The sequence below is a fragment of the Paenibacillus sp. J53TS2 genome, assembly GCF_018403305.1.
GTDB lineage: Bacteria > Bacillota > Bacilli > Paenibacillales > Paenibacillaceae > Fontibacillus > Fontibacillus rhizolycopersici.
Window position 1 is genome coordinate 115,343 of the sequence record NZ_BOSK01000005.1, and the last position, 115,343, is coordinate 230,685.

General features: G+C 52.4%; 95 protein-coding genes (2 of these 95 running past the window's edge). 71 read left to right on the forward strand and 24 right to left on the reverse strand.

Annotation, left to right across the window (positions count from 1 at the left end; translation table 11 throughout):
- The 16 genes from KJS42_RS12960 to KJS42_RS13035 all read left to right on the forward strand — a co-directional run.
- Nucleotides 1-19: the 3' end of a TetR/AcrR family transcriptional regulator gene (locus tag KJS42_RS12960; RefSeq protein ID WP_213623079.1), read on the forward strand. Its footprint begins 563 nt before the window's first position; only the last 19 of its 582 coding nucleotides appear in the window; its start codon lies off the left edge, out of view; it ends in the stop codon at nt 17-19.
- Between the two features lie 91 nt (nt 20-110).
- Nucleotides 111-1,352 (forward strand): sensor histidine kinase, encoded by a 1,242-nt coding sequence (locus KJS42_RS12965; protein WP_213623080.1) that lies wholly within the window; start codon nt 111-113, stop codon nt 1,350-1,352.
- Nucleotides 1,324-1,914 (forward strand): response regulator transcription factor, encoded by a 591-nt coding sequence (locus tag KJS42_RS12970; RefSeq protein ID WP_193417237.1) that lies wholly within the window; start codon nt 1,324-1,326, stop codon nt 1,912-1,914. Before KJS42_RS12965 ends, KJS42_RS12970 begins: the two co-directional genes overlap by 29 nt.
- Before the next feature lie 103 nt (nt 1,915-2,017).
- Entirely contained in the window at nt 2,018-6,763 is a 4,746-nt protein-coding gene (locus KJS42_RS12975) for a leucine-rich repeat protein (RefSeq protein ID WP_213623081.1), read from the forward strand.
- Between the two features lie 3 nt (nt 6,764-6,766).
- Nucleotides 6,767-7,240 (forward strand): SRPBCC family protein, encoded by a 474-nt coding sequence (locus KJS42_RS12980; protein WP_155606987.1) that lies wholly within the window; start codon nt 6,767-6,769, stop codon nt 7,238-7,240.
- A gap of 226 nt (nt 7,241-7,466) precedes the next feature.
- Nucleotides 7,467-8,120 carry a phosphatase PAP2 family protein gene (locus tag KJS42_RS12985; RefSeq protein ID WP_213623082.1) on the forward strand — a complete coding sequence of 218 codons (654 nt, stop codon included), beginning with the start codon at nt 7,467-7,469 and terminating at the stop codon, nt 8,118-8,120.
- Nucleotides 8,121-8,259: 139 nt separating this feature from the next.
- Nucleotides 8,260-8,841, forward strand: coding sequence for a TetR/AcrR family transcriptional regulator (locus KJS42_RS12990; RefSeq protein ID WP_213623083.1), 582 nt, complete (start codon nt 8,260-8,262; stop codon nt 8,839-8,841).
- A gap of 2 nt (nt 8,842-8,843) precedes the next feature.
- On the forward strand, nt 8,844-9,587 hold the full coding sequence (locus KJS42_RS12995; RefSeq protein ID WP_213623084.1) for a CPBP family intramembrane glutamic endopeptidase: 744 nt from the start codon (nt 8,844-8,846) through the stop codon (nt 9,585-9,587).
- 141 nt (nt 9,588-9,728) lie between these two features.
- The gene (locus KJS42_RS13000; protein ID WP_155606990.1) at nt 9,729-10,148 is read left to right on the forward strand and encodes a DUF1259 domain-containing protein; all 420 of its coding nucleotides are present in this window, start codon (nt 9,729-9,731) and stop codon (nt 10,146-10,148) included.
- A 52-nt stretch (nt 10,149-10,200) separates the two neighbouring features.
- Nucleotides 10,201-10,623, forward strand: coding sequence for a DUF1259 domain-containing protein (locus tag KJS42_RS13005; RefSeq protein ID WP_418888770.1), 423 nt, complete (start codon nt 10,201-10,203; stop codon nt 10,621-10,623).
- Between the two features lie 180 nt (nt 10,624-10,803).
- Nucleotides 10,804-11,586, forward strand: a complete 783-nt coding sequence (locus KJS42_RS13010; protein ID WP_213623086.1) for a sensor domain-containing protein — start codon at nt 10,804-10,806, stop codon at nt 11,584-11,586.
- A 172-nt stretch (nt 11,587-11,758) separates the two neighbouring features.
- On the forward strand, nt 11,759-12,955 hold the full coding sequence (locus KJS42_RS13015; protein ID WP_213623087.1) for a hypothetical protein: 1,197 nt from the start codon (nt 11,759-11,761) through the stop codon (nt 12,953-12,955).
- A gap of 194 nt (nt 12,956-13,149) precedes the next feature.
- Complete coding sequence (locus tag KJS42_RS13020; RefSeq protein ID WP_213623088.1) at nt 13,150-17,337, forward strand: S-layer homology domain-containing protein; 4,188 nt, start codon at nt 13,150-13,152, stop codon at nt 17,335-17,337.
- Nucleotides 17,338-17,540: 203 nt separating this feature from the next.
- Nucleotides 17,541-19,808: a GH92 family glycosyl hydrolase gene (locus KJS42_RS13025; protein ID WP_213623089.1), complete on the forward strand. Its 2,268-nt coding sequence runs from the start codon at nt 17,541-17,543 to the stop codon at nt 19,806-19,808.
- Between the two features lie 27 nt (nt 19,809-19,835).
- Nucleotides 19,836-21,227 (forward strand): glycoside hydrolase family 32 protein, encoded by a 1,392-nt coding sequence (locus tag KJS42_RS13030; protein ID WP_213623090.1) that lies wholly within the window; start codon nt 19,836-19,838, stop codon nt 21,225-21,227.
- A gap of 129 nt (nt 21,228-21,356) precedes the next feature.
- Nucleotides 21,357-21,836, forward strand: a complete 480-nt coding sequence (locus tag KJS42_RS13035; RefSeq protein WP_155606997.1) for a carboxymuconolactone decarboxylase family protein — start codon at nt 21,357-21,359, stop codon at nt 21,834-21,836.
- Nucleotides 21,837-21,901: 65 nt separating this feature from the next.
- Here the strand turns inward: KJS42_RS13035 and KJS42_RS13040 are convergent, their stop codons facing one another.
- Nucleotides 21,902-22,762 (reverse strand): RNA polymerase sigma-70 factor, encoded by an 861-nt coding sequence (locus KJS42_RS13040; protein ID WP_213623091.1) that lies wholly within the window; start codon nt 22,760-22,762, stop codon nt 21,902-21,904.
- 364 nt (nt 22,763-23,126) lie between these two features.
- Between KJS42_RS13040 and KJS42_RS13045 the strand changes: the two genes are divergently transcribed.
- From KJS42_RS13045 to KJS42_RS13130, 18 genes are all read left to right on the forward strand, one after another.
- On the forward strand, nt 23,127-24,935 hold the full coding sequence (locus KJS42_RS13045) for a sugar-binding protein (RefSeq protein ID WP_244868470.1): 1,809 nt from the start codon (nt 23,127-23,129) through the stop codon (nt 24,933-24,935).
- 187 nt (nt 24,936-25,122) lie between these two features.
- Nucleotides 25,123-26,949, forward strand: coding sequence for a sensor histidine kinase (locus KJS42_RS13050; protein ID WP_213623092.1), 1,827 nt, complete (start codon nt 25,123-25,125; stop codon nt 26,947-26,949).
- A complete protein-coding gene (locus KJS42_RS13055; RefSeq protein ID WP_213623093.1) occupies nt 26,937-28,514 on the forward strand; it encodes a response regulator in 1,578 nt (525 codons plus the stop codon). The genes KJS42_RS13050 and KJS42_RS13055 overlap by 13 nt, the downstream gene beginning before the upstream one ends.
- A gap of 118 nt (nt 28,515-28,632) precedes the next feature.
- Nucleotides 28,633-29,952, forward strand: a complete 1,320-nt coding sequence (locus tag KJS42_RS13060; RefSeq protein WP_155607001.1) for an extracellular solute-binding protein — start codon at nt 28,633-28,635, stop codon at nt 29,950-29,952.
- A 71-nt stretch (nt 29,953-30,023) separates the two neighbouring features.
- The gene (locus KJS42_RS13065; protein ID WP_213623094.1) at nt 30,024-30,893 is read left to right on the forward strand and encodes a carbohydrate ABC transporter permease; all 870 of its coding nucleotides are present in this window, start codon (nt 30,024-30,026) and stop codon (nt 30,891-30,893) included.
- Between the two features lie 68 nt (nt 30,894-30,961).
- A complete protein-coding gene (locus KJS42_RS13070) occupies nt 30,962-31,762 on the forward strand; it encodes a carbohydrate ABC transporter permease (protein WP_244868471.1) in 801 nt (266 codons plus the stop codon).
- Between the two features lie 20 nt (nt 31,763-31,782).
- Nucleotides 31,783-33,267 (forward strand): alpha-N-arabinofuranosidase, encoded by a 1,485-nt coding sequence (locus KJS42_RS13075; RefSeq protein WP_155607004.1) that lies wholly within the window; start codon nt 31,783-31,785, stop codon nt 33,265-33,267.
- 41 nt (nt 33,268-33,308) lie between these two features.
- A complete protein-coding gene (locus KJS42_RS13080) occupies nt 33,309-33,956 on the forward strand; it encodes a polysaccharide deacetylase family protein (RefSeq protein ID WP_213623224.1) in 648 nt (215 codons plus the stop codon).
- A gap of 94 nt (nt 33,957-34,050) precedes the next feature.
- Nucleotides 34,051-35,154 carry an NAD(P)-binding protein gene (locus tag KJS42_RS13085; protein ID WP_213623096.1) on the forward strand — a complete coding sequence of 368 codons (1,104 nt, stop codon included), beginning with the start codon at nt 34,051-34,053 and terminating at the stop codon, nt 35,152-35,154.
- A gap of 23 nt (nt 35,155-35,177) precedes the next feature.
- Nucleotides 35,178-35,612, forward strand: a complete 435-nt coding sequence (locus KJS42_RS13090) for an HNH endonuclease (RefSeq protein ID WP_244868472.1) — start codon at nt 35,178-35,180, stop codon at nt 35,610-35,612.
- A gap of 272 nt (nt 35,613-35,884) precedes the next feature.
- Nucleotides 35,885-36,448 carry an alkyl hydroperoxide reductase subunit C gene (gene ahpC / locus KJS42_RS13095; protein ID WP_155607006.1) on the forward strand — a complete coding sequence of 188 codons (564 nt, stop codon included), beginning with the start codon at nt 35,885-35,887 and terminating at the stop codon, nt 36,446-36,448.
- Nucleotides 36,449-36,460: 12 nt separating this feature from the next.
- A complete protein-coding gene (gene ahpF, locus KJS42_RS13100) occupies nt 36,461-37,990 on the forward strand; it encodes an alkyl hydroperoxide reductase subunit F (protein ID WP_213623097.1) in 1,530 nt (509 codons plus the stop codon).
- 165 nt (nt 37,991-38,155) lie between these two features.
- A complete protein-coding gene (locus KJS42_RS13105; RefSeq protein ID WP_193417213.1) occupies nt 38,156-39,100 on the forward strand; it encodes an ABC transporter permease in 945 nt (314 codons plus the stop codon).
- Between the two features lie 12 nt (nt 39,101-39,112).
- The gene (locus tag KJS42_RS13110; protein ID WP_213623098.1) at nt 39,113-40,042 is read left to right on the forward strand and encodes a carbohydrate ABC transporter permease; all 930 of its coding nucleotides are present in this window, start codon (nt 39,113-39,115) and stop codon (nt 40,040-40,042) included.
- Nucleotides 40,043-40,106: 64 nt separating this feature from the next.
- Nucleotides 40,107-41,606, forward strand: a complete 1,500-nt coding sequence (locus KJS42_RS13115) for an ABC transporter substrate-binding protein (RefSeq protein WP_193417212.1) — start codon at nt 40,107-40,109, stop codon at nt 41,604-41,606.
- 134 nt (nt 41,607-41,740) lie between these two features.
- Nucleotides 41,741-43,468 carry a sensor histidine kinase gene (locus KJS42_RS13120; protein ID WP_193417211.1) on the forward strand — a complete coding sequence of 576 codons (1,728 nt, stop codon included), beginning with the start codon at nt 41,741-41,743 and terminating at the stop codon, nt 43,466-43,468.
- Between the two features lie 7 nt (nt 43,469-43,475).
- Complete coding sequence (locus KJS42_RS13125) at nt 43,476-44,237, forward strand: response regulator transcription factor (RefSeq protein ID WP_155607012.1); 762 nt, start codon at nt 43,476-43,478, stop codon at nt 44,235-44,237.
- 27 nt (nt 44,238-44,264) lie between these two features.
- The gene (locus KJS42_RS13130) at nt 44,265-45,785 is read left to right on the forward strand and encodes an ABC transporter substrate-binding protein (RefSeq protein ID WP_213623099.1); all 1,521 of its coding nucleotides are present in this window, start codon (nt 44,265-44,267) and stop codon (nt 45,783-45,785) included.
- 56 nt (nt 45,786-45,841) lie between these two features.
- On the opposite strand, the gene KJS42_RS13135 is transcribed toward KJS42_RS13130, so the two are convergent.
- On the reverse strand, nt 45,842-48,907 hold the full coding sequence (locus KJS42_RS13135; protein WP_213623100.1) for an endo-1,4-beta-xylanase: 3,066 nt from the start codon (nt 48,905-48,907) through the stop codon (nt 45,842-45,844).
- Nucleotides 48,908-49,126: 219 nt separating this feature from the next.
- Between KJS42_RS13135 and KJS42_RS13140 the strand changes: the two genes are divergently transcribed.
- A complete protein-coding gene (locus KJS42_RS13140; protein ID WP_213623101.1) occupies nt 49,127-51,424 on the forward strand; it encodes a nitric-oxide reductase large subunit in 2,298 nt (765 codons plus the stop codon).
- A 51-nt stretch (nt 51,425-51,475) separates the two neighbouring features.
- Here KJS42_RS13140 and KJS42_RS13145 read toward each other — a convergent pair whose 3' ends face one another.
- From KJS42_RS13145 to KJS42_RS13170, 6 genes are all read right to left on the reverse strand, one after another.
- Complete coding sequence (locus tag KJS42_RS13145; protein ID WP_213623102.1) at nt 51,476-53,734, reverse strand: FAD-dependent oxidoreductase; 2,259 nt, start codon at nt 53,732-53,734, stop codon at nt 51,476-51,478.
- Between the two features lie 414 nt (nt 53,735-54,148).
- Nucleotides 54,149-54,976 (reverse strand): carbohydrate ABC transporter permease, encoded by an 828-nt coding sequence (locus KJS42_RS13150; RefSeq protein WP_155607017.1) that lies wholly within the window; start codon nt 54,974-54,976, stop codon nt 54,149-54,151.
- A 203-nt stretch (nt 54,977-55,179) separates the two neighbouring features.
- Nucleotides 55,180-56,061, reverse strand: coding sequence for a carbohydrate ABC transporter permease (locus tag KJS42_RS13155; protein ID WP_193417206.1), 882 nt, complete (start codon nt 56,059-56,061; stop codon nt 55,180-55,182).
- 215 nt (nt 56,062-56,276) lie between these two features.
- A complete protein-coding gene (locus KJS42_RS13160) occupies nt 56,277-57,617 on the reverse strand; it encodes an ABC transporter substrate-binding protein (RefSeq protein ID WP_213623103.1) in 1,341 nt (446 codons plus the stop codon).
- 152 nt (nt 57,618-57,769) lie between these two features.
- Nucleotides 57,770-58,615: a response regulator gene (locus KJS42_RS13165; protein WP_213623104.1), complete on the reverse strand. Its 846-nt coding sequence runs from the start codon at nt 58,613-58,615 to the stop codon at nt 57,770-57,772.
- 1 nt (nt 58,616) lies between these two features.
- Nucleotides 58,617-60,470, reverse strand: coding sequence for a cache domain-containing sensor histidine kinase (locus KJS42_RS13170; protein WP_213623105.1), 1,854 nt, complete (start codon nt 60,468-60,470; stop codon nt 58,617-58,619).
- Nucleotides 60,471-60,760: 290 nt separating this feature from the next.
- Between KJS42_RS13170 and KJS42_RS13175 the strand changes: the two genes are divergently transcribed.
- Complete coding sequence (locus tag KJS42_RS13175; RefSeq protein ID WP_155607020.1) at nt 60,761-61,597, forward strand: YitT family protein; 837 nt, start codon at nt 60,761-60,763, stop codon at nt 61,595-61,597.
- A gap of 225 nt (nt 61,598-61,822) precedes the next feature.
- Complete coding sequence (locus KJS42_RS13180) at nt 61,823-65,251, forward strand: AAA domain-containing protein (RefSeq protein WP_213623106.1); 3,429 nt, start codon at nt 61,823-61,825, stop codon at nt 65,249-65,251.
- A 158-nt stretch (nt 65,252-65,409) separates the two neighbouring features.
- Here KJS42_RS13180 and KJS42_RS13185 read toward each other — a convergent pair whose 3' ends face one another.
- Nucleotides 65,410-65,628: a helix-turn-helix domain-containing protein gene (locus KJS42_RS13185; protein WP_213623107.1), complete on the reverse strand. Its 219-nt coding sequence runs from the start codon at nt 65,626-65,628 to the stop codon at nt 65,410-65,412.
- 162 nt (nt 65,629-65,790) lie between these two features.
- Here KJS42_RS13185 and KJS42_RS13190 point away from each other — a divergent pair, with 162 nt between their 5' ends.
- Nucleotides 65,791-66,075, forward strand: coding sequence for a DUF6809 family protein (locus tag KJS42_RS13190; protein WP_213623108.1), 285 nt, complete (start codon nt 65,791-65,793; stop codon nt 66,073-66,075).
- A gap of 173 nt (nt 66,076-66,248) precedes the next feature.
- Here the strand turns inward: KJS42_RS13190 and KJS42_RS13195 are convergent, their stop codons facing one another.
- On the reverse strand, nt 66,249-67,547 hold the full coding sequence (locus KJS42_RS13195) for an arsenic transporter (protein ID WP_280516407.1): 1,299 nt from the start codon (nt 67,545-67,547) through the stop codon (nt 66,249-66,251).
- Nucleotides 67,548-67,738: 191 nt separating this feature from the next.
- On the opposite strand from KJS42_RS13195, the gene KJS42_RS13200 reads away from it, so the two are divergent.
- Complete coding sequence (locus tag KJS42_RS13200; RefSeq protein ID WP_193417184.1) at nt 67,739-68,257, forward strand: SRPBCC domain-containing protein; 519 nt, start codon at nt 67,739-67,741, stop codon at nt 68,255-68,257.
- A gap of 165 nt (nt 68,258-68,422) precedes the next feature.
- Nucleotides 68,423-69,406: a VanZ family protein gene (locus KJS42_RS13205; protein WP_213623109.1), complete on the forward strand. Its 984-nt coding sequence runs from the start codon at nt 68,423-68,425 to the stop codon at nt 69,404-69,406.
- A 172-nt stretch (nt 69,407-69,578) separates the two neighbouring features.
- Here KJS42_RS13205 and KJS42_RS13210 read toward each other — a convergent pair whose 3' ends face one another.
- The 6 genes from KJS42_RS13210 to KJS42_RS13235 form a co-directional block, all read right to left on the reverse strand.
- Entirely contained in the window at nt 69,579-70,259 is a 681-nt protein-coding gene (locus KJS42_RS13210) for an ABC transporter ATP-binding protein (protein ID WP_213623110.1), read from the reverse strand.
- Nucleotides 70,252-71,430, reverse strand: a complete 1,179-nt coding sequence (locus KJS42_RS13215; protein WP_213623111.1) for a hypothetical protein — start codon at nt 71,428-71,430, stop codon at nt 70,252-70,254. Before KJS42_RS13215 ends, KJS42_RS13210 begins: the two co-directional genes overlap by 8 nt.
- A 10-nt stretch (nt 71,431-71,440) precedes the next feature.
- Nucleotides 71,441-72,289, reverse strand: coding sequence for an FtsX-like permease family protein (locus tag KJS42_RS13220; protein ID WP_213623112.1), 849 nt, complete (start codon nt 72,287-72,289; stop codon nt 71,441-71,443).
- 142 nt (nt 72,290-72,431) lie between these two features.
- Complete coding sequence (locus KJS42_RS23360) at nt 72,432-72,977, reverse strand: VanZ family protein (protein WP_368858223.1); 546 nt, start codon at nt 72,975-72,977, stop codon at nt 72,432-72,434.
- Nucleotides 72,978-73,923: 946 nt separating this feature from the next.
- Nucleotides 73,924-74,613 carry an LrgB family protein gene (locus KJS42_RS13230; protein WP_193417182.1) on the reverse strand — a complete coding sequence of 230 codons (690 nt, stop codon included), beginning with the start codon at nt 74,611-74,613 and terminating at the stop codon, nt 73,924-73,926.
- The gene (locus KJS42_RS13235) at nt 74,583-74,990 is read right to left on the reverse strand and encodes a CidA/LrgA family protein (protein ID WP_155606878.1); all 408 of its coding nucleotides are present in this window, start codon (nt 74,988-74,990) and stop codon (nt 74,583-74,585) included. Before KJS42_RS13235 ends, KJS42_RS13230 begins: the two co-directional genes overlap by 31 nt.
- Nucleotides 74,991-75,235: 245 nt before the next feature.
- On the opposite strand from KJS42_RS13235, the gene KJS42_RS13240 reads away from it, so the two are divergent.
- The 22 genes from KJS42_RS13240 to KJS42_RS13345 all read left to right on the forward strand — a co-directional run bounded on the left by KJS42_RS13240 (nt 75,236) and on the right by KJS42_RS13345 (nt 96,034).
- Entirely contained in the window at nt 75,236-76,363 is a 1,128-nt protein-coding gene (locus KJS42_RS13240) for an ABC transporter substrate-binding protein (protein ID WP_213623114.1), read from the forward strand.
- 96 nt (nt 76,364-76,459) lie between these two features.
- Nucleotides 76,460-77,380, forward strand: coding sequence for an ABC transporter permease (locus KJS42_RS13245; RefSeq protein ID WP_213623115.1), 921 nt, complete (start codon nt 76,460-76,462; stop codon nt 77,378-77,380).
- Nucleotides 77,380-78,189 carry an ABC transporter permease gene (locus KJS42_RS13250; RefSeq protein ID WP_155606876.1) on the forward strand — a complete coding sequence of 270 codons (810 nt, stop codon included), beginning with the start codon at nt 77,380-77,382 and terminating at the stop codon, nt 78,187-78,189. The genes KJS42_RS13245 and KJS42_RS13250 overlap by 1 nt, the downstream gene beginning before the upstream one ends.
- Nucleotides 78,186-79,232 (forward strand): ABC transporter ATP-binding protein, encoded by a 1,047-nt coding sequence (locus tag KJS42_RS13255; protein WP_213623116.1) that lies wholly within the window; start codon nt 78,186-78,188, stop codon nt 79,230-79,232. The genes KJS42_RS13250 and KJS42_RS13255 overlap by 4 nt, the downstream gene beginning before the upstream one ends.
- 5 nt (nt 79,233-79,237) lie before the next feature.
- Nucleotides 79,238-80,026, forward strand: coding sequence for a DeoR/GlpR family DNA-binding transcription regulator (locus KJS42_RS13260; RefSeq protein ID WP_155606874.1), 789 nt, complete (start codon nt 79,238-79,240; stop codon nt 80,024-80,026).
- 14 nt (nt 80,027-80,040) lie between these two features.
- On the forward strand, nt 80,041-80,865 hold the full coding sequence (locus KJS42_RS13265; RefSeq protein ID WP_213623117.1) for an alkaline phosphatase family protein: 825 nt from the start codon (nt 80,041-80,043) through the stop codon (nt 80,863-80,865).
- 19 nt (nt 80,866-80,884) lie between these two features.
- The gene (locus KJS42_RS13270) at nt 80,885-81,907 is read left to right on the forward strand and encodes a PHP domain-containing protein (RefSeq protein ID WP_213623118.1); all 1,023 of its coding nucleotides are present in this window, start codon (nt 80,885-80,887) and stop codon (nt 81,905-81,907) included.
- Nucleotides 81,908-81,984: 77 nt separating this feature from the next.
- Nucleotides 81,985-82,134, forward strand: a complete 150-nt coding sequence (locus KJS42_RS13275; RefSeq protein ID WP_167521234.1) for a hypothetical protein — start codon at nt 81,985-81,987, stop codon at nt 82,132-82,134.
- A 125-nt stretch (nt 82,135-82,259) separates the two neighbouring features.
- Nucleotides 82,260-82,958, forward strand: coding sequence for a PspA/IM30 family protein (locus KJS42_RS13280; protein WP_213623119.1), 699 nt, complete (start codon nt 82,260-82,262; stop codon nt 82,956-82,958).
- A 31-nt stretch (nt 82,959-82,989) separates the two neighbouring features.
- On the forward strand, nt 82,990-84,021 hold the full coding sequence (locus tag KJS42_RS13285; protein WP_213623227.1) for a TFIIB-type zinc ribbon-containing protein: 1,032 nt from the start codon (nt 82,990-82,992) through the stop codon (nt 84,019-84,021).
- Entirely contained in the window at nt 84,018-84,824 is an 807-nt protein-coding gene (locus KJS42_RS13290) for a TPM domain-containing protein (RefSeq protein ID WP_213623120.1), read from the forward strand. The genes KJS42_RS13285 and KJS42_RS13290 overlap by 4 nt, the downstream gene beginning before the upstream one ends.
- Before the next feature lie 20 nt (nt 84,825-84,844).
- A complete protein-coding gene (locus KJS42_RS13295; protein ID WP_213623121.1) occupies nt 84,845-85,873 on the forward strand; it encodes an SPFH domain-containing protein in 1,029 nt (342 codons plus the stop codon).
- A gap of 378 nt (nt 85,874-86,251) precedes the next feature.
- A complete protein-coding gene (locus KJS42_RS13300; protein ID WP_213623122.1) occupies nt 86,252-87,037 on the forward strand; it encodes an ABC transporter ATP-binding protein in 786 nt (261 codons plus the stop codon).
- A gap of 27 nt (nt 87,038-87,064) precedes the next feature.
- A complete protein-coding gene (locus KJS42_RS13305) occupies nt 87,065-87,919 on the forward strand; it encodes an ABC transporter permease (RefSeq protein WP_213623123.1) in 855 nt (284 codons plus the stop codon).
- Nucleotides 87,920-87,995: 76 nt separating this feature from the next.
- On the forward strand, nt 87,996-89,150 hold the full coding sequence (locus tag KJS42_RS13310) for an ABC transporter substrate-binding protein (RefSeq protein ID WP_213623124.1): 1,155 nt from the start codon (nt 87,996-87,998) through the stop codon (nt 89,148-89,150).
- Between the two features lie 38 nt (nt 89,151-89,188).
- Nucleotides 89,189-90,265, forward strand: coding sequence for an LLM class flavin-dependent oxidoreductase (locus KJS42_RS13315; protein ID WP_213623125.1), 1,077 nt, complete (start codon nt 89,189-89,191; stop codon nt 90,263-90,265).
- A gap of 28 nt (nt 90,266-90,293) precedes the next feature.
- Entirely contained in the window at nt 90,294-90,911 is a 618-nt protein-coding gene (locus KJS42_RS13320) for a cysteine hydrolase family protein (protein WP_213623126.1), read from the forward strand.
- Between the two features lie 5 nt (nt 90,912-90,916).
- Nucleotides 90,917-92,227, forward strand: coding sequence for a zinc-binding metallopeptidase family protein (locus KJS42_RS13325; protein ID WP_213623127.1), 1,311 nt, complete (start codon nt 90,917-90,919; stop codon nt 92,225-92,227).
- A gap of 28 nt (nt 92,228-92,255) precedes the next feature.
- Nucleotides 92,256-92,744, forward strand: coding sequence for a flavin reductase family protein (locus KJS42_RS13330; protein ID WP_213623128.1), 489 nt, complete (start codon nt 92,256-92,258; stop codon nt 92,742-92,744).
- Between the two features lie 2 nt (nt 92,745-92,746).
- Nucleotides 92,747-93,259: an NAD(P)H-dependent oxidoreductase gene (locus KJS42_RS13335; protein ID WP_193417164.1), complete on the forward strand. Its 513-nt coding sequence runs from the start codon at nt 92,747-92,749 to the stop codon at nt 93,257-93,259.
- A gap of 84 nt (nt 93,260-93,343) precedes the next feature.
- Nucleotides 93,344-94,435, forward strand: a complete 1,092-nt coding sequence (locus tag KJS42_RS13340) for a TetR/AcrR family transcriptional regulator (protein WP_213623129.1) — start codon at nt 93,344-93,346, stop codon at nt 94,433-94,435.
- A 33-nt stretch (nt 94,436-94,468) separates the two neighbouring features.
- Nucleotides 94,469-96,034, forward strand: a complete 1,566-nt coding sequence (locus KJS42_RS13345; protein ID WP_213623130.1) for an MFS transporter — start codon at nt 94,469-94,471, stop codon at nt 96,032-96,034.
- A gap of 84 nt (nt 96,035-96,118) precedes the next feature.
- On the opposite strand, the gene mscL is transcribed toward KJS42_RS13345, so the two are convergent.
- From mscL to KJS42_RS13360, 3 genes are all read right to left on the reverse strand, one after another.
- Complete coding sequence (mscL, locus tag KJS42_RS13350; RefSeq protein WP_213623131.1) at nt 96,119-96,514, reverse strand: large conductance mechanosensitive channel protein MscL; 396 nt, start codon at nt 96,512-96,514, stop codon at nt 96,119-96,121.
- A gap of 274 nt (nt 96,515-96,788) precedes the next feature.
- Nucleotides 96,789-97,697, reverse strand: coding sequence for an EamA family transporter (locus KJS42_RS13355; protein WP_213623132.1), 909 nt, complete (start codon nt 97,695-97,697; stop codon nt 96,789-96,791).
- Between the two features lie 162 nt (nt 97,698-97,859).
- The gene (locus KJS42_RS13360; RefSeq protein ID WP_213623133.1) at nt 97,860-98,771 is read right to left on the reverse strand and encodes an AraC family transcriptional regulator; all 912 of its coding nucleotides are present in this window, start codon (nt 98,769-98,771) and stop codon (nt 97,860-97,862) included.
- Nucleotides 98,772-98,976: 205 nt separating this feature from the next.
- Here KJS42_RS13360 and KJS42_RS13365 point away from each other — a divergent pair, with 205 nt between their 5' ends.
- Nucleotides 98,977-99,165, forward strand: coding sequence for a hypothetical protein (locus KJS42_RS13365; protein WP_155606867.1), 189 nt, complete (start codon nt 98,977-98,979; stop codon nt 99,163-99,165).
- A 52-nt stretch (nt 99,166-99,217) separates the two neighbouring features.
- Here KJS42_RS13365 and KJS42_RS13370 read toward each other — a convergent pair whose 3' ends face one another.
- Together KJS42_RS13370 and KJS42_RS13375 are read right to left on the reverse strand one after the other, a co-directional pair.
- The gene (locus KJS42_RS13370; RefSeq protein WP_213623134.1) at nt 99,218-100,207 is read right to left on the reverse strand and encodes a dimethylarginine dimethylaminohydrolase family protein; all 990 of its coding nucleotides are present in this window, start codon (nt 100,205-100,207) and stop codon (nt 99,218-99,220) included.
- 120 nt (nt 100,208-100,327) lie between these two features.
- The gene (locus KJS42_RS13375; RefSeq protein WP_213623135.1) at nt 100,328-100,921 is read right to left on the reverse strand and encodes a hypothetical protein; all 594 of its coding nucleotides are present in this window, start codon (nt 100,919-100,921) and stop codon (nt 100,328-100,330) included.
- 201 nt (nt 100,922-101,122) lie between these two features.
- Between KJS42_RS13375 and KJS42_RS13380 the strand changes: the two genes are divergently transcribed.
- Nucleotides 101,123-101,335 (forward strand): DUF378 domain-containing protein, encoded by a 213-nt coding sequence (locus KJS42_RS13380; protein ID WP_155606864.1) that lies wholly within the window; start codon nt 101,123-101,125, stop codon nt 101,333-101,335.
- Nucleotides 101,336-101,392: 57 nt separating this feature from the next.
- Here KJS42_RS13380 and KJS42_RS13385 read toward each other — a convergent pair whose 3' ends face one another.
- The 3 genes from KJS42_RS13385 to KJS42_RS13395 all read right to left on the reverse strand — a co-directional run bounded on the left by KJS42_RS13385 (nt 101,393) and on the right by KJS42_RS13395 (nt 105,759).
- Nucleotides 101,393-102,061: an SGNH/GDSL hydrolase family protein gene (locus KJS42_RS13385; RefSeq protein ID WP_155606863.1), complete on the reverse strand. Its 669-nt coding sequence runs from the start codon at nt 102,059-102,061 to the stop codon at nt 101,393-101,395.
- Between the two features lie 118 nt (nt 102,062-102,179).
- The gene (locus tag KJS42_RS13390; RefSeq protein ID WP_213623136.1) at nt 102,180-104,015 is read right to left on the reverse strand and encodes an ABC transporter ATP-binding protein; all 1,836 of its coding nucleotides are present in this window, start codon (nt 104,013-104,015) and stop codon (nt 102,180-102,182) included.
- Nucleotides 104,005-105,759 carry an ABC transporter ATP-binding protein gene (locus tag KJS42_RS13395; protein WP_213623137.1) on the reverse strand — a complete coding sequence of 585 codons (1,755 nt, stop codon included), beginning with the start codon at nt 105,757-105,759 and terminating at the stop codon, nt 104,005-104,007. The genes KJS42_RS13390 and KJS42_RS13395 overlap by 11 nt, the downstream gene beginning before the upstream one ends.
- 308 nt (nt 105,760-106,067) lie before the next feature.
- On the opposite strand from KJS42_RS13395, the gene KJS42_RS13400 reads away from it, so the two are divergent.
- From KJS42_RS13400 to pgmB, 7 genes are all read left to right on the forward strand, one after another.
- Nucleotides 106,068-107,900 carry a cache domain-containing sensor histidine kinase gene (locus tag KJS42_RS13400; protein ID WP_213623138.1) on the forward strand — a complete coding sequence of 611 codons (1,833 nt, stop codon included), beginning with the start codon at nt 106,068-106,070 and terminating at the stop codon, nt 107,898-107,900.
- Nucleotides 107,897-109,495, forward strand: a complete 1,599-nt coding sequence (locus KJS42_RS13405) for a response regulator (RefSeq protein ID WP_213623139.1) — start codon at nt 107,897-107,899, stop codon at nt 109,493-109,495. The genes KJS42_RS13400 and KJS42_RS13405 overlap by 4 nt, the downstream gene beginning before the upstream one ends.
- Before the next feature lie 113 nt (nt 109,496-109,608).
- Nucleotides 109,609-110,949, forward strand: a complete 1,341-nt coding sequence (locus KJS42_RS13410) for an ABC transporter substrate-binding protein (protein WP_213623140.1) — start codon at nt 109,609-109,611, stop codon at nt 110,947-110,949.
- Nucleotides 110,950-111,162: 213 nt separating this feature from the next.
- Complete coding sequence (locus KJS42_RS13415; RefSeq protein ID WP_213623141.1) at nt 111,163-112,065, forward strand: carbohydrate ABC transporter permease; 903 nt, start codon at nt 111,163-111,165, stop codon at nt 112,063-112,065.
- Nucleotides 112,066-112,084: 19 nt separating this feature from the next.
- Entirely contained in the window at nt 112,085-112,915 is an 831-nt protein-coding gene (locus KJS42_RS13420) for a carbohydrate ABC transporter permease (protein WP_213623142.1), read from the forward strand.
- A gap of 6 nt (nt 112,916-112,921) precedes the next feature.
- A complete protein-coding gene (locus tag KJS42_RS13425; RefSeq protein ID WP_368858224.1) occupies nt 112,922-114,301 on the forward strand; it encodes an FAD-dependent oxidoreductase in 1,380 nt (459 codons plus the stop codon).
- A gap of 52 nt (nt 114,302-114,353) precedes the next feature.
- A protein-coding gene (gene pgmB, locus KJS42_RS13430; protein ID WP_213623144.1) for a beta-phosphoglucomutase crosses the window boundary here: on the forward strand, nt 114,354-115,343 show its start. It continues 1,983 nt past the right edge of the window; the window shows 990 of its 2,973 coding nt (coding positions 1-990); its start codon is at nt 114,354-114,356; the stop codon falls past the right edge of the window.

Below are 115,343 nucleotides of genomic sequence, written 5' to 3' on the forward strand. Positions count from 1 at the left end.
AGCCCCCGTCACCGGATAATTGAAGAGCAGCATCCCTGTTAGACAAAACAGCCAGAGATTATTTACAATAGGCATAATAGAATGGGTGGGGAGGATACAGGGCGGTTGTGATGAATATCCTCGAAGACTTATTGCTGCAGGTGGCGTTCGTCGTTACGTTGATTTTCGCTTTCCAATTATTTTATTCGATTGGCTTCGGAAGATTTAAGTATTTCAGGCTGACGCAGGCGCTTCTATTCGGAGTCGCGCTTGTGTTGTGCATGACCTTTCCCGTCCACGTTACTGATCAATTATCCATCGACATCCGTATCGTTCCGCTGCTTCTGGGGGCCTTCTACGGCGGGGTCGAGACGACGCTGTTTCTATCCTTGCTTATTCTGCTCTACCGCGCCTACCTTGGGATGGATGGCGGATTCTACGCGACGACGTTGGCCGTATTTATGTGCATCCCGATCTTCATGTATTTCCAATCCCGATTCCTGCAAGCGAATAAGAACCAAAAGCTGCGGATCGCGACAGGCCTAACGGTTAGCTATTGCATTTGCAGTTTTCTTTCAATGGCCCTCTTTATTGGCTTATTCGATACGTTCTTGAGCTCTATTCTCCTGTACACCCTGGTTATGGTGGCCGTCGTTCTGGTCTTTGTTGCGTTGAATGAGAAGGTGAAGGAGACGATCGTGAAAAATCAACAGCGGCTGGCGGAAGCCAAAGATGCGGAGATCGCTTTTTTACGTTCGCAGATTCAGCCGCATTTTCTAAACAACGCCCTCAATTCGATAGCCGTTCTCTGCGTAGAAGACCCCCCACAGGCGAAACAGCTTACGCTGGACCTCTCTCAATATCTCAGATCCGGGCTTAACTTCAAGCAAATGGACACGTTCACGACATTGGAGAACGAGTTGGAATTGACCCAGGCTTACGTCAACATTGAAAAAGCACGATTCGGCGACCGGTTGGCCATCGAGTACGAAATCGAGGCCGATTCGAATCGCCTCATTCCTCCGCTCATCTTGCAGCCCTTGGTCGAGAATGCGATCAAGCACGGTTTGATGTCTAGCGTAAGAGGCGGCATGGTCAAAATCTCGGTTCGGGAAGTGGACGGGAAGCTTCGGTTCAGCGTCGAAGATAACGGATGCGGAATGAGCGAGGCGAAACGGCAAGAAGTGCTTGGTTCGGATTCGGGGCGCAGAGGAATCGGGCTGAGAAACATAGCACGACGAATCAAGCTGCTATACGACGCAAGCTTGCAAGTCAAAAGTGCGGTCGGAGTCGGAACGAAGGTGTTCTTCGAGCTCCCCTATCCGTCAGACAGGAGGAAGTTGGATGATAAGAGCGATGATTGTAGACGATGAAGCTTTGTCGGTGCGAGGGCTACAGCATCTGCTTGCCGAATATGAGGACCTCGAAGTATGCGGCACGTTTCTGACTCCGCGCGAAGCTTATGAGTATGTGCGAGCCAACCCCATTCAAGTGGCTTTCCTCGATATCTCCATGCCGGAAGTGGACGGGATGTCGTTGTCCCGATTATTGCTGGAGCAGGATCCTTCCCTATCCGTCATCTTCGTCACGGGCTTTGACGATTATGCGGTACAAGCGTTCGAAGTGAACGCTTTAGACTACTTAATGAAGCCGGTGACGAAACAACGATTTGCCCGAACGTGGGAGAAGATCAGGGAGAAATATCGAGAGGAGGCTTCCGAGGAGGAGCCGGCCTCAACCGGCTTGCTGACCGGACAGGAGACGCGAATCGTCCAATATATGGCGGAAGGGTTATCCAACCGACAAATTGCGGAGTCGCTGCACATCACTTCGGAAACGGTGAAGTCTCACTTGAAGAACGTCTTTCGGAAGCTGGACGTCAATAACCGCGTGAAGGCGCTGCAGCGCGCCAAGGAATTGAAGATTATATCATAGCCGACAGGCGCTCCATCCAATCCCCCCCATTCGGGGGATTTTTTAATAGGATTGATTATTCTACATTAATAGACAATGGATCAATCTTAATTGGAGGAGAATTATGCGCCGAATTTTTACCTTGTTCATGTTGTGCGTGATGCTTGGAGGTAACTTGTCCCTGCCGACGGCTCACGCAGAGGAAATTCAGGATAACGATTTTACTTATGTGGTGCAATCGGACGACACGGTCACGATTACGGGTTACACAGGAACAAGCACAGAGGTCGTCATTCCGAGCGAGATCGAAGGCAAGGCGGTCACCGTCATCGGAAGTAGCGCATTGTCCAACGCTGGACTTGCCAGCGTTACGATCCCGAACGGCATTACAAGAATCGAGAGCTTCGCCTTTTACCGCAATCAGCTTACAGACCTCACGATTCCGGATGGCGTTACGTACATTGGCAACAATGCCTTCGGGTCCAACCAATTATCCCACGCCGCGATCCCGCCGAGCGTTGCGGAGATTTATGATTATGCCTTCGCCGACAATCGATTAGGCGTGATCGAGCTTCCCGGCGTAACGTACCTCGGTAAAGGGGCTTTTCAAAAAAACCTTCTACAAAGCGTTACGCTTGGAAACTTAACCTTCCTGGGTGCGTATGCCTTCGAGAACAATCAGTTGGAAAGCTTAACGCTTCCCGGCAGCCTGAATTCCATCGGAATGGGTGCGTTCCAGCATAATCGTCTGGCCAGCGTTGCCCTTCCGGAAGGACTGACTCGAATTGAGGATTATGCCTTCGCCAACAATCAATTAACGACGCTTCAAATCCCCAAATCGGTAATCGCCATCCACGTCAATGCCTTCGAGAGCAATCAATTGGGCTATGTTGCGATCCCACCGACAGTCGATTTGGGCAGCGGCGATATGTATCCCGTATTCGGTCTGAATCCGAATGTTGCGATCTATGTTCCGCTCGCCGGCGGCGTATCGGTTCAAAACCATGCCAGCAAATACGGTCTCCAGATCATCCCTTGCAAATATGAGATTACCTATGACGGGAACGGCAGCACAGGGGGCACGCCTCCCTCATCGACGCCTTATGTGTGCTATAAACAGTTTGCGGTTCCGGATCAAGGCTCGTTAACGAAGGACGGTTATACCTTCAAAGGATGGAATACGATGCCGGATGGTAGCGGGACGAATTACGACGGAGGCAACTATCCGATCATTTACGGCATTCCGTATGGGAACTTGACGTTGTATGCCCAGTGGGAGGCGAGTTCTTATCAAGTAACGTTCGATACGAGAGGGGGGACGCCCATCGCGTCCCAAACGGTTGCCTACGGAGAACAAGCAACCGAGCCACCGGTGCCGAAGAGGACGGAGTATGCCTTTGACGGATGGTATCAGGACAGCGTTTACTCGCAGCCTTGGGATTTCGCCCAGGATACCGTCTTCGGAGATATAACGTTGTATGCGAAATGGAAGTGGAACGGTTCGGCAGCTATCGCTTCACTAGAGCTGGCGGCAGATAACGTGAATGTGACGGGCGGCGATACCCTGACGGTAACCGGCGTGGTGAGAGACGAGAACAACTCGCCTGTTGCGCATGCCGTCGTGAATCTGAATAGCACGAGGGGCAAATGGAAGCTTACGGAGGGCAGTGACGTGTCCGTGACAACGGATGCGAGCGGCAGTTTAACCGCGGAATGGACGGCTCCTTGGGTCACGGATCCTGAATCCGTGACCCTCACGGCAAGCGTAGACGGTACGATCGACGTGATGGACAGTCGGACGATTCAGGTCGTCCCGTCGGAGAAGTCCAATGCCCGGTTAAGCGGATTGTCGCTAGACTCCATGACGCTCAGTCCGGAATTCTCGGGCGACACATACAATTACACCGTTGCGGACGTCAGCCATGTCGTCACGAGTATCGACGTGACGGCAAGCACAGCCAGCGATCTTTCCACGCTGAACATTAATAATGTGCCTGCCGACAGCGGTTCAGCCATCCGTGTACCGTTGCAAACCGGGTTGAACTTAATCCCGATCGTCGTAACCGCGGGGGACGGACTCCACACGCAGACGTATACACTGCAAGTACGCAGAGCCAGTACGACGACCAGCGGAGATTATGCCTACCGTCTGAAAGACGACGGCAGCGGGATTGTGATTACGAGATACGAAGGAACCGATTCGAATGGGGTCATTCCCGAGACGATCGACGGCTATGTCGTGAAAGAGATTGGAGAGGGGGCTTTTGCGAACGAGGAGCTGACTGCGGTGACGCTGCCGGACGGCTTAACTTCCGTAAACAGCCGTGCTTTCGAGAATAATCGGTTAACTTCGATTACGATCCCAAGCGGCGTTACCCAGGTGGATGATTATGCGTTCTATAACAATCTACTGGAGAATGTAATGTTCGCCGAAGACGGTCTGCAAGAGATTGGGTTCGGCGCGTTCTCCGAGAATCGGTTGTCCTCCATCATTCTGCCGGGGACGACCACTTACTTGGATTCCAATGCCTTTAAAAACAACAGGCTCACTCAAGTGATCCTGCCTGCGACCTTAGGGCTTGGGGACGAAGTATTTGGAGGGACGCAGGATGGTGTCAAGCTTATCTTTCCGGCCGTTGGCGACCGAGACATGGTCAATTATGCGACTTCAAACGGGTTCCCTTATGAAACGAGCGATGTCCGCGTAGAATATGACGGCAACGGACAAACCGAAGGGGAAGCACCGGCCGACAATACGCATTACAGTTATTATTCATCGATGGTCATTCAGCCGGGCGGGAGCTTGAAGAGAACGGGATATACTTTTCAAGGATGGAATACGGGGGAAGATGGAAACGGAAATTTTTATGAGGCGGGTAAAAGCTATAAATTCAAGCTCATAAAGGGAATTGTGAAGCTTTATGCCGTATGGCAACCTGCGCCCGCGCAATATTCCGTTTCGTATGAGACGAACGGGGGAACGGCCATCCCTGCGACGACCGCCAGCAAGGGGGCTAATCTTACTGAGCCGCCGACGCCGGGCAAGGATGGGTATCGATTTGCCGGTTGGTACAAGGACCCGAGCTATGCGACACCATGGAACTTCGAACAGGATACGGTTGCCGGGGACATGACCTTATACGCCAAGTGGGAGAACAAGCAGCTCGCGATCCAGCTGTTCGCGTTCAGCAATGTGGTGTCAGGCGGCGAGGAAATTCGGGTTACCGGTACGGTTGTGGATGAAGACGATACGCCTCAAGCGAACCTCTCCGTTCACTTGAGCAGCCCGGACGGAGGCAAGTGGATCCTGACGGAGACCGACATGGCAACGGTGAAAACCGATGAAAACGGAACTTTCGAAACCATTTGGAAAGCTCCGCATGTAACCGAGACAACCATAGTCGAGCTATCGGCGAGCCTTGATGGGTCGAGTGCGGAGCCGGCAACGGTATCGATTCGGGTTAAGCCGATGTCTGGCTCAAATCCAAGCTCGGATGCCAACTTAGCGGGCTTGACGCTGAGCGTCGGTGATTTAACGCCTCAGTTCCAAGCGGAGGTTACCAGCTATACTGCTGACGTCGGACATGCGACGAGCAGCGTCACGATCGTGCCTGAAGTATCTGATCTGGCGGCGACCATAACCGTCAACGGGAATATAGTTGAGTCCGGTCATCCTATAGAGGTCCACCTGAATGTGGGCTCCAACCCCGTAACGCTATTCGTAATAGCGGATAATGGAACGACCAAAGCTTATCGGGTTACGATCACGAGGGCTTCGGCACCGGTGGTCACGATCCCGGTTGCCAGCATTACGGTGACAAGCGTCACCTCCTCCGTTTATGAAGGGGGCACGCTGCAAATGACCGCCCGCGTGAATCCGGACGATGCCACGAACAAGCAGGTCTCGTGGTCAATCCAAGGCGGTACCGGTAAGGCGGTCATTGATGAGAATGGATTGCTGAAGGCGGAACATACCGGCACGGTGACGGTTCAGGCGGCGGCTCAGGATGGTTCCGGGGTCGTCGGAAGCCAAGAAGTCACGATCTACAAGCGTCAATCTGGCGGCGGGGATACCCCGACAACGCCAACGGGTCCGTCAACGCCGACGGGCCCGACAACGCCAACAGCCCCGGCAACACCGACGAGACCAACGACGCCGACGGACCCGACAACGCAGCCGCCAGAGAAGCCTGCGGTACTCCATGTCGTTCCCGGCCGACCTCCGATCGACGTGAATGACGCGGTAGCGATCCATACGATGCTGGAGGCTCTGACCGCCAAATTCAACGATCCTCGCCATGCGAATGTTCCCGTCTTTCCGGATACGGAAGACCACTGGGCAGCGGATAGCATCCGCTTGTTCGCAAGACTCGGGATTGTTCAAGGATACGGCGACGGGGCTTTCAAGCCGGATGCCATCATCACGCGAGGAGAATTCGCTTCGATGCTCGTAAGGCTGTTCCCGCTTGCCCAAGGCACCGCAGCAACGCCTGGCTTTACCGATCTTGAGAACAGCTGGGCGAGGGATGCCGTTCTTATGCTGGCCAGTAATGGCATCATCAAGGGCTACGAGGACGGCATGTTCCATGCCGATCGGAACATCACGCGCGCCGAGATGATTGCGATCCTCGCCAGGATTGTCAATTTGGCGGAGGTGAAGCAGGAGAAGACGGTGAAACTGCAGGATCTCGAACCTACGTGGGCCAAGGATCAGATACAGCTAGCCGCGAATGCCGGCATTATCAATGGCCGGAGCGAGAATGTGTTTGACCCGAATAACAGCGCTACTCGAGCCGAAGTGTTGACCGTCCTCTTGCGAGCGATCTCGTTAAGTCCTGAAATCGAACAACTGTTGGAGGGGATGAACTAAGCCATGGCAGCGAACGAATATTACATGCCGACCCATTGGCGGGTGAAGGGGAACATCTGGGAAATCTATGAGATTTGCTCCGACTTCTTGGACTATCAACGCTGGTGGCCCGAAGTGTACTTGAAGATTCAAACGGGAGGTACCGACAAGGAGACGGGCAACGAGGTCTATGAAATTCTCTCAAGAGGCAAGTTGCCCTACAAGCTTCGCTGGAGGTCATGCAAGACGGCGGAACAAGCGCCGCATTCTATCGCCTTAAAGTCTTCGGGCGACTTGGTCGGTCACGGGACATGGCGGTTCGAGCAGGATGGGGAATACGTGAACGTACAGTTTGATTGGTACGTGAACGCCGAGAAGCCTTTACTCAAACTATTCTCGCCAATCCTGAAACCGCTCTTCACCTCGAATCATTTTTGGGCGATGAACCGAGGAAGAGAGAGTCTGGAGAAGGAGCTGATTCGGAGGCGCGAAGCTTGATCTGCCAGATTGCAAAATAGAAAGCAGAACTTTCTCTACTTTCCAAGGTGACTATTGGCTAAGATCAGGAATACGATTCCGAAATACCCTTGAACGCATATCGTTCAAGGGTATTTTTCCTAAAAATGCACAGATTAAGGTGGTTGGGGGGGCGACCATCTCAGGAACGGTCAACAATTCAAAGGGCAGAATAAAGGAGCCCAGTAAAAGAGGAGTCTGTTTAAAAGTGAATTTAAAGGTACAGCTAACCCGCGCTTTTTTTATAAGCCTTCTGAGCGCTATAGGATTTGGAATCGTAGCCCTGCTGGTATCCGATCAAAAGATAAACCAATTTGACAGCGTGATTACTTCTTTGGTTCAAGGACGAGAAGCACCTGCACTTACGAATATCATGAGATTCTTTACCTTTATCGGCGGAGGAATTCCCGTCGTCGTTCTTACAATAATTGTTCTGTTTTTTCTATATCAAGTTCTACATCACCGTAGAGAGTTGATTTTATTTGCATCTGTGGTCGTCGGTTCAGCTCTTTTAAACGAAACATTAAAGGTTATCTTTCATCGTGCCCGTCCCACATTACATCGAATTGTAAATGCAAACGGGTTTAGTTTTCCCAGCGGACACTCTATGGCTGCTTTTAGTTTGTATGGAATTCTCGCCTATTTACTCTGGCGCCATATATCAACACCCGTTGGCCGTGGATTGTTAATCATAATTAGCATCACGATGATCACCGCAATTGGAGTCAGCCGTATCTATTTAGGCGTACATTATCCAAGTGATGTTCTTGGTGGATTCTTAGCAAGCGGCAGCTGGTTAACGGTTTCCATTTGGTTTTATCAGAGGTATCTGGAAAAAAGGAAAACCGAAGGTTTCAGCTGAAAAAACGAGGGAGATAAGGAAATGAGGGTGTTGACGGGAGGGCCCGCGAACCGAAAAAATATCATTGACATAGGGCTGAATATAAAATAACATACGTAATATAACAAGTGTTATTAAACGTAAGCGAGGAGGAAACCATATGCCCCCGAAACCGAAGGTGACGCGGGAGATCGTATTGGATGCGGCGCTGGAGCTGCTGCGTGAAGAGGGAATGGATGCCGTCAATGCGCGAAACGTCGCGAAGAAGCTGGGCACCTCTACGCAGCCGATTTTTAGCCACTTTACTTCGATGGAGGAATTAAGAGAAGCGATATCCGCCTATGCGGAGCATCTCTACAATACGGCGATGCTGGCAGCGATGCAGGGCGGCGGGAACGGCTTTCTGGAGATGGGTCTCGCGTATATCCGGTTTGCACGGACGGAGAAGAAGCTATTCCAGCTTCTGTTTATGTCGAACCGGCTGCAGCAGGAGAAGGTGACCGAGATTGCCGGCTCCACCGAAGGCGACGAACAGGTGATTGCGATGATCGGGAGCATGACCGGACTTTCGCCCGATTTAGCGCGGAGGTTATATGCCGGGATCTGGTATACGACCCACGGGATCGCCTCATTGGTCGCAACGAATAGCAGCACGATGGACGACGCGGAGGCACGAGACGTGTTAGGCAGCATATTTAAAGGCTTGCTGGTTGTACTCAAAAAAGAAGGCGAGGAGCTTTAACCATGTCCGAGAAATTCATCACCAAACATCCCTATCTTGCAGCCGTCATCGCGGCACTGATCTGCACTTTTCTGACCGCTGTCGGCTCTGCGGCAGCCCAAGTCGCCGAATTGGCGGAAGTCCCGTCTTACCTTGTCATGACAGCGTCCGTGGTTTTATCCATCTTGGTGGGCCTGTGGTTGTTGCGCCGTTCCCGGCTTTCGGCTGAAGAGATCGGCTTTCGCCGCCCTGCCTCGGGTAGCGTACGCTCCATTTGGTTAGGCGTGCCGTTGTTGCTGTTGGAGGTCATTCCGCTCGTCGCCTACGGTCCCGACGCGTATACCCGTCCGGGGGGCGAATACGCCGTGCTTGCTCTGTTCACCATTATGGTAGGCTTTAACGAGGAGCTTTATTTTCGAGGATTGGCTTTTTCCTTCCTATCCCGATTAACCCGTAAACAAGCCGTGATCGGCTCGTCCATCGTCTTCGGCGTGCTGCATGCCGCCAACGCCCTGAGCGGAACGAATCCGGTCGAGGTGTTGCTGCAGATCGTCTTCGCTTTTCTCGTTGGCCTTGTATTGGCACTCATCATCAGTATTACCCGCAGTCTTTGGATCGGCATTGTATGGCATGTAGTACATAACTTCCTTTCCTTCAGCACGGAGATGGTCTTCGACCAAACGGCTTTGGTGGTAGTTTCGGCCCAGGTACTGATTTTGTTGATCTTCACGGTTGGGTTATGGGAACGCGGAACGGCAGCAGCCTGACGCGAACTAAGGCGATGCTAATTACGGTTTATCAAGCACCTTTTTGGGTGCTTTTTTTATTTGTTCAGCAAGAGTAACTGTCTATGCATATGATTTCTTTCTGACATAGGATGTCTTGATATTGATATAAGGAGGATGTCTATGGCGGCACATGGGAAGGTAAGTCCTCAATTCAGAAGACTGTGTAACCAATTCGGCAAAATCTTGGGCGGCGAATCCGAGATCGAAGAAGGTCCGGTCTGTTTTGTTACGCGGATGACGAATCTGCGCGAGTCGATCTTGAGAAGAAGAACGCGGTCTCCTTTGGTTCAGATGCAGATGTTTTCGTTTGAATCGCTGGATAAGTCGGGGCGTGCGCTTTGTCTGGGGGAGACGGCCTTGCATCAGAATCAGGTCAACCGTTTGATCACGAACCTCCGGAAGCGGGGGATCAAAGTGACAGCCGTTCATAACCACTGGCTAAAGGAAAATCCACGGTTGATGTATATCCACTGGGAGGCTGTCTCGGATCCTATTGAGTTTGCTAGAAAAACCAAAGCTTCAATTGCCTTTTTAGGTTAGTCCGGCTTTGTTTCGTGATTTGATTATCGGATGAATGGAAAGGATGTATGCAATGGCGGCACAAGTGAAGGCTAGTCCTCGTTTTCGAAGATTGTGTAACGAGTTTTCTAGCATTTTAGGCGGAACGGAACATGAAATCACCAAAGGCCCCGTTTGTTTTGTCAGCCGAAATCGAAGAATTAATGCTGCAATATTGGGGAGAAAAACGACTTCCCCGTTGATCCGTTATCAACTGTTCTCGTTTGAGTCATTGGATCGCTCAGGTCGTGCCCTTTGTTTGGGGGAAACGGCTCTCTTCCAAAGCCAGGTTAATCGGTTGTTAACCAACTTGCGCAAAAACGGGATTAAAGTAACGGCGGTTCACAATCACTGGCTCTTTGATAGTCCGCGGCTGATGTATGTTCACTGGGAATCCATTGATGATCCGATTGATTTTGCTAAAAAAGTAAAGCGCTCTATCGCATTCTTGGGCTGATTGCGCGGCGGCGGATGGTGGATTTCAGTTCCACGGTTCGCCTCTTTTATTTTCGAATCGCCCTAGCCTAAAGTCTAGCTTCCAAACACCACCTAAGACGGTTATATCGCGCCAATACGGTAGTTATAATGGGTTTATAAACTTTGCGCGTGACTGATGAAGGTAAAGGAGTGTTTGAAAGTGAAAGCAGTAGAAGCGACGAATGTGGCGAAGGTGGGGAAGGTGAATTGGGCGCTGTTTAATCCCAAGACCTATGCAACGATGCTCTATCTCTTGCTCTCTCTCCCGTTGGGGATCATCTATTTGACGTTAGCGATTACGGGGCTTGCCCTTTCCATTGCGTTGACTCCGGTGTTTATCGGGATCCCGATGTTTTTTGGAATGGCCAAGCTGTTGAATGGGATTGTGAGCTTTGAGCAAAGTCTGATTCGGCATATTTTAAGGTTGCCGGTTCCGCCCGCGGCGGTTCCAAACTACGCACAAGCAGAGGCTGGACAAAATTGGTTTATGCGTATGGTGAAGGGGTTTGACGGGGAGTTGTTCTTCCGAAATCTGATGCTCGTGATCCTTCGTTTCATCACCGGCATCGTCTTCTTTGCGGTGATGGTTACGGCCCTTGCCCTAGGGATCGGCTTTATTGCCCTTCCCGTCGTGCATATCATTCTGATGAATGAAATGAAGCTGGATATTTTGGAAAACACCCTATTCACGTATTTCCATATCGATTGGACCTATAATCAGCAGTATCTGCTCTCCGAAGGCATTGGCCTGGTGTTGTTCTGGGTCGCTCTTCGCGTCGTGAATGGATTGATGCAGGTTCAACGCAGAATCATGTATGTGGACGAGGCTTATCTGCAGCCGACGCCAGAGCCGGCTCCAACTCAATTCCATGCGCCTGTTCAGCCGCAATATGAGGAGTTCCTGGACGAGCAACCTGGGCAAGAGAAGTTGTGGTTGGCTTAGATATGGTTTGGATATCCCCTTGATACACAAGAAGAGTTATCGGATCACTTCCGATAACTCTTCTTTGTTTATTGATCATCGGCCATTCCCAGACCGTCGTTATCATATAAGGAATACGGATAATGTGGTAGAAGAAGGGGGAAAATATTCAAAGAAAATGGGGGGCTAAATAATGACGAGAGAAAACTATCAAAACAATTTTATTGAAGAAACATTTGTTGTCGATTGGATGGCTGTTGCAGGATGGATTGCAGCAGGAATTGTTAGCAAATTGGCCGGAGATACGATTGGAGTAGAATTAGAAAAACTACTTGGCATTGAATCATCTACTGATCAATTAATACGAAGTTCAGTTGATGAAATCTGCCAACGGATTGATCAAATCGTAAATCAACAATTTATTGAGGAATGGTCTGCCGATCTTGAAGCCGTAAGAAAAGACATTCTAATGTATTTACCCAAGCAAGATACGGATATGATCAAACAACTTGAAGGAAAGGTTCATATTTTGGCGGAGCGTTTTATCATGGAGGGCACTAAAACTTTAGGACCTTTCATGATCTCTGCAAGTATGGATTTAGTATGTCTAAGATATCTATCGAGCACCAATGGAGCTTTTGTTCAAGACTTGACGAGTCGTGCAAAGGAATACGCAGACTGGGCGGAGGCAAAATCAACGGAAATTATAGAATTGGCAAAAACCTTTGTCTCTTCATCCTGTAGCAGCGGTAGAGGCTTGCCCGTAGGAGATATGGACCCTCAAAATTATGCCTATTACACTTCACAGTGGGGCAAAAAAAAACATAGATGGAGTGGATCTGAGAATTTATCTGTCTATAAGGGAAGATGTGAAGAGAATCGACTGAATCATTACAATAATACTGTGGTTCCGGCCCTGGAAAGACATAACCAGATCATCGATTGTGTTAAATTGTGGAGAAGTATACCCGCAAATACATCGATTGTATTTAGAGATGTGGAAAATTTACTTCAATATAGATGCAAAAACCATTCTTTGGAAAGGGGTGTAATTGTCCAAGGGAATGATCGAGACGGACAGTACAGCAATCCGAGTATCCACTATGATTTAATGAATTTACCAGAAAATACAACGATCCATTTTTATTCAAAAACTCGGGCGGATAAAGAGATAAATAGAATTGGTGAAATTGTGATATGGGAACTTGGTTCTGAAAATGTTCCTGTTAGTTCAGGTCAATTTAAGGTGTCGATCGATTGGAACGTAAATAAAGTTGTCGCCATAAAGAAAGAATCAAACTCGAACATTAGATGCGAGATCTATTGGCATGATAATGAGGAAGTAAACACAATTGTAGATGTCCAGGAAACAAGAATTGAAATTACTTAGACCCTGGATTTTTCGACAGGGTTCTGTCATTCATGAATGATGCATGCAGAGCCCTTTTTTTGCTATATAGGAGCGTTCATCCCCCTTTCTATAACCGAATCTATAACCGCAGTTAGATTCGATAGCCGATGAGATCTTTTATAATTTTAGAATGATTATCATTCGGTGAAAGAGAGAAGGAAGGGTTGAACGGAATGAAGCGTTTTTTCATAGGGTTGATGGTACTGTCGTTGGTGTTGGGTGTCCCGCCAATGGCCGTTTTTGCGGATTCGGAAGGATTGGCGATGGCGGGAAACGGGACGGCGGGGGATCCGTTTATCGTCACGACGCTGGATCAGCTTGATGAAGTACGGGGCAACTTGACGGCCCACTATCGGCTTGGCGCGGATATCGATGCGTCGGCGACGGCGGGTTGGGACGGCGGAGCGGGCTGGATGCCGATTGGGGAAAGAGGCAGCGGGGACAGCTCCACGCAGTTCACGGGGGTGTTAGACGGGGCAGGTCATGTCATCCGTAACCTGACGATCAATCGGCCGTCTCAGGATGGGGTGGGGCTGTTTGGAATGATTGGCACGGGAGGCATGGTTCGAGATCTAGGGATGGAGGGCGGTACCATCACGGGCGGCACCTCTACCGGCGCACTGGCAGGGAACAATAACGGGACGATCGAGCAGTCCCATGCCGGGGTCGATGTATGGGGATCTGGAGTGGTTGGGGGGCTGGTTGGTTACGAATACGGCCAGATTCTCGCCTCGTACGCTACGGGGAATGTCAGCGGAACGAATAATGTCGGAGGATTGGTAGGACGCAGCGATGGAACGGTAACGAAATCGTATGCGACCGGTCATGTGGAAGGAAATGACACGGTTGGCGGACTTATCGGGCTGAAGGAAGGGGGGGAGTTAAGTCGATCCTATTTTGCCGGCACGGTTCATGGAAGTGGTAATTACATAGGCGGTTTGGTGGGGTATCTGTCTGGTGGAATCTTAAGCACATCCTATAACATCGGGTCTGTCAGCGGAGACAAAATCGTTGGCGGACTGGTCGGCATGGCGGTAGATGGCTATATCGGTAAGTCCCATGCCTCCGGTCAGGTTACTGCTCCCGCAGGTGATGTCGGCGGTGTGCTTGGTTCCAATAACGGCACCTTTATGGAAGGTAACTACTGGGATGAAGAGACTTCAGGGCAGGCAGATGGGTGCGGCTACTTTAATTATCCTTACGAGAAGGTTTCTTGTGACGCGACAAGCCTAACAACCGCACAAGCGCTGAGCCAAGCGAGCTACACCGGGTTGGATTTCACGGCGGACTGGTTCATGATGGAAGGTTCAACGCGGCCTTTCCTTCGGGCGGAATGGTCACAGGTTGTCGGTAACGCCCATCAACTCCAATTGATGGCGATGGATCTGACGGCGGATTATACGCTGGTAAGCGATATGGATTTCGGCACGGTGTTCACGGACGATAGCCGTGCCGATATGTGGGCCACGAGCGACGAGGATGGGGCGGGCTTCGCGCCGATTGGCGATGCGACGCTCGGCCCATTTACCGGGCAGCTCGATGGCCAAGGGCATGCGGTTCGCGGCTTATTCATCAACCGCCCGGGAACCGTCCAGGTCGGGTTGATTGGGAGTCTCGGCGTTGGAGGCCGCGTGCACGACATTGGGGTAGAGGGCGGCCGCATCAACGGAGGATACTCCAGCGGCGGCTTAATCGGGGATATGAGCGGGGGAACTGTCGAGTTGTCCTATTCGACAGCCAGCGTAAGCGGCATTGAGAAAGTCGGGGGCCTGGTGGGTAATATGTATCCCGGCGTCATCACGAAATCGTTCGCGGGAGGCGATGTCTCCGGCTGGATGGTGGTTGGCGGCCTGGTGGGCCGTGCCGATCTGGGGAGTTTAATTGAAGATGCTTATGCCACCGGTTCCGTTGCGGGGAGCTCCGAAACCGGCGGTCTGATCGGACGCCATGTCGGAACGGTCAATCGGGCTTATGCCGCAGGGAATGTCCCTGGCTCCGGTTCCGAAATCGGAGGGTTGGTAGGCCGGGATTTCAGCCCGACTTCCAGCGTCACTGCGGGATATTATGATGCTGCAACAACGGGCCATGGAGGCGGGAAGCCGACTGCAGCGATGAAGAGCAAATCCACGTTCGAGACGTGGGATTTTAATGGGACCTGGACGATCGAGGAAGGGAAATCGTATCCTGCCTTGCAAGGCATTGCCGCGAATCTCGGCATTGACACCGCTCCCCCGGCGATCGTGAACCTACAAGTCGAAGTTCCCAATCACCTTGTGGTGACTTTGGATGAAGAGGTAAACCTGCTTGCAACGGGAGGGTTTTTCGTATCCGTAGACGGTGTTGGAATTGGGGTTCTTGATACCGTAAAAACCGGAGCGAAAACCTTAGAGTTGACGGTCGGCGAGGAGCTGCATAGCGGACAGGACATCCAGCTGTCCTATGACGCGAATGTGGGAAATGTCTCTGATCTGGCGGGACATCCGCTGCTTAGTGTGGCAGATCAACCTTGGCCGCCGGCGATTACGATTACGATGACCACGTCAAATGGGGACGAATATCTAGACGGAACGTGGACGAACGAGCCAGTGACGGTGAGCGCTTCGGTTTATGGAGATTCTGCAGACGTCACCGAGTTCGTTTATTCATTGGATGGCGGGGATACCTGGACGGCGTACACGTCGAGCCTTGAGCTTCGGGATGACGGCGTACATGTCCTCGATTTCAAGGCGGCTAATTCGGCGGGGATGGAAACGACGATACGGCGTACGGTGAAAATCAGCGCCAGCGGGCTGACCTTGACCCCGGAGATGGTTCAAGCGGATGGCAGTCCTTATGGGGAAGGGGACTGGACGAACCAGAGCGTTACCGTCAGTGTGTACGCTGCGGCGGGATTCGGCGAGATCGTCTCCTTTACCTATGCGGTGGATGGCGGATTGCCGCAAGCGTATGCGAACGGGACGCCAATCGAAATCACCGGGGATGGGGATCATCGAGTTGTTTTCGAAGTGGAGGATGAAGCTGGACATCGTCTGTCCGAAGAGATGAAGGTGAGGATCGATCAAACGCCTCCTACTATCGATTTCTCCCCGAACGGGCGGGAAGTCGCGGAGGGTTCGGCTTCAACCCGGACGACGGTAGGGGATACCGGAAGCGGAGTCGATGCTTCATCGCTCCAATATGTATGGACAACGGATCCCGCTTCGCCAACGGATGGCTGGGTATCGTTCGTTAGTGGCGCTAATTTGACGAAGAGCGGAGCGGACGGCGATTGGTACCTGCATGTGAGAGCGGCAGATCAGACGGGGAACGAGAAGACGGCAACGTCCCAGCGGTTCCGGCTGGTCCAGAGAAGCAATAACCCGGCGCCATCGCCCGGCAATACGTCCTCTACTAACAGCGGAGCGCCATCGTTGCCGAACAACGTATATCCGATCGGAGCTGCTGGCGGCACAGCGAAGTTCACTGGAGGGGAAATCCGGTTTCCGGCAGGTGCGCTGGATCGCCCGTTCCAGGTGACGATCGAAGAGATCACAGATACGAGTGCCCTGCCGTTGTCCGATCAGGAACGTCTGGTTAGCCGGGTACTCGATTTTAAGAAGAATGTACCGGGGAAATTCCTTGTCCCTGTGACCATCCAACTGCGTCTGAACGCCGACGTGAAGCAGGAGGATGGCAAACAGATCCTGCTAGTTTGGCTGAACGAGGAGACGGGGGAATGGGTTGCGTTGAACGATCTGCTCGTTGACTACGAAAACGGCACCGTCAGCGGCACAACCGATCATTTTACGAAATTTGCGGCCCTCTCCCGAACGCTTGAGATCCAAGAGCCAGCGGTCGAACTAACGGATATCCAAGGCCACTACGCTGAGGAAACGATCCGGCATCTTACGGAGAGCGGGATCGTCAGCGGGTATCCGGACGGCACCTTCCGGCCGAACCGTCCGATTACGCGGGCAGAGTTCGTTTCGATCCTGAACTCGGCGATGGCATGGAAAGCGGCGGGGGATAAAACGTTTGCCGACACGGAGAAGCATTGGGCACGGTCGGCAATCTCCATCGCCTACGCCAACGGGGTCATCCGGGGGATTGACGACACACTCTTTGCACCGGACCAGCCGATTACGAGGGAGCAGATGGCCGTGATAGCGGCAAACGCCTTGCATTTAGAGAAGCCGAAGAGCGTTCTGTCCTTCGCGGACGGGGAACGAATCTCGAGTTGGGCGAAGGATGCCGTCCAAGCCGTGACGGAGGAGGGGATCTTCTCCGGATATCCTGACCGCACCATACGCCCCCAAGTCCAGGCAACCCGGGCGGAGGCGGTGATGGTCATTGGCAGAATGATAAAAATGATAGAAGGATAACCCACGCTTGTCGATTCTCCTTCGAATTCCCAGCCTTCATGCAATTTCAAAAGCGAGCGACCTGCAAAGGTCGCTTTTCTGTTTTTAAGAGGGAGGAAGCCCCTAAGAGAAATCGTAATTGACGCTAAAATTTTTGTACTATATGTTATGATGAATATATTATATATAATTGAAATAGGAATATCATTTTGGGAGGGATAAAATTGAAGAATACAACCGCTCGTGCGGATCGGGATTGGGCATCGTACGTCAATACCAATATCGGGACATTGTCCTACAAAACGTGGTCCACGTCTCCAACCGTTCAGCTTCCTCATGGGATGATGGAGATCGATCCGGTCACCACGCCGGGTATCGGAGACAAGTATTTGGCGGACAAAAATTTCGGATTCTCCTTCGGACCAGCATCGGTGACGGTTTCCGGCAGCCCTTTGTCCGATCGCCCGGAAGCACATGCCTCTATCTTCGATCATGATTTGGAGGAGGCCCGGCCCTATAAGTATCGCGCCTTTCTGGAGGATCATGAGATCGATGCCGAGATGACAGCGGCTCAGCGCAGCGCTTATTTTCGTTTCCATTCCGCCGGGCCGGTCCATGTCATCCTCGATGGCGGCGATACTACGCAAATTCTCAAGCACGATGGCCGCGTGATCGAAGGGGAGCGTGCCCATAAAGGATATGTTTGCTATTTTAGCTTGGAAATGAGAGAGGCAACGTCGTCATTTGGTTTTATCGAAAACGGCCCCAAAGCCTACTTAGCCTACGGATCGCCGCAGGGGGAAGCTACGATCGAGTTGAAGGTAGGCATCTCCTACATCAGCCAGGAGCAAGCCCGTAAGAACCGACAGCAAGAGCTGCCGGACTGGGATTTCGACGCTGCCGTTTCCCGGGCCCGCGAGGCTTGGAACCGCGCGCTTTCCGCGATCGAGGTGGAAGGCGGGACGGAGGAAGAACGGACGATTTTCTATACGGCGATGTACCGTACGCTACAACGGATGCGGAATATTACGGAAGACGGACAGTATTACAGTGGCTTCGACGGACGCGTTCACAAGGCGGAGGGACGGGATTTTTACACGCATGACCAGCTTTGGGATACGTATCGCTGCGCCCGCCCGTTGCAAAGCCTCATCGAACCGCGCGTGTTTGAGGATATGGTGTACTCGTTGGTCAGAATGTACGAACAGGGCGGGTTGTTGCCGAAATTTCCCCATCCTGGGGGGGATCATGCGGTCATGATCGGCCATCATGCCGCTTCGCTTATTGCCGATGCTTGTGCCAAGGGACTGGATGATATCCAGGTTGAGAAGGCCTATGAAGGCATGCTAAAGGATGCGACGGAAATGTCGCTGATTCCCTGGCGGACGGTGCTGGCTACGGAATTGGACCGGGTGTACCACGAACAAGGGTGGTTCCCGGCACTCTCCGTAAGGGAGGATGCGAAGGTCGCGGATCCGGACGAGTGGAGAAAACGACTCTGGGACCTCGTCATGGAGAAAATGCCGAATCAGATTACCTGGGTCCCCGATGTGGGCGTTGACGAATGGGTGCCGGAGGTCGATCCCTGGCACCGCCGGCAATCCGTATCCGTTACGCTGGAGAGAGCTTACGACGACTGGTGCGTCGCCCAAGTGGCCCGTAAGCTGGGGCGGGAAGCGGAAGCCGAGCGTTTCCTTCAACGCGCGGGCAACTACCGCCACCTGTTCCGCCCTGATTTCGGACTGATGGCTCCCAAGACGGCGGAAGGGGAATGGGTTGAGCCGTTTGATCCGAAGCTGTCCGGCGGATTTGCCGGGGAGGGGTATTTTGCCGAAGTGAACAGTTGGATCTATACCTTCCATGTGCAGCACGATGTGGAGGGATTAATCCGGCTGATGGGCGGGAGAGAAGCTTTCGTTCAAAAGCTCGACGCGTTGTTTACGGAGCAGTACACGATGGAGAAGCCTTGGTTTCTCGGGCAATTTCCCGATATGTCGGGACTGATCGGAATGTATGCCCACGGCAACGAACCCAGCTTTCATATCCCGTACTTATACAATTACGCGGGGGCTCCTTGGAAAACGCAGCGGCGCGTACGCGATATCCAACACCTAATGTACAACGCCGGGCCAGCCGGTCTGTGCGGGGACGATGACATCGGTTCGCTATCGTCCTGGTACGTATTCAGCGCGATGGGTTTCTATCCGGTGTGCCCGGGGCGGCCCGTCTATGATATCGGCAGCCCGATCTTCGAGAAGACGACGCTCCGTGTCGGGGAGGGTCAAACGTTTGTCATCGAAGCGCGTCAGGTCTCCAAGGCGAACAAGTACATCCAATCCGCCGTCTTAAACGGGCAACCGCATTCGCGGCCTTGGCTTACCCATCAGGACTTGATGAGCGGAGGACAGCTTGTGCTGGAGATGGGGCCGCGGCCGAACAAGGCATGGGGAAGCTCCCCGGAGGATGCCCCGCCTTCGATGACTTCGCGTTAGGATCCCGGTGAAATGGAGGAATGTGACATGACCCTAGGCAAGCCCATTTATCATTTTACCCCGCCTGCGAATTGGATGAACGATCCGAACGGACTTGTTTATCACGAAGACCAATATCATTTGTTCTATCAATACAACCCGCATGGGGATCAGTGGGGGACGATCCACTGGGGGCATGCGGTGAGCACGGATTTGGTGCATTGGCAGCCTCTGCCGGTCGCGCTGGCGCCGTCCACCGAGCTTGGCGAGGTGCATTGCTACTCCGGTTGTGCGGTGATCGATGATCAAGGCGTGCCGACCCTGTTCTATACCAGCGTAGGTGAGGGCGAGCGGAATGCCGAGACCGGCGCGGAGCAATGGATGGCCACCAGCCCCGATGGTCTGTTGACTTGGGTAAAGTTCGAGGCAAATCCAGTATTAACCTCGGATATCCACGGCAAGGATCTGACCGTACGGGATTGGCGAGACCCTTATGTCTGGAAAGAGGGAGACTGCTGGCTGATGGTGCTGGGAGGAAGCGTGGAAGGCAAAGGCTGCGTGTTATTGTACGAGTCGGCGAACCTGCAGGAGTGGACCTTCTTGCATCTCCTGCATACGGGGGAGGAAAACCTGTGGGAATGCCCGAACGCCTTCCGCCTGCAAGACAAAATGGTTCTGATCTACTCGCCAAGCGACAAGGTGAAGTATCTTTTAGGATCTATGGGGGACGATCTCCGGTTTATGAAAGAGCAGGAGGGCTTCGTGGATCATGGCGGCTGGGAAGGGTACTATGCACCGCAATCTATGCTTGCTCCGGACGGCCGGCGTATTCTGTGGGGATGGCTCCCCGACAACGCCCGCGGAGAGATGACGGAGATCCAGGGATGGTCAGGGGTGCAGTCGATCCCGAGAACCGTGGAGCTCCGCCCAGACACGAACACCCTGCGCTTTCAACCGGTCGCGGAACTCCAGGGGTTAAGGGAGAATCCGTATGAGCTTCTGAAGACGGTCTGGACGCAAGGCCATCATAAGCTAGAGACAAAAGGTAAAGCCGTCGAGATCATCGCTGAGTTTGAGCTGACCGGTTCGGAAACGTTGTTTGACTTCGAGGTATTCCGTTCGCCGGACGGGGAAGAACAAACTACCCTGAAGTTCGATGTAGCGGGAGGACGGATCGTACTGGACCGTTCCCGATCCAGTCAAGCGGCGGGCGTTCACGCTTGGGAACTCACGGCCCTTTACGATATGCAGCAGCACAAACAACTTCGAGTTCACCTCTTCATCGACCACTCCATTGTTGAAGTGTTCGTCAATGAAGAACTTTGCTTGACGGGCCGAGTGTATCCTCTTCGCGAGGATAGTGAGGGGGTTCGGTTATTTGTACAGGGACCAAGCGTGGCGATGAGTTCCCTTTCCGCATGGAATTTACGCGGGATTTAGTGAAGACTTGGCAGCTGACGAGAAGCTCTCGGCTCAGCTGCTTTTTTTTCTGATGTTGATGTTGTCACAGAATGAATCGCCTCGTCGTTATATTTTCGTGCTTGATCAAAAATGGGAGGTAGATGAACAATGACACAACGCATCAATTACATGCAACAATCCCCGGAATTTTTCAACCGATTAATGGAACTCAGCGGGGCTGAGAAGGGAAGCTCCATTGAGGAGGAGATTCGCCACCTCGTTCACATCCGAGCCTCGCAACTCAATGGATGCGGATTTTGCTTCGATATGCACGTGAAGGAGGCGAAAATCCACGGTGAAAGCGAGCTGCGCCTGTACCACATTTCGATTTGGCGGGAATCAACGCTGTTTAGCCCCCGCGAACGGGCGGCCCTGGCCTGGACCGAGATTCTGACCCATTTGCCGGAGCATGGCGTGCCGGATGAGATGTATAATCGGGTTCGCGAGCAATTTTCCGAAAAAGAGATTTCCGATCTCACGTTCTCGATCATGACGATCAATGCCTGGAACCGGGTTAACGTTGCCTTCAAGACCGTACCGGGTTCTGCCGACGCCGCCTTCGGTTTGACGAAAGCCGGACTGAGCTAAGCGATAAGCCTCGACGTAAAAAAACAGAAGCACCAAGAATCCCTAGGGGCTCTTGGTGCTTCGTTTCATTCCTCGACATGTTTTAGTTTATCCGGGTTTCTAACCAGATAGATGTTGCGGATTTGGTCGTTCTCCACATGGAAAATTCCGACGGAATGAATCCCTTCCTCCGATCGAATCCGAAAAGCCGGCTGTCCATTCACCCGAGCAACCTCGAATTGGATTCCATCGATCGTGGTGGCTTGCCGGAACGGCCCCAGCAGGAATTGGGCAACGAGATCTCTGGTAAAGATCGGTTTGGCAGCGGCCAAGACTTTGCCTCCTCCATCGGCGACAAGGACAACCTCTTGATCCAGAATGGATAAGATTTGATCGAGGTTCCCTTGTTTGAGCGCGTTAAGGAAATGATGGACGAGCTCGGGAGCGGTTCCCTCCTGGGGAACGAGTTGATCCGCAGTCATCCCCATTTTTGCGTGGGCTCGACTGAGCAGTTTGCGACAGTTCACTTCGCTTTTCTCCACCAGTTCGGCGATTTCCTGATAGTCAAAGCCAAGCGCCTCTCGAAGCACAAACACGACACGTTCCGTTGGAGATAACCTTTCAAGCAGAACCAGCATTGCATAGGACAGCAGGTCATCACGGACGACGGCTTCCATCGCATCGTCATGCAGGCTGTGCAGCGGCTCCGGAAGCCATTCCCCATAGTATTGCTCCCGTTTTCGGCGTGCCGATTTATACAGGTCCCGGCAACGGTTCGTGACCATCTTGCAAAGATAAGCTTTGGGTTCCGTCAGCTTCTCTGGCGGCACATCGGCGATTTTCAGAAATACGTCGTGTACGACATCCTCCGCATCCGTGACGGATCCGGTCAGTTGATAAGCGAGTTTAAAGAGCAGTCTATTATATTCCTCGTACAGTTCCTTCATGGTTTCACTTCCTATCGTTTCTCGGTTTCATAACCTATTCATACTAGGCCTTAATCATAAGACGAGGTACGGGGTGTTTTTGTGACAAAGGAACGAGGGGAAGATTCCGTTGGTTCTCCCTATAGATGTTCGAATTTTGAAAGCCAATGCTCGATTTATGAATGTAGTCATCGCCCCGCTCTCCCTAAAATAGGGGTGAAACTCATTTTCCTTTAAAGGAGGTTAATTATGAAAGCGCTTCTAAACCTGGCGGTATGGGGGTGTGTTGGCTGAAGGCTGTTTTCGGGCGTTGGTAACGGCGAAAGTATCGTATGAAAACAGAGGAACCACCCAGAACCCATACCGGTTGAAGGAGGAGAACTTGTTGAAGAGAAATACGAAGCTGTTCCTGCAATCCTTTATGATGATGTTGATCGGCGTATCCTTGGTGTTTGCGAATGCTCCTGGTTCGTGGACCGAGGTTTCCGCGGCACCGAACCCAGGAAAGCCTGCACCGGGAGACAAGAGCGGGCTGGATGCCCAGGGCAGAATGGCGGCCCACTTCGGTTCGCCCGTGATTGACGGCGACATCGACAAAGTCTGGAGCAAAGTGCAAGCGGTTACACCTAAATTTGCTTCGGATCAAGCAGAGGCCTCCGCCACTTTCAAGGCTTTGTGGGATGACCGCGCCCTGTATGTCCTGGTTGAAGTCAAGGATAAGCATCTTTCGACCGAATCGGTGACTCCTTACATGCAGGATTCCTTGGAGATCTTCTTGGACGAGAATCACGACAAGACGCAGGAATACGGACTAGACGACTTGCATTTCCGCGTCAATGTTGAGAACGCCCAATCCGTGGACAACGGTAAAGTCGAGCGGTTCTTCACGGCTTCGAAACGAGTGGACGGCGGATATGTCATCGAAGCCCGGGTTGCCCTCCAATCCAAACCCGAGAACGGAAAGGTAATGGGCCTCGAATTGCAAATCAACGACGCGAAGGATGCAAATCGAATCGGGACCTTGAATCTATTCGATTCAACGGGCAACGCCTGGAACGATACGGGCAAATTCGCCGAAATCGTGCTCACGGGCAAGACTAAGGGGGATGTCAGCGGAGTTAATCCCTACGACCTTCTGAATCTGATCAAGAGCACGCTGAAGCTGGACTTTACGCTATATCAAAATCCAGCCGTGGTGAAGGACGCCCTGATGAAGGTGGTTGCCGCCAACGTTCTGAACGACAAAAAGGCCACTCAACCCCAACTCGATGAGCAATACGCGGCGATCCAGGCTGCGGTTAGCAAGCTGGAGATGACGGAGGAAGCCGCAAACGAGAAATATTTCAAGGAAGTTCCGGACGCCTACCGAACCGAGAGCGCCAAACCGGGGACGATCGAGAGCTTAACGTACAAGACGCCGAACTTAACCGGCGGAATGGATGAGAAGAAGCTGAACGTTTATCTTCCGTACGGTTACGACGCGTCCGATTCCACGAAGCAGTATAATGTGCTTTATCTGATGCACGGCGGCGGGGAAAATGAGAATCTCATCTTCGGCGGCCCCGGCCAAAGCAAGGAATTGAAGAAAATCATCGACCATATGATCGCAAACGGCGACATTGAACCGATGATCGTGGTAACCCCAACCTTCTACGGCGGGAAAAACGATACGGCTCTCTTCCACAAGGAATTAATCCAGACCATTGTGCCGTTGGTGGAAACGAAGTATCATACCTATGCGAAATCCGCCAGCTTGGACGATTTGAAGGCCTCCCGCGCGCATCGGGCGTTTGGCGGGTTCTCTATGGGCTCGGTGACGACATGGTATACCTTCATCCATAACCTCGACTATTTCAAGTATTACCTGCCGTTAAGCGGGGATAGCTGGGCGTTGGGCCAAGGAGGCGGAGGCAGCAAACCGAAGGAAACGGCGGAATACCTAGCCAAAGTCGTCAAGGACGCAGGGTTTCAACCGCAGGATTACTATATCTTCAGCGCCACGGGCAGTTTGGATATCGCTTATCCGAACTTGAAGCCTCAGATCGATGCGATGAAGCAACTCACCGATACCTTCATTTATTCGTCGGATACGACCAAGGGGAATTTCTACTTTATTGTAGGCGATGGCGGCACGCACGCCTGGAACTGGGTGAACCAGTACATCTACGATATTCTGCCGGACCTGTTCAAATAGATTCCTAACGAAAGGCGTAACTGCTGAGCCGAGAGGCCTCTTGTCCTGGTGCGACAGGGGGCCTTTTGGCCGCATCGTCTAATCTTTTCCCTACTTCCGGTTGTGTTTTCAAATTGTTTGGCTTGGCCATCTATCGATATAATGAAGGTTGTGGGATTCTAAGGCACAGGAAGCGGAGGACCGGACAGTGAAAACGCGGTTGGTGAAGAGCATACGATCTTTAAGTTACGGCAAGCCGAAAAAGCTAGCTTTTAAGATTCCGTTTGCTTATTTTCTCGTGATCTTGTTTACAGTGGGTTTAAGCTATATGGTACTGGACCAAATGGCAGCCAATTCGGCCCAGAAGAAAATCAATGAGGCCTCGCTGCAAACGGTGACGTCCATAAGGACAAACGTAGATTTAATGATTGAGAACGTCAACAACTATTCAAAAATGATCTTCTCGGATCGCAATTTGCAGAACTTGCTCCGGCAGGGAGATGTATACGCGAATCTGCAAACCCAGTCGAAGGTCAGCTCCTATCTGTACAATCTTATGCAAGCGGTTCCGATCATCGACTCCGTGCACATTTATGACCATGCCGGGCATCGCTTCACCGTCGCAACTCAAGAATTGCCAACGTACATGGAGGTGGATATCAAGGATGCCCCCTGGTATGACCAAGTGGTGAGCAATAAAGGAAAATATATTTTGAGGCTGGATAATCGACGAGGGCCTGCGGACGCCGCCGATGGCAATATCGTCTCTTTTATACGCTTGATTCGCGACATCGACAATACGGCCCCTCTCGGGGTGTTGGTCATAGATATCAAGGACGACGCTTTGGTTCAGGCTTATTCGAATCTGCAAAATGGGAGCTCCTTGCAAATCGCCATTTTGGATGAGAACAATCAGACCATTGTAGCGGATGCAACGGACGAGCAAGGCAGCGCCGTTCTGCATGAACTGCTCGAAACGAACAGGGCAATGTTGGAGGAAAAGTTTCAGCAAAAGGATTCAGGCTCCTTATCCATGAATTTAGGTTCCCTGAAATATACCGTGACCTATCTGTCGGGCGGAGCTTACAACTGGAAATTTGTGAGCATCTCGCCGCACAACTCCACGGAGTCGCGTAACCAATCGCTGGTGGTGTTGACGCTGGTCTTGCTGATTATTAACGGCACCATCTTCTTTGTCAGCTCCTTCGTGATTTCACGCAGTATCATTAAACCGATTCAGAAGCTGCTTCGGGCGATGAATAAAGCGCCTAGCGGCAATTTCATGAAGGTCACTACGGAGCCGAGCAGCTTCGAGCTGGAGCAGCTATATAACGGATACAATCGGATGATCGAACAGATTGATCAGCTGCTGAAGCGCGTCATTGAAGAGCAGAAGACGATACGCAAAGCTGAGTTAAATGCGCTTCAATCCCAAATCAAGCCCCATTTCTTGTATAACACGCTAGACTCGATCACGTCGCTTGCGCTATCCGGAGAGAACGAACAGGTATGTGAGTTGATCGAGGCGCTGGGGAGCTATTATCGGTTGAGTGTGAGCAAAGGGCAAGACGTCATTACCGTTGGCGAAGAAATCGAGATCGTACGGAATTACTTAATCATCCAGAGCGTGCGTTACCCGGACGTATTTGAGGCCCGGTTCAAGGTGGAGGAGGGCTGCGACCTAATCCCGATTCCGAAGCTGGTGCTTCAGCCGTTGGTAGAGAACTCACTCTACCATGGCATTCGGCCTAAGGGGACGAAAGGGGTCATACGGATCACCGCCAAGCAAGTGGACGAATCGGTGATCCTGTCGATTTCCGACGATGGCATCGGCATGTCGCGGGAGGAGATCGAGCAAATCCTGTTCACGGAAAGACAAGGTCAAATCAAGAGTTTTGGCTTATGGGGGACGATGGAGCGCTTGCGTATTTTTTATGAAGATAAAGACGTATTCCACATCGAAAGTGAACCGTGGTCAGGGACAACGATCACATTAATTCTACCGAATGGAGTAGATGCGCCATGGAAAAGTTGAAAGTTCTCATCGTTGACGACGAGCATTTGATCCGGAATTTGATTCGTATGCGCATGGATTGGGAGCAGGAAGGCTTCGAGATCGTTGGGGAAGCTCCGAATGCCCAGGAGGCGATGGAGTTGGTGGAGCAGCAGAAACCGGATGTCATCCTCACCGACATCTACATGCCGAACATCGACGGGATCGAGTTTAGCCGAAGCGTTCTGGAGAAGCATCCGCAGATCAAAATTGTCGTCGTAAGCGGCCATGACGAGTTTGAATATGCGCAGCAAAGCATCAAAATCGGGGTGTTCGATTTCCTGCTCAAACCGATTCGGGCGGCGGAACTGCTGCATGTCACCAGCAAGCTGAAACGGAAGATCGAGGAGGAACGATCCCGGGAAGGGGAACTTACGAGACTGAAGGAAGAGTTGGCTCGGAATCTTCCTTATCTCCGGGAGAAGTTCCTGCTGCAGTGGTTACAGGGGACGCTTTCCCGGGAAGAAATCCGGGAGCAAGCCGAATATTTTCAGTTGCCCGCCTTCCGGCAGCAAGCTCCCTACCAAATTGCCGTTGTCGAAATTACCCCGATAGCGGAGAAACACACCGAGGAGCAGTTGATTTTGCTTGGGATGGCGTGCAAGCGGAAGATGGAGCTGTTCTTTCAGGGAGATCCCTTCGTCACCATGCTGTCGGATACTCGAAACCAGTTTGTCTTGATTTCTTTTCGTCCAGAGGGAGATCTAGCTGGGATCTGTGAAGCGTTGCTCAACCGATTAATCCATGCTCCAAAAGGCATGGTCAACATTGGAGTCGGGCGGAAGCGCCAGAGCTTACAGGAAGGCCATCTGGGATACAAGGAAGCCTGCAACGCGATCCGTTATAAAGCGTTCGTTGGGAATAACCAGGTGATTTGCTATGAGGATATGGTAGACAGCAGAGAGGAAACGTACCGATCTAACCCGGAGCTATTGAGGCAACTGCAATTCTACATCAGCGTCGGTTCCTCTGATCGCGCCGCGGAGATGCTGGAGCAAATCTTTGACGTATCCTTCTCTAGCGTGTCCCAGTTTCGGATGGCGGCGATGGACGTGATTCATGAATGCCAACACGCGGCGATGGAGCAGCAGCTAGACGGTGAACAGGGACTAGACACAGAGACGCTGGTGTCGATCATTACGGCCGATAATTTACCGGAGTTGGTTCAAGCGTTGGAGCCTTACGTCCTTCAGGTTGCCAAGGCGATTTCTGCGAAAAGACAAGCCAAGGAAGGGAACCTGATCCATCAGGTGCAGGCGTATCTGGAACAGAACCTGGGCGATCCCGGGGTCGGATTGGCCAGTACCGCAGCGGTCTTCTTCGTCAGTCCGGGCCATCTGGGCCGGCTCATGAAGAAGGAAACGGGTCAGACCTTCGTAGAGTACCTGACCAACTTGCGTATGAAGAAAGCGGAATGCCTTTTGAAAACCACGGATTTCAAAGGTTATGAGATTGGCGAACGGGTAGGCATAACAGATCCGCATTATTTCAGTATCCTCTTCAAGAAGGCGACCGGACGATCCATGAATGAGTACCGTAACGCCTGATGACGAGTGAGGAATGCTTGAATTTTATAAGGGGATGCAGGTTTTATGAATGGAGGTCCCGGGGGATCTTTCCTAAAATAACGGTAGATGCATCGAATCTATTTGGGAGGTCAAAGAGATGAAAGCGTTGTTAAAAAGATCCATGAGTATCGTCCTTGCGTTAGGTCTAGCGGGTAGCTTGGCAGCCTGTTCGTCCAATTCTTCCGAAGGGAAGTCTTCGGACGGAAGTGGAAGCGGTTCCATCAAGCTGACGCTATGGGACCAATCGGTAGGGAACACGGACCCGTCGGCGAAATTGCTGCCGCAAATCATCGAGAAGTGGAACAGCGAGCATCCCGACGTCCAAATTGAACGGACCGGTACAACCGGCGAACAGTACAAGACGAAAATCAAAACGTCACTGGCGGCTAACGAAGCGCCAGACCTCTTCTACGGCATGGGTGGCGGAAGCTTTATGCAGCCTTATATCGAATCCGAAAACGTGCTGGAAATCTCCAGCTATCTGACCGATGAGATCAAATCGAAGATGGCGCCGGGGATGGCAGAAGCCATTGAAACCGACGGCAAAATCTATACGCTGCCCGTTTACACCCATATTGCCAACCTTTACGTAAACACCGAGTTGTTCGAGAAGGCGGGAGCCAAAATCCCGACGACGTACACGGAATTGCTGGATGCGGTGGAGAAGCTGAAAGCGGCGGGAATCACGCCGGCGCTGATTGGCGAGAAAGACCGCTGGCCGGGCATGTACTGGTACGACATGATCGCAATGCGCCAGGCCGGAAATGACGCGGTGATCGAAGCCTTCAAGGATCCGGCCAAATGGGATTCGCCGGATTTCGTTGCCGCCGCGGCCAAGATGCAGGAACTGGCGAAGGTAGGCGCGTTTAACAGCAGTATGCTGAGTATGAGCTACGATGAGATGCTGGGCGCATTTAATGCAGGCAGCGGCGCCATGATGTTCCAAGCGAACTGGGTGAATGCCGGGATCGAAGATCCGTCCTCGGCAACCAAAGGGAAGGTTCAAGTCATTCCATTCCCGGTGTTTGAAGACGGGAAGGGCAAAGCTACGGAAATCTTCGGCGGGGCCGTAGACGGGTTCTATGTCAGCAGCACGACGAAGCATCCGAAAGAAGCGGTTGATTTCCTGATGTATCTGAGCGAGCAGTTGGGTACGCAGGGTTATCTGGCCGGCGCAGGCCTTCCAAGCTGGAACATCGATGGGCTGGACACCTCAAGCCTGTCCTCGCTGGACCAATCGGCCGCCGACATTATGAAGACCGCAACCTCGTTTATTACCTGGTGGGATAACATTCTTCCGGCCGAGTCTGCGGAAACGCATAAGAACCTGATTGCCTCGCTCCTGGCTGGCGATATTACGCCAGAGGAGTTCTGTAAACAGATGGCGCAGCTCAAACCGACGGAACTTACGCTTTAATCCTTGAATCATCTCAAACCAGACGTGGTCAGGGGAAACCCTGACCACGATCTTTGAGAGGAGAACTTACGATGAATTCAGTGTTTTCGAACAAGACCGCGATTGCGATATTCGTTCTTCCTACCCTTCTCATTTTTTGCGGAATTGTATTGGTTCCGATCTTTGTCTCGAGTTATTACAGCGTGTTGGATTGGAATGGCGTCGGTAAAGGAACTTTTATCGGACTGGATAACTACGTGGAGATGTTCACCGATGCCAGGGCTCTGCATTCCATCCGCAATTCCTTCCTGTTCGCGGCAGCATCCATCTTCATTCAATTGCCGATTTCTCTGCTGCTTGCCTTAATCCTGGCTTCCTCGGTGAGAGGTGAAGGCTTTTATCGGACGGTGTATTTTATTCCGGTGTTGATCTCCACCGTGGTGATCGCGCAATTATGGTCCAAAATCTACAATGCGGATTACGGCCTTTTAAATACATTGCTGGACAACATCGGCCTCTCGGGATTGGCCCAAGATTGGCTAGGTCAGAAAAAAACCGCCCTCGTGGCGTCGTTCATTCCAACCCTGTGGCAATACGTCGGATATCATATGCTGCTGATGTATGCCGGGGCGAAGTCGATCTCGCAGGATATTCTCGAAGCGGCCAAAATTGACGGGGCTTCCCGGGTCCGAACCGCCTTCTCGATTACGATCCCGTTAATGAAGCCGATTCTCAAAGTCTGTCTCGTTTTCTCGGTCATTGGCGCCTTCAAGGTCTTTGATCTGGTGTATGTCCTCACGGGCGGCGGTCCTTTGTTCGCGACCGAGGTGCCAAGCACCTTGATGTACACGACGATCTTCAATACGTACCGGTACGGTTACGGCAGTGCGGTATCCGTCTTTATTATTCTGGAATGCTTGATCTTCACGGTGCTGATCAATAAATTCTTCAAGACCGAATAGGGGTGAGTTTGATGAATACTGTAGAAGCAAGGTTGCCCAAAAAGCCATCATTCCTTGGGAAGGTCCTGTTGCAATTGTTTTTGGTCCTCGTGGCGATTGTTCAAGTGTATCCCCTGATTTGGCTCGCGTTCTTCTCCCTGAAAGACAACAGCGAGATCTTCAGCGGCGATGTAGCGGGATTTCCGAAGAAGCTCCTTTGGAGCAACTATGCCAAGGCATTATCGGACGGCAACGTCATGAGCTACTTCGTGAATAGCGTATGGGTCACGGCGGCTTCCATCATCCTGGTATTGATCTTGTCCTCGATGGCGGCCTATGCCATCACGAGAATGAACTGGAAGCTGAGCAATTTGACGATGACGCTGATCCTCCTCGGGATGATGGTCCCGATTCATGCGGCGCTGTTGCCGTTGTTTATGGTTCTAAAAAACCTGCATTTGCTGAACACCTACTGGTCGTTGATTATTCCTTACGTCGCGTTCGGCATTCCGATGGCCGTATTCATTCTCGGCAGCTTCTTCAAGGGGGTTCCCCGCGAGATGGAGGAATCCGCGGTGATCGACGGATGCGGCATTTACAGAACCTTCTTTTATATCATTCTGCCGTTGATTCGTCCCGCGATCGCTACCGTAGCGATCTTCACCTTCCTCTCCTGTTGGAACGAGCTGATGTTTGCGGTGACCTTCATCAATGACGCGCATTATCAGACGCTGACGGTCGGGATGATGTCGATGGTCGGAACGTACATTACGCAGTGGGGAATCATAGGGGCTGGGCTGATGATCACGACCGTCCCTACGGTGGTCATTTATTTATTGTTGAACAAGCAAGTCCAACAAAGCATGATTGCAGGGGCAGTCAAAGGTTAGAAATGAAGGGAGAACAGAGGATGGTTGCCAAAATCACGGTCAATGCCGATCAATCCGTTGGAACGATCAGCCGCCATATTTACGGGCACTTCGCCGAGCATCTCGGCCGCTGTATCTACGAAGGCATCTGGGTGGGCGAGGATTCGCCGATTCCGAACACCCGCGGCATTCGAAACGACGTACTCGCAGCACTGCGGGGACTGAACATCCCGGTGCTGCGCTGGCCGGGCGGCTGTTTTGCTGACGAGTACCATTGGAAGGACGGCGTGGGTCCGCGGGAACAACGAAAACGGATGGTGAATACGCATTGGGGCGGCGTCGTGGAGAATAATCACTTTGGTACGCATGAATTTTTTGATCTCTGCGAGCTGCTGGGCACGGAGCCGTACATTTGCGGGAACGTCGGCAGCGGAACCGTGCAGGAGATGCAGGAATGGGTCGAATACATGACCTTTGACGGCGAATCGCCGATGGCCAACTGGCGGCAGGCGAACGGACGGGAGAAGCCTTGGCACCTGAAGTATTTCGGTGTCGGCAACGAGAACTGGGGCTGCGGCGGGAACATGCGGGCGGAATATTACGCCGACGAGTACCGCAGATACCAGACGTACGTCCGAAATTACGGCGAGAACCGGCTTTATAAAATCGCCGGCGGCGCCAATGTCGATGACTACCACTGGACGGAGACGCTGATGCGCCAAGCCGGCGCGTACATGGACGGACTCAGCCTGCATAACTACACGGTGCCGGGAGGTTTTGAAGTCAAACGTCCGGCGCTGGGCTTCGATGAAGCGGAGTGGTTCGAGACGATGAAGCTAGCGCTTCATATGGACGAGTTGATTAAGCGGCATTCGGCGATCATGGACCAATACGATCCGCAGAAACGGGTCGGCCTAATCGTGGACGAGTGGGGGAACTGGTTCCAAGTGGAACCGGGGACAAATCCAGGTTTCCTGTATCAGCAAAATTCCATGCGGGATGCGCTGGTTGCCGGTTTGCATTTTCATATCTTCCACCGTCACTGCGACCGCGTCCATATGGCAAATATTGCGCAGACCGTCAACGTGCTGCAGGCGATGATTCTGACCGAAGGCGAGAAGATGCTGTTGACCCCAACCTATCATGTCTTCGAGATGTTTAAGGTTCACCAGGACGCCGAGGCGCTTGCCCTTCATCTGGACGCAGACGTCTACAGCTTGGGCGAGGATTCGATTCCTCAGATCAGCGGTTCGGCTTCAAAACGAGCGGACGGCACGATCGATATTAGCCTGTGCAACGTTGATCCGCAGCAGGAAGCTTCCGTAACTCTGCAATTGCGCGGATTAGCGGCGGGCAAGAAGGTCACCGGGCGAGTGTTGACGCATGCCGATAGGAATGCGCATAATACCTTCGAGCAGCCAGAGACAGTGAAACCGCACGTATTTGAAGGAGTTACGAAGGTAAGTGAAAACGGCTTGTCGGCAACGCTGCCGCCGATGTCTGTCGTCGTGCTGACGCTGGTCTAGGCTAGCTGGCATCTTAAATGAATCGGAGGGGTCTCATGATGATGGCCAAGGGTTCGTTGGTACACCGGGTGCCGACCGGGGAGAAGGCGGTCGCCTTTACGTTTGACGACGGGCCGCATCCCGTTTATACGGAACAAGTGCTGGAGATTTTTCGGAAGGTGAACGGGAAGGCCACCTTTTGCATGATTGGGCAGGAGATCGATCGGTTTGGAGACATCGCGGCCAAGGTACATGCCGCCGGACATGAGATTGCCAATCACACTTACTCACATCCGGATTTGACCCGTTTGACGCTGGAGGAGGCACGGGCCGAAATCCTGCTGGGAGACGAGCGGATCCGCCAGGTGACCGGAAAGCCGGCATTCAGCTTCCGGCCGCCGTATTTTGCCGTGAATGAGGTTATCTTATCGCTTGCCGAGGAGTTCGGGTATTATTCGATCGGGTGCGTTAACGGTGAGGCAAAGGATTGGGAGCAGCCCCAACCCGGCGTGGATTTTATCTTGGAGCATACGCGCCGGTCGGTGGCGAACGGAAGTATCTTCCTGTTCCATGACGGATATGGTGACCGGGCACAGACGATCGAGGCGGTTCGGGTGCTAACCGAGGAGCTGACTGCCGATGGATATCGGTTGGTGACGGTCAGTGAGCTTATGACGATGACGAATGAACTAGTATCTTATAACACCTAAACCTCCCATGAACTCCCACCCATAAGTCGTGCATGCTCAAATTTAAATAAGAGACCCTATATCTTACAACTATTGAATAGATGAGGGTTGGGGTATGAAGGTAGCTATTATGGGGGCGGGGTTATCGGGCCTAGCTTGCGCGATTACGTTGGAGCGTAACGGCATCGAACCGGTCATCTTTGAGAAAAGGAGCCAAGTCGGCGACCGGTTCGTGAATGCGGAGGCGCTTCTTTCGATATTTTCACGGCCGGTTCAGGATGTCATTGCTAAGTTTTCCGAAGAATACGGACTGTTCCTTCACCCGACTGCGAGCATTGAACAGATGACGATTCAATCCAAGCGGGAGAAGGCCATCCTGGAGGGACCGTTAGGCTTCCTCAATATCCGCGGGAGAGAAGAAGATTCGTTCGAAGCCCAGCTCAGCCGGCAAGTGAATTCACCAATCTATTTTCAATCGGAGAACACCTATGAGCAACTGCTGGCGGACTATACGCATGTGGTCATGGCCACAGGGGACGCGGGTTACGCGAAAAAAACTCGAAACTTTCGGGAAGACCTCTCTGTATCCTTGATGGGGGCTACCGTCGAAGGTCAATTTGATCGCTACGCAGTCAAGACCTGGTTCGATTACGACCTTGCTCCGAGAGGGTACGGATATCTCCTTCCTTTTTCGGAGAAAGAAGCGAACCTGGTCATCGGCATCCCCGATATCCCCGCGAATGAGGGAGTCAAACTTCAGGACCTCTGGGAACCGTTCCACCAAACCGTTCGAACCGAACTAGGGCAGACTCTTCCCATGACGGATGAATTTCATATCACGCATTACCTGATGGGGATCTGCGAAAGGGCCCGGATCGGCAACACCTTCTATGTTGGAAATTGCTTTGGCACCATGATGCCGTTCTTGGGATTTGGGCAATATAGTGCACTTTTGACCGGAGTATATGCGGCTTACGATCTTTGCGGTCTAGGCAAGTATGAGGAGTTGACTGCCCCCCTGCGTCAAAGCTATGAGGATTCGCTGGTTCTGCGTCGGGCGATGGAACAGCTCGACAATGCCGATTTGGATCGAATCGTACGGGTGCTGGATGGTCCTCTGGCGAACAAGCTGTATTTTGCCAAACGGATCAATCCCTTGAAAGTAGCCAGTTATTTGATGCGTCCTTATGTGAAAATCAAACAAGGAGTGACCTCCTGATCAAATCCTAGGAGGGGATCAGCGTGATCACCGTATTGAATATGGATGGCCGAGAGCTAACCCCGTGCACGCTGGATCGCGCTTGGCGGGAAGTAAACCGGGAACGGGCCGTCTGGCTGGACGAGCAGACCATCCAATTGCTCTACAACCCGTTCTTATTCCGAGATTATCGGAAGAGCGCCCTAAGGCGAGACCGCTACACCTGCTTATGGTGCGGTGCTCCTGCAACGACGGTAGACCATCTCATTCCCTCAAGCAAAGGCGGTTCGGATCTACCCCATAACCTGATTGCCTCGTGCAGCGAATGTAATTCGAGACGGGGGAACCGTGCGGCCTTTAGTTATTTGAGAGAAAACGGGTGGAATGCACCCTATCCCTTTAAGCTCCGTTACCGTATCATCAGAGCGATGATCGGCCCGTACCTTCTGTCCAAGCGGAAACGAAGGAGGGAATCGTAAAAAAGGCTTCCGACCGAACCTCCGGTCCGAAGCCTTTTAGGTTTGCGCCCCCTGATCCTATTCATCCTTTCTAGTAAGCTCTAAAAGTCGAGTGAGTTCCTCTGAAAGCCGTGTGATTAATTTGTGAAAGTTACATAGCAAACGATTAGTTTCAACGGATGAGGGTATATTAATTGTGAAGACTTGGTGAAGTAGATTGACGTTGAGAATGGTTCGCATATAATAATTAATATAAATAACAGACAAACCACAGCCAAAAGGAGAGTTAAATCATGTCATTGATTGGAAAAGAAGTATTGCCTTTTAAAGCTCAAGCTTATCAGAACGGGAAATTTATCGATGTTTCCGATGCAGACTTTAAAGGGAAATGGAGCGTTGTATGCTTCTATCCAGCGGACTTCACGTTCGTATGCCCTACGGAGCTGGAAGACTTGCAGGATCAATATGCTACCTTGAAAGATCTTGGCGTTGAGGTCTATTCTGTATCGACCGACTCCCACTTCGTGCATAAAGCTTGGCACGATAGCTCCGAAGCGATCGGCAAGGTTACTTACATTATGATCGGCGACCCTTCCCACACGATTTCCCGTAACTTCGACGTTCTGATCGAAGAAGAAGGCGTGGCGGATCGGGGTACCTTTATCATCGACCCGAACGGCGTGATCCAAGCTATCGAAATCACGGCTGGCGGGATTGGACGGGATGCAAGCACCCTGATCGACAAGATCAAAGCAGCTCAATACGTTCATAACCATCCAGGTGAAGTTTGCCCGGCGAAATGGAAAGAAGGAGCCGCAACCTTGAAACCAAGCCTTGACTTGGTTGGCAAGATCTAAGGAGAGAGAATCATGAAACTGGATGCAGACATCAAACAACAATTAGAGCAATATCTTCAGCTCCTTGAAGGGAATGTTCTGCTGAAAGTCAGTGCCGGAACCGACTCGGTTTCGAACGATATGCTGGACCTCGTTCACGAGTTGTCCAGCATGTCGGATAAAATTACCGTCGAACAAACGACTTTACCCAGAACCCCTAGCTTCAGCGTGAATCGCGTAGGGGAAGAGACCGGCATCACCTTTGCCGGTGTTCCACTGGGCCATGAGTTTACTTCCCTGGTACTGGCTTTGTTGCAAGTCAGCGGAAGACCTCCGAAGGTTGAACAGCATATTATTGATCAAATCAAGGGGATTCGAGGCGAATACCGCTTCGAAACCTACGTCAGCTTGACCTGCCATAACTGCCCGGACGTCGTTCAGGCGTTGAACCTGCTGAGCGTTCTGAATCCTGGCATTTCCCATACAATGATCGACGGCGCGGCTTTCAAGGATGAAGTCGAGAGCAAAGAGATCATGGCGGTGCCAACCGTATTCATGAACGGGGAGCTGTTCGGTAACGGCCGGATGTCCGTCGAGGACATTCTGGGCAAGCTGGGCTCGTCGGATACGACGGCATTTGAAGGCAAAGAGCCTTACGACGTGCTTGTCGTTGGGGGCGGACCTGCCGGTGCCAGCGCGGCGATTTACGCAGCACGTAAAGGGATCCGTACCGGGATCGTCGCTGAACGCTTTGGCGGACAAGTGAATGACACCCTTGGCATCGAGAACTTGATTGGCGTGAAGTATACAGAAGGGCCTAAGCTTGCGGCCAATCTGGAAGAGCACGCGAAGGAATACAATATCGACATCATGATGTCACAGCGGGCGAAAGGCCTTCAGAAGAAGGACCTGATCGAAGTGGAGCTGGAGAACGGTGCGGTCCTGAAGAGCAAAACGGTCATCCTGTCCACCGGGGCACGCTGGCGCAACATGAATGTACCGGGCGAAGCAGAATTTAAGAATAAAGGCGTGGCGTATTGCCCGCACTGTGATGGTCCATTGTTTGCAGGGAAACGTGTCGCTGTTGTCGGCGGAGGCAACTCCGGTGTTGAGGCAGCCATTGACCTGGCGGGCGTGGCATCGCATGTGACCGTACTTGAATTCATGCCTGAGCTGAAAGCCGACTCTGTCTTGCAGGATCGTCTGAACAGCTTGCCGAACACCACCGTAATCAAGAACGCGCAAGTGAAGGAAGTTACGGGGGACAGTAAGGTGAACGGAGTAACCTACATCGAGCGGGAAAGCGGTGAAGAGAAGCATCTCGAGCTGGAAGGCGTATTCGTTCAAATCGGCCTTGTGCCGAACACGGAATGGCTGGAAGGCACGCTGGAACGTACCCGGATGGGCGAGATTATCGTCGACAACCGTGGGGCAACGACTCTTCCAGGCGTATTTGCGGCCGGCGACTGCACCAACTCGGCTTACAAGCAAATCATTATTTCGATGGGTTCAGGCGCGACAGCGGCCTTGGGCGCCTTCGATTACATGATCCGCAATCAATAACATCATAGGTATGAAATCAGGCCCGCTCATCGAGAGCGGGCTATTTTTGTGTACAAATCTAAAGTTTGTTGACTATAGTATCAAGTTTATGGTCTGGATGTAAGCGCTGTATTCCCGATAAAATGAGATTAGACAGAGCAGTACACAGGAAAGAGGTGACGGAACATGAAGTCGAAGGAAAACAGAAAGCGCTTACACACGCGTTGGCGCAAACAAGACACGGAGCTGACGTTATTGGCCTTGCCAACGACCCTTTGGTATATTCTGTTCAGTTTCCTGCCGATGTTCGGCATCATTATCGCCTTTAAGAATTTCAAAATAACCGGTGGGTTTCTGAGCAATGTATTCAACAGCCCCTGGGCAGGCCTCAAAAACTTTGAATTCCTCTTCAAGTCGAACGATGCCTGGATCATTATTCGGAACACCATCGGGTACAACTTGATCTTTATCGTCCTTGGGATTGTGATCCCCGTGGCTTTAGCCTTGATGATCGGGATGATCCACAACCGCCGGGCCGGGAAAGCCTATCAAACGATGATGTTCCTGCCCTATTTCCTCTCCTGGGTTGTAGTCTCCGCTGTGGGTTGGGCGTTCTTAAGTTTCGATAAGGGGATTCTCAATCAAATGTTGGTGAATTGGGGAAATGAGCCGGTCAACTGGTACATGGAACCGAAATATTGGCCTTACTTCTTGATCTTCATGAATATCTGGAAGGGGCTAGGTTATGGAATGGTCGTCTATTTGGCGACAATCGCCGGGATTGATAAGACCTACTATGAAGCGGCCGTGATCGATGGCGCTACGCTCTGGCAGCAAACCCGGTTTATCACGCTGCCGCTGATGAAACTGGTTATCGTGATGATGTTCATCTTGGCGGTGGGACGGATCTTCTACACGGACTTCGGGTTATTCTTTCAGGTCCCGAGGGACTCCAATTCCCTGTTTAATGTGGCCACGACGATTGATGTCTTGGTTTACAAGCAGCTCAAAACGGCAACTGTCGGCATGGCTTCGGCTGCGGCTTTTGTACAATCGGTTCTCGGCTGTCTGATGATTCTAGCGGCGAACTGGACGGTTCGCAAAATCGATTCGGATAGCGCGATGATCTAAGGAGGTGCGTTTATGGCAACAAGAACGGTTTACGAGAGCGGCTTGGATCGCTTTAATCGTCCAAGCAAAGGGGTGAATTTACTCCTCCATCTCCTCTTCTTCTTCCTTGCGGTGATTTGTGTTGTGCCTATGCTGGTGGTCTTATCCATCTCGCTGTCCAGTGAAGACTCGATTCGGGAGAACGGCTATCACCTGATCCCAACGGCCTTCTCGGGGGATGCCTACGGGTATATCGCGAAGCAGGGAACGATGATTTTGCAGGCCTTGGGGATCTCCGTCTTTGTCACGATCGTCGGAACCGTGTTGGGGATTCTGCTCACCACCTCGATGGGGTACGTTCTCTCTCGGCCGAATTATAAGCTGAAGGGGTTCCTGACGTGGGTCGTATTTATTCCAATGGTGTTCAACGGCGGGTTGGTCTCGAGCTACTATATCAATGCCAATTTACTGGGGCTGAAAGATACGGTTTGGTCGCTGATTCTGCCGCTGGCGGTCTCCTCATTTAACGTCATTATTTGTAAGACCTTCTTTAAAAGCACGATTCCGGACGGATTAATCGAATCCGCAGAAATCGATGGAGCCGGCCAGTTGCGCATTTTCTTCTCGATCATTTTACCGATCTCCTTACCGGTCATCGCAACGATAGGTTTGTTCCTATGTTTTGGTTACTGGAATGACTGGTTCCAATCGATGTTGTACATCAACAATCAGGACCTGTATTCGTTGCAGGCACTGTTGAATAACTTGATGAGCAATGTGGACGCGCTGGCAAGGAATGCTTCTAGTCTGGGGATTAGTTACGCGGAGCTGGTTGCCACGATGCCTAAAGAATCCGCCCGCATGGCGGTGGCTGTCGTGATTGTGCTCCCGGTCGCCTTTGCGTATCCCTTCTTCCAGCGATACTTCATCTCCGGCTTGACTGTAGGCGCAGTCAAAGGATAATCCGAAATAAACTGGGCTTGTCTCAGTTTATGTATATTAAGAACACAAAAGGGAGGAAATATCTATGACAAGGTCTTTGAAGCTCATCTCTACCCTATGTATTATGATGCTTCTCATGTCCGTTCTTGCCGCATGCGGTTCGAAGTCGAATTCTTCGTCGGCGAACAACTCGCCAGACTCTTCGACGAACACTTCTACAGAAACACCGACAACTTCGGGGGAGATCCCGACGTTGGTATGGTGGACGATCGGCGGTCAGGTTCCGGATAACTTCGAAAAGGCCATCGAAGCCATGAACGAATACACAGCCGAGAAAATCGGCGTGAAGATCGACATTAAAGTGGCAAGCTGGGGCGATTGGGATACGAAAATTAACACGATCGTAAACACGGGTGAACCTTTCGATATCCTCTTCACCAACGTTTCCAAATACAATCAGCAAGTGACCATCGGGGCGCTCGCAGACATCACCGATTTGGTGCAAAGCGAGACACCGGAACTGTATAAGTTCATTCCAGAGAAGGTATGGGATGGGACGAGAATCGGCGGCAAGCTTTATTCCGTGCCAACCTATAAGGACTCCTCTCTAACCCAATATTGGGTGTTCGATCATAAGTATGTTGAGAAATACGGCATTGACTTGAACAACATCAAAACCCTGAAGGATCTGGATAAACCGTTCCACGACATGAAAGCCGGAGAGGGCAAGAGCTTCTATCCATTGCCGATGACGCAAGGCGACGGATTTAACGGATTCTTTAACCGGTATGACGATCTTGCGCTGGGATTCCCTCCGATTGGGGTTTCGGTGGATGACGCTTCCCGCAAGGTGGTATCCGTTCTGGAACAACAGGATGTCATGGACGAATTGAAGATTCTGCACCAATGGTATAAGGATGGCATTATCAATCCCGATGCTCCAACCAAGCCGGAAGCGGACAAAGGCCGCGCGTTCTTCAGTGCTCAAGGCTTCCCAGGGGCGGACATTACTTGGCAAATCAACGAGGGCGTCGAGAAGTACGACATGACGCAGGTTTACGGACCGCTCTACACGACGGCAACGATTCAAGGTTCCCTCAACGGAATCTCGGCCAATTCCAAGTATAAGAAGGAAGCTTTGAAATACCTGGAGCTGGTGAATACCGATCCGAAGCTTCGCAACATGCTGGCCTTTGGTGAAGAGGGCGTCGACTACGTGAAAGTGGACGGCGAGAAAGTCATTGAACGTATTTCCGATACTTGGCCGCTGGCTGGATATACGCAAGGGACCTTCTTCAATATGGCGACAACCAAAGGAGCTCCGGAAGATCAATGGGTACAAGTTCAGAAGCTGAATGAACAAGCGACCGCTTCGTCCTTGCTCGGTTTCTCACTCGACACGACCAATCTGACTACCGAAGTAGCGAACGTGAAAGCGACGTGGGATAAGTACCGTTATGAATTGCTCACAGGCGCATCCGATCCGGAGAAGAGGGTGCCACAGATCATCGAAGAACTGAAAAAGGCCGGAATGGATACCATCATGAAAGCTGCACAAGAGCAGATCGATGCCTTCTTTAAATAAGAGCTAAGGCTTCACTCGATTGGCCCGGACGGTAGATTTATCTACCGTTCGGGCTTTTCAATATGATGGTATAATGAGGACAGAGGATGGCATTGGAATCAGCGCCGTAAGACACAAGGCAAAGGAGGCGCCGAATGGGCTCCTTTTGGCAGATTAAAATATACCGAAGTAAATTCATTGCCTATACGATATCTGTTGTGACCATCGGTTTGGCGCTGGGCATCATGACCTGTGCAGTTCTCATGTATCAGTGGATCGAGGGTGCTCGAGCTGAAGCAATCAGCACGTTTGCTCGAATCGAGAACGAGCTGCAGTATGATACCGATCGAATTGAAGCTTATATGCAGCGAATTTACTCTAATGATCGCCTGATGACGGATGTTCGTTTCTTTCTTGGGAACACCGCGGAAGGTTACCAGACGAGCAGGCTGCAGAATAGCCAATACAATGAACCGCTGGTCTCTTTCCCGGAAGATATGAGGGCTTTCTTACACAGTTCCATGAAGGGAGATCTGACCCAAGTCAGTCTGCATACCGATTCCGATAGCAACGTGGTGCGGTTTGATGACAATGGCAATCCTAGCTTTCTGTTTCGCGTGCCGAACACGGATGAGATCTTTCGCGAGTCTATGGAGAAGGGATTTGTGTACCGTAAGAAATTGTCCGACCCCAACCAGATTTCTCGTCAAATCGGAGAGTTCCGCTTCTTGATCGGCAGCGATCCGTTGTTCAGGAAAGTACAAGGTTATAAGTTGGACATCGCCGCGGCCATTAGCGATTCGGGTGAAGTGTATATGATCTCCGGCATGGACCATGGGACCAAGGAGATGGCGCTCAAAGCCACGGAGGAGAAACGAAGCAGCGGGTATTCCTCCTTAGGGGGGATGAAGAATGTCTTCTTCATGACCTTTACCTCCACCAAGTTTGATTACCGATTTGTGTTTCTCGTGGATTTGTCTCACCTGATGCATCAAAAGGCGGGCATCCTATTTGCTGTCGTAGGTATTGTTCTGTTGGCCATGATTAGCGTATTGCTGCTTATCGCTTACAATATGCGTGACGATGCGAGATTCCTAAGGCACATCATCCACTCCATCAAGCGAGTGAAGACGGCGGATTTCACGTCGAGTTTCCCCGCTCCCTATCGGCGCAACGAATACGGCATGATTGCCCGCGAATTGGATGATATGGTGCATGAGCTCGATAAACATATTCGCACCGAGTATTTGCTGAAATTGAAGCAGCAGGAAACCGAAATGAAAGCGCTTCAGCATCAGATCAACCCCCATTTTCTGTACAATACCCTGGAGTCGATTCGCTCCACGGCTTTGCTTCACCGTGACGTGGATACGGCGGATGCCATTGCGACCTTAGGTTCTCTCTATCGCGATATCGTTCACAAAGACAATATTATTTCGATCGGGGAAGAGCTGGAACTGTTGCAGAAGTTTCTGAGCATCATGGAGCTGAAGTATCCGGGACGGTTCTATTATCAGATCAATGTGGATGAGGCGCTATTGCGTCTCCAGACGGTCAAATTTTGGATGCAACCGCTGGCCGAGAACTTCTTCGTTCATGGGTTCAATTCAAGCAGTGAATTCAATTTACTCGTCGTGAACGGTTGGGAAGAGGACGGACGGTTCATCCTGGAATTTATGGATAACGGGAAATGTATACCCGAAGCGCGTCTGGAAGAAGTGAGGCAACATCTGATCTGTCGTGATGATACGCCTGTACGCAGTATTGGACTGCGTAACGTGCATACCCGGCTGCATTTTTTCTATGGTGAGGCCTTAGCGATGGAAATTGAGAATAATGAGGAAGCGGGAGTCAAGATTACCGTGAGGATCACAAAGGGGTGACTTCAGCATGTATAAGCTTCTGATCGTAGATGACGAACCGCAGATTCTGGAGGGCATGAAGCGAACCTTGGATTGGGGGGAATACGGCTTTCACCAAATCGAAACGAGCGAAACGAAAGAAGACGCGATCGCCAAATCCGTGGATTTATTGCCGGATATCGCCATCTTCGATGTATGTATCGGCCCTGATCTTGGGTATGAGATCATCCATCAGCTCAATGAACTGCGTCTCCCTACCAAATATATTATAATGAGCGGTTACAGTGAATTCGAATATGCCCAAGCGGCGATTCGCTGCGGCGTGAAGGACTATCTGCTAAAGCCCGTTGAGCGTTCCAAGCTGCAGAAGGTGATTGAGAAGATCATTGTGGAGGATTTGCAGGGGACTTTAAATGGGATCAGCAGGAAAGATAACACTACGGATCCGATCCTGGGAATTCCCTATGAGGAGTTATCCAAACTGACCAACCGTATCCTGCTCATGGTGAAGGCGGAGTTTGCCCAGAACATCACGTTGAAATCGGTGGCGGAGCGTTTTCGCATGAATAGTACGTACCTTGGACAGTTGTTCTTAAAAGAAACCCGCATGAAATTTTCGGAATATTTGATGGCGTACCGTATGCTTCTTGCGAAGGAGCGCATTCTCGCTACGAACGAGAAGATCGCCAACATCGCCCAGTCCGTGGGCTACGCGAATTTGAATTACTTTTACACGCATTTTCAAGGATATTATGGCATGTCCCCTTCGGATCTTCGAAAAAAAAGCTAGTGCTCCACAGGCGGAAAGGAGGATGGGATGCAGCGACGTTCGTTGTTCAATCGTGTGGCCCATTGCTTGGCATTAACCGGCATGTTATCCCTACTTGTCATGGGCTGTTCGCCTTCCTCTGACAAAGGGGAAACGATACCGCGTAAGGACATGGTCAATTTGGTCTACTATACGATCGGGGAGCCGGATCCGGACCTGAAGAAGGTGAATGACAAGATCAATGAAGTATTGTCTAAGAAGATCGGAATCACCATTACTTATATCAAGGTCGGATGGCAGGAATACGATAATCGCCTCAACACGATGTTATCGGCAGGAACACCCTTCGATATCGCCTATGCCCCGGAGTTCACGACTTATGTGAAACGTGGGGCCTGGCTGCGGCTGGATGACTATCTGTCCAGTACGGGTAAGGATATGTACGATGTGATTGACCCTATTTTTTGGCAGGGGGTACGGATGGACGACGGGGGAATTTATGGCGTGCCCACCAACAAGGAATTAGCGGTCCGCCAACAGTGGATGTATCCGGAAGAGATGGTAAAGAAGTATAACATCGATATTACGAAGTACAATACCCTGGAATCGCTTGAACCCTTGATGCGGATGATCAAGCAGAAGGAATTCGATTATCTGCCGATGGAGCTGGACAAGGATTCCCATAACTTCTTCGCTTTATATGGGTACGAGTACGTGATTGATAAGGAACTCCCATTAATGCTGCGGTCTTTAGATTCCCGTTCTCGGGTCGTGAGTATTTTCGAAACCGAGGAGGCTCGGCGGGTGCTGGATACGCTTCGGCGTTATTATCAGGCAGGCTACATCAACGAAGATGCGGCTTTACGGGAGAGTCAGGAGCTGGAGAGAGGGAAGAAAGTGTTCTGGAAGGCCTCAAGCGGCGGCCCCCTCTCTGAGAATAGCTGGAGTAAGGATCGCGGCTACAAGGTCGTTGCGCATCCCGTCACGACGGAGGTGGTCACGACCGAAGATGTGCGGGGAGGCGTCATGGCGGTCAGTTCGGATACGAAGTATCCGGTCGAATGTATCAAGTTCTTGAACCTGCTCAATACCGACCCGGAGGTACGAAACCTATTTAACTATGGGATCGAAGGCGTGCATTACACCTTGGACAAGAAGGGTCAAGTCGTGCTGATCCCTCCGAAGGATGCGGACGGACACCCCGTATCCGACGTTTCGTCCAATTACATTGGAGTTACGTTTACCCAAGGCAACTGGTTTATCTTAAAGACGATGGGCGGCGAGAATCCGGAACCGATAAATAAATGGGAGGAATTTCGCGCTTCCAACGCAAGAGCCGTGAAATCTAGTACGTTTGGGTTTACGCCAGATTTGTCCATGATGCCGATCCAGATGCAGAACATCAAGATGGTCTGGCAGAAATATTATCCGAGCCTTATGACCGGCAGCGTGGACGTAGATACCGAACTTCCGAAGTTCAATGAGGAACTGAAGCAGGCAGGCCTCTACGAGGTGCAGGCCGAGGTGCAAAAACAGCTGGATGCTTGGCGTGCTTCGAGTAAGCGATGACGACGGAATAGAAAACGGCGGTGCAGGGAGAATCCCTGTTACCGCCGTTTTTGCTGTTACTTCTTCTTCCCCTTCGGGACTTGGACCGTGGTCTTGGCTGTCGTTTTATTGCCCGCCTTGTCGGTAGCTTCGTAGGTGATCGTGTAAATTCTTCCGTTTCCTTTCCCCGATCGCTCCGCCCGTAGCTGGAACTCTTTATCAGCTGTTCCGATATCGGCGCCTTGAATATCGTTCGCTTTGTCGCCATCGCCCAGCCCGTTGTCGCTTTCGTTGCTGGTGATCGAAACTAACTTAATCGAGGCAATACCGGAATCCTTATCGGAGGCCTTCCATGTGATCCGGATCGGAACCATCTTGTGGTTTGGTGTCGAGAGAACGGCGGGACTGGCGGTAATCTTCAAAACGGGCGGCGTCGTATCGACGTTGCCTTTTCCCGTCAAGGTCAAGATGCCGTAGACAGAGGTGTCTTGATATCCGTTGCCGGTCGTGTCGTTCCAGGCGGCCACGCTTTGGCGCGCGCCGTCTTTGGCATCGTTGATCTGCGTGTCGAAGCCGATTTTTACATTATTCGCCGGTGTAACCGATTGAAACGGAATCTTCATTTCGACTGTATAGTTCGTGCCGTCGACCTTGGTCGCCGATACGAAGCCTGTGGCGAGCTTCTCTGGATTAAAGCTGGCCTCATTCGCATAGTTCACACGGAATTGTCCATCGTCATCTTGATAGAACGAGGTCTTGGCATTATTCTCGTCCAGGAACACCTCAACCGAATCCTGCTCCCATGCGTTTGGACTGTTCTTATCCAACTGCGCGTCGCTGACTTGAATCAGGACATACAGGTTATGATCGTCCCAGAGCGCTTTAGCCGTGCCGGATGCACCTTGCCAAGCCGTTTGGTAACGCTGGATCGGCATCGCCGGGGTTTTGCTCCAAACGGCATCCGCCGCCCCATCTACGGTAGGCGTACCATAGAAAGCGGTAGACTGGCTCGCTTCCGACACATCCGGCTGGTGTTCTTCAATGAACTTGGCGGGGTTAATCACGCCGTAATAAGCCGGTTTGGCCTGAAGATTCTTGTCAAACAGCAGCGGGTTAGACGAGGAGCGCCAGCTGGTGCCGTCATCCAATCCCCAGAAGGTGACGCGGGCGATGTGGTCGGCATGCGCCTTGAAGATTTGCATCAATTGCGCGTACAAATAACCTTGCGCATTCGCCAGCTTCTCGGACAGCTGGTAGTTGCTGCCGGCTTGAATGTCTAGCTCCGTGATGCTGACTTCCACGCCCAAGGAGATGAATTTCTCCAGGGATAGTCGAACGTTCTCCGGATTCGTGTTAACGCTATAGTGCGCTTGCATGCCGACGCCGTCGATCAGCTTTTTGCCCGGATGGGTCAGCGCATATTTGTCGTTCAACGCTTTGACCATGTTATAGATGGCTTGAGCTTTGTTCTGGTTATCTTCGTTGTAATCGTTGTAATACAACTTGATATCCCATTCCGGATGCCGGTCGAGCACTTCTCTGGCTGCGAGGAACGCCTGCTCAACGTAGTCATCGCCGATCGCGGTCTTCCACGGGGCTTGCCGCAAGGACGCTTGCCAATCCGCCGGGTTCCCCGGGTTATCGTTCATCGCTTCATTGACAACGTCCCAAGAAATCACCTTGTTGCCGAAATGCTCCATGACGGTTTGAATGTGAGTCCGCAAGTTAGCCAAGGCCTCTTCCCGGCTCAATGGGACCGAGTTTCCTTGTGCATCGGTGGCCGTATTCATCCAAGCCGGCGATTGCTGGTGCCAGACCAAGACATGGCCGTGCATTTGCATCCCTTCTGCCCGGACCTTATCGACCATGGCATCCGCCGCGGTAAACGTAAAATTGCCTTTTGTCGGCTGTAGCCCGTCAGGCTTCATGGCGTTGCCGGCTGTGGCGACGTTGTGGTGCATGTCGAGCAGCTCCAATCGTACGCCTTCCAAATCCTCGGCCGAGATGGCGTTACCGATCAAGAAGTCGCTTTGGTAAGCGGTTTTCAGCGGGATCAAATCCTTTTGGATGGCAATTGGGCCGGATCCAGTGCTTTCAAAACTCACGTCGTCGATGTAAAAAGAAGCGGTCGCGTTATTCGAACTTTCCACGTAAATCGTCAAAAATTCGCCGCCCACGCTGTTATAACGGTAGGTTCCTTCAAACTGAACCCAATTGTCCCCGGTATTTAGGGTCTTGGGGGATAGGGCTACGTAATTCGCGCTGCTGCCTTCGCCGATTTGAGTAGACAACTGGATTTGCGAGCTGGCGGGATCGATCAGCTTGACCCAGGCCGAAATCTTGTATTCGGCGCCTTGGTCCACGTATTTCTCTACGCGCAGCGTTGGCCCGTGCCAGGTGTCGGTACGGCCTTCAACCTTGAGCGCATAGGAACCGCCTGGTGTATGGTTCGCCTCGTTCGTCACGGTCAACGTTTCGGTACCTGCTCGGCCCGCGAAGCCGCCGGATTTTTGATCCTCAAAGGTGATCGTAGAGAAAGGCAATGCCGGGTCTCGAGGCGGCTGTTCACCACCGCCGGAGCTGGCTTGCTCCGTGATGCGAATGTCTCCGATGTAGAAAGGAACCGCAGCACCTGCAGCATTCGAGTTGATGCGCAGCGCCTTGTCTGCGCTTGTATCCACGGTAAACTCCTTCGTTAATGTCACGGCTTGGCCGGCGAGGTATGCCGCTTCGGCATAATTGCCGTAGCTGTCCACGGTTTGAAGGGCAGCTTTGGCGTCAGCGGGTACGCTAACGGCGGCGTCCACGTATACGGTAACTTGGGCCGTATAGGTTTTGCCGTTCACCAAGCCGATATCGCTAAACCGGAAGTCGGCCGCGTCCCAGTTGTTCACCCGGTTACTGACGTATAATGCGCCGCCGTCCTCGTTGCCGGTAAACGTCTTGCCAGTGACCTGCGTCAGGGTCGCCCCTCCTGATTGGACCGCTTTGCCGATTCCATTTGCGAAGTCCTCATGGTACACCGTGACCGTGCCGTCCGGAGCCGAGGTGTCGGCTTTGGTTACCGAGGCCGGCCATCCTGCAGGCAGCAGCAAGACTGCGGCGATCAGCAGCATGAGGATACGTTTCATCGATTGATTCATTCGATCACTCCCCTTTGATATTGAATATGGCAGTTAAGCGCTTACATTTTGTTGGAAGGCTCCTCCTTTCCTGCCTCAAATGATACCACCCCATTGGGAAGCCTGGCTTTCTCGAAATTAAAGATTCATTCTTGGTTATTATAGGAAATTCGGGGGTACCCTAACCAATCAAGGAGCTACGTCCTTAACCATCATTGTCATACAGGAGCGTGATATGTAATGAAAGTGGCCAAGTTATGGATCAGCCTGGGGCTCGTGATTGCGATATCCTTTGCGGTCTTGGGTTATTACGGCGGGGAGATCTACCATTCCATGCCTCCTATTCCGAAGCAAGTGGTATCTACTGACGGCACGGTGCTGATGACCGAACAGGATATTTTGGACGGTCAGAATGTCTGGCAGTCGATGGGCGGCCAGGAAATCGGAAGCGTCTGGGGGCACGGGGCCTATGTCGCTCCCGACTGGTCGGCGGATTGGCTGCACCGGGAATCGGAAATGCTGCTCCATCGATGGGCGCAAACCGAAACCGGAAATTCGTATGACCGCTTGAACGATGATCAACAGGCGCTGCTACTCAGTAGGTTAAAAAAAGAAATGCGCACGAATACATACGATTCCGGTAGCGGGCAAATCACCCTATCGCCGGACCGTGCCCAAACGTTTACCGAGTTAAGCCGGTATTATGCGGGCTTGTTCGGTCATGACCCCCAATTCGACAAGCTGCGCGACGATTACGCCATTCCAAGCAATGCCCTGAAGGATCCCGCCAGAGCTAAGGCGCTGAATGCGTTCTTCTTCTGGGCGGCTTGGTCCTGCGCGGCGGAACGGCCCGGAGAGAACGTCAGCTATACGAACAATTGGCCGCATGAGCCGCTGGTAGGCAATACATTAACCGGCTCCATGGTCATTTGGTCGGTGGTCAGCTTTGTACTGCTGTTGGCTGGCATTGGAGCTCTGGCATGGTATTACGCTACCCAGAAGCATACAGAAGGGGAGGAGCGTTTTCCTGAGAAGGACCCCTTGTTGGCTTTGTCACCTACCCCATCAATGAAAGCGACCTTGAAATACTTCTGGGTGGTCACCGCGTTGGTGGTGGTCCAGGCGGCATTGGGAGCGATCACGGCTCACTACCAGGTAGAGGGGAGCAGCTTCTACGGCATTCCTATAGCAGACTGGATCCCTTACTCGGTGACGCGAACATGGCACACGCAGCTCGGCATCTTCTGGATCGCCACGGCTTGGTTGGCCACCGGACTGTTCGTAGCGCCGGCCGTTTCCGGACATGAACCGAAGCTGCAGAGAGCGGGAGTCAATTTCCTGTTCGTCTGCTTGTTAATAATCGTTGTCGGATCGATGGTCGGACAATGGTTCGCGATCCAGCAAAGACTCGGTTTCACGGCGAACTTCTGGTTTGGACATCAGGGGTATGAATATGTCGATCTGGGCCGGTTCTGGCAGATTTTCCTTACCGTCGGATTGTTCCTTTGGCTGTTCCTGATGGCCCGGGCGATCTGGCCCGCGCTGAAAAAAGGCAGTGAAACGCGTAACCTGCTGGTCTTGTTCTTGCTGGCCTCCACCGCGATTCCGCTGTTCTACGTCCCTGGCCTGATGTGGGGGCAGCATACCCATTTGGCGATCGCCGAATATTGGCGCTGGTGGGTTGTCCATCTCTGGGTCGAAGGCTTCTTCGAGGTGTTCGCCACGGTGGTGATGGCCTTCCTGTTCACTCGCATGGGCTTGCTGCGAGTCCGAGTGGCCACCAGTTCGGTACTCTTCTCGACGATCATCTTTCTGTTCGGCGGGATCATCGGCACGTTCCACCATCTCTATTTCAGCGGCACGCCCATTGGGGTGCTGGCCTTCGGTGCGGCATTCAGCGCTTTGGAGGTCGTTCCGCTCTGCTTGATTGGATTCGAAGCCTATGAGAACCTGACTTTGACGAGAGCCCGTCCGTGGGTCAAAGCCTACAAATGGCCGATTTACTTCTTCGTGGCCGTGGCTTTCTGGAACCTCGTTGGTGCGGGGCTGTTCGGCTTCTTCATCAACCCGCCGGTGGCCTTGTACTATATGCAGGGCTTGAATACAACGCCAGTGCATGGGCATACCGCTTTGTTCGGCGTGTACGGTACCTTGGGAATTGGGTTGATGCTGTTCTGTTTGCGCGGCTTGACCACCAATTTTGAATGGAAAACGGGGGCGCTCCGCTTCTCCTTCTGGGCCATCAACATCGGTTTGTTGCTGATGGTGCTTCTGAGCCTTCTACCGATCGGGCTCATGCAGACCTGGGCCAGCGTGGAACATGGTTACTGGTACGCCCGTTCGGCGGAATTCATGACCCGGGGGATCATCCACAATTTCGTCTGGCTGCGAGTCATCGGCGACTCCATTTTCACGTTAGGGCTGCTTGCCCTAGGCTGGTTCATCCTCGGTTTGAAGACGGGATGGTCGCTCAAAGGCGAACGCGTTCCGTATCTATCGGACAAACCGAAGGCCAAAGCAGTTTCTTCGCGGAAGTAAGCGTATAAGATAGCAAACCAATAGCCCGCTCATTTGAGCGGGCTATTCTCGTTATTTCTCGTACACTCGGACCTCGATCAGCTCCGCATGCCGCGACCCGTTTGTCTCTTCCACGACAAGCCGGATGGCTTTGACCGGAACGGCGGTTTCCAGGCGATGTACCTGCTTGCGCCGTCGGTTGCCGGTTTCCGAGACCAGAGTGATCCAATTCCCGGCGGGATCCTGCGCTTCGAGCCGATAACTCTTTACCAACTCAGGGATGATTTCGAACGGCGTGCGGTGATGGTGCAGGTTGATCAAGTCCTCGTTGACGTCGTCGTTAAAAATCACATGAATTTCGCGGACGGTTTGCTCGTTCTCCCAGGCGAGCTCGACCCAAGGTTGGGTATCCTGCGCCATCGGCTTCGACAGCCAAAGATGCGGGCCGCCGTAAGGCCGCTTATAACCGTCCAGGATATGCTCAGGGCGATAGGCGTCGGTGGTGAAGTCTGCGCGGAAGCAGAACGTTTTGCGAGCCAGACGCTTCATGCTCCATTCCACCACCGGCTGGGAATCGTCATGATCTTCGAGATCCTTGGAGACGCGAGCCGCCGCGCCCCGTTCGAAGGCCAGTAGTCCCGTCAGCGGCGTATGGGACAAGTAGAGTCGGATTGATGGATTATTACGGATGATGACAAAAGCGTTCTGCGGCTTTTCCGGCGTCCAGTCAAACCGGACGGGAATCCACTGTCCCTCGCCCTGGGGTATAGCCACGGTCGCTTGGTATTCAAGAGTGGCGGGGACGTAGTTTTCCGGTTTTCCGGTGCTCCACACCTCGACGGTAAGCTCCGTGTCCTGCGCCGCGTCCAGCCGCAATTCAATCGTGCCGGCGAGGCCGGGATCGGCCGGAAGCAGCAGGGCGACGTCTCGTTCCAGCGGGTACGCCTCGTCGGCCGATTCCGCTGCCAGGCGGGACAGGAAGGAGGAGGCGCTCAGCTTCGCGCTCCGGGTCAAGTCCGCGGCGTCTTCGTTCGCGACGCCCAGCACGGAGGCATCCTGCCGCAGCAGCGTTTGCCGCAGCAGCGGGGTGTGCTGGCGCGACAGCTCCCGCGGCGTCGCGCCCAGCTCCGCGCATAGCGCCGCGGCGGTCCCTGCGGCTTCGCCGATCGTGGCGCAGGTCGCCATGACCCGCGTCGTGCCGAATGCGACGTGCGTCGCGCTGATGTTGCGGCCCGCGAACAGCAGGTTGGACACGTTCGCGGAGTAGAGCGAGCGGAACGGGATATGGTAGTTCCCGTCCGCGTGCAGATGCTTCGAGCCGCTTTCCTCGGCGTACATCCCTTGCGGCGGATGCAGGTCGATCGACCAGCCGCCAAACGCGACCCGGTCCTCGAACGGCTCCTGCGCCAGAATGTCGTTCTGGGTCAGCGTGTAGTCGCCGAGAAAGCGGCGGTATTCCCGCTTGCCGGGGATCGAGCCGACCCATTCCAGGGTCATGCGGTCGGCGTCGAACTGTCCGGAATTTTTGATGTAATTCCAAATTCCGTAGATAACGGCCGACAACTCGTCACGGATGCGCTCGTTGTCATGCACGGTGTCCAGCTCGCCGCCCCATTCGATCCACCAGTAATGGCAACCCGAGTCGCCGCTGCGGATGACGCGCCTTAGCGGGATTGGGGTCTGCGTAATATCCTTGGCGAAGGATGGCGGTACGAATTTCACCGGGTGCCCGGCGTCCTTCGTGTAGAACAGCAGCGTGCTGCCGAGCGTGATGTCGTCGGCGACCTCGGGCGCCCAGGCTTCGTCGAATTCGTGCCGGGCCTCCCTGCCGAGCCGGTACTTGGCGCCGGCCAGGAACCCGACGAGCCCGTCCCCGGTGCAGTCGAGGAAGATCGGGCTCTCAAAGCGGATGCGCCGCTCCGAGCCCATCATCCAGCCGGTGACGGATCGGATCTGCCGCGCCTCCTCTTCGCCGTCCGCCTCGACCTCGTGCACGTCGGTGTTCAGGTATAACGAGAGGTTCGGCTCAGCCAGTACCGTTTCTAACACGACCATATCCCACAGATAGGGATTGCCGTCGGGATTGCGGTACTGGTTCTCCACGAACATTTCGCCCATGATCCCGGTCTCGCGGGCGTACCGGTTCGTGCCGTGCGCGGTCGCTCCGCAGACCCAGACGCGCACCTCGCTGCTGGAATTGCCGCCGAGTACCGGGCGGTTCTGCACGAGCGCCACCTTACGCCCGAGCCTGGCCGCCGCCACGGCGGCGCAAACGCCGGCGAGTCCTCCGCCGACGACCGTAATGTCGCTACGTACCGTTTCGTTTCTCATTGGTTTGTAAACCCCTTTCGTTTGACTGAGTGAGTTGAAGGAGATGCCGAAATGATGATTCGGTGAGCCAAAAGTGCGAATGTCGAGCCAGAAATGTGAATGTCGAGCCAAAAATGCGAGTGGCAAGCAATATAGGCGAAAAACCGAGTACAATTCGTCGCTTTTGGCGATTTTGGCGGATTGTATATGAAATTTCATATATAATCAGCGCTCAGGATGTCGGGAGCTGGGAATCTGTATGAAAAATCGAATACAATTCGCATTTTGGCTCGTTAGCGACGAATTGTGTTCGAAAAACCGAATACAATTCAGCGTTTGATAGGTAACTAGTGAACTTGTAACAACGCTCCTACCCGTGGGTCGCACCTAAATGCTGCATTTGATGCAACATTCAATTCGACCAGCCGCACGCTCTTACCCCTTCACCGCCGAACTCGATACGCCTTGAATAATGTATTTCTGGCCGATCAGGAAGACGAGAATCATCGGGATAATCCCCGCGGTGGCCGCCGCCATCATGCCGTTGTAATCGACGGTATTCTCCAGGATGAAGTTTTGCAGGCCGAGCGGCACCGTGAACAGATCCTGGTCGATCAGGAACACCAGGGCGTTCTCGTAATCGTTCCAGTGCCAGGAGAAGTCGATGATCGCCAGCGTGGCGAGCGCCGGCTTGGCTAGCGGCAGGATTAGCCGGAAGAAGATGCGGAAATGGCCGGCGCCGTCGATAAAGGCGGCTTCGGAGATTTCCTGCGGTACGGTGAGGAAGAACTGCCGCATCATAAACACGCCGAAGATCGTAAACATCCCGGGCAGAATCAGCGCCCAATGCGTGTTGTAAATCCCCGCCCAGTCGAACATGATGAACTTCGGCACAAACAGCACCTGCGGCGGAACCATCATCATCGACAGGTACACCATGAACATCGCGTTCCGCCCCTTGAACTCGATCCGCGAGAACCCGTACGCGGCCAGTGAAGACAGCAACACGGCGCCGGTGACGCTGATCAGCGATATTTTCAGAGAGTTTAAGTAGTAGTGAGTGAAGCTGTTCTTGCCGGTCCACACCTTGATATGATGCTCCCAGTTGAAGTCGGCGGGAATCCACTTGATCGGAAACTGAAATACCTCCGCCGGCGTTTTGAACGAGGTGCTGATCATCCATAGGAACGGAACGACCATAAGTACCCCGAACAAGAGCATGACGCACGTGGTGACGATTTTGGTGACGGAAGTCGATGGCATGCTTTTTTCCTCCTTAAAAGTGCTAGTATTGCTGCTTTTGATCTGGACCGGAGACACCTTATCAACATAGCGGAACTTTATGGCCTTATTCTCCACAAAGTGGTACGAAATACGGCCAACTCCCGTTGACTCGCCGAAATAGCACCATTTTGTACCCTTATCTCATCGATCCGCCCAGCAATTTCTCCAATAAATTACTCGTTCTAGTAGTGAACCCAGCGTTTTTGGCCGACCCATTGAATCATCGTGAAGATCAGGATGACCAGGAACAGCGCCCAGGAAATCGCCGAAGCGTAGCCCATCTCGTAATAACGGAAGGCGTTCTGGTAGATGAACAGCGACAGGACGGTTGTGCTGTTCCCGGGTCCGCCCTGTGTGATCGCCTGGATGATCCCAAACTGCTTGATCGACATGATCAAGCCGGTGACGAGCAGCAGGAAGGTGGTCGGACTGACGAGCGGCCAGACGACGCTACGGATCGTTTGCCAGGTGCGGGCCCCGTCGATCTTGGCGGCCTCCAGGAGCTCCCCGGAGATTTCCTGCAGGGCGGCCAGGTAGATGATCATGTTATAGCCGAGCATAAACCAGATCCAGATAATGTCGATGGCGTACATCGACGTCTCCGTGGTCGACAGCCATCCCGGCGGGTTGGCGATGCCAATCGCCCGCAGCAGTCCGTTGATTGGCCCGTTCGTCGGCTGGAACAACAACATCCACACGAAAGCGACGGCGACGCCGCTGGTGATGTAAGGCATGAAGTATAAGGCGCGCAGCAGCTTTTTCATATGCACGGAGCGGTTCAAGACCACCGCCACGACAAAAGCCAACCCGATCGACACCGGCACTGATAGCAGGAAGATCAGGGTGTTTTTTAGCGCGATATAGAAGACTTCGTCCCCCAGCATGCGTTGGATATTGGCGAGTCCGATGAACCGGGTGCCCGGCTTCATGAACTTGTAATCCGTGAACATCAGGTAAAACGAATAAATGGCCGGTAAAATAAAAAACAGCAGCACGCCGATCATGTTCGGTCCGATAAACACGTATCCCAGCAATTGCTGCCTTTTCATCCACGATGTTTTCACATGGCTCCACTCCTCTTGGGCTTGAAAGTTCGGTTATGTCCTCAGCATAGCAGGAGGGGGCGGGCCGTTATAAGGAACAAAACCACCGACCTCATGCTACAGAAATACGCATTTCTCAGGCGGCCTGCAGGACGGCGTGGGGGAGATGTAGATATGTTCTATTTCACAAAAAAAGAAAAGCCCGGCTGCACCCAGCCGGACCTTCTCTAAACTTGCTATTTGTTTTGTTTCAGGTACTCATTATGACGTTTGACCATCGCCTGCACCGTTTGCTCGGCGGTTTGGTTGTCGAGGAAGAATTTCTCGTATTCCTGCGAGCGCATGTCCACCATTTCCTGCGGAAGCTTGCGGACGAAGGTTGGGGTTTGGTTCCCGTATAGGACGAATTCCAGCGATTCCTGGTCGTAGGTGTCCGCATGTTCGCCGAGCAGGCTTTGGATCGCGGCGTCTTGATCGACCGCGGACGAGGCAGGCAACCGGCCTCCGGCAGCCATCGGCATCATGCCTTCGTCGGCGTACCATTTGAGGAACTCCCAAGCCGCTTCCGTGTTCTTCGAGTTGGCATTAATTGAGATAAAGTCGCCTACACCGCCGCTGGTGATGAAATCGGCTTCGTTCTCCGCCAGTCGGGGGACGGGAGCAAACGCGATTTTGAAGTCGCGAGGGAAGTCCTTCATGTTATTGGAGCTGCGCAGCAGCCATTCTCCGATGTTGATCATCGCGGCTTCACCGCCGAGGAACATGTTTTCCACCGGCATTTTGGACGTCAGTTGCTCGCCAAGCGGCGGCGTGGTTTGGTCGTCCTTCATCATGGCGTTCATCGTTTCCAGCCATTTCAGCACGAGCGGGTGGTCCATGTTGGAGCCACCGTCCTCTTTGACGTAGCCGTTCTTCTCCAGAACCGAATCCATCGGATCGGCGAACGGTTCCATATGCTGCACCAGCCCGTATTTAAAGCCGGCAGCTTTCAGCTTTTTGGCGTATTCCCGGGCTTCGTCCCAGGTCCAAGCTTTCGGCACCGTGAGCCCCGCAGCGTCCAATGCGTCCTTGTTTAAAGCGAAGAACTGAACGTTTTTCTTAGTGGGGATGCCGTAATACTTGCCGTCGATTTTCCAGGTGGCTGCGTTGGAGCCAATCTTCTCATCAATATTGTAGTCGGAAAAAGAGCTCAAATCGAGCACCGTGCCGGACTCGACCCGTTTGGCCGCCTGCGTCACCGAGTAGTTCACGAAGAGATCGACCGCTTGCCCCGTGGCGAGCGCGGTATCGAGCTTCAGGTTCCCGTCGTCGTCATTTACGAACCGTACGTATTCGACCTGCACGTCGGGGTGCGCGGCGTTCCACGCGTCTACTACAGCTTGCGGACCGGCTTCCGGCGGAACCCCGCCCCACATCGTCAGTTTGATCGTTTCGCCCGATGAAGGCGCTTTCGAATCTGGGGTTGCCGCTCCCGAATTTCCCTTCGCCCCATTACTGTTATTGCCGCCGCAGCCAGCCAGCAGGCCGATCAGCAGCGTGTAGAGCAGCAGTGCGGCCCATCCTTTTTTGTTTCTCACGGGTAAAGACCTCCCTATATCGTTGATGGTTGAATCCCCCTCATCGTAGCAGGGGACGGGAGCGGAATTGAACCTACATATCCCTTCAGTTCACGGAACAAAACGATGCAATTGCGCGTCCGGAAACGGGGGATTTGCGCCATCGATTTCTTCTATTCGGCGGTTTTGTTCCATTGCCGGTATTTGCTGGGCGTCTGCTGGGTGAGGCGTTTGAAGATCTTGATGAAGTAGTTGTCATTGATGAAGCCCACCCGTTGACCAATCTCGTGAACGGGTAGATCGGTGTGCAGCAGATATTCCTGCGCTTTCTCCACCCGGATGCGGTGCAGGTAGTGGATCAGCGTTTGTCCGGTTTTTTTCTTGAACAAGGCACTGACGTAGTTCTCGCCCATCATGACGTATTGGGCCATCGATTTGACCGTGATGTCCTGCGCGTAATGCTCGGCGATGTAATCGATAATTTTGCACACCTCGGGATGGGAGATGCTTGCTGCGGTTCCGGCCAGACTGAGGTTTGAAGCGGCCGAAGCAGATGCCGCTGCCAATTGCATTGCAGATGCCGATACCGCCTGCGGATTCGCCTCGCCGATCTCCTGAGTCGCCGGCTCCGCGCCGCCGTCCCTAGCGAGTTCCGTGCTCACTTTGCGCAGCGTATCCCGCAGCGAGTTAACGCTCATCGACAGCTTCAGAATATAATTGGAAGCGCCGTATTCCATCGCCTGCCGTACATATTCGAATTCGCCGATGCAGGTCAGCATGATGAAGCGAGAATGATAACCCTCTTCCCGAGTGCGGCGGAGCAGCTCTACGCCGTCCATCTCCGGCATGACGATGTCTGCGAGCACCAGATCAGGCGGGTCGCGCCGGATCATCTCGAGCGCCTCACCGCCGTTGCCGGCTTCACCTGCCACCGTAAATCCGAGCTCTTCCCAAGCAATGATTTCACGAACCGATTCGCGAACGAACACCTCGTCTTCGACCAGTAGCACCTTCCACATGTTATTGACCTCCTTTCGGATCGTTGGCCGCAGCCTCCCCCGGCGGCAGCGTCAGGGGATGGCCTTCCTTCGCCAGCGCGGCTTCCCGTTGACTTTTGGCATAAGGCGTTGATAGCAATAAAGGAATCGTAAACCGAACCCGAGTTCCTTGGTCCGAGGACGCCACATCCATGCGCCCTTCTTCCTTAAAGAGCAGCCGCAGCCGCTCCCGAACATTGTCCAGGCCGATGCCCGGCCGCTTTCGGGTCTTCTTGATTTGGGCCGAACGCGCCATTCCGATCCCGTTATCTTCAATTTCAACGGTTAGTTGGGCTAGCCCCTCGCGTCGGACGCGAATCTCAATCCGGCCTGGGCCGGTCAGATGACTGACCCCGTGCATAATGGCGTTCTCGACGAGCGGTTGCAGACTCAGCTTCGGCACCAGCGCAAAGACGACTTCGTCCTCCAACGTGTAAGCGACCTCGAACCGGTGATTGTAACGAACCTGCTGAATATGCACATAGGCCTGCACCAGCTCGATTTCGTCTTGTAGATGCACCAGATCTTGTTCCGAATTCAGGCTAGCCTCCAGCAGCTTGCCCAAGGATAAGGTGATCTCGGTGATGTCTTCATTTCCCTGGCGAATCGCACTCCACTTGATCGTATTTAGCGTATTTAGCAGAAAATGCGGGTTCATCTGCGCCAGCAGCATATGAAAATGAACAGCCTCCTTCTGGCGCTCCTCTGCCTTCAGGCGATGGATCAAGGCGTCCATGTCGTCGAGCATCGTATTGAAGGTACGGGTTAAGTCCAGAATCTCCCCGCGGAATTTTTGTTCCGGCAGCCGGATTTTCAAGTTTTTGCGAACGACCGCCATCATTTTATTTTGCAAATGGGACAACGGACGGGTGATCGTTGCGGCGATTGCGAAGGTTATGACCAGAAAGGCTCCCATCAGCATGAAAAATGTCGTAAAATACTGCCGTTTCAACGCATCAATTTCATTAAACAAGATCGGCAGTGGAATCCGGTTCACGATATACCAGTCCAAGGATTCCACATAGATGTAATTGACCAGGGAGTTAGAGTCCTTGTCGATGAAGTATTGCCGGTCCGGCTGCTTGGCGATTTCCGCCATGACCTTATCCGGTAATACCGCATCCGGCACCGACTTGGAGATTTCCTCCCCCGCGCGCGTAATCAGGAAATACTGCTGCTGCAAATCCGATTGGTTATGAATGGAGCGCAGCCAGGAGGAATAGTCAATGCTGATGCGGGCCATGCCGTAAGGCCGGTTCGGGTTATCGCCCAAGTAGGCGTATAAGGACAGCAAATAGGTGCTGGTCGAGACGTCCCGCAGCACATAGTTCGGGTCGTTTGGGACCCAATGGTACGCGTTGGCGTTCATCGCCTGCTGGTTGAAGCCGGGGTGGTTTCTAAGCTTGTCGTAGACCAAGGCGTCCCGGGGCGGGTACGAGGTGTATACGCTTTCATTCATATCCAGAATCATGAAGTAGACGGAAGGGTTGTACAGGAAGAAGCTGTTGTTCAGGTTCATGAAAATATTCTCCATGATCCGTTTATTTTCCATACCATCGTGTAGCTCCGGGTTTCGAAGCACGGATTTCACGGAGTCGTCTTGCTTCAGAAAGATTAGCGTCTTGAAGGCGATGCCCATCTGATCCTCCAAGGTCCGGTACATCTGCTCCAGTTGGGAGTGGCTTTGCTGGCTGATTTTTTGCTGAACCAAGGTCTCGATGCGCTGGTAGTTGTACCAATTCAGGGCGCAGAAGGGCAGCAGAATCAGGCAAACAAACGCCATGAACAGGCGGTATTTTAACTTCTGGGGGATCAGGTAACGCATAAATCCAGCCATGCGGCATGCCTCCTGTGCGGTCGCAGGTGTCTTTTCCTCAAATTATAGCATAGGACCAAAGTTCGCAGAGGCGTCGCCGGAAATTGCGTGGATTTGTTGTAAAAAGGCGGAGGTGCAGGGTGGGATGTGTAGATTTGTTCTATTGATGTTTTAGCGATTACCTCCTTTTCCATGTGAACGAACTAGAGAAGTAATGTGTTAAAGTCATCTTGACTTTCCAAATTCGAATCGCTACGATGTTCTGGTTGTTAAGATAGAAATGCGGTAGAGAGAAGAGGATTCGAGTGGGAATGAAGAAGAGAATTGCGGATATCTTGATTATCATTGTAGGGGCCTTTTTATTTGCGCTGGCCGTCAATTTGTTTATTATTCCGAACGACTTCGGCGAGGGGGGCGTTACGGGGGTCACGATTATTTTGTACTACCTGTATCAGTGGTCGCCTTCGGTGGTCAATATCGTGATTAATGGCGTGCTGCTCATCGTCGGGTATAAATTTCTGGATCGTCGGACGACGATTTATACGGTGATTGCGGTTGCTTTTAACTCGTTGTTCCTGCATTTGACGGAAAACTGGCGGATTGATTCGCATGAACCAACCATCAATGCGGTATTCGCCGGCGTGATCGTAGGGGTCGGGATCGGTCTGATCGTACGGGTTGGCGGGACGACAGCAGGAACCGTCATCCTGGCCCGAATCGCCAATAAATATCTCGATTGGAATATCAGCTATGCGCTGCTGTTTTTCGATCTGATCGTGGCATTCTCCTCCTATTTCATCATTGGCGCGGAGAAGCTGATGCTGACGATCGTGATCTTATATGTAGGCACGAAAGTGATGGACTTCATGATCGAGGGGCTGAATCCCAAGAAAGCCGTCACGATTATCTCCGAGAAACAAAACGACATCGCCGAGAGGGTCATCACCCAAATGGACCGCGGCGTAACCGTCCTGTCGGGCCATGGCTACTATACAAAGAACCCGAAGGAAGTCCTGTACATCGTCATCAGCAAGCAAGAGGTGTCCACGCTAAAAAGAATCGTTCGCTCCATCGACCAAGCCGCCTTCCTGACGATTCACGATGTGCGGGATGTGTTTGGGGAGGGGTTTTTGGATATTTCGAAGTGAGATCGAGTTTACTCGGGATTTGGAAGGCGGCCTTAATCGGCCGCTTTTTTGTTGGTCATATTTCAAAAAAGCTGGTTGGCCACAAGCCTCGGGTTCCCCTTTTTTTGGCAGAGAAATTATTACTTACACTAACTATGTTCAATCAAATCAGGGAGGATTTCCCTGAAGTTTGTCGAAACCAACCCTTAGGAACTAGATCCTAAGACATGGAAGGATTGGGCAACCATGATGAATGTACTGAAATATTGGAGAAATAGCTTGGCCGATTCGGACCGCTTGGATCCTAATTTTCTGAAAAGGAAACCCGGGGGTTTTCTCGTTTCATACAATGCCATCGAACAAGGTTCTCTTCCCTTGGACACCGTAAAACAGTTCGTTTCCAAAATAAAAGATAAGAAAAAAACAATTTTTGATGTGATCGTGTGTCCTGCTATAACCTACGTGAAAAAGGAACATGGTAGCCATATAAACTATAAACTGCCTGAGGCCATTGCTCCATTATGGATTCCGGCCTTGCTTGACGTATCCGGGATTTTGAAGCCCCATCCGACATATTTGCCTTGGATATGTAGGGACTACTTGGAGCCTAGTGAAACAGATGTTTTGCCACTGGGAATGATTGAGCGAGTTGATCAGTATCTTTCCGCACGTTCTATTAACCGAGAATGCTGGAAAGATTATTTTGATTTTGCCCTGAACCTGTTTAAAGAGGTTACGGGATTACTTCCTTTAGAGTGGACGCATGATCAGTATCAGTTGTCGGACGAAAGTTATCTTTTTTCCAACGATCTTGTAACCGGCACATCCAAATCCATACAGGATCTTTATAACTACATCATGGAAGATCAACCTCAGTCCCCTCTATTGCGGTCATTTGCAAGTATGGAAAATACTCCACCATTGTCTTCGTTATTGGATACCGAATCCGAGATGCTATCCGTTAACCATTATGGGCAGATGAGCAACCAGTTTAGTCTATCCAACTCGCAGCGATATGCGATGCACCATACGACGCTCTTAGGCGACGGAGATTTAATTGCGGTAAATGGACCTCCCGGAACGGGAAAAACCACGCTTTTGCAGAGTATTGTTGCCACCTCAGTAATTCATCATGCTCTCAATAAAATGGAGCCACCGGTTATTGTTGTTTCTTCTACCAATAATAATGCAGTTACCAATGTTATCGAGAGTTTTGGTAAAGTCAATGAAATCGGGGGGGATCCTCTTGTAGGTCGTTGGCTCCCTGAGGTTAAGAGTTACGGGGCATATTTGAAGTCATCCTTCAAAAGCGAACAAGCGAAATCTGATTGGTTAACCATACTGAACGGAAAAGGTGGACCACGTGGATACTTCGAACAGTATGAAACCCAGGATTTTCTGGCCGAGGCTACTCCATACTACTTAGAGAAATGCTCGCAGTACTTGGCGAAAGACATCAAAGAAGTCAAAGAAGCCATTCATTCATTGCACGACAAACTTGTGGGAAAATGTTTGGAGATTCAGCATATCGTTAATATGCATGTGGTGTATCAAAAATTGGAAAGCTCCATAATAGAAAAGTATCCCGAAGGTATCCAAAACGCGATCCATGAACGCACCGAAAACTTACAGAGAGCAATGGTTGAGTGGACTGAACATGAGACACTAGGTACTGAGTGGAGAAGATTCTTAATGGATGAACCGTGGTGGGTCCCTTTGCTTCTAAAAATTCCCGCCATCAAAAATATATCGATTCGAAAAAAACAACTTAGGAATCAATATTTCTGCTCCGTAAACCGGTTGCCGGACTTGTCCGATGAGGACCAAATCAACCGGTGGTTCGGTGGCCAACATGACACTTTAAAAAGGATGAGGGACCGGGCTGAAGAACAATTAACCGAAGCAAAGAAGGAATTGGCCGAATATCAATCCGCAAAAAAGGACTGGGAAGACCTCCTTTTTTCCTTAGCCATGATCGAAGGGGAAACTTACCTGGAATGTCTAGATAGAACGAGCCGGTATGAGGCGTTTAAGCTTGCAGTTCATTACTGGGAAGGACAGTGGCTGCTGGAAACGGAAAAAATGCTTTCCGATCCCGGATATAAACGTAATAACGGAAGACAGGGACGTTCGTTATTTTGGAGAAGATTGGCCAAGATCACGCCTTGTTTTGTTACAACCTTGTACATGCTCCCCTCTTTCTTTAGCGCATGGGAAGGCAGAACGTTTCCGATGTATGAGTATATTGACATGCTAATCATTGATGAGGCTGGACAAGTGGTCCCCGAAGTAGCAGGGGCTTCCTTCTCTTTGGCCAAGAAAGCGATTATTGTGGGAGATACTTTGCAAATCCAACCCGTCTGGAGTATTCCCACGGCTGTCGATATAGGCAATTTAAAATACCATGAACTGCAAACGGATTCGTATACCTATGATGATCTTACGAACACCGGTATGCTGGCATCGTGCGGTTCGGTAATGGAAATCGCTAGAAGGCAGACCAAGTACTCCACTGCGGAAGGAGACGGAGGTTTTTGGCTAACCGAGCATCGCAGGTGCGTACCCGAGATCATTGCATACTGTAATGAACTTGCCTACCATGGAAAACTGGAACCGAAACGGAAATCGATAGGAGATTATTTTTTGCCACATATGGGCTACGCGCATATTCCCGGTTCTTCAGAGAAGCGTGGGGGAAGCGTTGAAAATAAACTTGAAGCTGAAGTGATTGTCAGTTGGATTGACAGGAACAAGGATGAACTTCTTAAATTTTATTCTGTAGAAGGGCTGACACGGATCGAAGATATAGTTGCAGTTGTAACTCCATTTGCCCCGCAAAAGAGATTATTAGTAGAAAAACTGGAGCAAGTCGGTCTGAAAGGGGTTAAAGCAGGAACGGTACATACGCTGCAAGGGGATGAACGGCCGATCGTGATTTTCTCCCCCGTATACGACAGTAATCACGCTTCAGAATACTATTTCAATCAAGGGGTCTACATGTTAAACGTCGCTGTATCTAGAGCCAGGGACAGCTTTCTAGTTTTCGGCGACATGGGAGTATTTTCAACAGCTAGTTCTACTCCTTCAGGCCTGCTTGCCAAATACTTATTTGCCAAGGAAGAGAATGAAATCAAGAACGTAGATTTGGATAACTACTTTAACACGCGTTATGGTACTCCCGTCGAGCACATTCATGAGCTAGAAGTTCATAGGGAAATCCTTAGGAATTGTATTCAATCGGCTAACAAAGAAATTCACATCATTTCTCCCTTCTTGTCATCCGCTGCTATTAAAGCTGACCAGCTCGAAGCGCTGTTTGATGAAGCTGTGAAGAGAGGTGTTACGGTTTCCGTATATACGGATGAAGCGTTGAATTTTTTTAGAAACGAACTCAAGGTGAATTATGTTAAAGCAAAACAAATTCTTCAAGACCACGGGGTCCACCTTTATTTAACCAAAAGGGTCCATAGTAAAGCTCTTTGGGTAGACTCTGATGTCCTTATCGAAGGCTCCTTTAACTGGCTATCCGCAGTCAGAGTTCCATCCAGTAGGTGGTGTCGATTTGAGACGTCATTGGTGTATCGTGGGCCGGAGGTTGTGAAGATGATCGGGAAAATCAGGGAGGATTTGGAGAAGAGGAAAGTTGAGGAGTTGATGTTAGGTAAACTAGGTTAAGTGCAGATCGTATTCAACCTGATCGAAGCCTAGAGGTTGCAGCCTTTTTGGATGACGAACAATCATTCTGAAAGTTATTCACCATTTTTAGTTGTAACACAGCTCTTATTCAATAAATATTCGCTTTGAAAATAAACCACCCTATAGGGTGGTTTATTTTACTTCAATTCTATTAGTTCAATAATCTCTCGAATATCACTGATATCCAAAGCCTCTGCAATTCGTTCAATATGACTAAAATTTATACTTTCCCGCTTACCAGTGGCAAGCTCACTCAACGCTGCATGTCGAACGTCAGATAGTCTTGATAACTCCCGCAAGGATATATTATGTTTTTGGGTTAGCTCCTTAATTTTTACGACAACTTTTTTTGTCATATTAATCTCACCTCAGAAAGCTAAGTGTTGCTTGACTATACGCAAAAGCGTAACGTATAATAATCTAAAAAGTGGTACGCTAATGCGTAATAACTATGTATTAATTCGTTTTGAAGAGATGTTTTGTTAATTTAATGTCTTGGAAAAAAAGGAGGTCTTCACATGCCTGATTTTCTCGAATCCCTCTATTACGGCAACCTTCTCCCCGAAAAGCAGGTTGTCCCCAAAGACCCGCAATACCGCCAATTAAGCAGAGAACTATCCGAAGCAATGGTGGCTTGGAGGGAGAAGTTTTCCAGCGCGGATTTCACCGAATTGGAAGCTCTAATCGATTTACAACAGAAGATTCAAGGAATGGAAATGACCGAGGCGTTTACGAATGGGTTTAAGCTGGGAGCGGGACTCATGATCGAAGTTCTAATTGGGAACGGACCGGAGAGGTCATAAACCCGAAGCAACGACCGGCCGAGTATAACGCACCTTCGCAATAGGAATCCTCGCTACAACAAGATTTATTTCCGAAGATCTTTCTTTAGATCACCCAAAGCATTTCCCCTAGCGTAACCCACTAAGCCCTCATTAGTAGCTCATCTACTGCACTTTCCTACCACAGTCGCTCCCTAAAACACCCTCAAAACCACCCACAACCCCAACAACGTCGCGAACAAAATCGGGATCGTCAGCACGATGCCGACCTTGAAGTACGTTCCCCAGGAGATGCGGACGCCCTTCTTGGCGAGGACGTGGAGCCAGACAAGGGTGGCGAGCGAGCCGATCGGTGTGATCTTCGGGCCGAGGTCGGCGCCGATGACATTGGCGTAGATCAGCGATTCGCGGACCGTACCCGAGGTGGCGGTTTCGGCGATGCCAAGCACGCCGGTCATGACGGCCGGCAGGTTGTTCATGATCGACGACAGGAACGCCGAGATGTAACCCATGGCCATCGTGGACACGAACAGGCCTTGATCCGCCGCCGCTTGGATGAGATCCGCCAAGACCTCGGTCAGCCCGGCATTCCCAAGGCCGTACACAACGACGTACATCCCGATCGAGAAAACGACGATGTTCCATGGCGCGCCTTTCATGACGGCCTTCGTGTCGACCGCTTGGCTCCGACGGGCAATCGCCCAGAAGATCAGGGCCACTGCATCGGCAAGCAAGGACACCGGGAGATGGAGGAACTCGCTCACCAGGTATCCGACCAGCAGGATCCCCATCACTACCCAGGACAAGCGGAATAAGCGCGGGTCTTTGATGGCCTCGGCCGGTGCTTTGAGCTTGGACGGGTCATAGACACGAGGGATGCTTTTGCGAAAATAGAGCAGCAACACGGCAATCGTCGCCGCCAGCGAGAACAAATTCGGTAGAATCATCCGGGCGGCATACTGCGCGAAGCCAATCCCGAAATAGTCCGCCGATACGATGTTCACCAGGTTGCTGACGACGAGAGGCAGTGAGGTGGTATCCGCGATAAATCCGCTGGCTATAATGAAAGGAAAGATCATTTTCTCCTCAAAATTCAAATGGCGGACCATTGCGAGCACGATCGGTGTGAGGATCAAGGCCGCCCCATCGTTGGCAAAAAACGCCGAGACAACCGCCCCCAGCAAGCTAACGTAAACGAACATGCGAATTCCGCTGCTCCGAGCAGTCCGGGCCATATGCAGCGCTGCCCATTCGAACAAGCCGATCTCGTCCAAGATCAGCGAAATGATAATGATTGCGATAAACGTCAAGGTGGCGTTCCACGTGATCTGCACGACTTCCCCTACGTCGTCTAATCCGACGACGCCGGCTAGCAGGGCCAGCACTGCGCCGCCGCAGGCGGACCACCCAATATTCAGCCCCTTCGGCTGCCAAATCACAAAGGTTAAGGTAATCACAAAAATGAGCGATGCTGCTAAGATGTCAAATTCCATCGGTTTCTCTTCTTCCCCCAAACTCTCTCTATCTTTCCGGGCTCTGTATTAAGCCTAAGCCGTTAATCATTGTCTCACTGCTTTCCTTTTTTGTACATCAATTTTAAATATTCCTTTACAGGAATATTCCGTATAGTGTATATTGTTCTCATAAAACCTAAATCTCTAATCCCAATGAGGAGGATTTGTCGATGTCGAATCAAACGATGGTTCACCGCGTGGAAAATGAAACGGTACTGGTACTGGAACGGGTGTTTAACGCGCCGAAAGAGCTGGTGTTCTCCATGTTTAAAGAAGCGGAGCATCTGAAACACTGGTGGGGACCAAGGGGATTTGAGGTTACGGTATGCACCGTCGATTTCCGGCCTGGCGGGATCTGGCATTACTGCATGAAATGCATGGACCCGCAAATGGGGGATTTTTACGGAACGGAATCCTGGGGCAAAGCCGTATACAAGGAAATTGACGAGCCGGACGGGTTCGTTTATACCGATTACTTCTCGGATGCCGAGGGGAACGTCAACGCTTCGTTGCCAGCCACCGTCATTACAATGGAGTTCATTGATCTGGGCGGCGGCCAAACGAAGCTAGTCAGCCGGGGGGAATACGTTTCTTCGGAATCGCTCAAAACCGTTATGGATATGGGCATGCTGCAAGGCATTACCGAAACGTGGGATCGCCTGGAAGAGCGCCTGAGCGAAGTGAAATAAACAAGAATCAAGAACAGCTGTCGGCTTGAAGTGCCGGCGGCTGTTTTCTTTTTGCCTAAGAAGCCTAAAGGCGCTAACTATTGGATCCATCCAAACGTAATTCCGATAGTACGAACCTTGTGAAAGGTGGCCTCAAAAAAGAACCAAGGAAGGTGGATCTACAGGATGGATTCAAAGTTCGATCGAGGACGGAGCATCAACCTCAGCCAAGCCAGAACAAGCCGTTGGCTGCAGGCTCTCTTTTACTTGTTATTTAGCGCATATGGTTTATTCACGCTTCAGGTGATTTTGTTTAAGACGGTTCCTTTTGCGGCGATTTTCTACCATGCGGGAGAGCGGTCGATAAGAAGCATCAATTGGATTCCTTTTTATACGATCGCAGAGTTCTTCACGAGCCCCAATATGGGTATGGGAAGAGCATTGCTCAATGTAGGGGGGAATATCGCGTTGTTCATCCCTTTGGGGATCTTGGCGGCCCAAGCAGGGAAAGGAAGGTCTATTCGCCTGCAATCGCTCTGGCTGCTGGTTACTTCGCTCCTGCTTGAGATCATTCAATATGTCCTGGCTTTGGGCAGCAGCGATATCGACGATATTCTATTGAATACTTTGGGTGGGGTGATCGGGATCGGGATCTATCGTTGGTTCCGAAAAAAAACCTCTTCGACGAATCGCCTCCTGACGGTCTTGATTGTCCTCTTTATGCTGGTTGGCTTAGCCGGAGTCGCTTCCGCCAGAATGCTGGGTTATGACAGCCTTTTGCCATTCTCCAATACAAGGGTTGGTTTTGTCGACGAGAATAAAGAGGTGATGGCAGGTTGGGATGAAGCTCGGGCCGATGTGTTTGGGAGTTTGACCGCTGTGGGAACACAAGAAGTGACGGTGCAGATGAACCTGAAACTAAGGGGAACTTCGGCTCCAGAAGAAGCGGAGGGCGAGGAGGGTCGGTTCCCAATCACAGACGCAACGAAATTCTTCGTCAGCCACATCCGTTCCCATCAACATACCGTGATCAGCAACTATCAAAAGGCATCCAGATCCGAAGTCGTTTCTTTGTTGGAAACGAGGGAGATGGCTCCCCCAGTGAAAGTCTGGCTATCCGATGAGGATCGGCAAGTGGCCGAAGCGGTGTTGGTTAGCGTGGTTGAGTAAAGAGATGCAACGGATAGGTTGGCGGGCTCCTTTGTTTTCTGAATTAAATCTTGTAAGGTAATGAAAGTGCCCTGATCAGCGGCTTCACCGCCCTCCAAGCTTTACCCTCGTCTTCAAAAAGATCATGAGCACGACCATAGGCCAATATCACCTTACTTCTTCCTGAATATTTTTATTTTATCTTTCCATCTTGTATAACGACTACTCTGTTACACATGTCTGCTACGTAACTATTATGAGTTGCGATAATAAAAGTGATCCCGTTCTCTTTATTAAGTTTTTTGAATAACTCCATACTGGCGATAGTATTTTTGGAATCCAATGCCCCTGTTGGTTCATCTGCAATAACTAATTCCGGGTTATTTATGATGGCTCTTGCAATCGCTACACGTTGTTTTTCGCCACCGGATAAGAGTCTTGTCTTTTTTGTGGCAAAATTAGGTAAACCTACTTTGTTCAATGTATTTACAATCATTTTATTGAATTGATCAATTTGAATAGCCTGATTAAATAGTAAAGGCAGTTTAAGGTTGTTATAGACTGACATGTCTTCGATTAATCCAAAATTCTGTAGTACATAACCGATATGCTTATTTTTTATTTCCGCTATTTCTTTTTTTGATATGGATTTGAAGTCTCTTCCTTGGAAATGATAGCTACCCGAGTAATTTTTGATATTTCCCCCAATGATGTTCATCAAGGTAGTTTTACCTGACCCGGATGCGCCAACAATTGCAATCATCTCACCAGTAGTTATAGAAAGAGTAACGTTATTGAGTGCTAGTTCAGTTCCGCTATACTCTTTTGTTATTTTATTCAATACAATAATGTCATTTGTTTTATTGTTATTCACATATGATCTCCTTATCTAATGACTTATCATCATAATTAACTTTCTTAAAAAAATATGAATTAAACGAAGTAATCAAGGTTACTGTAACAAAACATAACGCAAGAATTAACAAACAGTGCAACCAAAAATATCGGATACCGTAACCCGAGCATATCAAAAACCAGACGATTTCTTGAAGTATTACTGGAACTAGGAAGAATGCTAAATTCATAATATACATTGATTGGAAATAAAATTTCACGTCGATGCCGCAATTCTTTAAAATGAATAGTTCGCTTTTTCTATTATGAAATTCTAGGTAAAAGAAACTTGATATCGAAACAACGATAAGTGGGAAAATGACAATTAAAAGAGTGAGGTATATATATAAATCCTTATATGTTAATCCTTTTAGCATAAGGATGTTCTCTTCAAGATTATTAATATTTTTTAAACCCATATCTTCTAAAAATGAAGTAAACACACCTTCAGAATAAGGACGAGTATTCTCGAACATGATGGAAACCGAACCATCGAATTCACTATAGAAAAGCTTAGAAATTTCGCCTATACGATCAAATACTAAGATTGTACTATCCCCTCGGTAAATATTAGGATTCCCATAGGTGTGTTCCAAAATATAGTTGTCATTTCGAACTCCTATGATTTTAATTTTAATAGATTGCAGGCTCATCAGATTTTTATTTATCGTAATGTTATAAGCTTTTCCTAATTCGTATTTATTGCTTAATTTTTTCGGAACTATAGTTGGGTAAATTTTCTCACTATCATCAATATCTTGAAAATAGTCACCTTTTGAGATCAAATATTTATATTGTTTGATTTCATTCCGTGATAAAAAATCTACGGTAATTTGTAGATTACCTTGCAATTGATCTGTAAACGCCAGCTTTTTCGAGGGGCTGATCATTTCAATTCCATAAGGTAATTTCTTCTGCAAAACAGCTAATTTTTTAGATAGATTATTCATGTCGCTAATAGTCATCTCGGCAAGATATAGGTGACTTGCACCGGCTCTTTCCAATGTTTGTTTAATGAGTTTGATTTCTCCGACATTATTAAAAACCAGATGAAATATGAAACAAAAAACGACTAGCTCGAAAGAAAGAAATAAGTACTTGTATTTGCTGGGGGAGGCATATAGTTTAATAAATTCAAAAATTCTGCTCATATTCTCCTCTTTAATAGACAGCCGTAATTTGCTTAATATATGAACCTATTGGACCAGCTAAATAAGATCCGAGAATTACTGAAATAATTGTTAACACAACCAATATCACAATAAAATTAAAAGCAATATATTTGTCCTCATAACCAAGAACTCTGTATATTTTCATTACGTTCTTATTCCGAAAATGGATGATCCGAAGCAAATTAATTATATTAAGTGAACTGAACACGATAACTATAAATGCAGAAATAACACTCCCGGACGTATTTTTTAAGATACTGTCTTTCATCCAAGAAGAGGAGGTGGTAATTTGATAGTCAGTGTCATAATTCAGATGATTTTTGGCTGATCTGACAACTGCACGAATCTCTTTTTTATTTAATCGTTCCTCCATCAATATAAAGGCTTCATTGACGCGAAAGTTATTTTCATTGCCTTTTGAGAGTTTCAGCACAGTATTATAAGGGATTATGGGACCGCTTATTTTATCTTCATTATGAATACCAATAAATCTGAAATCATAATCTGCAAATTGAACAATATCACCTAATTTATAATTACTATAATATTTTGAGTAATCTTTCTGACTTAGTATGATTACATTTAGCCCATATAGTAGCTCGCTATTACTAAAATTTCGACCTAGAATGATTGTATTGTTGGTATGGGGATAGAGGTTGGTATGTTGATGATCAAAAGCGACATCAAAATGGCGAATGACGCTATTTTTTGCAGATAGATTCAGGTGAGTTATTTTTTTGATTCGTTTGTTTATGAATTCCTTAAAAATAGAATCAAAGGATTCAACAGAATTAGCACCCGCGAGTCTAATTTCGTAAGTCCTCACAGCAACATTCATTTTTCCATACTCTAAAAACTTCGATACGATATCTCCGGATATGATAAATACAAAAGAAAAGGTCAGAATTAAAGTACACAAGATGATTACGTTAATTTTTGCGTCATTGATAAATTGTCTACTCAAAACCTCAAGGAAAGTTCTAATTCTCCGCATAGTCCTCACTTTTAGGCGCCTTTTCATGAATAAATACAAATCTAATCATTTTTTGAATGCTCTGTGTCCTGAATAAGAAATAACCAGTCATAAAACCGATGGAATTAAGTATAATGTCATCTACATCAAAGAATCCTGTTTGGGTTACTAATTGAATAACTTCAATCACTATGATGAAAAAAAGGAACATAAATATTTTTCTTTTTAAACCAATTATCTTTGAAGGGAAGAAAATACTTATAAATAAATCCAAAGGAACAAACATTAAAATGTTACCTACAATATTTCCTAACACAATCGACTTATTTATGTAGTCACCTACAAAAGCTAAAAAATAAAACGATATTGTTTTAAAAGGTATGAGATTAGAGTTTTCAACATAATATTCTATCAGAGAACTATATTTCCAATCTACACCAGATTTGAATAATAATCCACACATCATAGTGATGTAGATTAAAAAGTAAAGAAAAAAGCTAAATTTGAATGTTCTGATTCTCAGTGTATTATTGTTAACTGCTAATAATAGCAATGAGTTTGCAATTAGAACAAATACAAAATAAAGAATAGCAGCAAGTGATATATATTTAAAAATTGTCCCGGAAAAATTAGTTTAAACAATGCATAAATGAGTAGTAGAAGAATTGCTAAACTTATGCCATAGAAAAAAAATGCTATGACTTTCTGGTAAATCATATTTTTTTTCATTTTATGCTATCCACACCTCCGGGAAAATTGTCGAAATAAAAGCATGGTATTATAGAAGACGATATCATCGCCTTCTATAATACCATTTTTTGATGTGTTCCTTTAATTATTTGTTACAGATCCATATCCGACCAAATATTGACCGTCTGGAATATAATCATTATTGATAATTTTTATCTTATAAGTACCGCCACTCGTAAGTCCTGAAATTGTTCCGGATTCTGTCCCGTCTATATCAAACTGCAAACTTTTTGTTGTTAACAATCGACGGAGAGTTATTTGTTTCGAGGCTCTTATATGCAAAATCAAAACTTGTAGATGAGGACAGTTTTGCTAACCAACATAGATTTGAGGATTTCGCCCTTATAATGCCGAGAGTAGCAGATTGGTCGATAGGGGGGTCAACAGATCGGTGACGTAGTTGTTGTAACAATAAGTATGTAGCATATGGCTGCGGCCTCTCGGGCATTTGTTGCGTTGGCCGCGTGCGGAAATAGGGTAAAAAAGGGCCTTATTCTCCTCCCGATCGGCGGTTGACTCGAAATAGCGGACTTTTTTGGCCTTATTTTGCATGGATAGGCCGGGAAGATGCGGTTTTGGCCGGCGCCCGGATCGATAAGGCCATAAAAGTCCCTTATTTTCGGCGAAAGAGCCAAATTAACAAAAATAAGGCCCCAAAAGGGCCTTATTTGCATGCGTGGAACTGCAGAGGGAGGAGGCTACGAGGCTACAAGAAGTGACGAGGCGAGGCTCATCCGCTGTTCCCCTGGTCACAACAAGAGCCAAGCGACCAACGGCGCCAGCACGGAGCCGAACACGGCGCTAAAGGTCAGAGCCACCGTGCTGGTCGAGACGACGGTCGGTCCGAACTCCGCGGCTTTGCCCGTGCCTAGCGCATGGGAGGCGGCCCCGAAGCCAATGCCCCTCCCGTTGTCGTTAGTAATTCCAAAGCATTTGAAGACGATAGGGCCCAGAATGACACCCGTAAGCCCCGCGAGCATCACCAGGGCGGAGGTAATGGATGCGTTCCCTCCCAAGCTGCTGGAGATTTCCATCGCAACCGGTGTTGTAATCGATTTGGGCAAGATGGACACGATCAGTTCACGGGGATACCCTGCCCATAGGGCAAATCCGATGCCGCTGATCATTCCAGCCGCAATGCCGACGATCGTGCCGGCGAGGACCGCTCTCCATTCTCTGAGCAACGCGTCGAGTTCTTTGTACATCGGGTAGGCGAGCGCGACGACGGCGGGACCAAGACCATATTGCAGCCAACGTCCGCCTCTCATGAAATCGCCGTAGGAAGTCCCTGTCGTCATCAACAAGCCGATCACGAGTGCGGAACAGGTGAGGACCGGAACGAGAATGGCCCATTTCAACTTGCGATACAATCCGCTCATCAGGAGGTATAAGAGGACTACGCCCAGCACTATGCCTGCTTCGTAAAGGATTTCACGCATGGGATCGCCTCCTCTTGAGGTTTCGAGGTCCGTTGGGCTACCCATTGCGTAGTCAACCCTGCCAATATCATGGTTAAAAGCGTGCTGAGCACAACGATTAGAATCAGCCATTGTCCGCCCGCAGTGAACACCTGGAAATAGTCCATGACGCCAACCGTGGCCGGTACCAGGAATAACGGGATCAACTTCTGCATAAATCCGGCCCCTTGTTCCATCCACCTCGCAGGAACAATCCGCAGTTTAAGAGCCAGGAACAACAGCACGAGGCCGAAGATGCTCCCGGGAATCGGTGCCTTGCTTACCGTCTGAAGCAACAACCCTGCACCGTAAAACCCCGTGAGCAGGGCAATCTGGAAGAAGAAATGAATGACTTTCATAGATGTGGAAGAGTGTCCTCTTCATTGCGCCTCCTTGCTGCCGAAAAATGTCAAAGTAATCTTATCCCTTCCGGAACGCACTTTACAAGGGCGAAAATCCGAACAAATCACCCGCCTCCGATTTAATAAACTTCACCATTTCCATTAATCCAGCGCAAACAGTCAAAACCTATACTCTACTTGGGTCGGAATCAACAGAAATACATAACGAACCCACAATAATCCACAGGGAGTGCATGAAAACCATGAAATTTGGGTTAAAGAAGCAGTTCACGCTGGGTCTGGTCTTATCCTTGTTTGTATTGATGCTAGCGGCTTGTGGTGCGAGTGACAATGGCGGCAATGCGGCCGCTACGGACACAAGCGGAGCGGCGCAGGCCGAGGAGCTTACGCTGGCCGATCTGGAAGCGAAAGCGAAAGAAGAAGGTTCTGTCGAGAGCGTAGGCATGCCGGATACGTGGGCGAACTGGAAAGATACTTGGGTGGATCTGAAAACCAAGTATTCGCTGGATCACACGGATACGGATATGTCGAGTGCCGATGAAATCGCCAAATTCGAGGCGGAGAAGGACAAACCGACCGCAGATATCGGCGACGTGGGGATCGCGTTTGGTCCGGTTGCCGTGAACAAGGGCGTGACCCAACCGTTCAAAACCTCGTATTGGGACGAGGTTCCGGATTGGGCCAAGGATAAGGACGGACACTGGATCGTAGGGTACCAAGGGTCTATCGCTTTCTTCACGAACACGGACCTAGTCCAACAACCGCCGCAAAGCTGGGAAGATCTGAAGAACGGCGACTATAAAATCATCGTCGGCGACGTGACCAAAGCTGCGCAAGCGCAAATGGCCGTCCTGGCCGCCGCCATTGCCTACGGCGGGGATGAAACGAACATCGAGCCGGGGGTTGCTTACTTCGAAGACTTGGCGAAAAAAGGCCGCTTGTCCAGCGCAGAAGCTTCGCTGGCCAACATCGAGAAAGGCGAAGTGCAAGTGACCTTGTTCTGGGACTTCAATGCCCTGAACTACCGCGATCAACTGGGCGGTCCGGAGAAGTTTAACGTCGCTATTCCGAAGGAAGGCAGCGTGGTCAGCGGTTACGCTACGATCATTAACAAATACGCGCCGCATCCGCATGCGGCCAAGCTGGCGCGTGAGTACATCTTGAGTGATGCCGGCCAAATCAACCTGGCGAAGGGCTATGCCCGTCCGATCCGCGAGAACGTACAGCTTCCCGAGGACGTTGCCGCCAAGCTGCTGCCGGCCGATGCCTATGCCAACGTGAAGCCGGTCGGCGACTACAAGGCTTGGGAAGAAACAACGAAGAAGTTGCCGCAGCTGTGGCAGGAGCGCGTGCTTGTTCATATGAACTAATCGGACGAATTGCGAGTCCGAGTTCTACCATTTGAAGTGGTGCGTCAAACGTCTTGGACGGAGGGCGCCCCTTTTTTCCAATAAGGAGGGTGTGGCGTGAAACGGAAAAATCGCTGGTATCTGCTTGGACTGGTTCCTTTCGTCGTCATGGTGGCCCTGTTCCAACTGGTGCCGATCGTGTCGATGTTAACGGGAAGCGTCAGCCCGGAGAAGGGTGCCGGAATCACGTTTGGGTATTACGCCCGAATTTTTCAAAGCGACTATTATCTCAAAGCCATTCAGAATAGCTTGTTGATCTCGGTCTTCTCGAGCGTCATCGGGATTGTCGTCGGATTGGCCTGCGCCTATTCCGTAACGCGGTTCGCGCCGAAGATGCGGGACCGCTTGATCATGGTGTCCAATATGACTTCGAATTTCGCTGGCGTGCCGCTCGCCTTCGCGTACATTATCCTGCTCGGGAGCAATGGGGTTTTCACCTTGCTCTTTAAGCAGTGGGGGTGGGACGTGTTTGCCGGTTTCAACTTATATAGCTGGTCGGGGCTGGTCCTGGTGTATGTCTATTTTCAGGTTCCCCTGGCTTTGTTGCTGCTGTACCCGTCGTTTTACGGGATTCGGGAGCAGTGGAAGGAAGCAGCGTCGCTGCTTGGCGCGAGCCATTGGCAGTTTTGGAGAACGATCGGGATTCCGGTGCTGCTGCCGGCCGTGTTCGGTACGCTGGGAATCTTATTCGCGAATGCGATGGGCGCTTACGCAACTGCTTATGCCCTCGTCGGAAGCAATTTCAATTTGCTCACTGTGCGAATCGGCAATCTGGTCTCGGGCGATGTCGTGACCGAGCCGCAGCTGGGGAATGCGCTGGCGGTCATTATGGGCTTGTCGACGCTGCTGGCTGTATATCTCAACCACAAGATGACCCAGCGCCTGCACCAGTTTCAATCCGGCTCATCGGAGGGTAAGGTCCGCAGTCGGCGGAGATGGCCCAAGCTGAAATCTCCTGCATTGAAGGAGGAATTGTAATGCAGACGCCAAGCAAGAAAGCAGGATGGGGCTCGCGTTCGCTGATGCTCGTGATGATGGTCTATCTGCTGCTCCCCCTTCTGGCGACGATGATTTACGCGTTCGCGAAGGAGTGGCAAGCGACCCTCCTGCCGGAGAGCTGGACGTTGGAGTGGTTCAGCGGAATGTTCCAGGATGCGCGATTTCTGGATGCGTTGTGGAAATCCCTGTACCTCTGCGCGATCAGTATCGCGCTTAGCCTGGCCGTCATGCTGCCGGCCGTTTTCATCATCACCGTTTACTTGCCCCGGCTGGAGAGCTTCATGAAAGGAATCGTCGTGCTCCCTTATGCCGTGCCCGGCGTCGTTGCTGCGGTGGGGTTGATCCGCACATATTCCACCGGTCCAATCAACATTTCGGGCACCGCCTATATTTTGATCGGCGCGTATTTCATCATCGTGCTGCCTTATATGTACCAGGGCATCCGTAACAGCCTGTTGACCGTATCGGCGCCGGAGCTGCTGAATGCCGCGGAAATGCTGGGTGCCGGCCGCATGAAAGCGTTCGTGACCGTGATTTTGCCGAACATTTGGCCGGGCGTGGTGACGTCGACGCTGTTGTCTTTTTCCGTGCTATTCGGGGAATTCGTCATGACCAATATGCTGGTTGGGGGACATATTCAGACCATCCAAGTGTACTTGTCCCGGCGCATGAATGAAAGCGGGCATTTGGCCAGCGCGATCGCGATTTCGTATTTCTTGTTTATCCTGGCGTTGTCCATGATCTTGATGAAACTCGGCAAAAAAGTAAACAGGGGGATTTCAGAATGAAGCCATATCTGAAGCTGGAAGGGATCCGTAAGCAATTCGGAACGACGACGGTGCTGAATCAGGTGAATTTGGACATTCGCGAGGGGGAACTCGTCACGCTGTTAGGTCCGTCCGGATGTGGAAAAAGCACGCTGCTGCGCTGCATCGCCGGTCTGACGGAGATCAACGAAGGGCGGATTTGGCTGGATGACAAGGACATCGTCAACCTGCCCCCTCGCAGCCGAGAGATCGGCATGGTGTTCCAATCGTACGCTTTGTTCCCGAATCTGACGGTCAGCGAGAATATCGAATACGGCATGCGGATGCGCGGGATGACCAAGGAAGCCCGTCGCCAAAGATCCGGCGAACTCTTGGAGCTCATTGACTTGACCGACAAGCGGGACGCCTATCCCGCACAACTGTCGGGAGGCCAGCAGCAGCGGGTGGCGCTCGCCCGATCGCTCGCCGTCCGGCCCAAGGTGCTTCTGCTGGATGAGCCGCTGAGCGCGCTGGATGCGAAAATCCGCAAAAACCTGCGGACGGAAATCCGCGAGATTCAAAAGCAATTCAACATGACCACGATCTTCGTCACGCATGATCAGGAAGAAGCGCTAACTTTATCCGACCGGGTCTGCCTGATGAATCAAGGGAATATCGTACAACAAGGGACGCCGGAGGAATTGTACGGCAAGCCTGTCACCGAGTTCGTCGCGCGGTTCATGGGCAGCTACAACGTGCTGACGCGGGCTGAAGCGATGCGGCTGTTCGGCACGGTCCCCGGCGACGGGGAGAGTTATGCCATCCGGCCGGAGGCGCTTTCGCTGGTCGGCGAACAGGATCAAGAGATTGACCTGATCCATGCGGGCAAACCGATTGTGGAAGGAACCGTTCATTCGGCGTCGATCCTCGGCAACGTGATCCGTTACGCCATCGATGCCGCCGGCATCCGGCTGACGGTAGATGCCTTAAATGACGGGCGAAGCCGTCGGTTGGAGGAGGACCGCAAGGTCGCCCTGGCTTTGGATCGCGCGCAATTGCTGCAGCTAGAGAAGGAAGGGGCCTAAGCAAGTTGTCGATTTCATCCGAGGAACGCAAACGATTCATCATGGAGCAGTTGAAGCAGGAGGGACAGGTGAAGGTACCGGAACTCTCGCATCGCTTCACCGTATCAGAAGAGACCGTACGCCGCGATTTGATCCTGCTGGAGAAAGAAGGTTTGGCCAAAAGAGTGTACGGCGGCGCGGTCCTGACTAAGCTAACCAGCTACGAACCGCCGTATTTGCAGCGTCAGAAGGTCAAGGCGGAGGAGAAGGAGCGAATCGGCCGGGCTGCCGCTGAGCTGATCGAATCCGGCGATACGATCGCCATCGATATCGGCACGACGACACTGGAGATGGCCAAGGCGATTGCCGGGCGGGAGCGGCTTACGATCCTGACGAACTCGCTGGCCGTGGCGTATCACTTGATGGAATCGCTGAACGGCGGGAGGTTTTCCGGGAAGATATTTGTGGTAGGCGGGGAATTAAATCCGGAGCAACAGTCGATGTCGGGAACGATCGGCGAAAGCATATTGTCGCAGTTTCGGGTCGATAAGGCGTTTATCTCCATCGGGGGGATCTCCTTGGAACGCGGAATCAGCGATTACGATGTTGACGAGACAGGGATGTCGCGCCGGATGATCGAAGCGGCGTCCCGCACGATCGTGCTGGCCGATGCGTCCAAGCTGGGCAAGGAAGCTTTCGTGGAGATCGCGCCGCTTGGGCAGGTTCACGCCATTGTCAGCGACGCCGCCGCACCAAAGGAGTGGATGCAGACGCTCCGCAGTCATCGGATCCAATGGATGGAAGCCACCAATTAAAGGGGGAGAAACGAATGTCATCAGCAGAAGCCAAGAAGCTCGTCGTGGTAGTACTGGACGGGTTAAGATATGATGCTGCCCGCAAGTATCTCGGGTACATGGAGCATCTCGTGGAGCAGGGGGAGGTTACCTGTTATCAAGTGCAGTCGCAGCTTCCGAGCTTGTCGCGCCCGCTCTACGAAGTGCTGTTGACCGGCACGCCCGTTGCGAGAAACGGCATCACGGCGAATCACATTGCGCGGCTCAGCCGGGAGCAAAGCGTGTTCCATCTCGCCGTAGCCGCGGGACTAAGAACGGCCGCCGCTGCGTACCATTGGGTCGGCGAACTGTATAACCGGGCACCGTTTAATCCGGTCACCGACCGGCATCAGCATGAGGAAAACCAGCCGATTCAGCACGGAATCTTTTATTTTGAAGACCACTATCCGGATAGCCATCTGTTCCTCGATGCGGAGCATTTGCGCACGACGTACGATCCGAGCTTCCTTTATATCCACTCGATGAACATCGACGATATGGGGCATAAGCACGGCGGGGAAAGCAAGCAGTACGAAGGCGCCGTCCGCGCGGCGGACGGGATGCTGGCTACGCTGGTGCCGCTTTGGAGATCGCAAGGGTACGAAATCATCGTCACCTCCGATCACGGGATGAATGCGGCGGGACAACATGGAGGAACCGAGCCAGAGGAGCGAAACGTTCCGCTGTATGTATTTGGCGAGTTACCGATTCCGTCGCCGAAGCTCCAGGGCGATCAGGGATTGTCCCAACTCTATTTGGCTCCGCTGATGTGCCATTATCTCGGGATCGAGCCTTCCGGGGCCATGGTGAAATGGGAGTAGACAAGGAGGGAGTTTGCGGGTGAAGGTTGACATGCATTTTCATCTGGAAGAAGGCCCGTATTCTTTGCGCTGGCTATCGCGTACCTTACAAGGATTGGCTGCGACCGAGCCGGGGCCGGATCCAGCGCTGGGGCATCACACGATCGAGTATGCCGAAGAAATGAAACAGCTGTTGTCTCGGCGTATGGAGCAGGGAGCCTATAGCGAAGAATGGTTGGATCGCTACTTGATTCGGGGGCGCGAACGCGGCATTCAGGAGTTTGGCGTCGTCGATCATCTGTACCGGTTCCGGGAATGCCGCCCGTATTACGAGAAACATATGCTGTTGGATGACAGTCGGGTTGGCAAGCTGCAGCGGACCTGGTTGGACCAAGTCTGCGTGGCATCGATCGCGGATTTCGTGAACTTCGTCACGGAGGCGAAGAAGACTCGGCCGGATTTGGCCCTCGGCATCGAGGCGGATTTCTTCCCCGGGTGCGAAGCGGAATTGGGCGAAATCCTGGCAGGCTACGATTGGGATTACGTGATCGGCTCGGTACATTTTCTGGAAGGCTGGGGTTTCGACAATCCGGAGGCGAAGACCGGCTTTGACGGCCGGGATCCCGTGCAAACCTACGCGGATTATTACGAATTGCTGCGACAGGCTAGCGTCTCGGGGTTGTTCCAGATTATCGCCCATCCGGACAACCTGAAGGTGTTTGGCTTCCGGCCGGCTAATGAGAAGAAGCTGCTGCCGTATTACCGGAGCATCGCCAAGGAAATGGCCCGTAGCGGCGTCGCTACGGAGATCAATACCGGCCTCGCCTACCGCTATCCCATCGCCGAGAGCTGCCCGAGTCCTTTGTTCCTGTCGGTATTGGCCCATTACGGGGTTCCGCTGACGTTATCCTCCGATGCGCACTTTCCGGACGATATCGGCACCCTGCTCGATACGGCCTTGGCCGACATGGTCAAGCTCGGATATAGGGAGCTGGCGGTGTTTCGGGACGGGAAGCGGCGGATGGTGCCGATTTTTAAGAATAACCATGCGGCAGCCAAGTAAGGTTTATGGCCCCGCTGCTGCATATAACGACTCCTTTCCGCGCAAGTTATCTTAAAACTAGGGAGGAGTGTAGCGTTATGCAACAAGATTACGAATTCACGGATTTGGAGGACCGGGCGTCGCTGGTTCAGGAGATTCGGAGGCTCGAGGAGAAGATCGAGCAAACCCTCGGGGAGAAGGTCAACCTGATCGCGTACTCCGAGAAAAAGGAAGACTCTGACCTATAACCCGTGTATGCGCGCCCCTTTGGGGGCGTTTTTATTTTTGCCATCCCTTCATCGTCGACATTGAAACCAATGGATCGGATTTGATGTATTATTAAGTAAATAACGGATCTGAAGGAGGACGAGAAGTGGGAATCTTGACGAGGTTTCGGGACGTGATGCGGTCCAATCTCTCCGCATTGCTGGAGCGTTCACCGGATCCGGCAGCGACGGTGGATGCCTATATTCGCCAGTTGAGGCTGGATATAGGGCAAGTCAAGGCGGAGGCGACGGCGGTGCAGGTGGAGGAAGAACGGGCGAAGCGCGCGCTGGATGAGTGCGCCGAGGAGGTCCGGAAGCTACAGCGGTATGCGGAGAAAGCGGTGGAATCGGGCGACGAATCTGCCGCGCTGAAGTTTCTGGAGCGGAAGGGGAAGCAGGCGGAGCGTCTGAATGGGCTGCAGGCGGCCTACGAGCAAGCCGCGGACAATTCGTCCAAAATGAAGCGGATGCAGGATAAGCTGGGTTCCGAACTGCAGGGGCTGGAGACGCGGCAAGCCGAGCTGAAGCGCAAACTGGCGGAGGCCGAAACGCTGAGCCGGACACAGGCTTCCGGTGGGAAGGAGACTCTTCGCGAGCTGGAGGCGAAGGCCGATCAAGCGCTGAACGAAGCGCTGGCATTGGCCGAGCTGCGAGCTGGGACGCGGGAAGACGATCTGGATGCTATCTTCGCGGAGCTGGAGAAGGGCAACAACACGGCCAGAGAGGAGTCGGGTACTCTTACGGTAACTACTCCGGAGGACGAACTCGCGGCGCTTAAAGCGAAAATAAATAAGCAAAATTCCTGAATTCTTATTCGGATGGATTGAGGTGAACGATTTGCCGGTCATTGAATACAAATGTCCGAGCTGCGGCAGCGGCATGACTTTCGATAGTACGACGGGCATGTTATCCTGCCCAAGCTGCGGCCGCAAAGACAATATCGAGCAAATTCCCGACCCGTTAAAGCAGGAGGTATTCGCGGAGGATGAGGTCCGGGAGTATCATTGCGAAAGCTGCGGCGCGGTGATCGTGACGGAACCGGAGACCAGTGCGACGACCTGCAGCTTCTGCGGCTCCGCCGTGGTGTTGAGCGATCGCCTGACCGGAAAGCTGGCCCCGCAACAGGTGATCCCTTTTGCGATCAGCAAGGAAGAAGCGATGGCGGCCTTCAAGAAATGGTGTCGGAAAGGGCTGCTCACGCCCCGCGGCTTCATGACCGCGGACCGCATCCAGAACATCACCGGGATGTACGTGCCGTTCTGGTTGTACGACTTACTTCATAATGTGGATGTCCGCGGCCAAGGGACCCAGGTGAGAAGCTATCGGAGAGGCGATTACCAATACACGGAAACGGATTATTACGAGTTCTACCGGAGAATCCGTCTCAATTATGTGCGGCTGCCGATCGATGCCTCGGCGAAAATGGACGATCAGCTGATGGATAAGCTGGAGCCTTTTCCCTACGATCAATTGAAGACGTTTAAGACGCCTTATCTCGCAGGCTATATCGCCGAAAAGTATAACTTTAACAGCGAGCAACTCACCCCGAGAGCCCGGGACAAAACAATGCCTTATATCGAATCCTATATATCTTCGACTGTTGCTGAATATGCTACGGTAAGTTATTCCGACAAGCAGATGGATACGACCGTTAAGCGGTCCGATTATACGCTGCTTCCGGTGTGGATGGTTTATTACAACTACAAGGGGAAACAATACACGTTTGCGATGAACGGGCAGACGGGGAAAGTGGTAGGAAAACCGCCGCTTAGCAAGGGGAAAATGGCGGCATGGTTCGCCGGCGTTTCGGCTGTATCTTTCCTGGGGCTCAAAATCGTGGCCTGGATGTTGGGAGGCAGCTTCATATGAACAAGCGAGGGATAACCAAGTTTTTGTTGCTAACGCTGGTTGCGTTATGGATGCTGACTCCGTTGACGGCTTGGGCAGAACAAACACCATCCGAGAAGAAGCTGATTTACGACGAAGCCGATATTCTGTATCCGGAATATATCGATGATTTGAATGCTTTGGCTAATGAATACGGGCCGAAACGGGAGACGGACTTTATCGTCTTTACGACGGATAACCCCGAAGATGAGGACGTCGTCAAGTTGACGGAGGATTTCTATGACGAGCGAGCTCCGGGGTACGACAAAGCCCATGGCAATGCCGTGATTTTGACGTTGGATATGCGCAACCGGGATTTATATTTGGCGGGTTTCTATAAAGGTGAGAAATACCTGGATGACAGCCGTTTGGATAAGATTCGCAATAAAATCGCCCCGCTCCTAACGGCAGGCGATTATCATGGCGCCTTCGCAGAATACATACGCACATCCTACCGGTATATGGGGTTCCGACCGGGAGTGAATCCGGATAACCTCCTGTTCAATACCGCCATTCAACTCGTGATCGCACTCGTCATCGGGGGAGTGGTTGTCGGTATAATGGCGTTCCGGAGCGGCGGCAGGGTCACGGTGAACAATCGTACCTACGAGGATTCGGGTGACTCCGGCGTTATATGGCGGCAAGACAACTATCTCCGTACCACGGTAACGAAAACGAAGATCGAGAGCAGCAGCAGTGGGGGCGGAGGCGGCAGCAGTGGCGGTGGAGGCGGAGGAACGACCAGCGGCGGACACTCGCATAGCGGGAGCCGGGGATCATTTTAACGGAAGGGGCAGGGTAGCCTATGAGTTTTTTCAAGAGCCAATTTGCCAATGTCGTGGAATGGGAAGAGTTCCGGGACGACATGATTTTCTGGAAATGGAATAACCGGGAGATCAAAAAAGGGAGTAAGCTGATCATCCGCTCGGGGCAGGATGCCGTCTTTATCAATAACGGGAAAATCGAGGGGATTTTCAAGGAGGAAGGCGAATATAACGTTGCCTCGGAAATCGTGCCGTTCCTGTCTACGCTGAAAGGGTTTAAGTTCGGCTTCAACAGCGGCATGCGGGTTGAGGTGTTGTTCGTGAACACGAAGGAGTTTACGGTCCGGTGGGGCACGCAAAATCCGGTGTTAATTCCTACGCCCCAGCTCCCCGGCGGGATGCCGATTCGTGCAAACGGTACGTTTAATTTCAAGGTCAATGACTATGTGACGTTAATTGATAAGGTTGCGGGAGTCAAGCAAAGTTATTTGGTGGAGGACGTCAGACTTCGCATTACCTCCGTACTCGACCAATTGCTGATGAAGTGGATTAGCCGAGAGGGCAAAGACATGTTTAATCTGCAGGCCAACGCTGCGGATATCGCGCGGGGCATTCAGGAAGACCTGGATATGCAGGTGATGGACGACGGGCTGGCGATTACGGGATTCCAGGTCATGAGCTTCAGTTATCCGAAGGAAATTCAGGATATGATCACCAAGACGGCGTCGCATGAAATGATCGGCAATCTGCCGAAATACCAGCAGGTCAGCATGACCGACGGCCTCGCCTCGGGCAAGGTGCAGGGCGGCGGGGCCGCTTCGGACATGGCGGGCATGATGATGGGCATGAACCTGGCCAAGGAAATGATGAAGAACCTGAATTCGGAACCAGACCACGGGAAGGATCATTCGCAGCCGCAGTCACCGAACCCAGGGACGAGTCAGCCGCCGCAACCCTCGGCGCCTTCCGCCGCAGGAGCAGGTTCCAAGCGCCCTAATTTCTGCCCGAACTGCGGGGCCAAGAACGATGGCGCGAATTTCTGCCCGAATTGCGGGCAGAAGCTGGCGTAAGGGATTCTGTTCTAACCATTGCTAGCTTCGCGAGTATTCGACAGATGGAAAACAAACACCGTTCACTACCGAAAAGGTAGAACGGTGTTTTTTTTGTTTAGAGTCAGTTGAAACAGGGTTGATTAACTTGTTAATTAACATAACGAAAAAACCGAATTTGGAAGTGAAATTTGATTGAATAACGAAATACATGTCATTATACCTAACATATAAACGTGAATATTGACTATATTCTCAAATGAAATGCCAAAAATAAATTTTTCTTTGTAATATAAGTTGACATAAAAGTTGGGTGGTGCTACTATTTTGAATAACAAATTAAATAGATAGTTAATTATTTTTAATCAACTAATTAAATGCATAGTGTGGTGATGAGGATTGACTTACATCAAGGTGAGCGATGTCAGTAAATGGTTTAAGCGCCGGGGTCATATGACCGAAGCACTGCGGGACATTCATCTGGAGTTGGAACAAGGCACGTTCGTCAGTCTGATCGGTCCAAGCGGATGCGGCAAGTCAACCCTGCTCCGCATCGTAGGCGGACTTGTCGACGTGGATCGGGGCGAGGTTACAATCGGGGGGCTGAGCCCGCTCGACGCGCAGAGCCGGAAGCAATTCGGTTTCGTTCCTCAATCTCCGGCTTTGTTTCCTTGGCGAACCGTCTTGGAGAACATGAATCTTCCGTTTGAGGTGAACGTAAGGGGAACCGCCGCCGTTAAGGTGGTAGAACGGGAAGATCCTGTAGAATTGCTGAAATCCGTCGGGCTTGGCGATTTCGTGAATGCCTACGCGAAGGAATTGTCCGGGGGCATGCAGCAAAGGGTAGGAATCGCCAGGGCGTTCGGCTCCGGAGCGCCTATTCTTCTCATGGATGAACCTTTTTCCGCTTTGGATGAGATCACTCGGGAGAAAATTAGCTATCAATTGCTAGACATCTGGGAGTCGCATCAGAAAACGGTGCTGTTTGTGACGCACAGCTTGAGGGAAGCCGTTTTATTGTCCGACAAGGTGGTGGTGATGTCGGCTAGACCGGGGCGTATAGCGGCGGTAATCGACATTGGCTTGCCAAGGCCGAGACGTGGCCCGATTGAGGACACCGAAGAGTTCCATCGGTATGTTGCCGAGATCCGGGGTTACTTGCGGGATGAATGGAAGTCGAATTGATAGATCTAGAAAGGAAGTGGTTCTGTCATGAGAAGTGCTGCTAGAGAAGGCGTAATCAGGGTCGCTTCGAAGCCGGGGAAACAGAAAGAGGCGTCCGTCCTAAGCAGAGTAAAGTCCCGTGTGGTTTCCTCGCCGTACTTGCCGCCCCTTGCCGCGTTCGTTGCCTTGTTTCTGGCTTGGGAACTTGCGGTGCGCCTGTTCAAGATTCAGCCGGTCACCTTGCCGGCCCCGTCATCGGTGTTATATGAGTTTACAACTTCCATTGGATTTTATTTGCCTCACGCCGGGGTGACGTTATTCGAAGCTTTGGCAGGATTCTTCCTAGGTATGGCGGTCGCGATTGTTGCCGGGATATTTATGGCCCATTCCCCTTTGCTGGAGCGAACCCTGCTGCCGATCGCGGTTCTTGCCAACGTCACGCCGATTATAGCCATTGCCCCTTTGTTTATCCTCTGGTTCGGTTTCGATGCGCTGCCGAAAATACTCATCGCTGCGATTATCACGTTTTTCCCGATGTTGATTAATTCCATCACGGGTTTTCGCTCGATTGATGGAAATCACTTGGAATACATGCAATCTCTACATGCCAGCAAACGGGAAATATTCTTCAAGCTGCGTTTGCCGAATAGCTTGCCGTATCTGTTCTCGGCAGCGAGAACCTGCGTCAGCCTTAGTGTTATGGGGGCTGTAGTAGGGGAATGGAGTGGATCGACGGAAGGTCTCGGCAACGTCATCATGATGTCCAGCAACTATTTGCAGACCGAGCGAATGTTTTCGGCGATCTTTATGCTGGCGATCATGGGAATTCTGTTGACGAACGTCGTGCGGTTTATCGAACGGAAGGTGTTGTTCTGGCACGCGATGGGCGGCGACCGAGACTAATTGAATGAGGCCGGACCAGCCACGGGCTGACCGCATAGATGAGAGATATTGGATAGGGAGATGGAGGAGCATGGAGATGGAGAAAAGCAAAAAAATACCGTTGTTATTGGTACTAATGATGTTGACTGCCATGATGTTGTCGGCCTGCGGTAGTTCTGGCAAGGCGCCAACTCCTGCGGCGAATGCCGCTGCGGATCAAGGAGCCGGAGAACCGTCCAACTCGGTTGAATCGGCAAACGGCTCTGCGGAGGACGGACCTGTCGATTGGGAAGCGAGAAAGAAGCTCAATGAAGCGGCCGGAGAAATTACGTACATCACAGGTTATTATTACGCGGCATCTCCGCCGGATATCGAGGTTGTGATGGCCCAGGAGCTGGGTTATTTCAAGGAGTTGGGACTTAACGTAAAGATCATGCCCGGGCTCGATTCGGAGGGTATGAAGTTCCTGGCGGCAGGTCAGGCGCAAATTGCCAGCGCGGGCACGCCGAGCCTCGTGATCCAATCCGTCTCGAACGGCGCGGACATCAAAGGGATCGCTACGTTCGGCTCCACGGGCACTAGCGCCATTATGGTCATGAGTGATTCCGGCCTGAAGGAGCCCAAGGACCTGGTTGGCAAAATGCTTGGTTACCACGGAGCCATGCCGGCGAACGTCGTCGCGATGTTCAAGAATTCGGGCGTGGACCCGACGGAAGTCAAAGGGGTTTCCGTAGGATACGATCCAACGGTGTTGAGTTCTGGCCAAGTGGACGCATTAACGGTATACAAGTCGAACGAGCCTTATCTGATGCAGCAAATGGGTGTTGAGGTTTCGATTATCGACCCCGGCCAGTTCGGAGCGGAAACCTCCTTTGGCGTCTTGACTGTGAACAACAAGTTCGCCGAGGCACACCCGACAGCGGTGGAAGATTTCCTGAGAGCTGTATCTCGGGCGCACGACTATGCGGTGTCGCATGGCGAGGAAGCCTTAAAGGTGATGGCATCCAAATCCGATTCCGTATACGACTTGCCGACGGAGACGAACCGTTGGTCGGTCGAGAGCAATCTGGTAAGGCAATCCCGTATCCCAGGTCACGGCGTAGCCTGGCAGGCAGAAGAGCAGTGGTCGCGCGAAATCGAGATGTTGTCCTTAGCCGGCGTCATCAAGGAGCAGCTCCCCGTCGATCAAGTGATGAACAATGCCTATATCGATTCGATTTATGACGGTGAAATGTTGATTTGGCCGGAATAAGCCTATGAATTTCATAAAATACAAGGAGTGACGAACCGATGACGACGATCGATTATAACAAAGTGGATTTCGGGGTGTTTTTGCCGGTGACAAACGGAGGCTGGATCATTTCCGAAACCTCCCCGCGATTGGACGGGAGTTATGCCATCAATAGGAAAGCGGCGGTCATCGCCGAGGATTTGGGTTTGGATTTCATCATGTCGATGGCGAAATGGAAAGGATACGGCGGTACGACCAACCATTGGGGGACGTCCCTGGAATCGATGACGATGATGGCCGGGCTGTCGGAAGCGACGACCCGGGTGAAAATCTATGCGACGGTGCATACGCTCCTGTTCAATCCAGCGGTAGCTGCCAAAATGTTTGCCACATTGGATCAAATCAGCGGCGGACGGGTTGGCATGAACGTCGTTTCCGGTTCTTTCGCCGGGGAATTTCAGCAAATGGGCATGTGGCCGGAGGAGCTGAGCCACGATCAGCGCTACGATTTGGCGAAGGAATGGATGCAGGTCGTGAAGCGGCTGTGGAGCGAGGAGAAGGTCACCCATCAGGGACAATACTTCCACCTGGAAGAATGCGAGTCCTTGCCAAAGCCGCTGCAAAAGCCGAGACCGGAAATCATTTGTGCCGGCCAATCGGAGAAAGGCATGGGCTTTACGATTGACGAAGGGGATGCTTGCTTTATCGGCGGCCGGGACTTGGAAGAACTCGCCGCAGTAAGCAAACGCGCTAAGGAGATGGCGGCCGAACGCAACAAGACGATCAAAACCTACGCGATGTTTACCATTGTGCCCGGGGATACGGACGAGCACGCGGAGGAGCGAATCAAAACGTACCAGGAAGGGGCGGATTTCGGCGCGATCAAAGGAATGCTCCGCAGCTATGGTCTTGAGCCCGACGGTCGGGAGAATTCGATGGTGCACCGTGCCAAGAGCGCCTTCATGACGGAGACGATCGCGGGCAGCGTGGACACGATCCAAGGCAGAATCCAGGAAATCATCGAGACAACGAACATCGACGGAATGATGTTGACCTTCCCCGACTACGTGGAAGACCTGACGATCTTCGGCAAAGAGGTGCTGCCGAGACTGAGAGGAACCTTCGCCGTCAAATAGGCAAGGCTTTAGAAAGGATGGATGCGCAATGGGGATGGGGCTGAATGATCATGCGGCTTTGTTGATTGTGGACGTGCAGCGGGATTTCTGCGGGACGGACGGAAAAATGGCGGACTTTGGCGCCGATTTGTCATCAGTTGACCCTGCCGTCGATCGCATCGAGGAACTCATTCAGGGTGCGCATGATCATCGGGTTCCGGTCATCTTCATCCGTCTGGTTACGGATGCGGAGACCGATTCCCGGGCCATGAAAGCTTGGTATGCGCTGCAGGGGTTCGATCCGGAGGAAGCGGTTGCGGTTTGCCGGCGGGGGACCCCTGGCAGCGAGGATTACCGGATCGCTCCCGGCCCCGGGGATTATGCGGTCGAGAAACAGCGTTACAGCGCTTTTGTGGGCACTCGCCTAGAGTTGCTGCTGCAGCAGCTGGACGTTCACAAGCTGGTGGTTACAGGCGTCACGACCGAATGCTGCGTGGACTCCACGATTCGGGACGGATTCATGAAAGACTATGGGATCTTCGTCGTTGAGGACGCCTGCGCGGCGTATGATCAGAACATGCATGACATGTCCATCCGAATTCTGGGGATGAATTTCGCAACCGTGCTTTCCGCGGAGCAGGTTCTCTCCGATTGGAAGGGGGCGTAGGTAGAATGAGCCTATTGAAAGGGCAAACATTGACAGACCACGATCGTGAGGTTATGCAGCTCATCCGCAGCCACATCGACGGAGAAGAACTAACCCGGCTCCTGCTGGAGCTTGGCAATATCCGCAGCCTTGCGGGTTATGAGAAGGAAGCGGGAGATTATGTATACAACTGGTTAAAGGAGGAAGGTTTCAATCCGCGTAAAGCGGGGATGGTCGAGAATCGCTTTAACGTGATTGGGACTTTCGGCGGAGCGGCGCCGGGAGAAGGCAAAAACCTGTTGCTCACCAGTCATTTGGATACGGAAGCCCCGCAATATAACGAACGCGATCAGTGGCGTTACCGGCCGGAAACTGTGGAACGCCCGGAATGGCTGGAGGCAAAGTTCGAAGACGGCGTGTTCTCGGGCAGGCCGGTCGAGAACGATCGCGGGCCGATGACCTGCACGCTAATGGCTGCCAAAGCGTTGAAAAAAGCAGGGCTCTCTCTCAAAGGACGCTTGTACATCACGGCTTGTCCGGGGGAGATCGGCCCCGAGCAGGTGGAGGAATTCCGCGGTAGCGAGTTTCTGGGGAAAGAGATCGGGGCCCAGTATTTGTTGTCTCATGGCGGCGTTGCCCCAGATTACGCGATTGCGGCGGAAGGTACCGACTTCGGCATGACTTGGATGTCTTGTGGTCATGCGCTCTACCGGATTGATCTATACGGCGAAGAAGTGTTTACGCCGCTATTGGAGCATTCTTCGGAGCTGGTAAGGCATCCGAATCCGCTGGTGAAGGCGGCGGTGCTGATCGGTAAAATCCAGGAGTGGGCGATGGCTTACGAGAAGGAGAACACCTACAGCGCGAACGGAGGGACCTCGGTCCCGAAAGCGCAAATCTCCGCGATCCGTGGCGGCGACCCTCATATTATGGGGGCTGGCAGCGAGGTTTGTTCAATCTATATCGAAGTCAATCTCACGGCAAAGCAATCGATCGGGCCGATTCAGCGAGGGCTGGAACGACTCCTTCATGAGGCTAACCTGCTGGGCCAAGTTCTGCCCCTTGTGTATCGGCAAGGGTACGAGGCGAATGATGAGGAGATTGCCCCATTGGCCGAAGCCATCGAGGCGGGGAGCCAAGCCGCCGGCCGTGGCCGGTTACCGATTGCGCATCCAGCCTACTCCAGTATGTGGCGGGACCATAATGTGTTCAACATGTACGGTATCCCGTCGGCCACCTTCGGTCCTGCTCGATTTAGACCGACGCTTGACGATATGGTGGACGCGGCGGCGATTTATGCCTTTACCGCATGGAAAATATGTAACGGGCCGAGTTAAAGCGGCCCGGTGAACGGAGGAAGCGAAAATGGATCCGATGGTTTGGAGAAATACGATGGGGCAATTTGCCACGGGGGTCACGGTCATCACGACGTTGGACCAAGAGGGGAATCCGCTGGGCATGACGGCAAACGCTTTTACTTCCTTGTCGCTTGACCCACCGATGGTGTTGATCTGCGTTGACCGCCATAGCGCCACACTAACGGAGTTGGCGGCAACGGGGAAGTATTGCGTGAATATCCTGGAGAAATCCCAGGAATCGATTTCCCGGCAATTCGCCAAGAAAGGCGGTAACGAGAAGTTTTTGGGGATTGCCTATCATGCCGGGGAGACCGGCCTGCCGGTGCTGGAAGGCTGCTTGACGAGCGTGGAATGCGTTGTCGAGGACGTGCTGGAAGGCGGGGATCATTTGGTCCTGCTGGGCCGGGGACTCCATATCCATACCCCGGAAGGGGCGGCGGAACCGCTGCTATTTTATCGCGGGAAATATGCGGCATTGGATAAGGCGGGTGCGTAACCATGCAAATCACGACGATTGTAGGCAATCCGAAGCCGCGCTCGAAAACCTTTGCTTTCGCCGAACAAACGGCCGAGCTGCTTCGTGATATACTTAAGCGGCATATTTCCACAGAGGTGACGCATGAAGTCATCGATTTGGCGGAATATGCATCTGCTCTAGTACAATGGGATCAGGAGACGATCCAATCGCTGCAAGCCCGAGTGGAAGCGTCCACTTATCTTGTAGTGGCAAGCCCTACGTACAAAGCGACCTACACCGGGCTGCTTAAACTATTCATGGACTTGCTCCCAATGAACGCCCTGTCGGGGAAACTGGCTTATCCGCTGATGGTCGGGGCGGGGTATCAGCATCAATTGGCGGTCGAGCTTCACTTGAAGCCTTTACTTGCGGAATTGGGAGCGATTTGTCCGGGGCGAGGACTGTATGTCCTCGATACCGAGGGGGATCGCGGCCGCAATGCGATCGAGGAATGGATAAGGAGTACTGAGCCTGTCATGAAATCCCTGCTGTAAGCTTTCTTCGGAGGAGTATTCTTGACGGAAGCGCCCAGTAGCTCCAGCTCGAATATTCTTCCAAGTTAGAAAGGTGGACATGATATGTCTCAAATGACGAAATCGGATGAGCAGAAGACCAACGTGCAGGAACGGATTCTAAACTGTGCGGAGGAGCTGTTTGCAAACAGCAGTTACTCCGCAACGCGCATCAGCGATATCGCCGCGAAGGCCGGAGTCAACCAGGCACTCGTACACTACTATTTCGACACCAAAGAGAAGTTGTACCAGGCTGTGTTGATGCGCCTGTTTAGCCAATGGGAAAGCTATGTTGAAGGACAATCGTGGGAGAACGTTCATCCGGAACTTGTCTTGAAACAATATATCAAGACGCATTTTGACATTAAATGCAAAATTCCAAATTTGTATAAAATCTTTCATAAAGAATCCCTGGAGGGTGGAAAACTGTTCGACCGGTATGCTTCCTCCAAGTGGTTTCAGGACTTCTTCGACAAGAACGAAATGTTCAAGGAGTGGAAGCGGGCCGGTATCCTCAATCCGCACGTTAACGTTCAGGTCGTTCTGTTTTGTCTCTGGGGGATGATGAATCAATTCTATTATCGCGATACGGATTCCCTTGCGATGATTACGGGATATACGGGTACGAAGGAAGAACTGCAGGAAGTCATTGCCGATCAAATGATCGGAATCGCGCAGCACGGCCTGCTGATGCACAATCCGGTCAAGGAGGAAAATGGCGCCTCCGACGGGAAGGGCCGCAATATTTGCGTATTCTTCGATCCAGCCGCCGGCGAGGCGGAACAGGATGGAGAGCTTTCCGCCATCCTTGAGGCGATGCAGGGATGGAATGGTTGTTCCGTAAACGTTATCCGCAGCTTGGAGGGATGGCGGGACCGGGATGGGAGTGAGGATTTTCTCTTTGTGGCGGTTTCCAGCAAATACGGCGAGTTATCGGAAGATATCGTACATTTGCTGCGCTATTGGGAGACCAACTCCGGGGCCATTGCCGACCGGTTCGTGGGGATCTGGACGAAGAGGGAAGGGGCGGCATCCGATGCCGTGCAGCGAGTGCTGGAGGAACAGATCAATCGTTATGGAGGTTTTGCGGTATCGCGAATTTCGGAACATACCGTGCACGGTTATCTGAACCGCTGCGCGAAAATGGCCGGCATTTGACGTACCTAGCGTAATGAAGCGGGTGATGGCGGAATGGAAAGCAGATTTGGGGGGCTTACGGCCAGGCGGTTTCATTGGCTGTTTGCCGGACTCCTGTTAAGCATACTTTTAACGCAATTGGATCAAACGATCGTTTCTACCGCATTGCCGACGATTGTGACTCAATTGGAAGGATTTACTCAGATGTCCTGGGTATTTACGATATACATGCTGACTTCGACTGCGATGACTCCCATCGCCGGCAAACTATCCGACCTATACGGACGAAAGGTGTTCCTGGTGTTGGGGTTGACGATATTCGTGATCGGGTCCGTGCTTTGCGGGTCGGCCCAGTCGATGCTGCAGCTCATCATTTTCCGCGGCATTAAAGGAATCGGTGCAGGGCTTCTGATGCCGATCACCTTCACGGTGGTCTTCAGCCTGATGCCGCGAAACGGCAACAGCGTATACCAGACTCTATACATGAGCGTGTTCGCCCTCTCCTCGGTGATCGGGCCGACGGTCGGCGCGCTGATTACGTCGCTGTTGAGTTGGAGATATATATTCTACATCAATCTGCCGCTGGGACTGGTCATCTTCGTGATTATATTGAAGCTGCTCCCTCGAAACGCGGCAACGCCGAAGCCGGACGCATCGATCGGTTATGTCGGTCCCGGTTTGCTGATTCTGGGTACTCTATCGTTGCTGCTCGCCTTGAAGACGGGCGGCGTACAATATGCTTGGAGCTCCCTGCCAATCCTCGGCTTGCTAATCGTCGGAGGAATCGCCACGGCGTGGTTCGTCCTTAGTCAATTACGAGAGAAGGAGCCGGTTATTCCTTTTCGCTTGTTCCGAAACCGAGTGATGGCGAGCACCTATGTCGCGACCCTAATGCAGGGAATCATGATGTACGGGGCGCTGGTGTATATTCCGTTATTCGTGCAGGGCAGTCTAGGTGGCGGCGTGACCGGGACGGGCGGCGCATTAACCCCGCTCATGTTATGCGTCATGTTTGGTGCAACTTTGTGCGGAGCGCTCATTCAACGCTTCACTTGGCGCTTTAATATCGCTTTGTCAATGTTGTTGTCAGGTACAGGATTCCTGATGATGATTTTCCTCCCGGTTAACGTGAGCTATGTCGTCTTATGCCTGGTGATGATGCTCATCGGCCTCGGCATCGGCATGATGATGATGGTGGGGCAAACCGCGGTCAGCATGGGGGTAGACGATTCGGTTAGAGGAGCCGCGACTTCGTCCGTTAGTTTCTTTCGCTCCATCGGCGGCGTTTTCGGCACAGCGGTACTAACCTCTCTAATCAATGCGAGGCTGTCCGTCCTGTTGGAGCGCCACTCGGGGGATTTGTCGGGAGTGGCTGGCGAGCTGGGGGTCGTCACCGACCCGTTGGCCGCATTGAACTCCCATGCCGGTTTACCGGCGGAGCAACTGGAGTTGATGCGTCAAATGCTGGGGGATGCCGTGCAATATGGTTTCTGGTTCATGGCAGGCGCAGCCGCGATCGGCTTCATCGCGGCGTTTTGGGCGGGGTCGTCAAGGCAAGAGGTTTTGCCTCCGCCGCTGGAAGCAGCGCCGGCCAAAGCTGACGCGATAACCATCCGTTAGCCAAGTTGCAAGAATCCGTCATTCGAAGAAAGCCCGAGCCGCAACGCTTCAGTTGCGGCTCGGGCTTTGATGCTTCGGTTGGAGTTACTTCTCCTCCAATGCTCTTTGCTTCAGCAAATCGCGGATTTCGGCCAGCAGCTCTTCCTCTTTGGAAGGGGCGGGTGGGGCTTCAGTCTTTGGCTCCTCTTTCTCTTTGCGTTTCAGTTTGTTAATTCCCTTGACGAACAGGAAGATGGAGAAGGAGACGATAAAGAAGTCGATGACGGTTTGCAGAAAAGCACCATATTTCAGTATGGTGTCGCCATATTGAAACTGCATCTCTTTCAGATCGATGCCGCCAACCAACAAACCGACGACGGGCATCAGGATATCGTTGACCAAAGAGGTCACAATCCCTCCGAAGGCTGCGCCGATAATCACCCCGATGGCGAGATCAAGCACATTTCCTTTGAGCGCAAAGGCTCTGAATTCTTTCCACATGATGGGTACCTCGCTTTCGGCATATTAGTAGCAGTATAACATGAGTGAGCCTAGGGTAGTCCATCGTGAGGAAATGTCATGAGCCGGGCTTGTCTAACGGACACCAGAGACGCTAATGGGAGGCGAGCGGATGCATCGTGACCGTAACGGACGGAGAGGACGCTATTTCCAGAAAATCACCGTGACATGCAGCTCCGCAGGCCGTATAAGACCCGTGGAGTCCGTTACGCTGGGAAATACCCGGGAAATAGGCCAATAAGATCATTACGGTCCGTTACAGCTCGTCCGCCAAGCCGAGCAGCGCAATCCCCGCCAGAACAAGCACAACGACGGCGTATTGCAGCCGGCTGAGCCGTTCCTTGAGGAACAGGCGGGACAAAATTACCGAGAATACGCTGTACGAAGCGATCAGCGGCGCGGCCACGATGGCATTGCTAGCCATGGCGAATACGTAGAAGAACTGGCCCGCCGTCTCGAAGATCGCGGCAACGCCTTTGACGCGCTCTCCCCAGAAGTTGAACCGTTGTTTTTTGACCGCGACCAAATAGAGAAAGACGACCGCAGCGCACAGGAAGAAGGTGAACTCATAAGCCAGCAGCGCGGCGTCCTCTCCGATCAGCTTCAGCTCGTCCAAATAAATCCCGTCGGCAAACGTACCTAATCCGTCAAGCAGACAGTAGAGCAGCGGAAAGGTAATCGCCATTACGCCGATTTGATATTTCGCATCGATACGCTCTGTTCCCGATTTGAGAGCGACCCTTTCGCCCTGCTTCTCCAGAACCGCCAGCCCCACTACGCCGAGGGTGATGATCGTTACCCCCGCAATTTCGACCCAGCCGAGGTCATGGGGAAAGAACAGATACAGCAGGATCGCCGTCACGGCCCCGGACGAGTTCTGCACTGGCGAAGCGATGGAAAGCTCGATGTACCGGAGCCCGAAATAACCGATCGCCATCGATAGGATATACAGCGCGGAGACCGGCAAGTACCGGATCATATCCATCGGATCAAAGGAAAGCCCCTTAATCATCAGGTAAGCCGTACCGTGAATCCCCATCACGAGTCCAACCATCACCACGATTTTCAGATGACTGTATCGATCGTGGCTGTCGCTGCCTTTTTTATAGAAAAGATCTGCGCCCCCCCACGCCAAAGACGTAAGTAGTGCGAATAAAAACCACATGTCGTTGCTCCTTCCGTGTAAATGGCAATCTTTTTGATTATACAAAACAGAACGCCGGGAATGTCTATGACAAAATTTACCGGAGGGAAAATCGCCAAGCTCGGAAATAAAGCGAAAAAATCCCCCTCTGCCCATAAAGAGAGCCAAGGGGGATTACAGCCTTTATCCTTCGATCTTCACCACCGGCGTGCACAAGAATGTTAATTGCAGTTCCGGCGGGACGCACTGGTTCTGATACCACTCGTAGTTCGGCCGCGTAGGATCGGCCCTCCAGCCGCTGTCCGGGAGCCATTCCTGGATCCAGCGATCCCAGGTCGGGCCGATTTCTTCGGACGAGCCGAAGTGGACCGTCACCGCGTACAAGCCTGCCGGAATCACGTATTCCATCAACCCATAGTTGGCTTCATTCTGAAAGTCTGCGCCCACGGCGATGGCGGCATAAGACCGTTTCTCCGGCATCGGGATATGGTCTGCATGGTCAGGAAATACCGACATCCATTCTTGGGCTTGCGGGTACAGTTGATGCTCTTTCAAGACGGCGTGGAGCTTCTCCCAGGCTTTGGGCAGTCCCCAATAATCTCCTACGTTCTCCACACCCACAATTCGTTTGGCGTCAAAAGCGACGATTTTCGTTTCCAATCGATTCACTCCTTCAGGATTGAGGTAGAACCAATGGGACGGCTGGCTTTCGTTGTAATGCAGGCCGACGGAAGAGAATACGGCGCCTTCCCAACTCGGCAGTTTCCGGGCATCGGTCGGAGTCAGTCCGAAGATGCGCTTGAACGCCTTGGTGAACGCTTCCGGCGTTTCATATCCGGAGTCTAGCGCGATATCCAGGATCCCCCTATCGGTATTCCGCAGGAGGTGCATCGCCCTTTCCATACGCAGCCGCTTTAGGCATTCATGTACGTTCTCTCCGGTCAACTCGCGAAACTTCCGGTGGAAATGATACGGCGACGAATGGAGCTCTTTGGAGATTTGCCGGAAGTTCAGCGGCTCATCCAAGGCACCTAGAATGCGCATGATCGCTTCTTCAACTTTTCGATGCCAGTCGATCTTGGTATTGGTTCTCATAACAACCTCATCTTAATCCCCGAAGGGAGGTTTTGACCTGTTCGCGGTTGCGTTTTTGTGGGGTAACCCGCGGATCCCTTTCTATTTTCGACTCGGTTGACGCCGGTACCTCCCATGCGAAAATGCAAACGCTCTCTAGTTATGTTAAAATGCTTCTAATATGAAATCATAGGTTCGATTATTAAGAGAGCGGGAGTGTCGCTGAATGAGAGGATATAACTTGTGGCGTCCGATATTTTTGATTTTAATCGCGCTGCTGACGAATGGCCTGGTCACCAACCTTTGCATCTTGTTTGGAATGACGCCTGAAGCTGCGGGGAACATCGGGTTTGTGGCGATGATGCTTGCCGCCTTGATTGTGTATACCCGGTTCGCGAAGAACCGCCGTAAGTAGGTAAGGAAGAGACGCGCCCTGCGTCTCTTTTTTTGTTTATCCCCGTCTCGATTTATAGCAGGGGTTCCCGAATCAGCGGCAGAGTACAGCAGTGGATGCCGCCGCCCAACTTGGCGATTTCAGTGATCTCGACGGGGATGACCTGAACGCCTTGGCTGGAGAGCAGGTCGATTGTATGCTTCCCGTCCGCGGAGAACAGCACTTTCCCGGGGGCCAACGCTAAACCGTTGATGGTTAAGGTCGGATCGCGGGGATCCACGTGCAGCAGCTCGAAACCGCGTCGATGCAGTTCGTCCAGGAACCAATACGGGAGCAACGCGATATTCACCAGTGCTTTGCGGCGATCGACCACCAGAAACGCCTCGTCCAGATGGATGATCGAGGCGGGGAGGTCGATGACGATGAGGTCGATCTGCTGTAGCGAAAGAAGATGACGCACCTGATCAATTCCCTCGGTATTCACCCGTTCCGACCGGCCAAGGACCGCCGTTTGCGGGTCCAGCATGATAAAGCTGCCGCCCTCGGCAAAGCCGTTGCCTTGAATCATGCCGAGGATCGGTACGCCGGCCGCACCGAGGGTACGGGCGGCCAGCGGAGTTTCCCCATATCGGACGTATAACGCAAGGCGAGACAAAATAACGCCCCCGGGAATGACCATCCCTAAGTCGCGGGTATACATCGTTTCCGGCCAGGGCTTGTCCGGCTTACCCAGCCAGAGGATACGAACGCCCTCCTTCTCCAGGGCGGCGACCAACGCTTGATGCTGGGCTTGCAATCGCTTGAGCTTTGGGGCTGCGGTGCCGTTGTTTTTGCTAAGCTTCCCCCGGATATGTTGAAGCAGAACGGGGCCGGATTCAATCGCGCCGGCCGAGTCATGCAGCTGCAATACCTCCTCACCCGGTGCGTGCATGAGCACCAGGCGAATCGGGCCGATCGGATTCTCGGTGCCCCAGCGGGATTTCCAGACCGCCTCCAGGAGTTCCGGATCATGAAACGGCGTATCGACCATTTTTCGCGATAAATAAGGGTAAGAAGACGACATGCGGGTGCTCCTTTCCGAATCTGGGGATAAGGGATCGTCCATGATAGCCCTTAATGCCATCCTTCCCATTGAATCCCGCGACAAAACAGGCAGCCTCCCAAGGGAAGACTGCCTTACCGTTTAGACCATCAAGGCTTTGATGCCGTTAAACAAGGGAATAATCGATTTGATGGCGTTGTAGCCCATTTTCATCAAGGGCATGTATTTCTGCACCTTTTGCACCATGCCGAAAATTCCCGCCCGGCGAGGCCTTTCCGGCGATTCGCCTTCCGGAGCCTGCCCCTCCGGTCCGCCGGAACTTCCGCTTGGGCCGCCAAAGCCGGTGAATCCTGGTCTTCCCGGCCCCGGGCCTCCAGCAAAGCCATAGGCCCCCGGTCTTCCCGGATTTCCGTTAAAGGAGCCGTAACCTAACCCCGGCCCACCGCCAAAGCCCCAGCCAGCAAACGGGGGCCGGATGCCGGCACTTGAACCGGGATATCCGGGTATACCTCCGCCGAATAGCGGCTGGAAGGCCGATACCCGGGCTTTTTTGCTGCGTGCTGCCGCCTTTTTCTTCGACTTCTTCTTGCCGCGCGGGGGCACGGAGAGGAGCAGGCCGCTCGAATCCAGCCCGGCGATCCATCCGATATAAGAACGCCCATCGTGCATAAGAACGCGAACCGGCTGGCCTTTCAGCTGCTTCGCTCGATTGCGAATGTTTGCCGAACTTGCCATGCTAGGATCACCTCAGTATTTGAGATTTTTTCGGGTAGACGTTTTGCTCGATATATCTTACTCGGATTTTGGCGCGCTGCCTGTGCTTGTTCCTTAGTTTTTTGGACGATTTGTGATATTTGCCGGGGCCTGCATAAATTTTGGGCAACATGGAAATTTAACTAATGAATAAAAATTTTTCGACCGAGGAGTTGGCCCGGAATGAAAACGTTGAACGTTGTAGCGCTCACTTTACTGATTGTGGGCGGGTTAAACTGGCTACTGGTAGGGCTCTTTCAATACGACTTGGTGGCAAGCATTTTTGGCGGCCAAGACGCGACCCTATCGCGAGTAATCTATACCATCGTTGGCATTTGCGCCATCTACGCGTTTAAATTCTTCAACGACGTCACGGAAGACGAAGTCGCCAGATAGGCCGGAGAGTCCGTGCGGGTATGCAACAAGTCCGGGATGCGGAATGCGCGTCCCGGTTTATTTTTTTTTCGAAGAGACGTTTGATTTGGGAAAAAGATAGGGCGAAAGCCCGTTCGCAATGACCCGGTGGCCTCGGTCGTTTGGATGAATCGGAAGCGTCCCGCCAAGGATGTCCTCCAGTTGCCCTTCCCGGTAACCATCGATCAGCTCCGCCTGTTTCCCCTCGAACCACTTATGCGCCGGGGCGATTTTGGCGTCGTATGCGGCGGCGATGCCTTGGGTCGTTTGGTTCAGGCGGCCGATCCACTCAACCGCAATCGAGCTGTTCGGAAACGGATTGTACTGCGTGCAGCATACGATCCGGGCTGAACTGGTCTTCCGGATTTGCCCCAGGATGGCGTTCAGATTCCGGCGAAACTGCACGAGCATTGCCATATTCGGAAACGGACCGCCATTCACAAGCGGAGTAATGGCCGCATTCGCCAAGTCCACGCCGCCGATCCAGACCGAGACGACGGAAGAGCGCTTGATCATCTCCGAGCCCTGCCACAGGACGGCATCCAGTAAATTGCTGCTGGTCCAACCGGACCGAGCTAATACATAACCCTTAATGGTACGGGGGTTTGAACGATTATAAGCCGTTACGGTTAAATGAGGATATGCCAACTTCGGCGAGGAAGCATTGTCGCCAAACGTAATGGAATCCCCCAGCGCGGTGTATATCATCTGCAGGTCACCCACCCAAGATAGACTTTACAACCATAGTATTGCGAACGAGGTGGGGAGGTGCAGTTTATCCAAAAGAGGGCCGGCCCGATTGAACGGGCCAGCCCTCCAGTTCTTATTATCGCCGCTGCGCCAGCTTCTGCGGCTCCGCGCGGCTTTGCCGCGAGTGGCGTACCAGCTCCGCATAGTAACCGTCGCGGGCAAGCAGCGCTTCGTGCGTGCCTTGTTCCGTGATGCGGCCATCCTGGATGACGAGGATGCGGTCGGCATGCTGAACGGTGGACAGCCGGTGCGCGATGACCAGCGTCGTCCGTCCGGTGGATACCACGTTCAGCGCGTTCTGGATCAGCTGCTCCGTCTGCGAATCCAGGTTGGCCGTCGCCTCGTCGAGAATGAGGATGTTCGGCCGGAAGGTCAGGATCCGCGCGAAGGAGATCAGCTGGCGCTCCCCGGCGGACAGCCCGCTGCCCCGGTTGGACAGCCGGGTGTCGTAGCCGTCCTTCAGCCGCGCGATCATGGCATCGGCACCGATGCGCCGACAGGCTCGGATCACCTCTTCGCGGGGGATGTCTTCGCGGAAGAGGCGGACGTTGTCGATGATCGACCCAGCGAACAGGAACGGGTCCTGCTGTACCAGTCCGACGATGCGATGCAGCGAGGCTTGCGGCAGGCGACGGATGTCCGTGCCGTCGATTTCGACGCTGCCCTCGTCCACGTCATAGAACCGCGTCAGCAGGTTCACCAGGGAGCTCTTGCCTGCGCCGGTCGTGCCGACGATGCCGATGAACTCGCCTTCCCGTACGTGGAGGTCGAGGTTGTGCAGCACCTCCTGTCCGTCCGTGTACGAGAAGCGGATGTGATTGAAATCGATCCGCCCGCGCACGGTCCGGGTTGGCAACTTCTTGGCCCTCTCCGGCGCAGGGTCCTGGACTTCCGGTTCGGCGGCGAAGATCCGCCATAGTCGGTCCACCGACACGATCGTCGATTGCAGCGTGTTCCACTGCTGGGTGATTTGGTTGATCGGCTGGAAGAACTGGCGGATGTAGCTGATGAAGGCGTACAGCACACCGAACTCGATGCGGTGACCCAGCACCGCGAAGCCGCCGATCCAGACCACGAAGGCCACCGATAAATTGCCGAGAATATCGAAAGAGCGGTTGAACAGCACCGTCGCCCGCACTTCCCGCAGATTGGCCCGCAGATACGCGGTGTTCCGCTCCCTGAAGCGGGAAGACTGCTCCCCCTCTTGATGGAACGATTGAATCAGGCTCATGCCGCTCAGATTCTCGGCGGTAAATGCGATGAGCCGGGACAGCAAGGAGCGGGCCCGCTGGTAGCTGGTGCGCAAATACTTGCGAAAGGCGATGGCAATCACGGTAATGATCGGAAAGAGAACCAAACAATATAAAGCCAACTGGACGTCCAGCGCGAACATGAATACGACAACCAGGATGAGCGATAATCCGTCGCGCACCAAGCTCAGCAGCACTTGGGTGAAGAACTGGTTGATCGTTTCCGTGTCACTCGATTCATTCGTAACAAGACCGCCGGCCGAGTTGCGGTCGAAGAAGGACATCGACTGCCTCGTAATCTGCTTAAACAGGTCCTTGCGCAGCAAGGCGACGATGCTTTGCCCAGCCCGTTGCAGCAGATTGGCTTGCCAATAGGAGAAGACGCCGCTGACCGCCTCAAGCAGGAGGTAGGCCAGGGCCAGGCCAAGCAGGATGCTTGGGCCGTGGGCGCCAAATAGCACCTTCTCATCGATGGCATATTTGATCAGGAACGGCTGCAGCAAGTCGGCGGAAATCGCCAGGAAGGCAAAGCCGAATACGGCAAGAAAAGCTTTTCGATGCGGTCTCGCATAACCGAGCAAAGCCGTAAATGCCTTCCGCCGCTGCTCTGGGGTAACCTCGTACTTTTTGCGGCTATCCGCGGTTTCCGGTTTAGACGGCATCGCTATCGCCTCCTTCCTGGAGGTGATGCATTCTCGCGTACAAGCCCCCGGCTTGAAGCAACTGCTCGTGTGTTCCTTCTTCGGCGATCCGCCCGCCCTCCAATACGAGAATGCGGTCGGCATGTTTGACGGCGCTGATGCGGTGGGCGATGATCAGGGTGGTCTTCCCCTTTCGGGCCTCGCGCAAACGCGATAGGATTCGCGTCTCCGTCACGGCGTCGACCGCACTAACGCTGTCGTCCAGCAGCAGAATCGGAGCGTCCTTAATGAGTCCTCGGGCCAGGCTGGTCCGCTGGCGCTGGCCGCCGGACAACGTCAGGCCGCGTTCGCCAAGCTCGGTATCGAACCGTTTCGGGAAGCCGGCGACGTTGTCATAGAGATCGGCCAACCTAGCGGCCTCCTCGACTTGGCCCAGCTCTGACGTCCGGTCGAAGAAGGCGATGTTGTCGCGAAGCGTTGTGCTGAACAGGAAGCCGTCCTGCGGTACATAAGCGATGCGGGTGCGCAGACTCTCCAGCGTGAGGCTTCGGATGTCGCGGCCGCCGATGAAGACCGTGCCGCGAGGCGGATCGTATACCCGCAGCAACAACTTGACGAGCGTGGTTTTCCCGCTGCCGGTCCGGCCTACGACGCCCAGCGTTTCTCCGGGCTGCAACCGGAGACGGATGTCCCTCAACGACTCGCGTACGGCGTCTGGATAGGTGAACGTCAATCCGCGGATGTCGATGCAAAGACTTTGCAGATCTTCCGGCATCGGCAGGGCCCCGTCTTCGTCGCGGATGTCCGGCTTCACGGACAGCAGTCGGTTCAGCCGATCCAGCGAAGCCCGCGAGCGCTGCATGAAGTTGATGACGTTGCCGATCAGCCGAAGCGGGTTCATGATCATCCTCAAGTACAACGTTAAGGCAACGAAATTGCCGAGCGACAGCTCGCCGCGCGCGACGAGCAGGCCGCCGTAGGCGATGGCCACGGCCATCGATATTGCACCGGTAAACGGCAGCAACACCTGGAACAGCGAGCTCATACGCACCAGCGACAACTGGCTGCCCAGGATGCGGTCGACCGTTTGCCCGAACCTTTCGCGGGCGATTTCTTCGGTCGCGAAGCTTTTCGTCACTTTGATTCCCTCAAACTGCTCTTCCGCCGCTTCGGTCATTGCCGCCAACGACTCCTGCACTTGCCGCGAGTTGTCGCGGATTTTAGGGCCGAACCCGATTACGATAAACGGAATGGCGAGCAGCGGCAAGACGCAAACCACGATCAAAAGCGCCGGAATATCGCTGACCGTCATCATCGTAATGACGGAGATCAACAACACCGACGCATTGGTCATTTGGTTCAACCCGTTGGCGATCGACTCCCTCACGCCGGTGACGTCATTCATCACGTAGCTGAGCAGCTTGCCGATCCCGTGTTTCGAGAAGAACGCTTCGCTTAATTGAGTAAAATGCCGGAACAGCTGGCTCCGGGCACGAAATTCAAACATCCGGCCCAGGCGATGGTTGATGTACTGCCCGATTCCGAAGCATAGGCCGTAGACGACGGCGATGGCAGCCAGAGTCAGCGCGTACCGGCCTACTCCACCTCTCGTCAGCCCGCTTTGCTGGAGGTGGTCCGTGAAATCCCCCAGTACCTTCGGAAAATACGAATACGTCACATTGGCGGCCGTCAGGCACAACACTGCTGTCAAGTACAGCGGTATATGCGACTTGATGTGGCCAAGCAGCAAGGTTTTTCCCCGCATCGGGCATCCCGTCCTCTCCCAGAAAAGTTAGCCGTTTCTTTCCACCCTCCTTGTATCCGTTCTCAACATGATTTATCATACTGCGAATCGCTTCATCCATCAAACCGTTGGACGCGCTATTTTGCATATTTATGCAGGGAGGCTTACTAAAATGGAGGCGGTTAGGGAAACGCCGTTAGGCTATGCTACAATACGAGGGCATATAACAAAGAAATAGCAGGAAGATGTCAACTATCCACCCTTTTCAAAGGCATTCGATATGCTATCGTAGATTCATAAACCCATGAATAAAGAAGGTCATTTCTAATATGAAAAGACTAAATGTTCTTCCCCGTTCGATTCGGGGGAAAATCTTGGTCTCTTTTTTTGTTTGCATCGTGATTCCGATCGGGACGATTTTTTACAACTACTATATGTCTTCGGGCAAAGTCGTGATGGACGAGGCCCGTCGCGGCAACGAGGAAGCGCATCGCCAAGTGGTCGGCAATATGGACGATCTGACCGAACGCGTGCTAAAGGCTTCGAACCTGATCATGAACGATCCGGAATTCATTGAATTCTTGGAGTCTGACGACGATTGGGAGACGAGCTATTTATCACTGCGTCGCTATAACAACATTCAACAGAAGCTGGTCAATATCCGCGACATTCTGCTGGGCAGCGATGCGATCATTGCGGTAATCGACGACCGAGGCTACGTGCATTCAACGGCTTCCGGGCCCAATAACCGCAGCAAGGAGAAGGCGCTGTTCGAAGCCTTGAAGAAGGAGTCCTGGACAGAGGCGGCGATCGCGCGAAAAGGTTGGCCGGTCTGGCAATATCCGTATGCCGGGGAAATCGGGAAGCTCACCGGAGTGGATGAGCCTTATTTCACATTAAGCCGGTGGATCGGGGGCAGTCAGCGGGAAGGCGCGGACTTGCTCATGATCGGCATTCCCGGATCCGTCTTTTTCGGTACGCAACCGAAAGGGGGCGGCAGCTTTCTGCTGACCGATGGACAGGGCAACCTACTTGGCGGTAGCTCGCCTTTGAACGTGGAGCAAACGGCGCGGCTGCTGCAGAATATAAAGGTGGCCGACGAGCAACCGGACGCGGGTACGAATGATTCGATAGGGGATTATTCCGTTACCAGTCGGGAAATCCCCCGGTTGGGTTGGCGCGTGATTCAGCTTGTTCCGGAGAAGCTGTTTTGGCAAGAGCTCGGGGGGCTGCGCAATCAATCGATCCTATGGCTGATCGGCGTTTCCTTTCTGTTCTCGATCGTCTTTATCTATTTTATGATTCGCTTCACGAAGCCACTGCAACAATTGGTCCGCTCGATGAACCGGCTGGGAGATGGGGATTTGCAAGCTTACGTGGAGGTGCGCGGAGACGATGAGGTCGCCATCGTCGGAAAGCACTACAACCGAATGCTGAAGAGGCTGCAGCAGTTGATCACGCGATTATCCAAGGAGCAGCAGCGCAAAGAGGAAGCGCGGTTTCAGGCTCTGCAGGCGCAGATCAACCCGCATTTCCTGTTCAACACGCTGAATTCCATCAAATGGATGGCTACTTTGTCCGGTGCAGACCATGTCAGCGGGATGATCACCAACTTGGGCCGCCTGCTGGAATATACGATGAGAACGCAGCAGGAGGTTGTCACCTTGGAGGAGGAATTGACCCATCTGAAGGTGTACCTTGACCTGCAAAAAATTCGTTTTCATGACAATGTGCAGTTTGAGATCAATGTTCGGGACGAGTTAGTGTCCAACGCGATCCTGAAATTTACCCTGCAGCCAATCGTCGAAAATGCCATCATTCATGGCGGGCGGACGCCGCTAACCATCAGGATTCGAGGTGAAGAGACGGAGCAAGGACTGGAGCTCACCGTATCCGACGACGGGATAGGTATCGCCGAGGCGAAGCTAAGGGAACTATCCGGCCAGTTGAATCAGGAACACGCTCGATATAGCGGCATCGGTATCCATAACGTGAACGAGCGGATCAAACTGCATTTCGGACGGGAATTTGGCCTGCGGATGAGCAGTGTCATCGGAGAAGGAACCATTGTGGAGGTCCTGCTACCAAGGTTGGATAACCCGTCCCTTGCGGATGAGGTCTCCTTCCCTCGGACGGCCGAACGAAAGGAGAACGATTCATGATCAGAGTATTGATTGTCGACGATGAAATCCTTGTGCGAATCGGATTGAAGACGATCATCCCTTGGGAAGAGAACGGCTTTGAATTGATTGGGGAAGCGGCCAACGGCGAGGAAGCGCTGCGGTTGCTCCGGGATACCCCTTGCGACATCGTCCTGACGGACATCCGCATGCCCGGCTGCGACGGGCTGCAACTGATGGAGGAAATCCGCAGACTTTCGCCGCAGACGAGGTGCTTGATCCTCTCGAACCACAACGATTTCGAATACGTCCAGAAAGCGCTGCGGCTCGGAGCAGCCGATTATATCCTCAAGCTGACAATGGAGCCTTCGGAGCTGCTGCAGAAGCTGAACTCCATGAAAGAGACGATCCGCCAGGAAGCAGAGAAGTTCCTGGAGGCTTCGCGGCTGCAAGTCAAAGTCAGCAGATACGGCAAAGAAGCCAAGGAGAAGCGACTGAGAGAACTCCTGGTCAAGCGGCAGGGGACGCGAGCCGAGGTGGAGGAAATCATGCAGGAATTCGGCCTGCGCGCTTACACGCCGCCCATTCTCGTAATCAACCTCCGGTTGGACCAGTATCCGAAGGTGCTAGAGCAAAACAACTTTCGGAGCGAGCATTTGCTGCATTACACCGTCGCCAATGTCCTTGGCGAGGTATTCAAGAAATACTCCGATGGCGAGCTGATCGACATGGGTGGCGGCCTGTTCACCATCTTGACCGATCGCTATCAGGAAGTGCTGATTCGGGATATGCAAGATGCCGTCGCCACCTTCCTCAAGCTGTCGGTCAGCGTGGGGGTATCCAGTCCGTTCGAGGATATCTTGGACCTGCACCACGCCTACGACCAAGCGGAGAAGGCCCTCGGCTTTCGTTTTTACACCGGGCCGGAGGCGCTGGTGTATTTTGACCGCATCGATTATGCCGAACCGGATGAGATTCCGGCGCCATGGCTTCAGGAGCAGTGGGAGAGGCTGTTGGACATCCGCGACGAGTCGGCGTTGCTAGCTTACCTGGACGGCTGGTACCGCATCGTCCTTGCCGGCCCCAAACCGCCCCCGGATGTGGAGCGGGAGAATTGGGTGCACTGGATCCATCTGATGGACGGTTTCGCCCGCCGGCTCGGCGGGGATTTGTATTCGGCCCCGCTGCACGAGGAAATGTATCCGTATCATGCCGTTCGTAGCCTGGAGACGCTGGAGGACATCTACTTGTGGTGCAGGGGCTGGATGCCCGTGTATCTGGAATATGTTAAGTCACTGTCCCATCAGCAGGTCCGCCCGGAGATCCAGGTCGTGCTGGAGACGATCGGCAAGCAGTTCAACCAGCCGCTGAAGGTGTCGGAATTGGCTAAAGCCGTGGGTTTCACGGAGAACTATCTGAGCATCCTGTTCAAGAAAGAAACCGGGCATACGATCATGGACCATCTCACCCGGATTCGTATGGACCGCGCCCGTGAACTGCTCAAGGACCAAACCTATAAAATCTATGAAATTTCCGAGATGGTCGGGTACGGAGATTCCAATTATTTCAGCAAACAATTCAAGCGCATGGAAGGGGTGTATCCGTTGGAATTCCGCCGATTATACCTGGGAAAATAGATTCGATAAGAATTACCCTGTTTTGCCGAGGATTAGGCCATGTTCTCCCCGGACGGGCTTTGTTACCTTATTCATAGCAAGAGAAACAATCCACTACCTGGGGGGACTTAAGAATGAAGCAATGGTTTAAAGGCATATTGTCCATGGCGCTGGCGGCTACGATCGTGGTTACCGGTTGCTCGAACGGCAATGAGAACGGGAACAAAGACGCGGCTGGTGCAGGGAGCAACGGCGACAGCGACGTCGTTAACCTGACGATTTGGGGGGCGGTTCCGGAGGAGAACGGTCCGCAGACGGTGGTCGACAAATGGAACGCTGCCCATCCCGACGTTCAAGTGAAATACGTGCGTTACATCAACGACGACGCCGGCAACACCAAGCTGGATACGGCGCTCATGATGCAAAGCGACGCACCTGATATCTTCTTCAGCTATGGAGAGAACAACTTGTTCCGCCGCGAAAATTCGGGCATGACGGCTCCGCTGGACGAGATGATCAGCACGCAGGGCTTCGACGTGGACGGAGTGATCGGCAGCGAAAATCTGCTGAAATTCAACGATCAAACCCACTACCTGCCGGGCTATAAAAATATCGATTTCGTTGTACTGAATAAAGCCGCTCTGGATGAAATCGGCCAGCCCGTACCGACGGATTGGACCTGGGATGAATTTGCCGATTTGGCGCTCAAGCTGAACAAGGACGACCGCAAAGGCGCGTTCGTCACGCCGGGCGCGGATCTGTTGATCGGCAAGTTTACGCTGGTTTCTAGCCAGCCGAAGGATTCTTTCTATACCGCTGAAGGCTTGTCCAACTTCAACAACCCGGCCATGAAGAAAGGCCTGGAAATCCAGAAGAAGCTGTATGACGAAGGCGCCATGGTCGGCTGGGGCGAAGGCATCGCCAATAAGCTGGATCCGGCGAACGAGCTGCTGACCGGCAAGGCGGCAATGGTTTACGGCGGAGCTTGGATGATGAGAAGCTTGAAGGATACCGACACGTGGCCGCGCGACTTTGCCGTTGCTTTCGCTCCAGCGCCGCAATACGAAAAAGGCACGAACGTCAACAACGGCGGCATGAACGACTTCATGTCCATCAACAATAATAGCGCCCACAAGGAAGAAGCTTTCCAATTCATGTCCTGGTACTTGAAGGAAGGCAACATGGACATGATTGCGGGCGGACGCATCCCGACGAACAAAACCGCCGATTTCGACCAAGTGACCCAATTGATCGTAGGCGACAAGCAGGACGTCATCGACCAGGAATCGCTCGGTAACGTGCTGAAAGCGGATTATACCTTTGCGGTTCGCGAGAAAGCGACGGCATTCCCTCAAATCACCACGATTTCTAAAGAAGAGGCAGAGAAATATTTCATGGATCAGCAATCGGTAGACGACACGCTCGCGGCGATGCAAGAGCGTGCCGACAAGGTGATCCAATCCGAAAGCAAATAATGCACGGGACAAGGCAAGCGAACACAAAGCGTAACAAGGCAAGGAACCTGAACCAGGATCCTTGCCTTTTTGTTTACAAAGGGGAGAATTCTTGACTGCCTCCGGGCATTTCCTCACGGAAAGAATTGGACGGAAAACGCCAAGTCTTGTCCATTCCGGGCGAAGGCGATTTTTCATACTATACGGTTATGAGAGAAGGGAGCTGAACCAACCGTGAAATACGGAATCCGCAAAAACCGTTATAAGGATAACTTGGCTGGATATTTGTTCATTCTGCCGAATTTTTTGGGCGTCTTCATCTTCATCCTGTTTCCGCTATTGATCAGTTTGGCCATGGTGTTCATGGACTGGGACTATCTGCGCGGGTACGACGGGATCGATTGGATCGGGCTCGATAATTTCAAACAGCTGTTCCAGGACAATTATTTCTGGCAGTCGCTGAAGAACAACGTCATCTTCACCGGGGTCACCGTTCCGGCTGCCATGCTCGTCGGCTTGATCGTGGCTGTTTTCTTGAATTCGTTCGTCTATTTGAAGAATTTCCTGCGCGTATTGTTTTTCCTTCCGTACGTCAGCAGCATCGTGGCGATTTCCGTCGTGTGGAGCGTCATGTATAACCCGTCGGAAGGGCCGATCAACCAGTTTCTGCGGGGGCTCGGCATGGGCAGCGTCCCGGGATGGCTGGCCAGCCAGCACTGGGCGCTGCCCGCAATCATTATCATGGTGGCATGGACCTACACGGGGTATACGATGGTCCTGTACATGGCCGGGATTCAGGGTATCCCTAAGGATTTGTACGAAGCGGCCGAGGTGGACGGGGCTTCCAAGCTAAGACAATTTCTCAGCATCACTATTCCGCGTCTGAAGCCGACCAGCTTCATGATTGCCATCACTCTGATCATTTCGACTTTCCAGGTGTTTGCCGCTGTATCCGTCATGACCAAGGGGGGGCCACTCAACTCCACGATGGTGTTGTCATATTACATCTACATTCAGGCCTTCCAGTATTATAAGGTCGGCTACGCGGCAACCGTGTCCTGGGCACTCTTCCTGATCATCCTGCTGATTACACTGGTGCAGTGGAAGGGACAGAAGAAATGGCAGGACGAGTTCTAAACAGGAGGGGAAGAAAGAAATGACATTACAACGCAAGTTTATGAAGTGGATTCTCACGATTGTGTTCGCCGCGCTGGCCGTTTGCATGATTCTGCCGTTCTTATGGATGACTTCGTCGTCGTTCAAGCTGCAGTCACAAATGTTCCAGACGCCGATCGACTGGATTCCGAACACTTTCCATTTTGACAGCTATCTTGAAGTGTGGGCCGGGAAATACCCGTTCGGCCTGTATTATTGGAACTCGATCAAAATTACGGCCATTAGCGTGCTCGGCACGATCGCAACCAGCGCTTTGGCCGGCTTCGCCTTCGCCAAGCTAGATTTCAGGGGAAAAGAAGTAATGTTCCTTCTCTATCTGTCTACGATGATCATCCCGACGCAAATTTTGCTCGTGCCGCGATTTATTTTGTTCGACAAGCTGCATTTGGTGGACAGCCACTGGGCGATCATTTTGCCGGGCATGTTCTCCGTGCTTGGCACGTTTATCATGCGCCAGTTCTTCAGTACCTTGCCGAACGAAATCCTCGAAGCGGCCAAGGTGGACGGCGCCGGCGTGTTCCGTACCTTCTGGCAAGTGTCCCTGCCGCTGACCAAGCCGGCATTGGTCTCCCTGCTAATCCTCAGCTTCACCTGGCACTGGAATGAATACGAGGGGCCGCTTATTTTCTTGAGAACAAACGAGCTGTATACGTTGCCGTTGGCGCTTACGAACTTCGTGGACGAAAATACGACCAACTATACCGCAATTATGGCGGCTTCGGTATCAGCTTTGCTGCCGCTGATCCTCCTGGTGGCGTTCTTTCAACGCTGGTTTGTGGAGGGGATCGCCAGTTCGGCGGTCAAAGGCTGAATTCAGATGATTTACAAGACAGTCCAAGAAAGGGTGAAACTTATGCATCATATTTTGGAAGCTGATGTCGTCGTGGTCGGCGGCGGGCCTGCGGGCATCAACGCCGCTCTTGCGGCGGGGCGACAGGGCGTACGGACGGTGTTGGTCGAGCGATACGGATTTCTCGGCGGCATGTCCACCATTGCTCTCGTGTATCCGTGGATGACGTTCCATACAACGGAGGGCAAACAGGTGATCGCTGGTATCGCCCAGGAAATCGTCGAGCGGTTGACGGCGAAAGGGGCCTCGCCGGGCCATGTTCGCGACACCTGCGGGTTCGTACACACAGTGACGCCTTACCATCCGGAAATGTACAAACTGCTTGCTTTGGAGATACTGCGGGAAGCCGGGGTGAAAGTCCTTGCCCACAGCTTCATGCATGAAGCTGTGACCGAAGCCGGAGCGGTCCGGGCCGTCAAGCTGGCCACCAAGTCCGGGCCGGTGGAACTGCGGGCCAAGCAGTTCGTCGATACGACGGGCGACGCCGACCTGGCGTACTTCGCTGGCGCTCCCGTCCGGCAGGGCCGGGAATCGGACGGCAAAACCCAGCCGATGACGATGAAGTTCCGCATGAAGGGCGTCGATCTACAGGTCGTCAAGCAGTACATGATCGAACATCCGGACGAATTCTACCGCAAGACGCCGTTCGATGAACTGGTGGGGCTTCCCTTGACGGCGGTGCAGGGCTTTTATAAGCACTGGAAGGAAGCCCGCCTGCCCATCAACCGCGATCAGGTGCTGTTCTTCACCGGGCCGGGCGAGGACGAGATCGTCGTGAATATGGTCCGCGTGCAAGGGCTGGACGGGACCGACGTAGAGCAACTGACCGAAGCTGAGGAGCTGGGACGCCAGCAAGTGCTGATGATCGCAGACTTCATGAAACGTTGTCTTCCGGGCTTCGCCAGAGCAGAAATCACTCAGGTGGGCACGCAGATCGGAGTCCGGGAGACGCGCCGGATCGTCGGGCGCTATGCGCTGGCGATGGAGGACGTGGTGCAAGGCCGCCGCTTCGAGGACGTGATCGCCCGTAGCGGTTATCCGATCGACATTCACGATCCGTCGGGCAAAGCTGTCCAAGCGGCCTGGATCAACGGTGACGGTGCCTACGACATTCCTTATCGTTGCTTGCTACCGCTGGACATCAATAATCTCCTGATCGCGGGCCGCTGTATCTCCACGACGCATGAAGCATTGGCAACGACCCGGCTGACGCCGAGCTGTATGGCGACTGGGCAAGCCGCAGGCACGGCCGCGGCGATGGCGGCGGCAAGGGACATTTCGCCGGCGGACGTGGACGTCCGGGCTCTTCAGGAGACGTTGGTGCAAAGCGGAGCGATTTTGTCCTAGCCTTGAGAACAAGAACCCGTCTCGGAAGCGGGAGAAGAGAGGAGAGAAGCACATGCGGTCAGGTCAGATCATCTATCCATTCGAACCCTGGACGGTAACGGAATCGTCGTTCGATACGGAGACGAATCAGCGGGATGAGACGGTGTTTGCCGTCGGCAACGGGTATATCGGGATTCGCGGCAACTTTGAGGAGGGATATGACGGCCCGCCGGGAACGTCGCTGCACGGCACCTATTTGAACGGGTTTTACGACTCTTCCCCGATCGCATACCCGAAGGCGCGTCATTACGGCCATCCCCGGGTGCACCAAACGATGCTGAACGTCACGGACGGCAAACTTGTCGAGCTGTACGTGGACGGCGAGAAATTCAATTTGTTTTCCGAGCGGATCGGTGAATACAGCCGTAGGCTGGACATGCGGAAAGGGACGGTCATACGGACTCAGGTCTGGGAGACGGCAACGGGCAAAAAACTGCGGATTCGAATCGAGCGGTTTGCCTCGTTTGCCCGCAAGCATTTGGCCGCGATCCGGTATGAAGTGACGCCGTTGAACTTCTCGGGGGAGATCCTGCTCGCGTCGTCGGTCGATGGGCGAGTGGCGAATCAGGCTGGGGGAGGCGACCCGCGAGCGGGTTCCGCCTTCAACGGGCAAGTGCTGCAAACGAAGGAAGCGTATGAGCATCGGACGTTCGGCGCTTTGCTCCAATCGACGAGCATGACGAATTTCGCTCTGCTCTGCGGCGTCGAACACGCCCTCAGCCACGCTTACGAGTTGGAAACGGCTGCGGGGGACCAGTGGATCGAGAAGCGTTTTCGCGTGCAGGCGGAGGAGAACGGCACCGTTGTCCTCGATAAATTCATCGCGTATTATACCTCTAGGGATAACCCGGAGGAGAAGCTGCTGCAGCTGGCCACGGATGAGCTGGAAGCCGCTCTTACGGCGGGCTATGCCGAGTTGGCGGCCGCGCAGCAGGCCTTTCTGGACGAATACTGGAAGTCTGCGGACATCTTGGTGCAAGGGGATGCCGAGCTGCAGCAGGCG

Coding starts and splice junctions, on each gene's coding strand:
- KJS42_RS13135 (WP_213623100.1), bottom strand. CDS start 48,907: ATGAATCAATCGATGAAACGTATCCTCATGCTGCTGATCGCCGCAGTC.
- KJS42_RS13325 (WP_213623127.1), top strand. CDS start 90,917: ATGAGCCTATTGAAAGGGCAAACATTGACAGACCACGATCGTGAGGTT.
- KJS42_RS13380 (WP_155606864.1), top strand. CDS start 101,123: ATGAAAACGTTGAACGTTGTAGCGCTCACTTTACTGATTGTGGGCGGG.
- KJS42_RS13310 (WP_213623124.1), top strand. CDS start 87,996: ATGGAGAAAAGCAAAAAAATACCGTTGTTATTGGTACTAATGATGTTG.
- KJS42_RS13065 (WP_213623094.1), top strand. CDS start 30,024: ATGAATTCAGTGTTTTCGAACAAGACCGCGATTGCGATATTCGTTCTT.
- KJS42_RS13195 (WP_280516407.1), bottom strand. CDS start 67,547: ATGGAATTTGACATCTTAGCAGCATCGCTCATTTTTGTGATTACCTTA.
- KJS42_RS13410 (WP_213623140.1), top strand. CDS start 109,609: ATGAAGCAATGGTTTAAAGGCATATTGTCCATGGCGCTGGCGGCTACG.
- KJS42_RS13200 (WP_193417184.1), top strand. CDS start 67,739: ATGTCGAATCAAACGATGGTTCACCGCGTGGAAAATGAAACGGTACTG.
- KJS42_RS13130 (WP_213623099.1), top strand. CDS start 44,265: ATGCAGCGACGTTCGTTGTTCAATCGTGTGGCCCATTGCTTGGCATTA.
- KJS42_RS13150 (WP_155607017.1), bottom strand. CDS start 54,976: ATGCCATCGACTTCCGTCACCAAAATCGTCACCACGTGCGTCATGCTC.
- KJS42_RS13385 (WP_155606863.1), bottom strand. CDS start 102,061: ATGATATACACCGCGCTGGGGGATTCCATTACGTTTGGCGACAATGCT.
- KJS42_RS13240 (WP_213623114.1), top strand. CDS start 75,236: ATGAAATTTGGGTTAAAGAAGCAGTTCACGCTGGGTCTGGTCTTATCC.
- KJS42_RS13275 (WP_167521234.1), top strand. CDS start 81,985: ATGCAACAAGATTACGAATTCACGGATTTGGAGGACCGGGCGTCGCTG.
- KJS42_RS13425 (WP_368858224.1), top strand. CDS start 112,922: ATGATTTACAAGACAGTCCAAGAAAGGGTGAAACTTATGCATCATATT.
- KJS42_RS13365 (WP_155606867.1), top strand. CDS start 98,977: ATGAGAGGATATAACTTGTGGCGTCCGATATTTTTGATTTTAATCGCG.
- ahpC (WP_155607006.1), top strand. CDS start 35,885: ATGTCATTGATTGGAAAAGAAGTATTGCCTTTTAAAGCTCAAGCTTAT.
- KJS42_RS13235 (WP_155606878.1), bottom strand. CDS start 74,990: ATGAAAGTCATTCATTTCTTCTTCCAGATTGCCCTGCTCACGGGGTTT.
- KJS42_RS12990 (WP_213623083.1), top strand. CDS start 8,260: ATGCCCCCGAAACCGAAGGTGACGCGGGAGATCGTATTGGATGCGGCG.
- KJS42_RS12995 (WP_213623084.1), top strand. CDS start 8,844: ATGTCCGAGAAATTCATCACCAAACATCCCTATCTTGCAGCCGTCATC.
- KJS42_RS13335 (WP_193417164.1), top strand. CDS start 92,747: ATGCAAATCACGACGATTGTAGGCAATCCGAAGCCGCGCTCGAAAACC.
- KJS42_RS12970 (WP_193417237.1), top strand. CDS start 1,324: ATGATAAGAGCGATGATTGTAGACGATGAAGCTTTGTCGGTGCGAGGG.
- KJS42_RS13145 (WP_213623102.1), bottom strand. CDS start 53,734: ATGAGAAACGAAACGGTACGTAGCGACATTACGGTCGTCGGCGGAGGA.
- KJS42_RS13180 (WP_213623106.1), top strand. CDS start 61,823: ATGATGAATGTACTGAAATATTGGAGAAATAGCTTGGCCGATTCGGAC.
- KJS42_RS13250 (WP_155606876.1), top strand. CDS start 77,380: ATGCAGACGCCAAGCAAGAAAGCAGGATGGGGCTCGCGTTCGCTGATG.
- KJS42_RS13360 (WP_213623133.1), bottom strand. CDS start 98,771: ATGAGAACCAATACCAAGATCGACTGGCATCGAAAAGTTGAAGAAGCG.
- KJS42_RS12980 (WP_155606987.1), top strand. CDS start 6,767: ATGGCAGCGAACGAATATTACATGCCGACCCATTGGCGGGTGAAGGGG.
- KJS42_RS13175 (WP_155607020.1), top strand. CDS start 60,761: ATGAAGAAGAGAATTGCGGATATCTTGATTATCATTGTAGGGGCCTTT.
- KJS42_RS13035 (WP_155606997.1), top strand. CDS start 21,357: ATGACACAACGCATCAATTACATGCAACAATCCCCGGAATTTTTCAAC.
- KJS42_RS13345 (WP_213623130.1), top strand. CDS start 94,469: ATGGAAAGCAGATTTGGGGGGCTTACGGCCAGGCGGTTTCATTGGCTG.
- KJS42_RS13000 (WP_155606990.1), top strand. CDS start 9,729: ATGGCGGCACATGGGAAGGTAAGTCCTCAATTCAGAAGACTGTGTAAC.
- KJS42_RS13005 (WP_418888770.1), top strand. CDS start 10,201: ATGGCGGCACAAGTGAAGGCTAGTCCTCGTTTTCGAAGATTGTGTAAC.
- KJS42_RS13125 (WP_155607012.1), top strand. CDS start 43,476: ATGTATAAGCTTCTGATCGTAGATGACGAACCGCAGATTCTGGAGGGC.
- KJS42_RS13305 (WP_213623123.1), top strand. CDS start 87,065: ATGAGAAGTGCTGCTAGAGAAGGCGTAATCAGGGTCGCTTCGAAGCCG.
- KJS42_RS13355 (WP_213623132.1), bottom strand. CDS start 97,697: ATGTGGTTTTTATTCGCACTACTTACGTCTTTGGCGTGGGGGGGCGCA.
- KJS42_RS13255 (WP_213623116.1), top strand. CDS start 78,186: ATGAAGCCATATCTGAAGCTGGAAGGGATCCGTAAGCAATTCGGAACG.
- KJS42_RS13030 (WP_213623090.1), top strand. CDS start 19,836: ATGACCCTAGGCAAGCCCATTTATCATTTTACCCCGCCTGCGAATTGG.
- KJS42_RS13085 (WP_213623096.1), top strand. CDS start 34,051: ATGAAGGTAGCTATTATGGGGGCGGGGTTATCGGGCCTAGCTTGCGCG.
- KJS42_RS13120 (WP_193417211.1), top strand. CDS start 41,741: ATGGGCTCCTTTTGGCAGATTAAAATATACCGAAGTAAATTCATTGCC.
- KJS42_RS13170 (WP_213623105.1), bottom strand. CDS start 60,470: ATGGCTGGATTTATGCGTTACCTGATCCCCCAGAAGTTAAAATACCGC.
- KJS42_RS13140 (WP_213623101.1), top strand. CDS start 49,127: ATGAAAGTGGCCAAGTTATGGATCAGCCTGGGGCTCGTGATTGCGATA.
- KJS42_RS13205 (WP_213623109.1), top strand. CDS start 68,423: ATGGATTCAAAGTTCGATCGAGGACGGAGCATCAACCTCAGCCAAGCC.
- mscL (WP_213623131.1), bottom strand. CDS start 96,514: ATGTGGAAAGAATTCAGAGCCTTTGCGCTCAAAGGAAATGTGCTTGAT.
- KJS42_RS13295 (WP_213623121.1), top strand. CDS start 84,845: ATGAGTTTTTTCAAGAGCCAATTTGCCAATGTCGTGGAATGGGAAGAG.
- KJS42_RS13390 (WP_213623136.1), bottom strand. CDS start 104,015: ATGCCGTCTAAACCGGAAACCGCGGATAGCCGCAAAAAGTACGAGGTT.
- KJS42_RS13400 (WP_213623138.1), top strand. CDS start 106,068: ATGAAAAGACTAAATGTTCTTCCCCGTTCGATTCGGGGGAAAATCTTG.
- KJS42_RS13420 (WP_213623142.1), top strand. CDS start 112,085: ATGACATTACAACGCAAGTTTATGAAGTGGATTCTCACGATTGTGTTC.
- KJS42_RS13395 (WP_213623137.1), bottom strand. CDS start 105,759: ATGCGGGGAAAAACCTTGCTGCTTGGCCACATCAAGTCGCATATACCG.
- KJS42_RS13405 (WP_213623139.1), top strand. CDS start 107,897: ATGATCAGAGTATTGATTGTCGACGATGAAATCCTTGTGCGAATCGGA.
- KJS42_RS13265 (WP_213623117.1), top strand. CDS start 80,041: ATGTCATCAGCAGAAGCCAAGAAGCTCGTCGTGGTAGTACTGGACGGG.
- KJS42_RS13375 (WP_213623135.1), bottom strand. CDS start 100,921: ATGGCAAGTTCGGCAAACATTCGCAATCGAGCGAAGCAGCTGAAAGGC.
- KJS42_RS13040 (WP_213623091.1), bottom strand. CDS start 22,762: ATGAAGGAACTGTACGAGGAATATAATAGACTGCTCTTTAAACTCGCT.
- KJS42_RS13110 (WP_213623098.1), top strand. CDS start 39,113: ATGGCAACAAGAACGGTTTACGAGAGCGGCTTGGATCGCTTTAATCGT.
- KJS42_RS13075 (WP_155607004.1), top strand. CDS start 31,783: ATGGTTGCCAAAATCACGGTCAATGCCGATCAATCCGTTGGAACGATC.
- KJS42_RS13080 (WP_213623224.1), top strand. CDS start 33,309: ATGGCCAAGGGTTCGTTGGTACACCGGGTGCCGACCGGGGAGAAGGCG.
- KJS42_RS13055 (WP_213623093.1), top strand. CDS start 26,937: ATGGAAAAGTTGAAAGTTCTCATCGTTGACGACGAGCATTTGATCCGG.
- KJS42_RS13340 (WP_213623129.1), top strand. CDS start 93,344: ATGTCTCAAATGACGAAATCGGATGAGCAGAAGACCAACGTGCAGGAA.
- KJS42_RS13015 (WP_213623087.1), top strand. CDS start 11,759: ATGACGAGAGAAAACTATCAAAACAATTTTATTGAAGAAACATTTGTT.
- KJS42_RS12965 (WP_213623080.1), top strand. CDS start 111: ATGAATATCCTCGAAGACTTATTGCTGCAGGTGGCGTTCGTCGTTACG.
- KJS42_RS13060 (WP_155607001.1), top strand. CDS start 28,633: ATGAAAGCGTTGTTAAAAAGATCCATGAGTATCGTCCTTGCGTTAGGT.
- KJS42_RS13370 (WP_213623134.1), bottom strand. CDS start 100,207: ATGTCGTCTTCTTACCCTTATTTATCGCGAAAAATGGTCGATACGCCG.
- KJS42_RS13315 (WP_213623125.1), top strand. CDS start 89,189: ATGACGACGATCGATTATAACAAAGTGGATTTCGGGGTGTTTTTGCCG.
- KJS42_RS13115 (WP_193417212.1), top strand. CDS start 40,107: ATGACAAGGTCTTTGAAGCTCATCTCTACCCTATGTATTATGATGCTT.
- KJS42_RS13165 (WP_213623104.1), bottom strand. CDS start 58,615: ATGTGGAAGGTGCTACTGGTCGAAGACGAGGTGTTCGTTCGCGAATCG.
- KJS42_RS13320 (WP_213623126.1), top strand. CDS start 90,294: ATGGGGATGGGGCTGAATGATCATGCGGCTTTGTTGATTGTGGACGTG.
- KJS42_RS13185 (WP_213623107.1), bottom strand. CDS start 65,628: ATGACAAAAAAAGTTGTCGTAAAAATTAAGGAGCTAACCCAAAAACAT.
- KJS42_RS13020 (WP_213623088.1), top strand. CDS start 13,150: ATGAAGCGTTTTTTCATAGGGTTGATGGTACTGTCGTTGGTGTTGGGT.
- KJS42_RS13290 (WP_213623120.1), top strand. CDS start 84,018: ATGAACAAGCGAGGGATAACCAAGTTTTTGTTGCTAACGCTGGTTGCG.
- KJS42_RS13330 (WP_213623128.1), top strand. CDS start 92,256: ATGGATCCGATGGTTTGGAGAAATACGATGGGGCAATTTGCCACGGGG.
- KJS42_RS13190 (WP_213623108.1), top strand. CDS start 65,791: ATGCCTGATTTTCTCGAATCCCTCTATTACGGCAACCTTCTCCCCGAA.
- KJS42_RS13220 (WP_213623112.1), bottom strand. CDS start 72,289: ATGAATGTTGCTGTGAGGACTTACGAAATTAGACTCGCGGGTGCTAAT.
- KJS42_RS13215 (WP_213623111.1), bottom strand. CDS start 71,430: ATGAGCAGAATTTTTGAATTTATTAAACTATATGCCTCCCCCAGCAAA.
- KJS42_RS13230 (WP_193417182.1), bottom strand. CDS start 74,613: ATGCGTGAAATCCTTTACGAAGCAGGCATAGTGCTGGGCGTAGTCCTC.
- ahpF (WP_213623097.1), top strand. CDS start 36,461: ATGAAACTGGATGCAGACATCAAACAACAATTAGAGCAATATCTTCAG.
- KJS42_RS12975 (WP_213623081.1), top strand. CDS start 2,018: ATGCGCCGAATTTTTACCTTGTTCATGTTGTGCGTGATGCTTGGAGGT.
- KJS42_RS13105 (WP_193417213.1), top strand. CDS start 38,156: ATGAAGTCGAAGGAAAACAGAAAGCGCTTACACACGCGTTGGCGCAAA.